This window comes from Vogesella mureinivorans, from assembly GCF_007644035.1.
Classification (GTDB): domain Bacteria; phylum Pseudomonadota; class Gammaproteobacteria; order Burkholderiales; family Chromobacteriaceae; genus Vogesella; species Vogesella mureinivorans.
The window spans coordinates 1-111,324 of the sequence record NZ_VMTV02000134.1; the positions used below are offsets into that span (position 1 = coordinate 1).

General features: G+C 63.8%; 106 protein-coding genes (1 of these 106 only partly in view). 26 read left to right on the forward strand and 80 right to left on the reverse strand.

The genetic code is table 11. The features are described 5' to 3' along the window. Positions 1–270: 270 nt before the first annotated feature. From FLQ44_RS24270 to FLQ44_RS03205, 8 genes are all read right to left on the reverse strand, one after another. Entirely contained in the window at positions 271–1,296 is a 1,026-nt protein-coding gene (locus FLQ44_RS24270; RefSeq protein ID WP_240801172.1) for a carbonic anhydrase, read from the reverse strand. 87 nt (positions 1,297–1,383) lie between these two features. Then, positions 1,384–2,262, reverse strand: coding sequence for a DMT family transporter (locus FLQ44_RS03175; protein ID WP_170252739.1), 879 nt, complete (start codon positions 2,260–2,262; stop codon positions 1,384–1,386). Between the two features lie 106 nt (positions 2,263–2,368). Further along, positions 2,369–3,976 carry a methyl-accepting chemotaxis protein gene (locus FLQ44_RS03180; protein WP_147693013.1) on the reverse strand — a complete coding sequence of 536 codons (1,608 nt, stop codon included), beginning with the start codon at positions 3,974–3,976 and terminating at the stop codon, positions 2,369–2,371. A gap of 106 nt (positions 3,977–4,082) precedes the next feature. Further along, complete coding sequence (locus tag FLQ44_RS03185) at positions 4,083–5,402, reverse strand: sigma-54-dependent transcriptional regulator (RefSeq protein ID WP_147693014.1); 1,320 nt, start codon at positions 5,400–5,402, stop codon at positions 4,083–4,085. Beyond that, entirely contained in the window at positions 5,399–7,183 is a 1,785-nt protein-coding gene (locus FLQ44_RS03190; RefSeq protein WP_147693015.1) for a sensor histidine kinase, read from the reverse strand. The genes FLQ44_RS03185 and FLQ44_RS03190 overlap by 4 nt, the downstream gene beginning before the upstream one ends. 4 nt (positions 7,184–7,187) lie before the next feature. Beyond that, entirely contained in the window at positions 7,188–7,556 is a 369-nt protein-coding gene (locus tag FLQ44_RS03195; RefSeq protein WP_147693016.1) for a DUF1850 domain-containing protein, read from the reverse strand. Then, positions 7,556–9,583, reverse strand: a complete 2,028-nt coding sequence (locus tag FLQ44_RS03200) for a TRAP transporter permease (protein WP_147693017.1) — start codon at positions 9,581–9,583, stop codon at positions 7,556–7,558. The genes FLQ44_RS03195 and FLQ44_RS03200 overlap by 1 nt, the downstream gene beginning before the upstream one ends. 189 nt (positions 9,584–9,772) lie before the next feature. Beyond that, positions 9,773–10,714 carry a TAXI family TRAP transporter solute-binding subunit gene (locus tag FLQ44_RS03205; RefSeq protein ID WP_147693018.1) on the reverse strand — a complete coding sequence of 314 codons (942 nt, stop codon included), beginning with the start codon at positions 10,712–10,714 and terminating at the stop codon, positions 9,773–9,775. Positions 10,715–10,988: 274 nt separating this feature from the next. On the opposite strand from FLQ44_RS03205, the gene FLQ44_RS03210 reads away from it, so the two are divergent. After that, positions 10,989–12,080: an NAD(P)/FAD-dependent oxidoreductase gene (locus FLQ44_RS03210; RefSeq protein ID WP_147693019.1), complete on the forward strand. Its 1,092-nt coding sequence runs from the start codon at positions 10,989–10,991 to the stop codon at positions 12,078–12,080. Here FLQ44_RS03210 and FLQ44_RS03215 read toward each other — a convergent pair. The 3 genes from FLQ44_RS03215 to FLQ44_RS03225 are packed head-to-tail and all read right to left on the reverse strand — an operon-like array spanning position 12,030 to position 14,183. Continuing rightward, the gene (locus tag FLQ44_RS03215; RefSeq protein ID WP_147693020.1) at positions 12,030–12,614 is read right to left on the reverse strand and encodes a hypothetical protein; all 585 of its coding nucleotides are present in this window, start codon (positions 12,612–12,614) and stop codon (positions 12,030–12,032) included. The two genes, FLQ44_RS03210 and FLQ44_RS03215, sit on opposite strands and share 51 nt — an antisense overlap. Then, the gene (locus FLQ44_RS03220; RefSeq protein WP_147693021.1) at positions 12,611–13,369 is read right to left on the reverse strand and encodes a substrate-binding periplasmic protein; all 759 of its coding nucleotides are present in this window, start codon (positions 13,367–13,369) and stop codon (positions 12,611–12,613) included. The genes FLQ44_RS03215 and FLQ44_RS03220 overlap by 4 nt, the downstream gene beginning before the upstream one ends. A gap of 13 nt (positions 13,370–13,382) precedes the next feature. After that, positions 13,383–14,183: an MOSC domain-containing protein gene (locus tag FLQ44_RS03225; RefSeq protein ID WP_147693022.1), complete on the reverse strand. Its 801-nt coding sequence runs from the start codon at positions 14,181–14,183 to the stop codon at positions 13,383–13,385. A gap of 202 nt (positions 14,184–14,385) precedes the next feature. Between FLQ44_RS03225 and FLQ44_RS24540 the strand changes: the two genes are divergently transcribed. Beyond that, on the forward strand, positions 14,386–15,702 hold the full coding sequence (locus FLQ44_RS24540; protein ID WP_147693023.1) for a methyl-accepting chemotaxis protein: 1,317 nt from the start codon (positions 14,386–14,388) through the stop codon (positions 15,700–15,702). A 170-nt stretch (positions 15,703–15,872) separates the two neighbouring features. Here the strand turns inward: FLQ44_RS24540 and FLQ44_RS03235 are convergent, their stop codons facing one another. Continuing rightward, complete coding sequence (locus FLQ44_RS03235; protein ID WP_240801173.1) at positions 15,873–16,718, reverse strand: AraC family transcriptional regulator; 846 nt, start codon at positions 16,716–16,718, stop codon at positions 15,873–15,875. Positions 16,719–16,765: 47 nt separating this feature from the next. Here FLQ44_RS03235 and FLQ44_RS03240 point away from each other — a divergent pair, with 47 nt between their 5' ends. Continuing rightward, the gene (locus FLQ44_RS03240; RefSeq protein ID WP_147693024.1) at positions 16,766–17,968 is read left to right on the forward strand and encodes an MFS transporter; all 1,203 of its coding nucleotides are present in this window, start codon (positions 16,766–16,768) and stop codon (positions 17,966–17,968) included. Positions 17,969–18,258: 290 nt separating this feature from the next. Here FLQ44_RS03240 and FLQ44_RS03245 read toward each other — a convergent pair whose 3' ends face one another. The 8 genes from FLQ44_RS03245 to FLQ44_RS03280 form a co-directional block, all read right to left on the reverse strand. Further along, entirely contained in the window at positions 18,259–19,587 is a 1,329-nt protein-coding gene (locus FLQ44_RS03245; protein ID WP_147693025.1) for a hypothetical protein, read from the reverse strand. A 576-nt stretch (positions 19,588–20,163) separates the two neighbouring features. Next, on the reverse strand, positions 20,164–21,069 hold the full coding sequence (locus FLQ44_RS03250) for a hypothetical protein (RefSeq protein WP_147693026.1): 906 nt from the start codon (positions 21,067–21,069) through the stop codon (positions 20,164–20,166). A 166-nt stretch (positions 21,070–21,235) separates the two neighbouring features. Continuing rightward, positions 21,236–21,757: an REP-associated tyrosine transposase gene (locus FLQ44_RS03255; RefSeq protein ID WP_147693027.1), complete on the reverse strand. Its 522-nt coding sequence runs from the start codon at positions 21,755–21,757 to the stop codon at positions 21,236–21,238. 373 nt (positions 21,758–22,130) lie between these two features. Beyond that, positions 22,131–23,666 carry a histidine ammonia-lyase gene (gene hutH, locus FLQ44_RS03260; RefSeq protein WP_147693028.1) on the reverse strand — a complete coding sequence of 512 codons (1,536 nt, stop codon included), beginning with the start codon at positions 23,664–23,666 and terminating at the stop codon, positions 22,131–22,133. Between the two features lie 242 nt (positions 23,667–23,908). Beyond that, positions 23,909–25,597 (reverse strand): urocanate hydratase, encoded by a 1,689-nt coding sequence (gene hutU, locus FLQ44_RS03265; protein WP_147693029.1) that lies wholly within the window; start codon positions 25,595–25,597, stop codon positions 23,909–23,911. Positions 25,598–25,801: 204 nt separating this feature from the next. Beyond that, on the reverse strand, positions 25,802–26,734 hold the full coding sequence (hutG, locus tag FLQ44_RS03270; RefSeq protein ID WP_170252741.1) for a formimidoylglutamase: 933 nt from the start codon (positions 26,732–26,734) through the stop codon (positions 25,802–25,804). Between the two features lie 271 nt (positions 26,735–27,005). Next, positions 27,006–28,241 carry an imidazolonepropionase gene (gene hutI, locus FLQ44_RS03275; protein WP_147693030.1) on the reverse strand — a complete coding sequence of 412 codons (1,236 nt, stop codon included), beginning with the start codon at positions 28,239–28,241 and terminating at the stop codon, positions 27,006–27,008. Positions 28,242–28,423: 182 nt separating this feature from the next. Then, entirely contained in the window at positions 28,424–29,347 is a 924-nt protein-coding gene (locus FLQ44_RS03280) for an AraC family transcriptional regulator (protein ID WP_147693031.1), read from the reverse strand. A 105-nt stretch (positions 29,348–29,452) separates the two neighbouring features. On the opposite strand from FLQ44_RS03280, the gene FLQ44_RS03285 reads away from it, so the two are divergent. Continuing rightward, a complete protein-coding gene (locus FLQ44_RS03285) occupies positions 29,453–30,463 on the forward strand; it encodes a zinc-dependent alcohol dehydrogenase family protein (RefSeq protein ID WP_147693032.1) in 1,011 nt (336 codons plus the stop codon). A gap of 45 nt (positions 30,464–30,508) precedes the next feature. On the opposite strand, the gene hutC is transcribed toward FLQ44_RS03285, so the two are convergent. After that, positions 30,509–31,234 (reverse strand): histidine utilization transcriptional repressor HutC, encoded by a 726-nt coding sequence (gene hutC, locus FLQ44_RS03290; protein ID WP_147693033.1) that lies wholly within the window; start codon positions 31,232–31,234, stop codon positions 30,509–30,511. A gap of 133 nt (positions 31,235–31,367) precedes the next feature. On the opposite strand from hutC, the gene FLQ44_RS03295 reads away from it, so the two are divergent. Together FLQ44_RS03295 and FLQ44_RS03300 are read left to right on the forward strand one after the other, a co-directional pair. Beyond that, entirely contained in the window at positions 31,368–32,234 is an 867-nt protein-coding gene (locus FLQ44_RS03295) for a D-hexose-6-phosphate mutarotase (protein WP_147693034.1), read from the forward strand. Between the two features lie 39 nt (positions 32,235–32,273). After that, complete coding sequence (locus FLQ44_RS03300) at positions 32,274–32,855, forward strand: hypothetical protein (protein ID WP_147693035.1); 582 nt, start codon at positions 32,274–32,276, stop codon at positions 32,853–32,855. Between the two features lie 87 nt (positions 32,856–32,942). Here FLQ44_RS03300 and FLQ44_RS03305 read toward each other — a convergent pair whose 3' ends face one another. From FLQ44_RS03305 to waaC, 3 genes are all read right to left on the reverse strand, one after another. Continuing rightward, on the reverse strand, positions 32,943–33,473 hold the full coding sequence (locus FLQ44_RS03305; RefSeq protein WP_170252743.1) for a GNAT family N-acetyltransferase: 531 nt from the start codon (positions 33,471–33,473) through the stop codon (positions 32,943–32,945). A 74-nt stretch (positions 33,474–33,547) separates the two neighbouring features. Continuing rightward, a complete protein-coding gene (gene waaA, locus FLQ44_RS03310) occupies positions 33,548–34,795 on the reverse strand; it encodes a lipid IV(A) 3-deoxy-D-manno-octulosonic acid transferase (protein WP_338117458.1) in 1,248 nt (415 codons plus the stop codon). Further along, complete coding sequence (gene waaC / locus FLQ44_RS03315) at positions 34,795–35,754, reverse strand: lipopolysaccharide heptosyltransferase I (protein ID WP_147693037.1); 960 nt, start codon at positions 35,752–35,754, stop codon at positions 34,795–34,797. The genes waaA and waaC overlap by 1 nt, the downstream gene beginning before the upstream one ends. 586 nt (positions 35,755–36,340) lie before the next feature. Between waaC and FLQ44_RS03320 the strand changes: the two genes are divergently transcribed. The 4 genes from FLQ44_RS03320 to FLQ44_RS03335 all read left to right on the forward strand — a co-directional run bounded on the left by FLQ44_RS03320 (position 36,341) and on the right by FLQ44_RS03335 (position 39,387). Then, positions 36,341–37,099 (forward strand): glycosyltransferase family 2 protein, encoded by a 759-nt coding sequence (locus FLQ44_RS03320; RefSeq protein ID WP_147693038.1) that lies wholly within the window; start codon positions 36,341–36,343, stop codon positions 37,097–37,099. Positions 37,100–37,430: 331 nt separating this feature from the next. Beyond that, positions 37,431–38,447: a S66 family peptidase gene (locus FLQ44_RS03325; protein ID WP_147693039.1), complete on the forward strand. Its 1,017-nt coding sequence runs from the start codon at positions 37,431–37,433 to the stop codon at positions 38,445–38,447. Further along, a complete protein-coding gene (gene yiaA, locus FLQ44_RS03330; RefSeq protein WP_147685412.1) occupies positions 38,444–38,884 on the forward strand; it encodes an inner membrane protein YiaA in 441 nt (146 codons plus the stop codon). Before FLQ44_RS03325 ends, yiaA begins: the two co-directional genes overlap by 4 nt. Further along, positions 38,884–39,387, forward strand: coding sequence for a GNAT family N-acetyltransferase (locus FLQ44_RS03335; RefSeq protein WP_147693040.1), 504 nt, complete (start codon positions 38,884–38,886; stop codon positions 39,385–39,387). Before yiaA ends, FLQ44_RS03335 begins: the two co-directional genes overlap by 1 nt. Positions 39,388–39,450: 63 nt before the next feature. Here the strand turns inward: FLQ44_RS03335 and FLQ44_RS03340 are convergent, their stop codons facing one another. Next, positions 39,451–40,179: a 16S rRNA (uracil(1498)-N(3))-methyltransferase gene (locus FLQ44_RS03340; RefSeq protein ID WP_147693041.1), complete on the reverse strand. Its 729-nt coding sequence runs from the start codon at positions 40,177–40,179 to the stop codon at positions 39,451–39,453. Between the two features lie 115 nt (positions 40,180–40,294). Here FLQ44_RS03340 and FLQ44_RS03345 point away from each other — a divergent pair, with 115 nt between their 5' ends. Further along, on the forward strand, positions 40,295–41,086 hold the full coding sequence (locus FLQ44_RS03345; protein WP_147693042.1) for an inositol monophosphatase family protein: 792 nt from the start codon (positions 40,295–40,297) through the stop codon (positions 41,084–41,086). A 115-nt stretch (positions 41,087–41,201) separates the two neighbouring features. Here FLQ44_RS03345 and FLQ44_RS03350 read toward each other — a convergent pair whose 3' ends face one another. The 3 genes from FLQ44_RS03350 to FLQ44_RS03360 form a co-directional block, all read right to left on the reverse strand. Continuing rightward, positions 41,202–42,968 (reverse strand): tetratricopeptide repeat protein, encoded by a 1,767-nt coding sequence (locus tag FLQ44_RS03350; protein ID WP_170252745.1) that lies wholly within the window; start codon positions 42,966–42,968, stop codon positions 41,202–41,204. Positions 42,969–43,077: 109 nt separating this feature from the next. Further along, positions 43,078–43,968 carry a DMT family transporter gene (locus FLQ44_RS03355; RefSeq protein WP_147693044.1) on the reverse strand — a complete coding sequence of 297 codons (891 nt, stop codon included), beginning with the start codon at positions 43,966–43,968 and terminating at the stop codon, positions 43,078–43,080. After that, the gene (locus FLQ44_RS03360; RefSeq protein WP_147693045.1) at positions 43,968–44,489 is read right to left on the reverse strand and encodes a MarR family winged helix-turn-helix transcriptional regulator; all 522 of its coding nucleotides are present in this window, start codon (positions 44,487–44,489) and stop codon (positions 43,968–43,970) included. Before FLQ44_RS03360 ends, FLQ44_RS03355 begins: the two co-directional genes overlap by 1 nt. A gap of 87 nt (positions 44,490–44,576) precedes the next feature. On the opposite strand from FLQ44_RS03360, the gene FLQ44_RS03365 reads away from it, so the two are divergent. Further along, on the forward strand, positions 44,577–45,461 hold the full coding sequence (locus tag FLQ44_RS03365; protein WP_439144895.1) for a carboxylate/amino acid/amine transporter: 885 nt from the start codon (positions 44,577–44,579) through the stop codon (positions 45,459–45,461). A gap of 45 nt (positions 45,462–45,506) precedes the next feature. Here the strand turns inward: FLQ44_RS03365 and FLQ44_RS03370 are convergent, their stop codons facing one another. The 6 genes from FLQ44_RS03370 to rarD all read right to left on the reverse strand — a co-directional run bounded on the left by FLQ44_RS03370 (position 45,507) and on the right by rarD (position 50,254). Beyond that, positions 45,507–45,947 (reverse strand): GFA family protein, encoded by a 441-nt coding sequence (locus tag FLQ44_RS03370; protein ID WP_240801174.1) that lies wholly within the window; start codon positions 45,945–45,947, stop codon positions 45,507–45,509. Beyond that, positions 45,944–46,597 carry an alanyl-tRNA editing protein gene (locus FLQ44_RS03375; protein WP_147693047.1) on the reverse strand — a complete coding sequence of 218 codons (654 nt, stop codon included), beginning with the start codon at positions 46,595–46,597 and terminating at the stop codon, positions 45,944–45,946. The genes FLQ44_RS03370 and FLQ44_RS03375 overlap by 4 nt, the downstream gene beginning before the upstream one ends. Beyond that, positions 46,594–47,469 carry a GNAT family N-acetyltransferase gene (locus tag FLQ44_RS03380; RefSeq protein ID WP_147693048.1) on the reverse strand — a complete coding sequence of 292 codons (876 nt, stop codon included), beginning with the start codon at positions 47,467–47,469 and terminating at the stop codon, positions 46,594–46,596. Before FLQ44_RS03380 ends, FLQ44_RS03375 begins: the two co-directional genes overlap by 4 nt. Next, entirely contained in the window at positions 47,466–48,758 is a 1,293-nt protein-coding gene (locus tag FLQ44_RS03385; protein WP_147693049.1) for a GNAT family N-acetyltransferase, read from the reverse strand. Before FLQ44_RS03385 ends, FLQ44_RS03380 begins: the two co-directional genes overlap by 4 nt. Next, positions 48,752–48,958 carry a hypothetical protein gene (locus FLQ44_RS03390; RefSeq protein ID WP_147693050.1) on the reverse strand — a complete coding sequence of 69 codons (207 nt, stop codon included), beginning with the start codon at positions 48,956–48,958 and terminating at the stop codon, positions 48,752–48,754. The genes FLQ44_RS03385 and FLQ44_RS03390 overlap by 7 nt, the downstream gene beginning before the upstream one ends. 240 nt (positions 48,959–49,198) lie before the next feature. Continuing rightward, entirely contained in the window at positions 49,199–50,254 is a 1,056-nt protein-coding gene (gene rarD, locus FLQ44_RS03395; protein ID WP_338117459.1) for an EamA family transporter RarD, read from the reverse strand. A 238-nt stretch (positions 50,255–50,492) separates the two neighbouring features. On the opposite strand from rarD, the gene FLQ44_RS03400 reads away from it, so the two are divergent. The 3 genes from FLQ44_RS03400 (at position 50,493) to FLQ44_RS03410 (ending at position 56,286) form a co-directional block, all read left to right on the forward strand. Then, positions 50,493–53,984 carry an indolepyruvate ferredoxin oxidoreductase family protein gene (locus FLQ44_RS03400; protein WP_147693052.1) on the forward strand — a complete coding sequence of 1,164 codons (3,492 nt, stop codon included), beginning with the start codon at positions 50,493–50,495 and terminating at the stop codon, positions 53,982–53,984. A 177-nt stretch (positions 53,985–54,161) separates the two neighbouring features. Then, on the forward strand, positions 54,162–55,781 hold the full coding sequence (locus FLQ44_RS03405; protein ID WP_147693053.1) for an EAL domain-containing protein: 1,620 nt from the start codon (positions 54,162–54,164) through the stop codon (positions 55,779–55,781). 40 nt (positions 55,782–55,821) lie between these two features. Continuing rightward, on the forward strand, positions 55,822–56,286 hold the full coding sequence (locus FLQ44_RS03410; protein ID WP_147693054.1) for a GNAT family N-acetyltransferase: 465 nt from the start codon (positions 55,822–55,824) through the stop codon (positions 56,284–56,286). Between the two features lie 96 nt (positions 56,287–56,382). Here the strand turns inward: FLQ44_RS03410 and FLQ44_RS03415 are convergent, their stop codons facing one another. The 6 genes from FLQ44_RS03415 to FLQ44_RS03440 all read right to left on the reverse strand — a co-directional run bounded on the left by FLQ44_RS03415 (position 56,383) and on the right by FLQ44_RS03440 (position 61,873). Continuing rightward, on the reverse strand, positions 56,383–56,622 hold the full coding sequence (locus tag FLQ44_RS03415) for a hypothetical protein (RefSeq protein ID WP_147693055.1): 240 nt from the start codon (positions 56,620–56,622) through the stop codon (positions 56,383–56,385). A gap of 53 nt (positions 56,623–56,675) precedes the next feature. Continuing rightward, a complete protein-coding gene (locus tag FLQ44_RS03420) occupies positions 56,676–57,707 on the reverse strand; it encodes an AbrB family transcriptional regulator (protein WP_147693056.1) in 1,032 nt (343 codons plus the stop codon). Positions 57,708–57,767: 60 nt separating this feature from the next. After that, the gene (locus FLQ44_RS03425; RefSeq protein ID WP_147693057.1) at positions 57,768–59,273 is read right to left on the reverse strand and encodes a tripartite tricarboxylate transporter permease; all 1,506 of its coding nucleotides are present in this window, start codon (positions 59,271–59,273) and stop codon (positions 57,768–57,770) included. Then, on the reverse strand, positions 59,273–59,788 hold the full coding sequence (locus FLQ44_RS03430; RefSeq protein WP_147693058.1) for a tripartite tricarboxylate transporter TctB family protein: 516 nt from the start codon (positions 59,786–59,788) through the stop codon (positions 59,273–59,275). The genes FLQ44_RS03425 and FLQ44_RS03430 overlap by 1 nt, the downstream gene beginning before the upstream one ends. A gap of 3 nt (positions 59,789–59,791) precedes the next feature. Next, positions 59,792–60,745 carry a Bug family tripartite tricarboxylate transporter substrate binding protein gene (locus tag FLQ44_RS03435; protein WP_147693059.1) on the reverse strand — a complete coding sequence of 318 codons (954 nt, stop codon included), beginning with the start codon at positions 60,743–60,745 and terminating at the stop codon, positions 59,792–59,794. A gap of 66 nt (positions 60,746–60,811) precedes the next feature. Further along, positions 60,812–61,873: an ABC transporter substrate-binding protein gene (locus tag FLQ44_RS03440; RefSeq protein WP_147693060.1), complete on the reverse strand. Its 1,062-nt coding sequence runs from the start codon at positions 61,871–61,873 to the stop codon at positions 60,812–60,814. Positions 61,874–62,098: 225 nt separating this feature from the next. Here FLQ44_RS03440 and FLQ44_RS03445 point away from each other — a divergent pair, with 225 nt between their 5' ends. Genes FLQ44_RS03445 through FLQ44_RS03455 form a run of 3 tightly spaced genes read left to right on the forward strand, consistent with a single transcriptional unit; the run spans position 62,099 to position 67,356 of the window. After that, a complete protein-coding gene (locus tag FLQ44_RS03445; RefSeq protein WP_017507669.1) occupies positions 62,099–62,767 on the forward strand; it encodes a response regulator in 669 nt (222 codons plus the stop codon). Beyond that, on the forward strand, positions 62,764–64,173 hold the full coding sequence (locus tag FLQ44_RS03450; protein ID WP_147693061.1) for a sensor histidine kinase: 1,410 nt from the start codon (positions 62,764–62,766) through the stop codon (positions 64,171–64,173). The genes FLQ44_RS03445 and FLQ44_RS03450 overlap by 4 nt, the downstream gene beginning before the upstream one ends. A 21-nt stretch (positions 64,174–64,194) precedes the next feature. Then, positions 64,195–67,356 (forward strand): bifunctional diguanylate cyclase/phosphodiesterase, encoded by a 3,162-nt coding sequence (locus tag FLQ44_RS03455; protein ID WP_147693062.1) that lies wholly within the window; start codon positions 64,195–64,197, stop codon positions 67,354–67,356. Positions 67,357–67,472: 116 nt separating this feature from the next. Here the strand turns inward: FLQ44_RS03455 and pyrI are convergent, their stop codons facing one another. From pyrI to FLQ44_RS03470, 3 genes are all read right to left on the reverse strand, one after another. Further along, on the reverse strand, positions 67,473–67,940 hold the full coding sequence (pyrI, locus tag FLQ44_RS03460) for an aspartate carbamoyltransferase regulatory subunit (protein WP_017507672.1): 468 nt from the start codon (positions 67,938–67,940) through the stop codon (positions 67,473–67,475). A gap of 11 nt (positions 67,941–67,951) precedes the next feature. Beyond that, positions 67,952–68,872: an aspartate carbamoyltransferase gene (pyrB, locus tag FLQ44_RS03465; RefSeq protein WP_147693063.1), complete on the reverse strand. Its 921-nt coding sequence runs from the start codon at positions 68,870–68,872 to the stop codon at positions 67,952–67,954. Between the two features lie 763 nt (positions 68,873–69,635). Further along, a complete protein-coding gene (locus FLQ44_RS03470; protein ID WP_147693064.1) occupies positions 69,636–71,714 on the reverse strand; it encodes a methyl-accepting chemotaxis protein in 2,079 nt (692 codons plus the stop codon). A gap of 351 nt (positions 71,715–72,065) precedes the next feature. On the opposite strand from FLQ44_RS03470, the gene FLQ44_RS03475 reads away from it, so the two are divergent. Further along, entirely contained in the window at positions 72,066–73,280 is a 1,215-nt protein-coding gene (locus tag FLQ44_RS03475) for an HD-GYP domain-containing protein (protein WP_147693065.1), read from the forward strand. Positions 73,281–73,354: 74 nt separating this feature from the next. Here FLQ44_RS03475 and FLQ44_RS03480 read toward each other — a convergent pair whose 3' ends face one another. From FLQ44_RS03480 to FLQ44_RS03535, 12 genes are all read right to left on the reverse strand, one after another. Then, positions 73,355–74,290, reverse strand: coding sequence for a sensor domain-containing diguanylate cyclase (locus FLQ44_RS03480; RefSeq protein WP_147693066.1), 936 nt, complete (start codon positions 74,288–74,290; stop codon positions 73,355–73,357). 349 nt (positions 74,291–74,639) lie between these two features. Next, on the reverse strand, positions 74,640–74,984 hold the full coding sequence (locus tag FLQ44_RS03485; RefSeq protein ID WP_147693067.1) for a nucleotide pyrophosphohydrolase: 345 nt from the start codon (positions 74,982–74,984) through the stop codon (positions 74,640–74,642). Between the two features lie 76 nt (positions 74,985–75,060). After that, a complete protein-coding gene (gene gstA, locus FLQ44_RS03490) occupies positions 75,061–75,669 on the reverse strand; it encodes a glutathione transferase GstA (RefSeq protein ID WP_147693068.1) in 609 nt (202 codons plus the stop codon). 82 nt (positions 75,670–75,751) lie between these two features. Beyond that, positions 75,752–76,492, reverse strand: a complete 741-nt coding sequence (locus FLQ44_RS03495) for a siderophore-interacting protein (RefSeq protein ID WP_147693069.1) — start codon at positions 76,490–76,492, stop codon at positions 75,752–75,754. 44 nt (positions 76,493–76,536) lie between these two features. Next, positions 76,537–77,316 (reverse strand): ABC transporter ATP-binding protein, encoded by a 780-nt coding sequence (locus tag FLQ44_RS03500; protein WP_147693070.1) that lies wholly within the window; start codon positions 77,314–77,316, stop codon positions 76,537–76,539. Then, positions 77,313–78,365: a FecCD family ABC transporter permease gene (locus FLQ44_RS03505; RefSeq protein WP_147693071.1), complete on the reverse strand. Its 1,053-nt coding sequence runs from the start codon at positions 78,363–78,365 to the stop codon at positions 77,313–77,315. The genes FLQ44_RS03500 and FLQ44_RS03505 overlap by 4 nt, the downstream gene beginning before the upstream one ends. After that, the gene (locus FLQ44_RS03510) at positions 78,362–79,477 is read right to left on the reverse strand and encodes an ABC transporter substrate-binding protein (RefSeq protein WP_147693072.1); all 1,116 of its coding nucleotides are present in this window, start codon (positions 79,475–79,477) and stop codon (positions 78,362–78,364) included. The genes FLQ44_RS03505 and FLQ44_RS03510 overlap by 4 nt, the downstream gene beginning before the upstream one ends. A 145-nt stretch (positions 79,478–79,622) precedes the next feature. Then, positions 79,623–81,938: a TonB-dependent siderophore receptor gene (locus tag FLQ44_RS03515; RefSeq protein WP_147693073.1), complete on the reverse strand. Its 2,316-nt coding sequence runs from the start codon at positions 81,936–81,938 to the stop codon at positions 79,623–79,625. Between the two features lie 108 nt (positions 81,939–82,046). Beyond that, positions 82,047–82,973, reverse strand: a complete 927-nt coding sequence (locus FLQ44_RS03520; protein WP_147693074.1) for a FecR family protein — start codon at positions 82,971–82,973, stop codon at positions 82,047–82,049. After that, positions 82,970–83,494, reverse strand: coding sequence for an RNA polymerase sigma factor (locus tag FLQ44_RS03525; protein WP_147693075.1), 525 nt, complete (start codon positions 83,492–83,494; stop codon positions 82,970–82,972). Before FLQ44_RS03525 ends, FLQ44_RS03520 begins: the two co-directional genes overlap by 4 nt. 98 nt (positions 83,495–83,592) lie before the next feature. Further along, on the reverse strand, positions 83,593–83,898 hold the full coding sequence (locus FLQ44_RS03530; protein ID WP_147693076.1) for a VF530 family protein: 306 nt from the start codon (positions 83,896–83,898) through the stop codon (positions 83,593–83,595). Beyond that, entirely contained in the window at positions 83,898–84,293 is a 396-nt protein-coding gene (locus FLQ44_RS03535; protein ID WP_147693077.1) for a YkgJ family cysteine cluster protein, read from the reverse strand. Before FLQ44_RS03535 ends, FLQ44_RS03530 begins: the two co-directional genes overlap by 1 nt. Before the next feature lie 270 nt (positions 84,294–84,563). On the opposite strand from FLQ44_RS03535, the gene FLQ44_RS03540 reads away from it, so the two are divergent. Further along, entirely contained in the window at positions 84,564–86,168 is a 1,605-nt protein-coding gene (locus FLQ44_RS03540; protein WP_147693078.1) for a methyl-accepting chemotaxis protein, read from the forward strand. A 57-nt stretch (positions 86,169–86,225) separates the two neighbouring features. Here FLQ44_RS03540 and FLQ44_RS03545 read toward each other — a convergent pair whose 3' ends face one another. The 4 genes from FLQ44_RS03545 to FLQ44_RS03560 all read right to left on the reverse strand — a co-directional run bounded on the left by FLQ44_RS03545 (position 86,226) and on the right by FLQ44_RS03560 (position 88,110). Next, a complete protein-coding gene (locus FLQ44_RS03545) occupies positions 86,226–86,654 on the reverse strand; it encodes a GNAT family acetyltransferase (protein WP_147693079.1) in 429 nt (142 codons plus the stop codon). Positions 86,655–86,714: 60 nt separating this feature from the next. Next, complete coding sequence (locus FLQ44_RS03550; protein ID WP_147693080.1) at positions 86,715–87,164, reverse strand: DUF3291 domain-containing protein; 450 nt, start codon at positions 87,162–87,164, stop codon at positions 86,715–86,717. A gap of 135 nt (positions 87,165–87,299) precedes the next feature. Further along, a complete protein-coding gene (locus FLQ44_RS03555; protein WP_147685334.1) occupies positions 87,300–87,641 on the reverse strand; it encodes an FKBP-type peptidyl-prolyl cis-trans isomerase in 342 nt (113 codons plus the stop codon). A 52-nt stretch (positions 87,642–87,693) separates the two neighbouring features. Then, on the reverse strand, positions 87,694–88,110 hold the full coding sequence (locus FLQ44_RS03560) for a hypothetical protein (protein ID WP_147693081.1): 417 nt from the start codon (positions 88,108–88,110) through the stop codon (positions 87,694–87,696). A gap of 155 nt (positions 88,111–88,265) precedes the next feature. Between FLQ44_RS03560 and FLQ44_RS03565 the strand changes: the two genes are divergently transcribed. Beyond that, positions 88,266–89,270, forward strand: coding sequence for a cytochrome-c peroxidase (locus FLQ44_RS03565; protein ID WP_147693082.1), 1,005 nt, complete (start codon positions 88,266–88,268; stop codon positions 89,268–89,270). A 46-nt stretch (positions 89,271–89,316) separates the two neighbouring features. Next, entirely contained in the window at positions 89,317–89,724 is a 408-nt protein-coding gene (locus tag FLQ44_RS03570) for a Fur family transcriptional regulator (protein ID WP_147693083.1), read from the forward strand. A 60-nt stretch (positions 89,725–89,784) separates the two neighbouring features. Here the strand turns inward: FLQ44_RS03570 and FLQ44_RS03575 are convergent, their stop codons facing one another. The 6 genes from FLQ44_RS03575 to FLQ44_RS03595 form a co-directional block, all read right to left on the reverse strand. After that, positions 89,785–90,153 (reverse strand): nuclear transport factor 2 family protein, encoded by a 369-nt coding sequence (locus FLQ44_RS03575; RefSeq protein WP_147693084.1) that lies wholly within the window; start codon positions 90,151–90,153, stop codon positions 89,785–89,787. 49 nt (positions 90,154–90,202) lie between these two features. Then, on the reverse strand, positions 90,203–90,532 hold the full coding sequence (locus tag FLQ44_RS03580; RefSeq protein ID WP_147693085.1) for a DHCW motif cupin fold protein: 330 nt from the start codon (positions 90,530–90,532) through the stop codon (positions 90,203–90,205). Further along, complete coding sequence (locus FLQ44_RS03585; protein WP_147693086.1) at positions 90,523–90,939, reverse strand: VOC family protein; 417 nt, start codon at positions 90,937–90,939, stop codon at positions 90,523–90,525. Before FLQ44_RS03585 ends, FLQ44_RS03580 begins: the two co-directional genes overlap by 10 nt. A 71-nt stretch (positions 90,940–91,010) precedes the next feature. Continuing rightward, complete coding sequence (locus tag FLQ44_RS23495) at positions 91,011–91,175, reverse strand: hypothetical protein (protein WP_170252747.1); 165 nt, start codon at positions 91,173–91,175, stop codon at positions 91,011–91,013. An 8-nt stretch (positions 91,176–91,183) separates the two neighbouring features. Next, complete coding sequence (locus FLQ44_RS03590; RefSeq protein WP_147693087.1) at positions 91,184–92,188, reverse strand: hypothetical protein; 1,005 nt, start codon at positions 92,186–92,188, stop codon at positions 91,184–91,186. A gap of 146 nt (positions 92,189–92,334) precedes the next feature. Next, positions 92,335–92,979 (reverse strand): LysE family transporter, encoded by a 645-nt coding sequence (locus FLQ44_RS03595; protein ID WP_147693088.1) that lies wholly within the window; start codon positions 92,977–92,979, stop codon positions 92,335–92,337. Between the two features lie 186 nt (positions 92,980–93,165). Here FLQ44_RS03595 and FLQ44_RS03600 point away from each other — a divergent pair, with 186 nt between their 5' ends. Then, positions 93,166–93,666 carry a hypothetical protein gene (locus tag FLQ44_RS03600; protein WP_147693089.1) on the forward strand — a complete coding sequence of 167 codons (501 nt, stop codon included), beginning with the start codon at positions 93,166–93,168 and terminating at the stop codon, positions 93,664–93,666. 5 nt (positions 93,667–93,671) lie between these two features. Here the strand turns inward: FLQ44_RS03600 and FLQ44_RS03605 are convergent, their stop codons facing one another. Together FLQ44_RS03605 and kynU are read right to left on the reverse strand one after the other, a co-directional pair. Beyond that, entirely contained in the window at positions 93,672–94,484 is an 813-nt protein-coding gene (locus FLQ44_RS03605; RefSeq protein ID WP_147693090.1) for an AraC family transcriptional regulator, read from the reverse strand. Between the two features lie 91 nt (positions 94,485–94,575). Beyond that, entirely contained in the window at positions 94,576–95,826 is a 1,251-nt protein-coding gene (kynU, locus tag FLQ44_RS03610) for a kynureninase (RefSeq protein WP_147693091.1), read from the reverse strand. Between the two features lie 154 nt (positions 95,827–95,980). Here kynU and FLQ44_RS03615 point away from each other — a divergent pair, with 154 nt between their 5' ends. Next, on the forward strand, positions 95,981–96,445 hold the full coding sequence (locus FLQ44_RS03615; protein ID WP_147693092.1) for an Lrp/AsnC family transcriptional regulator: 465 nt from the start codon (positions 95,981–95,983) through the stop codon (positions 96,443–96,445). Positions 96,446–96,506: 61 nt separating this feature from the next. On the opposite strand, the gene FLQ44_RS03620 is transcribed toward FLQ44_RS03615, so the two are convergent. From FLQ44_RS03620 to FLQ44_RS03630, 3 genes are all read right to left on the reverse strand, one after another. Continuing rightward, positions 96,507–97,613, reverse strand: a complete 1,107-nt coding sequence (locus FLQ44_RS03620) for a helix-turn-helix transcriptional regulator (RefSeq protein WP_147693093.1) — start codon at positions 97,611–97,613, stop codon at positions 96,507–96,509. 96 nt (positions 97,614–97,709) lie between these two features. Next, entirely contained in the window at positions 97,710–97,979 is a 270-nt protein-coding gene (locus tag FLQ44_RS03625; RefSeq protein WP_147693094.1) for a hypothetical protein, read from the reverse strand. Positions 97,980–98,096: 117 nt separating this feature from the next. Then, the gene (locus tag FLQ44_RS03630; RefSeq protein ID WP_147693095.1) at positions 98,097–98,852 is read right to left on the reverse strand and encodes a sulfite exporter TauE/SafE family protein; all 756 of its coding nucleotides are present in this window, start codon (positions 98,850–98,852) and stop codon (positions 98,097–98,099) included. A 99-nt stretch (positions 98,853–98,951) separates the two neighbouring features. On the opposite strand from FLQ44_RS03630, the gene FLQ44_RS03635 reads away from it, so the two are divergent. Then, positions 98,952–99,851: a LysR family transcriptional regulator gene (locus tag FLQ44_RS03635; protein ID WP_147693096.1), complete on the forward strand. Its 900-nt coding sequence runs from the start codon at positions 98,952–98,954 to the stop codon at positions 99,849–99,851. 258 nt (positions 99,852–100,109) lie between these two features. Here FLQ44_RS03635 and FLQ44_RS03640 read toward each other — a convergent pair whose 3' ends face one another. From FLQ44_RS03640 to FLQ44_RS03660, 5 genes are all read right to left on the reverse strand, one after another. Beyond that, positions 100,110–100,670, reverse strand: a complete 561-nt coding sequence (locus FLQ44_RS03640; protein WP_147693097.1) for a metal-independent carbonic anhydrase family protein — start codon at positions 100,668–100,670, stop codon at positions 100,110–100,112. Between the two features lie 575 nt (positions 100,671–101,245). Next, a complete protein-coding gene (locus FLQ44_RS03645) occupies positions 101,246–102,028 on the reverse strand; it encodes an alpha/beta fold hydrolase (protein ID WP_147693098.1) in 783 nt (260 codons plus the stop codon). Between the two features lie 104 nt (positions 102,029–102,132). Next, complete coding sequence (locus FLQ44_RS03650) at positions 102,133–102,504, reverse strand: DUF4019 domain-containing protein (protein WP_147693099.1); 372 nt, start codon at positions 102,502–102,504, stop codon at positions 102,133–102,135. A 564-nt stretch (positions 102,505–103,068) separates the two neighbouring features. Beyond that, entirely contained in the window at positions 103,069–105,057 is a 1,989-nt protein-coding gene (locus FLQ44_RS03655; RefSeq protein ID WP_147693100.1) for a peptidase U32 family protein, read from the reverse strand. A 73-nt stretch (positions 105,058–105,130) separates the two neighbouring features. After that, positions 105,131–105,364 (reverse strand): DUF2789 domain-containing protein, encoded by a 234-nt coding sequence (locus FLQ44_RS03660; protein WP_147693101.1) that lies wholly within the window; start codon positions 105,362–105,364, stop codon positions 105,131–105,133. Positions 105,365–105,481: 117 nt separating this feature from the next. On the opposite strand from FLQ44_RS03660, the gene FLQ44_RS03665 reads away from it, so the two are divergent. After that, entirely contained in the window at positions 105,482–105,823 is a 342-nt protein-coding gene (locus tag FLQ44_RS03665; RefSeq protein WP_147693102.1) for a hypothetical protein, read from the forward strand. Between the two features lie 162 nt (positions 105,824–105,985). Here FLQ44_RS03665 and FLQ44_RS03670 read toward each other — a convergent pair whose 3' ends face one another. The 5 genes from FLQ44_RS03670 to FLQ44_RS03690 all read right to left on the reverse strand — a co-directional run. Continuing rightward, on the reverse strand, positions 105,986–106,750 hold the full coding sequence (locus FLQ44_RS03670; RefSeq protein WP_206208648.1) for a substrate-binding periplasmic protein: 765 nt from the start codon (positions 106,748–106,750) through the stop codon (positions 105,986–105,988). Positions 106,751–106,887: 137 nt separating this feature from the next. Continuing rightward, entirely contained in the window at positions 106,888–109,785 is a 2,898-nt protein-coding gene (locus tag FLQ44_RS03675) for a DNA translocase FtsK (protein ID WP_147693103.1), read from the reverse strand. A 17-nt stretch (positions 109,786–109,802) separates the two neighbouring features. Further along, positions 109,803–109,991 carry a Lar family restriction alleviation protein gene (locus FLQ44_RS03680; protein ID WP_017507715.1) on the reverse strand — a complete coding sequence of 63 codons (189 nt, stop codon included), beginning with the start codon at positions 109,989–109,991 and terminating at the stop codon, positions 109,803–109,805. Between the two features lie 60 nt (positions 109,992–110,051). Next, positions 110,052–111,152 carry a TonB family protein gene (locus FLQ44_RS03685; protein ID WP_147693104.1) on the reverse strand — a complete coding sequence of 367 codons (1,101 nt, stop codon included), beginning with the start codon at positions 111,150–111,152 and terminating at the stop codon, positions 110,052–110,054. Then, a protein-coding gene (locus tag FLQ44_RS03690; RefSeq protein ID WP_147693105.1) for a biliverdin-producing heme oxygenase crosses the window boundary here: on the reverse strand, positions 111,149–111,324 show its end. The gene runs 412 nt beyond the window's last position; only the last 176 of its 588 coding nucleotides appear in the window; its start codon lies beyond the right edge, outside the window; its stop codon occupies positions 111,149–111,151. Before FLQ44_RS03690 ends, FLQ44_RS03685 begins: the two co-directional genes overlap by 4 nt.

Sequence of the window (111,324 nt, forward strand, 5' to 3'; positions counted from 1 at the left end):
ATTTGGTCTGTTAAAGAGCGGTGCTGACTGGCTTGTTTCGTTTGCGTCGTCAGCTGAGGAGGCGAACTATACCCACCCGGGCGAAGGGCGTCAACACTTTGTTAGCAAAAAACTGTAAATATCTTGCCATGTATCGATAAGTGTTTGATTTGCATGAAAACAAAAAAGCCGCCGTTTTCACGGCGGCTTGCGGATGGCGGGCACGGTGTCTGGCCGGCATAGCGGTACACCGCCTACTGCCTGGCTAAACGCTAATAATGACGGCTCTGGCTAGTGGCCGCCCGCCGGTGCGGCGCTCATGCCGGTGGCGGCATTAAAGAAGTTGCCGGCTTTGGTGAGGGCTGCCAGTTTGGCGGGGTCGGTTTCACCGTTGATATTGGTGATGATGAGCTTGCCCTTGCCTTGCTTGTAGTCGTTGCGGAAATCGTAGAAGGCACCGATGACGGCCAGCTTGCCGGATTCGACCTCCCCGCCGAATTTCAGCATGGCGGATTCCACCTGGTTGTTCACGTTCATCAGTACGCCTTCGTTGACGTTGATGCCTTTAGGGATGTTGATGGTGAGCAGCTCTTTCTGGATGGGGCGTTCCAGTTTGCTGAAGTCGCCACTGGCGGCTGCCACGGCGCCGCAGACGGCGTGGCCGATGAACATGAGCAGCGGAGTGTTCAGGTGGCGTACGCCGTATTCGATGGAGCCTTCGGAGGTGGCCAGCTGGTTACCGATATTGCGCACCATGAACAGGTCGTTGACGGCGTCGGGGTGGAAGGCGTTGCTTTGCACGCGGGAGTCGGCACAGGTGACCACGGTGGCGCGCGGGGTTTGCTTGCTGGCAAATTTGTCGAAGTAGCTGCTGTTGTTGCGCTTCATGTAGTTGGTGTTGGCCGCGAGCATGGCTTTCACCAGGTTTTGTACTTTGCCGGTTTCGCTGTCGTGGCCGTGGCCATCGTCATGCGCATCGCCATGCCCTGCCGCTGCACTCGTGTGGGCTTTGGCTTTGCCATGGCTGGCAGCGGGTTTATGGCTGCTTGCCGGGCGGGAATGACTAGCGGCTGGCTTGTGCACTGCCGTAGCGGTGTGAATAGCCGGGCGGCGCAGCGGGTGGATGGACGGCGACAGCGTCTCTGGCGCTTTACTGGCCGCCGGGGTGCCATGGCCGGCGTCGGCTGGCTTGGGTGCCTCGGCGGGGGCGGCGTGGCTGGCCGGTGCTTTGGGCGCCGCTGCGGGGGCATGCGCGTCGCTGGCCATGGCTGCGGTGGTGCCGAGTGTAAATAACGCGCCAAGCAGCGCTGTAACCATCCCCTTGTATTCCATATGGACACCTTGCAAATTAATGTGAGCTTTTAACAGTATCGGCTCTGGCCGGGAAAACTCAATTGTTCAATATCAGCCTTTTACGGTGCGCGGCCGCCACTGGCTAAGCAATACGCCACCCAGCACCATGACGCAGGCGAGTGCCTGGGTGGCGTTGAGTGTTTCGTCCAGGTACAACCAGGCCAGGACCAGGGTAAACAGCGGGATGAGGTTGATGAACGCCCCGGCCAGGGCGACGGGGACCTTGCCTACCGCCCAGGTATACATGCCATACGCGCCCAGCGTGATGCAGGCGCCCAGATAGAGCACCCATAGCATGGCGTCCAGCGGGTAGTGCTGCGGCCAACTCCCCCATGGCGTGAGCAGTGCGGCGCCGAACCACACGCTGCCCATCAGCGTCTGGGTGGCGGTGATGACCAGGGCGGAATAGCGCGTGGAGAGCTTCTTGGCGATCAGGACATAACCGGTAGCGCAGAGCATGGCGAGGAATTCCAGCAGGTTGCCCAGTACCGGGTTGGGGGCGCTGGCTTGTACCTCGCTACCGCCAGTCAGGACCAGCACCCCGGCCAGCGATAGCGCCAGCCCTAGCCAGACCATGCGCGGCTGCCGGTCTTTCAGCAGAAAGTGCGCCCCCACAGCCACCAGCAGCGGCAGGGTGGCGGTAATCATGCCGGCTTGCGATGCGCTGGTATGCAGCAGTGCCTGGGCCTCGAACAAAAAATACAGGCACGGCTCGCACAGCCCCATCAGCAGTAGCCAGCGCCAGTCGCCGGCCTGGTAGCGCCAGCGTTGGCCACGGCGCAATAGAAACGGCAGCATGCAGACGCTGGCGATGATCATGCGACAGAACAGCACGAATAGCGGGTCGAAGACGGCAAACACGGTCTTGAGCGCAATAAAGGAGCTGGACCACAGCAGCATGGCTGCGGTGAGGGCGATATAGGGCAACATGGTGACGCCTGTCATGCGTGAAGCGGGCGAGTGTGACGCAGCAGCATGCCGCCGTCAAAACGACTGCGGCCAACCCGGGGGTTGGCCGCACGCGGGGTAGATAGTGCTACAGCTTGTAGGCCGATACGGTGTGCTGCATGCTGGACGCCAGCTCGCGCAGGCGCTGCGCCTGGCTGGACGCCTCGCCCGCGGCAATGGCGTTATCGGTGGCCAGGCTGGCTACCGCCTCTACCTGATGGGCAATGCCATTCGTCGCCGCACCCTGCTCGCGGATGGCCAGGGTAATTTCCCCGACCAGTTCGCAGCTCTGCGTGGCGCTGCTCACGATATCGCCCATGACTTCACAGGCACGCCCTGCCTCGGCCACGCCGCCATCCACCCGCTCCACAGCGGCCTGCATACGGGCAACGGCACTGCCGGAAACAGTCTGGATCGCCCCCACACTGGCTTCGATTTCCTGGGTAGACAGCGCGGTACGCTCGGCCAGCTTGCGGACCTCGTCGGCCACCACGGCAAAGCCACGGCCCATTTCACCGGCACGCGCGGCTTCGATGGCGGCGTTCAGCGCCAGCAGGTTGGTCTGGTCGGCCACATCGCGGATCACCGATACCACGCTGGCAATCTCGCGGCTGCGTTCGTCCAGCTGCGCCATATTGCCCGACGCCTCACCCACGGCAGACGAGATGGCATGAATACTGCCCACCGTGCTGTCGATCACCTTGCGGCCACCGCCAGCGCTGGCACCGGCACTACGCACCAGCTGGTCTGCTTCCTGCGCGCGATCGCCAACATGGTTGATGCTGACCGTGATTTCTTCCAGCGCCGCTGCCATGGCCGCAGCCGATTCCGACTGCACGTCCGAGCCATGCGCTACCTTGTGCGCAGCACCCGCCACCGCTTCGGACGCTTCGTTAATCTGGCGGGCGCCGTCCATGATCTGGCTCAGGCTGCCACGCAGGCTATCGATCAGCTGGTTAAACGCCATCAGCATCTGGGCGATTTCGTCTTTACCCTGCACCTGGGCGCGGCGGGTAAAGTCCAGGTTACCGGCAATGTCCTGCATCAGCTGTCGTGCGCCACCCAGGCCACGGTCTACCTGGCGGTAAACAGTAAAACCGATCAGGCCAACCAGCAGTGCCCCCAGCGCGGTCAGGCCGATGGTAATACCCAGCGATTGGGCCTGAATGGCAGCGGAGCTCACACGGTTTGTTTCTACATAGGTGTTGTTGTACTTGGCGTGTTTGTCCAGCGCCGCTACCGCGTCGTTAATGGCAGGCAGATTACGCTCGTACAGCTGGCGGGCTTCTTCGGTACGCTGCTGGCGCGACAGGTCGAGGATATTGCCGTAGAAGCTCCACACCCGTTGCAGCTTCTGGCGCTCGTCGTCCAGCAGGCGCTGGTCTTCCGCGTCGGCCACCAAGGCTTCGTACGATTTGAGCGACGCCTCGGTCAGGCTGCGCTGCTCTTTCATCTCGGTTTCGATACCCTGCATGCGGGAGGCGTCGGTATTAATGATGTGCAGCAACACCAGCCCGTTGTAATCCAGAAAATTGGCCCGCGCATCGGCCAGCAGCTGGATGCTGGAAATCGTGGTTTCCGAGTCGTCCAGCAGTGCCTGAAAGCGCTTGAGCTGCCAGATGGCCCCGCTGCCCAGCACCAGCATACCCAACACGGTAATCAGTACCAGCAAGCCGAGTTTATGCGCAATTTTCATAACTTCCCCTTATGTAGACTCTTATAGATTTACGCCTTATTACTTTAGATAGTATGCGTATTCTTGGGCAGCAATGATGAAATCTGTGCGTACAGCCAAGGTGGCTTCAAGGCTGGCGGTAATGTGCTGGCTGAATGCCGTAACGCACCAGCTTGTCGTACAAGGTTTTGCGGGCAATACCCAGTGCCTGGGCGGTGGCGGACACATCACCGGCCAGGCTTTGTAAAGCTGCAACAATCGCGCGGGCCTCAAACTGCTCTACCTGCTGAGGCAGGCTGCTACTGCTGCCCTGCACCTCATCATCCAGCCCTAATACCCAGCGCTCGGCCGCATGGGCCAACTCGCGCACATTGCCAGGCCAGGGGGCGGCCATCAGGGCGGCCAGGCTGGCCGCAGAAAGCGGGGGCACCGGGCGGGCAAAGCGCGCGGCCGCCCGCTGGGCAAAATGGTGGAATAGCTGGGGGATATCTTCGGCACGTTCGCGCAGTGGCGGCAGGCGCAGGGTGACCACGTTCAGCCGGTAGTACAGATCGGCGCGAAAACGCCCGGCGGCGCTTTCAGCTTTCAGATCCAGCTTGGTGGCGGCCACCACCCGGCACTGCACCGGATGGGCACGGTTGCTGCCCAGGCGCTCTACGCTGCGGGTTTCCAGGACGCGCAGCAGTTTGGCCTGCAGCGGTAAGGGCATGCCTTCGATTTCGTCCAGAAACAGGGTGCCACCATGGGCGTATTCTATTTTGCCGATACGGCGCTTGCTGGCACCGGTATAGGCGCCGGGCTCGGCACCAAACATTTCACTTTCAAATACCGTTTCCGGCAACGCGGCGCAATTGATGGCCACAAACTCGCCACGGGCACCCGGCCCCGCCTGGTGCAGGGCGCGGGCTACCAGCTCTTTGCCGCTGCCTGTTTCCCCCAACACCAGCACGTCTGCGTCGGTACCCGCTACCGTAGCCAGCCTGGCTTTGAACTGTCGCATAGCGGGGGCGTCGCCCAGCAGCAGGCTGTCGACCCCGTTGCCAGACAGACTGGCGCGCAAGCGGCGGTTTTCCAGCTGCAAGCGCCGCTGGGCCAAGGCACGACTCACGGCGTCGATCAGGCGGTCGCGCTGCCAGGGTTTTTCCAGAAAATCCCAGGCGCCATCCCGCATGGCTTGTACCGCCATGCCGACATCGCCATGCCCGGTCACCAGCAAAACCGGCAGCTCGGGGTCTTGCTGGCGCAAGCGGGCAAACAGCTGCAAACCGCTCATGGCTGGCAGGCGTACATCGCTGAGTACGATGCAATCCGGGCAGGCTGCAAATTGCGCGAGTGCTGCTTCGGCACTGTCGCAGGCGTGCACGCTAAAGTCGGCCAGCTCCAGCGTTTGGGTACAGGCCTCGCGCACGGAGGCGTCGTCTTCTACCAGCAAGATATAAGGTGTCATGGGGTAGCAGTATCCGTCTGCAGCAGGTGCAGGGTAAAGCTGGCACCACCGTGTGGCAGGTTGGCGGTAACGATATGGCCACCGGCATCCCGTACGATGCCGGCCACAATGGCCAGCCCCAGACCCAGGCCGTGACCGTACGCTTTGGTGGAGTAGAACGGCTCCAGCACCCGTTGCGGGTTGTCTGCCGGCAAGCCGGGGCCGTTGTCGCTGACTTGCAGAATGGTCTGGCCAGGCGCGTACTGCAGGGTGATGCGGATATCGCGCTGTGGCTGGTCGGCCAAGGCGTCGGCGGCGTTACGCAACAGGTTACCCAGCAGCTGTTCTGCGGCCAAGGGGTCGAGCGGCAGGCTGGCGCCGGGCGGGTACTGCCAGTGGCATTGCACTCCACGGTCTGCCATGGCCTGCTCCATGACCTGCTGCAGCGCTGGCAGGGCGCACTCGCCGCGCACCGGGCGGCGGGTGGCAAACAGCTTGAGCTCGGCCGTCATGGCGGCCAGCTTGTCGGTTTCCCGCAGGATGCGCCCCAGGTTGCTGTCGGCGTCGTCCAGGCGGCCGCGCGCCAGAAACAGCCGCGTGTTGTCGGCAAAACTGCGCAATGCTGCCAATGGCTGGTTCAGTTCGTGAGCAATGCCGGTGGCCATGCGGCCCAGTGCGGCCAGCTTGCCGGTACGGATGAGCTCGGCCTGGGTGTCGCGCAGCGCCTGTTCGGCCTGCAGCCGTTCTGCTACTTCATCTTGCAGTCGCAGGTTGGCCGCAGCCAGCTCGGTAGTGCGCTCGGCAACGGTACGCTCCAATGTAAGCTGCGCGGCCAGCCGCTCGCGCACGCGGCGCAAGCGCAGGCGGGCATACAAAGCGGCCAGCGCTAGCGCCAGCACGGCCAGGCCGCTGATTGCGCCGGCCTGCCAGGCTTGGTCGCGTGCGGGGCGCGTGTCGCCCAGCAGCATCATGCGCCAGCCCACGCGGCCAACCTGGCGGCTAACAATCAGGTAGTCTTGCCGCCCCAGGCTGAGGCTATCGCTGCCGTGCCAGATGAACGGCAAGGTCTGCAAGGGTGAGGTGTAATACTGGCGGGTATTGGCCAGCCGGGTGCGTACATCCTGTGGCAAGGGGGCCAGGGTGGCAAACTTCCAGGCGCTGCTGGCAGCCAGGGTCACCACGCCCTGCAGATCAGCTACCAGTACCCGCTCGCCGCTGCGTGCCCAGGCAGACTCCAGCGGAGCCAGGTCGATCTTGGTCACCACCACGCCTTGCACCTCGCCTTGCCGCCACACGGGGCGGGCAATGAACATGCCGGGCTGGCGCGTGGTGGCGCCCACGCCAAAGAAGCGGCCGGTTTCGCCGCGCAGCGCGGCACGGAAATAAGGGCGAAAAGCGTAGTTATTGCCAATCAGGCTGTCGCCGCTTTGCCAGTTGCTGCTGGCCAGGGTGGTGCCATGGCGGTCCAGGACAAAGAGCTGGGCGGTGCCGGCTTCGCCGTTCACATCGGCCAGATAGCGGTTGATGCGCGCTTGCAGCGCGGGGTTGGCCGCATCGCCCAGCAAATTGCCCACATTCGGGTCACGCGATACCACATAGGGCAAGGCTTCAAAGCGGTCCAGCTCGGCGTCCAGCGCCGTGGCATACAGTGCCAGGCGGTGCGACAGTACCTCGCGCAGCTCGCCTTGTGCCGTGCGCCAGCTGGCCCAGCCGCTCAGCGCTGCAATCAGGCCGATAAGCAGCAGGCCAAACAGCAGGCGCGCGGGCGCCCGCTGCGGCGGTGGGGCTGGCTGGGTCGTCACGGCGTCAATCCTTGCAAGGTGCTACGGTGGTGACAGTATCGTCGGCGGGTAGCCAGTGCCACAAGGGCTGGCAAGGCTGGCCAGGCAGGCACAAGCGGTAGTCCGGCACGTAGGGGCTGCGCGTCAGGCGCAGCACCGGCACACGAAGTTGCGGGGAGTAGGTCCAGGCACCGTTTTGCCATACCGCCCCGTCGGGCACCTCCATACCGGCTCCGCTACCACGCACGGTGGCCGCAACCAGTAGCAGACCATCCGGCTGTACCTGCCATTGCTCTTGCCAGTCTATCTTTTCGATAGAGTGTGTCCACACCAGGGTAAAAGCCGCCACCAGCAGCTTGATGCTGGTGGCGGCCGTGGCCAGGCAGAGTGCCATCAGGCTTGCTGCAGCACAGGCTGGCTACGGTGGCGGTACAGATGCCACAACACAAACACGGCGCTGGCGGCAAAGCCCAGCTCGTCGGTAAGCGGCAGGGCCGCCACCAGCAAGCAAGCGGCCACAAAGGCCAGCACACGCTCGGCCAACAGCAGGTGGCGCAGCCAGAAGCCGATGGCCACCACGCCCCACAGCGATACCGCCAGCAGCGCCTTGCCAAAAGCGTAGCCTGCGGCCAACCAGTCGGCCTCGCCACTGAACTGCAGCATCAGTGCCGGCGCATATACCGCCATGTACGGCACAATGAAACCGGCAATGGCGATCTGCACCGCGCGGATGCCGATCTTCAGCCCCGACTCGCGCGCGATCGGTGCGGCGGCAAAGGCGGCCAGCGCTACCGGCGGGGTCAGGTCCGCCATGATGCCAAAGTAGAATACGAACATGTGCGACACAATCAGCGGCACCCCCAGGTCCAGCAGCGCCGGTGCCGCAATGGCACTGGTGATGATGTAGTTGGGGATGGTGGGAATGCCCATGCCCAGCACCAGGCAGGTAATCATGGTGAGCACCAGCGACAGAAACAGGCTATGGCTGCCCAGTGCCACCACATAACCGGCAAAGGTCGTGGCAATACCGGTCAACGTGATGCTGCCGATAATCACCCCCACCAGCGCGCAGGCTACCCCTACCGGCAGGGCATGCATGGCGCCATCCACCAGGGCGGTGTAGGCGGTACGCAGTACCGGGCGGCCATCCTGGCGCAGCCACAATGCCACGGCCAGCACGGCAATCACCGCCATGGGCACGATGATGCCACCTTTGACAAAGCCCGCAGTCAGCAAGCCCAGGCCCAGCCAGAAGATGACGCGCAAGGCGGTGCCGCGAATACGCAGCGCCAGCGCCGAGCCAAAGATCAGGATCACCGTCAGCACCAGGCCCATCATGCCGGAGAACAACGGCGTGAAACCGGCAAACAGCAGGTACACCAGGCCCAGCAGCGGCAGCAGCAGGTACCACTGCTCGCGCACCGCCTTCCACGGGTCGGGGCAGTCGGCCTTGGGCAAGCCTACCAACCCGGCACGGCCCGCCTCCAGGTGCACCATCCAGAAGGTGGTAAAGAAGTACAGCACCGCCGGCAGCAAAGCCGCCTTGCAGATGTCCACGTACGGCACGTTGATGGTTTCGGCCATGATGAAGGCCACCGCCCCCATCACCGGCGGCATGATCTGGCCCCCCATGGAGCTGGTGGCTTCTACCGCGCCGGCAAAATCCGCCTTGTAGCCGAACTTCTTCATCAGCGGAATGGTGAACTGGCCGGTGGTGACCACGTTGGCCACACCAGAGCCATTGATGGTGCCCATCAGGCCGGATGAAATCACCGCCACCTTGGCCGGGCCGCCACGAGTATGCCCCACGGTGCCCAAGGCAAAATCATTGAACAGGCGAATCATGCCGGCCTGCTCCAGAAACGCACCAAACAGGATGAACAGGAAGATATAGCCGGACGACACATAGGTGGGCGTGCCATAGATACCTTCGGTACCGAAAGACAACTGGCCAATCAGCTGGTCCAGACCATACCCGCGGTGCGCCAGATCGCCGGGCAGGTATTCACCAAAGGCGGCGTAGCCCAGAAAAGTCAGGCAGATCAGCGGCAGCGCCAGGCCCATCACCCGGCGGGCACCTTCGAACACCAGCAGCAAGGTAACGATACCCACGCCCATGTCCAGCGAGGTCATCTCGCCGGCACGCTGGATCAGGTCTGCCTCGAACACCCAGTGATAAAACGCCAGCACAAACGACAAACCGGCCAGCGCATAACCCGCCAGCCCGCCCCCTGCCCCGCGCTGGCCGCGTGCGTTGTACAGCTGAAACACCAGCAGCAGCAAAAAGCCGACGTGCAAGGCACGTACTACGCTGCTGGACAGCGGGCTGAACGCCGCCGTGATGATCTGGAAAACAGAAAACAGCAGCGCGGTCAGCATGATGCTGCGCGGCAGGCTGCCCTGTTGTAATGAATCACTCATGAAACCCCTCCTGCAAAAGCACAGGTAAGGCGCGCAGGCCGTACCGGCAGGCCAACCCCCGTTGTACCTGCCCCCGGCAGCCCTGCGGCCAACCTGGCAAAACCTGAAACCAAGGTAAAACACCCAGCCAGCCCACGCCTGGCTACACCACCGGGCCGCCTGGCCAGGCGGGCTGGGTATGCGCGGTGCTTACTTCAGCAAACCGGCTTCGCGGTAGTATTTTTCTGCGCCTGGGTGCAGCGGCATCGGCAGGCCCTTCAGCGCGTTGGCCGGGTTGAATGCCTTGATGGCGGAGTGCGCGTTGGCCAGCACTGGCAGGTTGGTAAACAGCTGCTTGGTCATCATGTAGACCGTGGCGTCCGGCACCTTGTCGTGCGTGACCAGCAGGTTGTTGATGGCCACGGTCGGCAGGTCGGCTGGCAGGTCGTCATAGGTTTTGGCGGGGATTTTGGCTGGCTGGTAGGCCGGGTCGCCGATGCGGGCCACCACGTCGGCCGGCACCGCCACAAAGGTCACTTTCAGCGCATTGGCCAGGTCGCGGATGGACGCCACCCCTAGGCCAGACGACTGCAGCGTGGCGTCCAGCTGGCGGTTTTTCATCAGCTCTACCGACTCGCCAAACGGCAGGAACTCCACCTTGGCAAAATCCTTGTAGCTCAGGCCGGCCGCCTTCAGGATAGCGCGTGCGTTCAGCTCGGTGCCCGACTTGGGCGCGCCTACCGAAATACGCTTGCCCTTCAGATCCGCCAGGGTTTTTACCCCCGACTCGCTACTGGCCACGATCTGGATGTAGTTGGGGTAAATGGACGCCACCGCACGCAGCTTTTTCAGCGGCTGGGCAAAACCGGCCTCGGCATCGCCCTTCCAGGCGTCGGCCGCCGCGTCAGCCAGCGTAAAAGCAATTTCGCCACGCCCGGCCTGCAACAGGTTCAGGTTTTCTGCCGAGGCCTTGGTGGCCTGTACCGACACCTTGGCAGCCGGCATGGCCTTGCCGTATAGCTGCGACATGGCCACCCCTACCGGGTAGTACACACCGCTGGTGCCACCGGTCAGCACGTTGATGAACTCGGCACCGTGGGCAAACGGGCTCAGGGCCAGGGCCAGGCTGATGGCTGCAATGGGCTTTTTCATGTGTTCTCTCTCCTTTGTCGGGCTGCGTTGCCAGCCCTGTCGTGTTGTGCAAAAGCGCCACAGACAGAGCAGGCCGCATGCCAGCTTGGCCAGGAAAGACAAAAAATCATCATAAACAAACACTTAGCCCATCAGGCACGAGCACATCCCGCCAGCTAGTGTGTAGAAACCCGCACGGGGCCCGATGTGCCGTGCGCTTTCCCGCACAGTGCCGCCAAGAGGGCTTTACCCACCCTGTGCCACACAGTACAAAGCCGGCAAGGAGAGTAAACAGATGGACAAAATCGATACCGTCGTCATCGGTGCAGGCGTCGTCGGCCTGGCCTGCGCCCGCGCACTGGCCCAGGCGGGCCGCGATGTCATGATCGTGGAACAGGAAGCCGCCATCGGCCAGCACACCAGCAGCCGCAATAGCGAGGTGATACACGCCGGCATCTACTACGCCCCCGGCAGCCACAAGGCGCGGCTGTGCGTAGCCGGGCGCGACATGCTGTACCGATACTGCGCCGAGCGCGCCATACCGCACCAGCGCATCGGCAAGCTGCTGGTAGCGGTAGACGCTGCCGACGCCGGCAGGTTGGCCGCACTACAGCAGCACGCCGCCGCCAACGGTGTCGCGCTGAGCTGGCTGGACCACGCCGCGCTACGCGAACGCGAACCGGCGCTGCACGCCCACGCCGCCCTGCACTCGCCCGCCACCGGCATTATCGACAGCCACGCCCTGATGCAGGCACTGCTAGCCGATGCCGAACACGCCGGTGCCATGCTGGCGCTGGCTTCGCCTATTCTGGGTGGGCACGCCCGCCGCGAAGGCATGGTGCTGCAGCTGGCTGACGGTTACGAAGTACTGGCGCGCCAAGTCGTGAACGCCGCCGGGCTATGGGCGCCTACGCTGGCGCAGCAGCTGCATGGCGTTCCACGTGAAACCATCCCCACACCCCGCTACGCCCGTGGCGTGTACTTTGCCCTGAGCGGGCGCAGCCCGTTCTCGCAGCTGATCTACCCGCTGCCCGAGCCAGGCGGCCTGGGGACGCACCTGACGCTGGACCTGGGCGGCCAGGCGCGCTTCGGCCCGGACGTAGAATGGATTGATGGCGTGGATTACACGGTAGACCCGCAGCGCGCGCAGGGCTTTTACCACAGCATTCGCCGCTGGTGGCCGGGGCTGGCCGACGGGGCGCTGGCCCCCACCTATAGCGGTGTGCGGCCCAAGATCGTGCCGCAGGGTGCGGCAGACGGGGATTTTGTCATTCAGGGCCCAGCCGTGCATGGCCTACCCGGGCTGGTGAACCTGTACGGTATCGAGTCGCCCGGCTTAACCGCCAGCCTGGCTATCGCGGCCGAGGTGGCTAGCCTGCTGCGCTAGCGCCAGCCTGGCTACCACCCGCAAGATACGCTGGCGTATCAGCCCGCTTACCGGCCGTATCAGGTACCAGTACGGCCAGAAACGGCGGTAACTGGCCTGCGTGGGGCAGGCTACCCGTGTTTCGGTGCATAGCAGCGTCTGGCCATCCGGCTGGGCGCTTACCGTAAAACCCAGCACCAGGCGCGGGCAAGGCAGCGTGGCAAAGCTGGCCGCATCGGCAATGGGCTGCAGGCCGTAGTCACTACGCCAGAACTCGCCCGCCAGCCCCCATACCAGCTCGTGCTCGCCCTGCGCCAGCAGGGTAAATTCGTGCAGGCCAAACGGCGGCTTGTGTGGCAGGGCATTGGCGTAACCCAGCCGTGCGGCCAACCTGCCGGGTAGCTCGCGCAGCGCGATAAAACGGCTTACCCACGGGTCTTGCCACTGCGGCAGCTGCGCCAGCGCCTGCATGACCGCAGCGGGCGTGGCGGCGACGCGGCGCTGGTGGCGCTCGGCAAACTGGTACTGCGGTAGCAGGCTATGCAGCAGGCTCATGGCTGCGGTTCGGCGTCGTAGCGGCGGAAAATGGCGTTGTAGCGGCCGTCGCTTTTCATTTCGCGCAGGCGGTAGTCCATGCGCTGGCGCAGGATCGGGTCACGCCACAGCACGGTAGCCTCACGCGGTGGCAGGATGGCAAAAATGTCTACCGGCTGGCGCACATCCACCCCGGCCTCGCCGCGCAGGTGCTTGCGGTACCAGTCCAGCACCAGGCGGTCGGCCAGAATCACGTCTACCCTGCCCGCGTACAGGCTTTTCACCTGCTGGCGCTGGTCGCCGGTTTCGTTGTAGTGGCCTTGCGATACCGCCTCCAGCCTGTCGAAACTGTCTGGCATGTCGTTCTGTGCACCATCCCACGCCAGAATGTTCAGCCCCACCAGGTCGGCAGTACTGTCCAGCTTGAGCTTGCGCTTGTGCAGCGCCATGGCCAGGTTGTCGAAGGTGTGCAGCGGGCGGCCCAGCGTGCCGGGCAGGTTGGCGTGTTTTTGTGCCAGCGGCGATATATCGTAGATGGCGTCTACCTCGTTGCGGCGGAACATCGCCATGCGCCGCGCCACCGGGTAGTACACAGGGTGTAGCGCCAGGCCTTCGGCTTGCAGCGCTTCGCGCAGCAGCTCTACCGCAATACCGGGGCGCACCCCGGTATTGACCCAGGGTGGGCTGTGTTCGGGGAAGGCCACTTTGATCACGGTGGCAGCCTGCGCCGGCAGGGCCAGCAGCAGGGCGGGCAACCAGAACCATCGGGTCTTCATGGTGTGCGCTTGGCTAGTCAAAGGCCAGGGTACTTTCCAGTACGGTCAGCGCATCGCCCAGCTGCAGTACGCCGCTGTTGCGCGCGACCAGGTTCACGCCAAAGCACACGCCCTCGTCCAGGCGGCGGTAGCCTATCAGGGTAGCCAGCGGCTGCTTTTGCGGGTGGGGCACGGCGGTATCCGGGTCGATGGTGGTAAAGATGCAGCGGGTGCAACGGCTCACCACCTCGAACTCTACCTCGCCAATGCGGATACGCTGCCACTCGTCTTCTTCAAAGGCAAAGGCGTCGTCCACCACCAGGTTGGGGCGGAACTGGCGCATGGACACCGGTGCGGCCAACCTTTGGTTCAGGTCGTCCAGCGAGGCCTGGCTAATCAGCAAAAACGGCGCGCCGTCGGCAAAAGACAGCGGCGTTACGCCATCCTTGAACACGCGGGTCGTCTGCCCCAGCCACAGCAGCTGCACCGGCTCGGCCAGCAGCTGGCTGAACCAGGCGTCGGCAGCCACATCGCCGCACAGTGCAGTGAAATCGCTTTTCCAGACCTGGGCGCGGTGCGGCAGGGCAAAGCGCGCGGTATCGGTATGCAGCGGCGGCTGGCCCGGCGCAGAAAACTGCCACGCGCCCTCCCCCGCCCCGGCCGCCTCCACCTGCACCAACGCCGGGTGGGTACGCGCGGTGATCTGGCTACCATCTGGGCGCACTACCAGCCACACGCGGTCGTCGGCCAGGCCCTGCAAAGTCACCGTGGCGTGTTGCACCGCCTGGCCGCGGCAGGATTTCAGCGGGTGGATAAACAGCTGCGTCAGCGCCATAAGCTGTGCCCTATAGTAAAGACGCCCTAGGCTACCGCCAGCACGCGGCTTAAGCAACGCCCAACGCGTGGCTGCTTGTCATTTATATTTTATAGAAACAAAAGAAACTGGTTAGATGCGCCTATTGAAAGAATAGCCATTTCGGCTACTCTGCTGTTACTTGATGCCGCGCATCGCTGCGCAGCAGGCATGGGAGATAAAGATGTTCAATAAACACCTGAAACAGGAAATTTCAAGCCTGAGCGCCGCGCTTGCCAAGCATCAAGCCATCGAAGCCGCCATTGACCGCTCCAATGCGGTAGTACAGTTCGACCTGGACGCCAAAGTGATTACCGCCAACCAGAACTTTCTGCGCACCCTGGGCTATAGCAGCCTGGAGCAGATTACCGGCAAGCCGCACAGCACCTTCTGCGACAGCACGACCGTGGCCAGCGCCGGCTACCGGCAATTCTGGGAAACACTGCAGCGTGGCGAATTCTTCAGCGGCCGCATCAAACGCATTGGTGCCCAGGGGCAAGTGCTGTGGCTGGAAGCTACCTACAACCCCATCCTGGACAGCCATGGCAAGGTCTCTGGTTTCATCAAGTTTGCCACCGACATCACCACGCGCGTCATCGCCGCCGCACGCGACCGCGCCACACTGGCCGCGCTGAACCGCGCCATGGCGGTAATCGAATTTACCCCCGACGGCCAGATCATCCAGGCCAACGATAATTTCCTGCAGGTCATGGGCTACCGGCAGGACGAGATCAAGGGCAAACACCACCGTATTTTCTGCGACAGCAGCTTTACTGCCAGCCCGGAATACGACCAGCTCTGGCGCACGCTGCGCAGTGGCCAGTACTTTTCCGGCCAGATAGAACGCCTCACCAGCCGTGGCGAGCGCCTGTACCTGGAAGCCAGCTACAACCCGGTGTTTGATGAAGATGGCAAAGTCAGCAGCGTGGTGAAGTTCGCCACCGACATCACCGCCAAGGTGCTGCAGGTCCAGAAAGAACGCGACAGCGCCCTGTTTGCCCTGACCACCTCGCAGCAAACGCAGGCGCTATCCGATAGTGGCGTGGGCAATATCCTGCAAAGCGTGGCCGATATCCGCGCCATGGCCACCAGCATCGAGCAAGCCGGCCATAACATCCAGGCACTGGGCGAGCGCTCGCAAGCCATTACCTCCATCGTGCAAACCATCAAGGACATTGCCGACCAGACCAACCTGCTGGCACTGAACGCCGCCATCGAGGCCGCGCGCGCCGGCGAAATGGGCCGTGGCTTTGCCGTGGTAGCCGACGAAGTACGCAAGCTGGCCGAGCGCACCTCGTCGTCCACGGCCGAGATTGCCGGCATGGTGGGCGATATCCAGCAGCAAACCCGTACCGCAGTAAGCAATATGGACCAGCTGCTGGAGCAAGCCCGTGGCAGCGTACAGCTCACCCAGGGGGCAGGCGATACCATGCAGCAGATACGCGATGGCGCAGAAAAAGTGGTGCAAGCCATCGGCCAGTTTGCCCACCTGAAAAACTAGCCGTGCCCTGGTACCCGCACGCCGCCGCTAGCGGCCAGACGGTACTGTGGTAGCACGACAAATTTCCGACTAAATCAGTCAACAATTTTATCCACAGCATGGCGGCACGCCTGCGTGGCTATAGCCAGACCTGTGGATAAGTTGGCCGCACCGCCCGCTGTGTGGCGGCGTTAGCCCTCGCTATTGCCCTGTGCCGGGTTGGCAAAAAACGCACTGGGCGCCACGCCAAACTGGCGGCGGAACATGGCAGTAAAGGCGCTGGGGCTGGCGTAGCCGGCAGACAGCGCCACGTCCAGCACCCGTGCACCACCGGCCAGCAGTGCCAGCGCGTGCATCAGCCTGGCCTGGCGCCGCCAGGCGCCAAAGTTCATGCCGGTGGCGCGCTGGAAACGGCGCTGCAGCGTGCGCACGTCCACCCCCAGCCAGGCCGCCCAGTGCTCGCTGCTGCGCTCGTCGTCCGGCTGCGCCTGCAGCTGGCGGCACAGCGGTGCCAGCAGGTCGTCGCTCGGCGTGGGCAGCGCCAGCGGCAGCGTTTCCAGCACCTCGCATTCTTCCAGCAGCAGGGCCAGCAGACGCGCGGCGCGGGTATCGGGTAACACCGGTGGCGGCATGCGCACAGCGGCCAGCAGCAGCTCGCGCCACAGCGGCGTCACCGCCAGCACGCAGCACTGCTGCGGCATGCCGGCCAGCGCATGCGGCTGCACGTACACGCTGCGCACCTGCGCCGGGCTCAGCATATGTACCTCGTGCCAATGGCCAGGCGGAATATAGATAGCGCGGCTGGGCGGCACGATCCACTGCCCGCGCGGGGTAAGGATGCGCATCACACCGGCAACGCCGTACAGCAGCTGGGCCGTGCTGTGGGTATGGCGCACGGTGGCGTAGCCGGCCGGGTAGTCCTGGGTTTTGCCTATCATCAGCGTGGCGCTGGTGAGCAGCGGTGGGTTGATGTCTTCGACCGGGGCGTGCATGCCGTTTTCTCGATAGTTGATGCCCGTACGCAGCAGGACAGGCATGAACAGCCATTCTAGGATGGGCTACCTTCCCCCACAAGGAGCACACCATGAATGCCAGCCCCGCCGCCGTTGCGGCCAACCCTGACACCGCCACACCCCGCTGGCGCGTGATTAGCGCCGTGAGTGCGGCGCACTTTCTGAACGACATGATGCAGTCGCTGATTCTGGCGCTGTACCCGCTGCTAAAGGGCAACTACGCGCTGAGCTTTGCCCAGATCGGCCTGCTGACCCTGGTGTACCAGTGCACCGCCTCGCTGCTGCAGCCCATGGTAGGCATGTTTACCGACCGCCGCCCGCAGCCCTACGCCATGATGCTGGGCATGCTGTCCACGCTGGCCGGCCTGCTATTGCTATCGCAAGCCACGCAGTACGGCTGGCTGCTGGTCGCCGCCGCGCTGGTGGGCACCGGCTCGTCCATCTTCCACCCCGAATCGTCGCGCGTGGTACGGCTGGCCTCGGCCGGGCACAAGGGCCTGGCGCAGTCGCTGTTCCAGGTGGGCGGCAATGGCGGCACCGCCACCGGCCCGCTGCTGGCCATGCTGCTGATTCTGCCCTACGGCCAGGGCAGCCTGGCGTGGGTGGCGCTGCTCACCCTGCTGGCCATGCTGCTGCTGTGGCAGGTGGGTAACTGGTACCGCGCCCAGCTGGCGCACGCCGCACAGCGCCGGGCCAGCGTGGCGGCCAACCCGCTGTCGCCAGCCGACACGCGCAAGACGCTGGCCGTACTGATGGCGCTGGTGGCCACCAAGTACACCTATATGGCCAGCCTGCACAGCTACTTCACCTTTTATCTGATCGAACGCTTTGCCGTACCCACCGCCAGCGCGCAGCTGTACCTGTTTGCCTTCCTGCTGGCCGTGGCAGTGGGCACCCTGCTGGGCGGGCCGCTGGGCGACCGCATCGGTCGCCGCCGCGTGATCTGGTTTTCCATTTTTGGCAGCGCACCATTTGCGCTGGCACTGCCGCACGTGGGCCTGAGCGCCACACTGGCGCTGGTGGTGATCATCGGGCTGATTCTGTCGTCGGCGTTCTCGGCCATTCTGGTGTACGCGCAGGAGCTGCTGCCGCAGAAAGTAGGCACCATCTCCGGCCTGTTCTTTGGCCTGGCGTTTGGCGTAGCCGGCCTGGCCGCCGCCGCCCTGGGCCAGCTGGCCGACCACGCCGGCATCCAGGCCGTCTACCAGTGGTGCGCGTGGCTGCCGCTGGCCGGCATCATCGCCGCCCTGCTACCGGAGCTGCGCCGCCGCTAGCCACACCGCCGCCCAAAACAAGGTTGGCCGCACGCCATTACGGCATGCGGCCAACTACCCGCCGGGCGCGGTGGTTAAAAGGTGTTGCCCGGTTAATCCAGCGGTGCATCCGGGATGATGGGGCGGTGTACAAATGGGCGGGGCATTCAGGTATTGGATAGCAACCCCGGATGCGGCTGTGGCTTATCCGGGCTACGGGCCGATCTTTGCCATTCAGGAATGGATACTTGCTGACCGTGAGCTAAAACGCATCCCGCTGCTTAATTTCCGCCTGGCACGCCATGCCTACCTCACATAATCACCGCCATCACCAGTGACAACAGTAGTACGTAGCATGCTGCTGGCAACCACAAAAACCAGAAGCGTACCGGCAAGCCATCCACCGCAAAGCTGCACGCCGCGCGGTACGACACCACGCATGACCACACCGTAAACAGCAGCATCAGCGAGCCCCAGCCCGCACCGGCCTGATGCGCAGCCGCAGGCCCGGCGTACAGCGCCGTCTGACACAGCGCCAGCAGCAGCAGCGGCAAGCTCTGCACCAGATCCTGGTACACGTATACCAAGCGCACCTCCGCTACCGGCACCTCGCCCGCGCCGCACCAGCGCAACCGAAGCCGGAACCACCAGCCACCCAGCCAGCGCAGGATCACGCCATTGAGCGCCCCCACCGCCAGCACCAGCAGCCAGTACACCGCCCACGATTCCGCCAGCCAGCTAACCAGCGCCGACGCCTTGCCCGCCTCGGCCTGGCCCAGGTACTTACCCACCCGCGCCATGGCGTAGCTGATGCCACACAGCCACGCTACCAATAACGCCTCCGGCCGCAGATGCAGCCAACCATGGCTGGCAAAAAACGACGTTGGCCGCATGAACAGCACCAGCAAGGCACGCGGCGACAGAGGCGATAGCCGCGGGGCCGCCGGCTCCGGCGTGGCCGACGCCAGCGCATCGCCCAGCTGTGCCAGCGCCGCCTCGGCGTACAGCAGCGCACCATCCGGCTGACAATTGAGTAAACGCGAGCGGCTACGGCTGGCGTTGAGGTGCAGCGGGTTCGGCTCCACCACCTCGGACGCCTCCATCAAGCCCATGCCCTGCGCCAGCGCCGCGTCCACCGCCTGCCAGAACACCGCAAGCCGGCCATCGGAAAACCGCTGTTCCAGCATGGCGCGCACGTGCGGGTCGCTGTCGGCATCGCGGCGCAAGGCCTGTAGCGACGCATAAGGCAGGTACACGCCTGCGCAGTAATTGTGCGTGAGCACATTATCAAACTCGCCCTGCCGATACGCCGCCGGCACCAGTGCCCGCCAATCGCCGATATAGCGCGCCATCACCGGGTCGTCGGCCAGAAAGGAAAACGCGCCGCCACGAATATAGTGATGCGGCCGCAAAAAGCCGCTGATGATGGCCACATAGAACGCGTGCCCGCTATTGAACGGCGCATCCGGCGGCAGGCTTCTGGCCTCGTCCAGCCGCAAGGCCAGGTGCTCGGCATCCTCCTCACCCAGCCCGGCCTGCGCCGCCAGCTGTTGCGCCGCCTGCGGGTTGTCCAAGGCGGCGAAATACAGCTCGCTTACTTCGTTTTCACCCAGCGGGTGATAGCTGATATCCCAACCCATGATGTGGCCTCTGTTGAATATGATTGGACAATGCGGCCAACTATTGGCCGGGCGTGGTGGTTAAAAAGCGTGGCCGGGGTAAGCCAGTGGTGCATCCGGGAACTGGGCAGTGAAAGAATTGGCTGCCTATTCCGGCATTGAAAAGCACCCCGAATGCGGCTGTGCCTTATCCGGTCTAAGGTCTATTTTTGAGCAGTAGAACGCGAGTGAAGCGCCCTATCCCGTTGGCGCGAGCCGGGCAAAAGGGTGCGCCCCAGGTTTTAAGACGCCGATTTGTTTGAGCCGCGTGACGTTAGCACGCGGCGAGTTCGGCGGCGCCTGGGGCGTGTCCTTTTGCACGGGGTTTCGAGCAGCCCCGGGGCGCGGGGGAATGAAAAGGGGGCGGCGACCCGCCCCCTTTCCCGTTTGCCGGGCGGAACCGGCATCCAAATATCGTCCGCGTAGCGGACACGCGCTTGTATATCAATATAAAAATCAAACATGCATGTAACTCGAATAGACCAGTGACACATCTGAAATCTTATTTGATAATAAACAATCAATTTATTACCATTGTGAATATTAAATACACCATGGCTATTTTATTGAAAGATAAGAAAAGTCCGTACCCTTTATTTTTAAATTATGATATTTCTTCAACCATACATACTTTTCTTTTATTTTTTCCAACTGCTGTGCATTACCATCAACCAATTTAATGCTTTGGATATTTTTATCCAATTCTATAATTTTTTCATCAACTACTTTTCTATGATCATCTATAAAGTCTTGTACAGATGCACGTGCCAGCCAGTACTTTGTCGGATTAGAATTCTTAAATGAATTAATCATTGGTATAGAACAATCAACACAAGCGATTGAATATCCAATATAATCCACAAAATGATTTCCATCATTATCCCTACAAATTACGCTTTTACCTCCGTACATGCCTTCAGATATAAACTTAATCCCACGCGCTATTCTGTGATTTTTCATAACACTTGGATCAAGTAAAATTCTAGGATTGATTGCTAATGAACTTTCTGCCTTATAGGCTTCTATCAATCCTTCACCAACTACAAATCCATCCTTTATGTAGCAATATTTATTTGATATACCACCTCGAAGAAAAATACCCTTCTCTTTAAAACAATGATAAATAAAAGCTTGCATACGCATTACAGCAATAAAAAGGGCATTTGCAGAGTGGTTATAATATATGACTTGATCAATATTCTCATCTACTTCTTTTGGGTAGTAAGTTATGATTAAGGAATCAGAAACAAATGCATATTTTATATCGTAAAATTTGTAAAAATCAAAATTTTTATCTCTTTTATATATGCCTCTAATATAATCAGAATCTGTCTGCTCAAATAACCCTTTATTGCCAAGCATAAACTTAACAAACTCTTCAGCCTTTTCTTCGGAATTAATGCCACCATTAATTTCACGATAACCAAGCATATCTATGAAGAATGTCCACTGAATAAGTTTCACTCTATTTCCTTGCTGTATTTATATTAGAAAAGTACCTACTACTATTTACTCACTGAAAAGCGCTAGCAGAACGTAGTACTTAGAAACATAAGTTGAAAAAGCCAGCCCGGTAGGTTGGGTTGAGCGCAGCGAAGCCCAACGTTTACCGCGCCTCACTTCCCTGCCCCTACTCATCCAGACCCAACATCACCGCTGCGCCCGCCCAATCTGCCGGCAATAAACCCTGACGTACGTAACGGTGAAAACTCGAAAACGGCCAATCGGCTACCTGCCGCACATAACCATGCTTTACCGGGTTGAAATGCAGGTAATCCACATGCGCCTGTAAATCGGCCTCGTGCCTGATCTGGTGTTCCCAATAGCGGCGCTGCCAGATACCACGCTCGCGCTTGGCAAGGCGGCTGTCGCGGATACATTCGGTTTTGGGCAGGCTGCGTGAAAATGCGGACTTGATCAGCGCCCAGCGTAGCGGGTAATCGGCATCGCCAGGCGGTAGCGTCCAGATGGCGTGCAGATGGTCCGGTAATACCACCATGGCTATTATCTCGAACGGATGGCGACTGCGTGTCTGCCTGACGGCCTGTCGCAAAACATCAATATGGCGAGTCAGATAATCTTCGCGGCGGTCCGCCAGATTGACGGTAAAGAACCAGGTGCCACCCGCTAATGCAGAACGCCGATAACGCATGTCTGCCTCCGTGTTATGCGCGGTGAACGTTGGGCTTCGCTACGCTCAACCTACAAGCCATACTTTTGTTATGCACCCGAGTGACATCGGGCGGCGGCCAACGCTAGCCGTGTTCCCTTACCCGCTTGCCACGCGAAGCCCTGATAAGCCAAGAGCATCTGCGGTGAAAAAAGTCAGCGTATTACGGTATTGGATAACAACCCCGGCTACGGCTTATGCGCGGTGAACGTTGGGCTTCGCTGCGCTCAGCGCCAACCTACACGACATGCCCATTCATCATACACATCACCCATGACAAAAGGGCAAGCCCGCAGGCTTGCCCTTGTTGTGGTGAACGGCATGCGGCCAACCTTGGCCGCATTCCGCTACCCGCTTACAGCGACGGCAGCAGGCCGGCGATAGCGAAGCGGTTGTACTCGGCGCGCTGGATCAGGGCGCAGGCTTTTTCGATGTCGGGCGCAAAGTAGCGGTCCTTGTCGTAGAAGCTGACCTGCTGGCGCAGCACAGCCTTGGCATCTTCCAGCGCATCGGCGGCTTTGTTCGGGGCGCGGAAGTCCACGCCCTGGCAGGCGGCCAGCAGCTCTACCGCCAGGATGCCGGCAGTGTTGTCGGCCATGTCGCGCAGGCGGCGGCCGGCGAAGGTGGCCATGGACACGTGGTCTTCCTGGTTGGCGCTGGTGGGCAGGCTGTCTACCGAGGCCGGGTGGGCCAGCGACTTGTTCTCGGACGCCAGCGCGGCGCCGGTGACCTGGGCGATCATGAAGCCGGAGTTCACGCCGCCGTTGTTCACCAGGAACGGGGGCAGCTTGGACAGGTTGCTGTCGATCAGCAGCGCCATGCGGCGTTCGGACAGCGAGCCGATTTCGGCAATGGCCAGCGCCAGGTTGTCGGCGGCAAAGGCTACCGGCTCGGCGTGGAAGTTGCCGCCGGACAGGATGTCGTTATCGTCGGCAAACACCAGCGGGTTGTCGGATACCGAGTTGGCTTCCACCAGCAGCACGTCGGACGACTGGCGGATTTGCGTGAGGCAGGCGCCCATCACTTGTGGCTGGCAGCGCAGGCTGTACGGGTCTTGCACCTTGCCGCAGTTGGCGTGGCTGTCGGCGATTTGCGAGCCGGCGCCCAGCAGCGCGCGGTATTGCGCGGCGGCGTCGATCTGGCCTTGGTGGCCGCGTACCTGGTGGATGCGGTCGTCAAACGGGGTGCGGCTGCCCTGGGCGGCTTCTACCGACATGGCACCGGCCACCGAGGCGGCCACGTACAGGTCTTCGGCAGCAAACAGGCCTTCCAGCGCAAAGGCGGTGGACGCCTGGGTGCCGTTCAGCAGGGCCAGGCCTTCTTTCGGGGCCAGGATAATGGGGGCCAGGCCGGCGCTACGCATGGCTACATCGCCCTGTACGCGCACGCCGTCCACAAAGGCTTCGCCTTCGCCAATCAGCACGGCGCTCATGTGCGACAGCGGGGCCAGGTCGCCGGAGGCGCCCACGGAGCCCTTCTGCGGAATCACCGGGTAAATGCCCTTGTTGAACAGGGTGATCATGGCGTCCAGCACTACGCGGCGGATGCCGGAGAAACCGCGCGACAGCGAGTTGATCTTCAGCGCCATGACCAGGCGCACGGTGCTGTCTTTCATCGGCTCGCCAATACCGGCGGCGTGCGACAGCACGATGGAGCGCTGCAGCAGCTCCAGCTCGTCGGCAGCGATCTTGGTGTTGGCCAGCAGGCCAAAGCCGGTGTTGATGCCGTATACGGTGCGGTTTTCGGCCAGCACGCGCGCCACGGTGGCGGCGGAGGCGTCGATGCCTGCGTGGGCGGCCGGGTCTAGCGCCAGCTGGGTGGCTGGGTTGCGGGCGATCTGGCGCAGCTGGGCCAGGGTGAGCTTGCCCGGGTTAATGGTGATGGTGGTCATGGTGGTACCTTTTTCTGTCGGCCACGAAAACCACGAAAAAACACAGATAAGACCTTTTTTGGCCACGAAATCCACGGAAAACACGAAAAAAAACATAAAACAATCTACGCGCGATGGCGGCTGTCCGTGTGTTGCTTTGCCTTGGATAGTGGCTGTTGCTAAAAAAGGTTGTCGTGCCCTTTCGTGGTTTTCGTAGCAAAAATTCTGGCCCCTGCGGCCAACGTTGGCCGCAGGGTACGGCTTTACTTGATCATCGGCAGCTTGAGGCCAAAGCGCTTGGCGGCGGCCACGGCTTGCTCGTAACCGGCGTCGGCGTGGCGCATTACGCCGCTGCCGCAGTCGTTCACCAGCACGCGGGCCAGGCGCTCGGCGGCGGCGTCGGTGCCGTCAGCCACGATCACCATGCCGGAGTGCTGCGAGTAGCCCATGCCCACGCCACCGCCGTGGTGCAGCGACACCCAGCTGGCGCCGCCGGCGGTGTTCAGCAGCGCGTTCAGCAGCGGCCAGTCGGATACGGCGTCGGTGCCGTCTTTCATGGCTTCGGTTTCGCGGTTCGGGCTGGCGACCGAGCCGGTGTCCAGGTGGTCGCGGCCAATCACGATCGGCGCTTTCAGCTCACCATTCTTCACCATTTCGTTAAACGCCAGGCCGGCCAGGTGGCGCTCGCCCAGGCCCAGCCAGCAAATACGTGCCGGCAGGCCCTGGAAGGCAATGCGCTCGCGCGCCATGTCCAGCCAGCGGTGGGTGTGCTTGTTGTCGGGGAACAGTTCCTTGATCTTGGCGTCGGTCTTGTAGATGTCTTCCGGGTCGCCAGACAGCGCTACCCAGCGGAACGGGCCTTTGCCTTCGCAGAACAGCGGGCGGATGTAAGCCGGCACAAAGCCAGGGAAATCAAAGGCGTTGGCCACGCCCTGGTCAAACGCTACCTGGCGGATATTGTTGCCGTAGTCCACGGTAGGGATGCCCATGGCCTGGAAGTCCAGCATGGCCTGTACGTGCACGGCGCAGCTCTTGGCGGCTTCGGCGGTCAGGCTGGCGTGCAGCTCCGGCTTGGTTTGCGCGTCTTTCCACTGCTCTACGGTCCAGCCCTGCGGCAGGTAGCCGTTGATCAGGTCGTGGGCAGAGGTCTGGTCGGTCACCAGGTCGGGCTTGATGCTGCCGGCCTGGGCGCGGCGTACCAGCTCTGGCAGCACATCGGCAGCGTTACCCAGCAGCGCGATGGACACGGCTTCTTTGCGGGCGGTGTGTTCTTTGATCAGTTCCAGCGCGTGGTCGATGTCGCGCGCTTGCTTGTCCACGTAGCGGGTACGCAGGCGGAAGTCGATGCTGCTTTGCTGGCATTCGATGTTCAGCGAGCAGGCACCGGCCAGCGTGGCGGCCAGCGGCTGCGCGCCACCCATGCCGCCCAGGCCGGCGGTGAGGATCCAGCGGCCGGACAGGTCGTTGTTGTAGTGCTGGCGGCCGGCTTCGACAAAGGTCTCGAAGGTGCCTTGCACAATGCCCTGGCTGCCGATGTAGATCCAGCTGCCGGCGGTCATCTGGCCGTACATGAACAGGCCTTTACGGTCCAGCTCGTTGAAGTGGTCCCAGTTGGCCCATTTCGGTACCAGGTTGCTGTTGGCAATCAGCACGCGCGGAGCGTTGGCGTGGGTCTTGAACACGCCTACCGGCTTGCCGGACTGCACCAGCAGGGTTTCGTCTTCGTTCAGCTCTTTGAGCGAAGCCAGGATCTGGTCGAAGCATTCCCAGTTACGTGCCGCGCGGCCAATGCCGCCGTACACCACCAGGCCTTGCGGGTTTTCTGCGACGTCCGGGTCCAGGTTGTTTTGCACCATGCGGTAGGCCGCTTCGGCAATCCAGTTTTTGCAATGCAGGTCGCTGCCGTGCGGGGCGCGGATTACACGGGTAGCATCAAAACGCGGGTCGTTCATGGGAGTCTCTCCTCTAAAAATCTTTAGTTGGCCGCAAAAGCAGGGTAAAAGCTTTTTTGGCCACGAAAGCACACGAAAAGCACGGAATTTTTTTAATAGCCGCCGCTGATTTGCATTCGTACAAGGTTTTCTAATCAGGTTTCGTGTTGTTTCGTGGTTTTCGTGGCTAATGGCTGTTAACTGTTTTCGTGGCTAAAAATAAAATCAGCGGCGCAGCTGGCGGGTAATACCCCAGGCCAGGCGGGCAGCGGCTTTGGCGCCGTGGTTGTCCTGGTCGAAAGCCGGGTTGAATTCCACCAGGTCGGCGCCGATCAGCTTGCCGCTGCGCGCCAGCTTGGTCACCAGTGCATCCACCACGGCGATATCCACGCCGTAACCGGCCGGGGCGGACACGGCCGGCATTTGTGCGGCGGGCAGTACGTCCAGATCGATGGTCAGGTACACGGCGTCTACGCTATCGATAAACTCGGCCAGCTGCTGGCGCGCTTCGGCCAGCTGCCACGGCGCCATATCGCTATCCAGCCGCCACTCGGCGCCCAGCCGGGCGGCGGTATCGAACAGCGCGCGGGTGTTGGCGGTTTCCGCCACGCCCAAGCACAGGTAGCGGAACGGCTGGCCGTGTGTGGCACAGGCGGCGGCAATCTGCGCAAACGGCGTGCCGCTGGTGGCGGTGTCGGCCTGGCGCAGGTCGAAATGGGCGTCGAAGTTGACGATGCCGATGCGCTTGCCAGGGTGGGCGCGGGCCAGGCCCAGCCAGTGGCCGTAGGCGGTTTCGTGGCCGCCACCCAGTACCAGCGGCAGGTGGCCGGCGTGCACGATGGCGGTAACGGCTGCGGCCAACCTTTCGTGCGCGGCGTCCAGGTCGCCGTCGTCGCAGCGCACGGTGCCGGCGTCGTACAGCGGCAGCGTGGGGTGCCAGGCCAGGTTGGCCAGCGCACGGCGCAGCGCCAGCGGGCCATCCACCGCGCCGGTACGACCCTGGTTGCGGCGCACGCCTTCGTCGCAGGCAAAGCCGAGGATGGCAATACCGGGGGCCGCGCCAGCGGCCAGCGGCTGTACGGCCTGGTGCCAGCGGCGGGCGGCGTCGCCTTCGGCGGCGTCGATGCGGCCGGTCCACATGCTCATGTCTATCGTCATTTGAAAATCCTTTTTGCCATGAAGGCAGTAAAACCTGTTCTGGCCACGAAACCCGCGAAAAAACACGAAAATTATTTAAACCGCTATTTCATAAGATAAAAGTGGCAAACCCAAAGTGCTTTTAAAGCAACGGTGTTTCTTTACAGGCTGTTTATTTTTACTTTGCTTGTTTCAGTGTTTTCCGTGTGTTTCCGTGGCCAAACATGCTTTTATCGTTCGTGTTTTTTCGCGGGTTTCGTGGCAAAAGCGCTATTGCCTTTTCTAGCCCGATCTAATCAATCTGCTGCGCCACCCCACGGAAAACACGCTGCTTCAGCGGGTTGGTGCCCAGGCCGTACACGATTTCCGCCGGGTGCTCGATGTCCCACAGCAGCAGGTCGGCCACATAGCCTGCGGCCAACTTGCCGTGGCTGGCCGCTCGGCCCAGCGCCTGCGCGGCGTGGCGGGTGGTGCCGAGCACGGCTTCTTCCGGCGTCAGGCCGAACAGCACGCAGGCCTGGTTCATGGCCAGACGGATGGAGGCAAACGGGCTGGTGCCGGGGTTCAGGTCGGTGGATACCGCCATAGCCACGCCAGCAGCGCGCAGCTTGTCCACCGGCGGCTTTTGCGTTTCGCGCAAAAAGTAATACGCACCGGGCAGCAGCACGGCCACGGTGCCGGCCTGCGCCATGGCGGCCACGCCGGCGTCGTCCAGGTATTCGATGTGGTCGGCCGACAGGCCGCCAAACTCGGCCACCAGCGCGGCGCCGTGCAGGTTGGACAGCTGCTCCACATGGCCTTTCAGCTGCAGGCCGTGGGCGCGGGCGGCGTCGAATACGCGGCGGGTTTGCGCCGGCGAAAAGCCCACCCCTTCGCAGAACACATCCACCGCTTCGGCCAGGCCTTCGGCAGCGGCGGCCGGCACGATGGTGTGGCACACGTAATCGATGTAGGCGTCGGCCTGGCCGGCGTATTCCGGCGGCAGCGCGTGCGCCGACAGCAGCGTGGTGGCGACCTCTACCGGCAGCGCAGCGGCCAGGCGGCGGGCGGCGCGCAGCTGTTTCAGCTCGTCGGCCAGCGTCAGGCCGTAGCCGGACTTGATCTCTACCGTGGTGACGCCTTCTTTCATCAGCGCTTTCAGGCGCGGCAGGCTGGCCAGCGCCAGCTCGTCCTCGTCCAGGCTGCGGGTGGCGCGCACGGTGGAAATGATGCCGCCGCCTTCGGCCGCGATTTGCTGGTAGGGCACGCCGGTAAGGCGTTTTTCCCATTCCGCCGCGCGGTTGCCGCCGTACACCAGGTGGGTATGGCAGTCGATAAAGCCCGGCGTGATCCAGCGGCCTTGCGCGTCGACTATCTCGCCTGCGCCAGCAAACGCCTGCAGTGCCTCGGCCTGCGGCAGCACGGCGTGGATGCGGCCATCCTGCAGCCACAGTGCGTGGCCTTCCAGCGCACCGTAGGGCGCAGGGTTGGCCGCATCGCAGGTGGCGAGTCGGGCGTTGATCCACAGGGTGTGGCGGGGCTGGTGCATGGCTGGGTCCGCTTGACTGATTAATTGTATATACATTTAGACCATGCGTAGCCAGCCGTCAAGCAGTGTTTTTCCTTGCACCGCAGCATGCGTCGTGGCTTTAACAGGAAAAAACCCATAAAAAACAGCAGGTCATGCGTGAACATGGCCTGCTGGCGGGTACGCTACAAATGTATATACATTTACGCCATCATGGCGCTGCCCTGCTGCCGGCGATACTGGCCGGGGCTGTAGCCGGTGGTGCGCTTGAAGGCGCGGCTGAAGGCGACTTCACTGTCGTAGCCGGTTTGCTCGGCAATGCGTACCAGCGGCAGCGGGCTGTCGCGCAGCAGGCAGGCGGCCTGGTGCATGCGCCAGCGCGTCAGGTAGCTGGCCGGGCTATCGCCGACCACGGCGCGAAAATACAGGGCAAAACGCGAGCGCGACATGCCCGCCAGGCTAGCCATGTCGGCCAATAGCCAGCGCTTGGCCGGGGCTTGCTGGATGGCGTGCAACAAGGGGGACAGGCGGGCGTCCGACAGCGCGGCCAGCCAGCCGGGGCGGTGATCGCTGCCTTCGCAGTAGCGGCGTACCGCCTGGATGAACAGCACATCGGCCAGCCGGCTGATGACCTGCCAGGCACCGGGGCGCGGCTGGCGGCTTTCCAGCATCATCAGCTGCAAGGTGGCGGCCAACAGTGGCGCGCGCTCTGCATCGTGCGGCAGCAGCATCAGGCCGGGCAGCTCGGCGAGCAGATGCGCCACCGACGGCTGCTCGAACACGAAACGCCCGGCCAGCACCAGCGACTGCGGGCCGCTGCCGCCCAGTACCACATTGTGCTTGTAGCCTTCGCCAAACAGCTCGCTGCAACGCTGGCAGGGGGTGTCCGGTGCATCCTGCAGCACGAAAGGCACCCCTTCGCGCACCAGAAAGCTGTCGCCGGCCTGCAGGCACACCGGCGCGCCCAGCGCCGGGGAGGACAGCCAGGCACTGCCTTGCGCCAGCAGCACAAAACGGCTGTGGTGATCGTGATGAAAATGGATGCCCCAGGGGGCGCCCGCGTGCAAATGCGCATACAGCGCGCTTTGCAGCTTCATGCTGTCCAGCAGGTGGTCTAGCGGGCTCATAGGGCGTACTTTCGGGACGAATGGTGATGAAATCAGGCCGGATAGTCATTCATTGTATTGCCTGCCCGGCTTAAGGTGGGGGCTCAATTTGCCAAGGAGCACAAGATGACTGCATACCGTTTGCTGGGCAGTGGCCAGGATGGCCGGTTTACCCGCGAAGATGACGTGCCGCGCCCGCCGCGCCACGACGAAGTGCTGCTGAGGGTGCACGCCAGCGCGCTGAACTTCCGTGATGTGGCCTTGCTACAGGGCTGGTACCCGCTGCCACGACAGGATGGCTTGATCCAGCTGACCGACGCCGCGGCAGAGGTGCTGGAAACCGGCAGTGAAGTGAGCCGCTTTGTTACTGGCGACCGCGTGTGCAGCACCTTTTTCCCCGGCTGGTTTGGCGGCAGCTTTCCGGCCAGCAGTGCCCGCCGGCAATACGGCACCCAGCTGGACGGCTGGATGTGCCAGTACAAGACAGTCCGGGCGGAAGACCTGGTGCGCCTGCCCGCGCACCTGAGTTACCGCGAAGGCGCTACCCTGCCCTGCGCCGCGCTCACGGCCTGGAACGCGCTGCATGGCCGTTACCCGGTGGGCCCCGGCGATGTGGTGCTGACCCAGGGCACCGGCGGGGTCGCCCTGTTTGCGCTGCAGTTTGCCCGCATGCTGGGTGCCAGCGTGATTGCCACCACCTCGGGCGACACCAAGGCTGCACTGCTGCACCAGCTGGGGGCCACGCACGTGATCAATTACCGCAGCACGCCAGACTGGGGCTTGGCCGCACGCGAGCTGACAGGCGGCGTGGGGGTAAACCGTATTGTGGAGATTGGTGGCCCGGGCACCCTGGCACAATCACTGCAGGCGGTGGCCAACGAGGGCGAAATCGCGCTGGTGGGCTTTGTGGCGCCCGGCCAGCCACAGGTGGATTTCATGCAGCTGTTCATGAGCGGGGCCATGGTGCGCCGCATCAATGTGGGCAACCGGCTGGAGTTCGAGTGCATGAATGCGGCCATCAGCCAGCATGGCCTGCACCCGGTGCTGGACCAGGATTTCGCGCTGGATGACCACGCCCAAGCGTTTGAGCGGCTGATGTCGGGCGGCCATAGCGGCAAGGTGACCTTGCGGCACTAAACATGGCAACACTAGGCCTGGCAGCACTCAGCGCGCCGGCCAAGCCTACTTGCGTACCCTGGTCTGCGAGCGCAGCTTGTACTTGCTGCCGGGGTGCAGCAAGCGGGCAAAGCTCACCAGGTGCTTGCCGGACCAGGTACGGCGCAGCACGCGCAGGCAGGGCTCCGGCAGCGCGAGCGCCAGCAGCTGCTGCTCGTCGGTGCCGGGCAGCACCGCCTCGACCGTGTGTTCCACGTCGGTGAGCGGGCAGGTGCGCATCAGGTAGGCGTTGGGGGTTTCCTGATTGAAGGCCTGCGCCAGGTAGTCGGGCGCCCACTGCGGGTTCACGTAGCGGTCTTCGATCTGGATAGGGCTGTCGTCTTCGTGATGCACGATCAGCGAATGGAACACCGCCGCACCGGCGGCCATGCCCAGGCGCAGGGCCACTTCTTCGCTGGCCGGCTCGGCGCGGGCAAACAGCACCTGTGCACGGTAGGCGTGGCCGCGCAGGGCGATTTCCTCGGCAATATTGTTCACGTCCAGCAGCGGCGACTCGGCCTTGCGCTCGGCCACATAGGTGCCGTCGCCAGCGTAACGCAGCAGCACACCGGCCTCGGCCAGGTCGCGGATGGCCTTGTTCACTGTCATGCGCGACACGCCAAACTGGCGCGCCAGCTCTACCTCGGGCGGGATCTTGGCACCAGGCGCAAAGGTGCGCTGTTTGATGCCGTCGAGGATGTAATCGCGGATGCGCAGGAAATGGGGTTTGGCGGCGGGTTTGGGCGTGCTCATGCCGCGATTGTAACGCGGCACTGGTCAAAGCGCTTGTCAGCGGTTAGCTTAATGCTGCATGACAAAGCATGCACAGCGGCACGGTGCTTCGTGCCTGCCCTGGCCCACGCCCACCTTTGCAGATGGAATTGCCATGAGTCACCCCGTACACCCCGATCTGTTACCCGCTGGCGTACGCGCCATCGAGCTGGCCCCTGGCGTACCCGGCCTGGCATTTACCCACCCCGCCTTTACCGCCACCCTCAGCCTGTATGGTGGCCAGCTGCTGGGCTATACCCCGCACGGCGGCCAACCTTTGTTTTACCTGTCCCCCACGGCGCTACTGCAGCCGGGCAAGGCCATACGCGGCGGCGTGCCGCTGTGCTGGCCGTGGTTTGGTAAACATGGCAGCGACGCCAGCCAGCCGCAGCACGGCGTGGCACGCACCGCGCTGTGGACGGTAAACGCCATCGCCCGCAGCGAGCTGGGGTTTCACGTGAAACTGAACGGCCCGCGCCACGGCGAGCTGTCGTCCAGCCTGAGCCTGGTACTGGGCGACAGCGTGGACATGGCGCTGACCACCCGTAACCACGGCAAGACCGTGGCCACGGTGAGCGCGGCGCTGCACAGCTATATTGCCGTGGGCGATATCCGCCAAATCAGCCTGGCCGGCCTGGAAAACGCCCCTCTCCACGACAAGCTGACCGACAGCCACGGCACCCTGCCCGCCAGCCCGTGGCGCTTTGAGGGCCCGACCGACGCCGTGGTCGCCAGCGGTGCCGCCACCGTGCTACACGATACTGCCTGGCAGCGCACGGTCAGCATCAAGCCCAGTGGCTCGGACAGCACCGTGGTGTGGACCCCGTGGGCCACAGGCGCTGCCGAGCTGGCCGACATGCCGGACGACGGCTGGCAGCACTTTGTGTGCGTAGAGGCAGCCAATGCCGGTGCGGACAGCCGCCAGATCGCCCCGGGTGACAGCCATACACTAAGCCAGCATTTGCACGTAGCGGGGGTATAATCAGCGTTTGCCTCACCGCCGGATACCACGAGTAACAGCATGATCCAACCCGACCGCCTGGACCGTTTCTTTCCCATTACCTACCCCAATGGCACCACGGTAAGCCGTTTTGCCAAGCATTGCCCGCACTGCAAGCAGCTGGTGAAAGCATCGGCAATGGAAGGCATGGCCCTGCTGCTGAAAGACAAGGTATTCGTGCTGGCCGACGGCCACTGCCCGCACTGTCAGCACAGCTTTGTGGTGAAGTGTGTGATCGACGAATACAAGCAGGTACACGCCGTGGGCCTGCCGGTATTTTTGTACCGCATGATGCTGCAGTGGGGCGCGCGCAAACACGTGCAGACGTTCCGCCAGCAAAGCGACTGGCGCCTGGCCCAGCAAGAGGTGGAAACACCGGCCAGCGAGCCCGCCGCGCCGCGTGGTACCCAGCTGGCAGACAGCGCCATGGTGCAGAAGTCGGAAGAAATCCTGGGTAACTTCATGGGCCAGCCCATTCACGCCTGGATCATGAACAACGGCCAACGCCTGGTATACGAACGGGCGGTACCGCCGGGTGGCAGCTTTCAGCTGGCCGAGCAGGAAGTGCTGTTTGAAAAACGCCTGATCTACCGCCCGGCCTGATACGGCCAGGCACCATAAAAAACCCCGTCAGCTTGCTGGCGGGGTTTTTTCTTGCGGGTAGGCAAAAGGGGGGCGGCGGGCAGGCGCTTAATTCAGGCGTATCCGGTAGACACAGCTGGCGTCATCCGGCCAGCTCTGCACCATCCCCAGGCGCTGGCACAGGCGACGTGCGGCATGGTTGGCCGCAGCGGTACAGGCGTACACCTCCTGCGCACCGTAGGGGCCAAACGCCAGCGATAACATGCTGTCGGTGGCTTCGGTATACAAACCCAGCCCCAGCCAGTCCGGGTGGCCCCAAAAGCCCAGCTCCCAGCATTGCGCGCTACGCAGGTGCAGCTCGCAACAGCCCACGATCTCGCCCCCCAGCCAAAGCAGGGCAATCTTGTCCTGCGCTTGCGGCCACACCAGCGCCACCTTGCGACACCAGGCTTCGCAGGCATCGGCGTGTTGCGGCGGCTGCGCCCACGGCAGGCTGTCCGGAAAACAGCGCAGCAGCGGCAGGCTGGCCTCGATGGCGGCCTGCAATGCGGCGCCGTCGCCCGGCTGCGGGGCGGCCAGGCGCAGGCGGCTGGTATAGACCCCGTCCAGCAAGGGGTCGGCTAAGGGGTAATGCGGCATGCCACCTCCCATAAGCGGTATCGCCGCGCACTGCACGGCGTCTAAGCCTGCCTGCGACGGCGCACCGCGCTGGCTTAGCCCAGTGTGTCTGCGATCAGGCTGGCAATACGTTCACTGGCGCCGCGGTGGGCGGCGGTAAAGGCCAGGCCGGCCTGGCGCATGTGCTGGCGGGCATCAGCATCGGCCAGCAGCTGCAGTGCCGCTGCCACCAGCTGGCTGGCATCGTGCACCTGGCACGCTGCGCCCGCCTGTAGGGCCAGCGCGCTGGCCTCGGCAAAATTATAGGTGGAGGGCCCCAGGAGTACAGGAATGCCTGCGCTCGCCGGCTCGATCAGGTTCTGCGCGCCAAAATCCAGCAGCGAGCCGCCAACAAAGGCCACATCGGCGGCGGCGTAGTAGGCAAACAGCTCGCCCATGCTGTCGCCCACCCACACCTGGGTGTCGGCGGCCACCGCGGCCTGGTCGCTACGGCGCTGTACGGCAAAACCCCGGGCTGCGGCCAACTGTGCCGCCTCGGCAAAGCGCTCGGGGTGGCGTGGCACCAGCACCAGCAGGGCCTGCTGCGGGCCGGCGGCGCGCCAGGCGTCCAGAATCAGCGCTTCTTCGCCATCCCGCGTGCTGGCGCACACCCACACCGGGCGCGTGCCGATGCGGGCACGGAAGGCTTCGCCCAGGGCCAGCTTGTCGGCGGGCGGTGTGAAATCGTACTTGGTGCTGCCGCACACCAGCGGTGCCGGCGTGCCTAATGCGGCCAACCTGGCGGCGTCGTCGCGGCTTTGCGCGGCCACGGCGTTCAGGCGCTGCAGGGCCGGGCGCACCAGGCGGTGTATGCGTTGGTAACCGCGGGCGGATTTTTCCGACAGCCGCGCATTCACCAGCAGCACCGGCACCTTGGCGTCGCGGCAGGCGTGGATCATGGCTGGCCAGATTTCGGTTTCCATCAGCAGCAGGCAGGCCGGCTGCGCGGCGGCGACGAAACGGCGCATCCAGCGCAGGTTGTCGTACGGCAGGTAATGCACCTGGGCGTCGGGGTACAGCTCCTGCGCGGTGGCCCGGCCGGTCGGCGTCATCTGGGTAATCAGCAGGCTGGCCTGCGGGTAACGTGCGCGCAGGGCTTTCACCAGCGGCAGTGCAGCGCGGGTTTCGCCCACCGACACCGCGTGCAGCCAGATCTGCTGCCCGCGTGGCTGCGGCAGGCTGCGGCCAAAGCGCTCGTCCCAGTGTTCAAGATAAGCCGGCGCCTGGCGGGCGCGCTTTTTCAGGTAACGCTTGATCAGCGGCGTGAGCAGCGGCCACAGGGCGGAATACAGCTGCAGCAGCATCAGGCAGCCCCCCGCACGCGGGCCAGCAGCGCCAGCACCGCGTCCACCGGCGGTACCTGCCCTGCCCGGCCAATGTTGGCCGCACGCGCGGTTTCTACCACGCCGGTGAGCGCCGGGTCGGTATCGGTATAGATCGCCACCAGGGGCACATCCAGCGCATTGGCCAGATGGGTCAGGCCGGTATCCACCCCCACCACGGCACTGGCGTGGCCCAGCAGCGCGGCTGCGTCGCGCAGCGGCATGCGCGGCGCCACCAGCGCGCCCGGCATGGCGGCGGCCAACCTTTGTGCTCGCGCCTGTTCGCTGGCGTTGCCCCACGGCAATACCGCGTACAGCCCTTGCGCCGCCAGCTCGGCCGCCAGTGCCAGCCAGTGCGGCTCGGGCCACAGCTTGCTGTCGCGGCTGGTGGCATGCAGCAGCACGGCGTAAGGCCCTTGCGGCAGCCAGCCCGGGCGGGCACCGGCGCGGATGCCAAACACCGGCGCGCCGCTGACTTCATAACCGAAAGCCGCGGCAAACAGGCGGCGGTTGCGCTCGATGGCCGACAGCTGGCGGCCAACGGTGTAGTGGCGCTGGTAAAAGCGTGCGGCCAACGGTTCACGGATGCTGGCAGCGTCGTAGCCGGCCAGCGGGCCGTTGGCCAGCCAGCCCGGCAGCGCACTTTTCAACAGGCCTTGCGCGTCCAGCACCAGATCCCAACGCGTGCTTTGTAATGATGCTTTCAGTGCCGCCATCTGCTGCCAGGTATCGCGCGCCAGCAAATGCTTGCGCCAGCGGCGCCAGGCAATGGGCAGCGTGGCCTGTACCTGCGGGTGCAGGCCGGGGATATCCACAAAGGCTTCTTCCGCCAGCCAGGTGATGCGGGTATCGGGCTGGTGTCGTGCCAGGTCGGTGAGTGCCGGCCAGGTGTGGATAAGGTCGCCCATCGACGATGTGCGCAGCAGGAGGACATTTTTCATGCGCGGAATTTTACGGCTGCCCCTGTGGTTAACCAAGTAAAATCGCGGCGACCCAAATGTGGATAAAGCGCTGTGGATAAGAAAGCCCAAAGTTATCCACAAAGTCTCCCGCCAGCGCAGCCTGGGTTAATGGGGTAGCCACACACATGACAGCACCTTGAAAAGTATGCGTTTTTTATACTTATCCACAGCGAATTGCCTTGTATATCATTATCTTCAAATAAGTAATGTGAAAACAATGAAAGAGTGAGGTGCGAAACTGCCTGCCAATGTTTCAACAAAAAACACCTGTCTGCAGCAAGTCAAAACATGACCACTGCCGCAATACGTTTCGCTGTAGACCAACAGCCATGGCACACTTGATACACAGGCAGCGGGTAAAAGCAGGCCTGGCGGTGTGGACAAGCCGGCTTAACCACAAAATCGCCAATTTATCCACAAAGCTTGCACCACAAAACAGGTCAGGCAAGCACAGCTGTTCATGTAGCGCAATCTGTTGAAAAAAAACAGGAAAACAAGATTATCCACAGCTGGATAGCAACTTCATCAGCCCTTATCATTTTAATTATTGGACAGTCTAGAAAGTATGTCTGAAGCGCTAAGCGTGGTGCTTATCACCAAAAATGCAGAAAACCAGCTGGAAAAATGTCTGCAAAGCTGTGCTTTTGCCGACGAGATCGTGGTGGTGGATTCGGGGAGTACGGACAGGACATTGGCAATAGCTTCTGCCTATAAGGCAAAAGTTATCCACCAGGACTGGTTGGGCTTTGGCCCGCAGAAGCAGTTTGCTGTGGCACAGGCCAGCCACGACTGGGTGTTATGTCTGGATGCAGATGAATGGCTATCTGATCAATTACGCCATGAAATCATGAGCTTGCTTGAAAAACCGCGCGGCTACGCCTGGCGTTTTGCCCGTAGCAACAAGTTCATGGGGCGTTTTCTGAAATTTGGTGAAGGCTACCCGGATTACAGCCTGCGCCTGTTTCACCGCCAACACGCCCGCTGGTCGGACGATGTGGTGCACGAATATGTGCAGACAGATAGCGAAGTCGGCACCCTGGCTGGCGACCTGATGCATGAATCCGGCGAAGACATTGCGCTCTACCTGACAAAACAGAACCGCTACACCAGTTTGCAAGCCGATGCGCTGTACCAGCGTGGCAAAAAATGTGGTGTGGCCAAGCTGGTGTTCAGCCCGCTCACGCGATTTATCAAGTTTTACCTGGTACGCCAGGGCTTTCGTGATGGTTTGCCGGGGCTGGTGCACATCAGCATTGGCTGCTTTAACAGCTATATCAAATACGCCAAACTGATCGAGCTGCACCGCCTGGGGAAAACCCGCTAGATGAGCTGTTGGCTGTGGATAAACAGGCAAATCAGCCGCTTTTTACCGGCCTGTGTGTGTAAAAGCAGCAGGTGCTCACTGTATGATCATGCCGAGCAGCCTGTGGGTAAACTGCTTTTGCCAGCTAAGCTGCTGTTTTTACATGCTTTCCACGCAGGCAAAACCAATCAACACGGTTTATCCACAAGCGGCCAATGAGCCAGCCTGACAGGCACGCCATGACAAACACCGCTGTGTTAGCTGTCAGATTTCGATAAGCACTGCACGGCAAGCTTTTGTCATGAATGAGAATTGCTGCTGTAATGGGGGGCCATAACCCGCTGCCCCTGCCATGAACTTGCGCTTTCCTGCCCCATTGCAGCCCGGTGACACGCTGGCGCTGTGCGCGGTGTCCTCCGGTGTCCCCGAGGTGATGCACGCCCGCCTGGAGGCCTCTATTGCCGCCCTGCGTGCGGCCGGCTATCAGGTGATAGAGGGCGACACACTGCGCCGGCAAGAAAAAAACGCCAGCGCCAGCGCCGCCACCCGGCTGGCAGAGCTCAACGGTTTTCTGTACGACCCGGCGATCAAGGCCATTTTGCCGCCCTGGGGTGGCGAGCTGGCCATGCAGCTGCTGGCCGGGCTGGACTGGCCAAGGTTGGCCGCATTGCCGCCCAAATGGCTGTGCGGCTTTTCCGATGTATCCACACTGGCGGTGCCGCTTACCCTGCGCGCCGGCTGGGCCACGCTGCACAGCCCGAACGTGTTTGATATCAGCCACCCGGGCCGCCAAAGCGAAATGCAGCCGCTGTGGCACAGCTGGCAGCACGGTTTGCCGCCCCGCCAGCAGGCCTTTACGCACTTTTGGCCGTTTGGCGACCCCGGTGTAACTAAAAACAGCCGCGTGCGTGTGGCAGGGGCTGTACAGGCCAGCGTGGCTGGCAGGCTGATCGGCGGTTGCCTGGATACGCTGTCGCGCTTGGCCGCCACGCCATACTTCGACCTGCAAGCCTGGCGCGGCCAACCCGTGCTGCTGTACCTGGAAAACTGCGAGCTGGCCCCGTGCGAGCTGGCACGCGCCCTGACGGCCATGCGCCTGGCCGGGGCTTTCGACGGCCTGGCCGGGCTGATACTGGGGCGCAGCAGTGGCCCCGAGGCAGCGCAGCCGGGCGACCTGCAGTACGAAGAAGCCGTCATGCAAGCGCTGGACGGCTTGTCTTGCCCGCTGGTACTGGATGCCGACATCGGCCATGTACCACCGCAATGGACCCTGATGAACGGCGCCTGGGCCACGCTGCATGTAGCGCATGGCCACGCCACCCTGGAACAGCACTACCACCCCGCTACCACCGCAGGAGATACCCCATGAAGCCCCGCATCGCCCCGCCCTCTGCCGCCTTTGTCGGCGTGTCCTGGGTCGCCTTGTTTGCCGGTATGCTCACCTACCTCATCGGCCTGTGGAATGCCACCATGCCGCTGAACGAAAAGGGTTATTACTTCACCGTGCTGCTATACGGCCTGTTTGCCGCTGTTTCTTTGCAAAAAAGCGTGCGCGACCGGCTGGAAGGCATTGCCGTCAGCGGCATTTACTACGGCCTGTGCTGGCTGTCGGTCGGCATCAGCCTGTTATTGCTGGCGGTAGGCCTGTGGAATGCCACCCTGCTGGGGAGCGAAAAAGGTTTTTACGCCATGGCCTACCTGCTGAGCCTGTTTGCGGCCGTGGCGGTACAGAAAAATACCCGCGACCAGTTGGCCAGCCGCCCAGAGCCGGCCAGCTTTGCGCCAGAAAACGAAGGAGAGCAGTGATGGCGATTTTGCTGCGTGATGCCAGTGCATTCGACGCCGATAGCGTACAAAGCCTGCTATTCGACCATGGCCCCAATATGTGGAACTGGCTACCGCCGGAAGGCGTGGCGCGTACCATCCAGCAGCTGGTTGCCGGTCTGGCTGGTGGCGTACTGGCCGAAGACGGCAGTACGCTGGTGGGGGCGGTACTGTACCGCCAGGCTGACCCCTACCCCAGCCTGCGCCCCGACGATATTGCCCCGCTGCAGTGCAGCTATATCGTGGAAGCGGTCGTCCACCGCGACTACGCCGGCCAGGGCATTGGCGCCCGTTTGCTGAACAGCGTGTGCCAGAAGCTGGCGGCCCAGGGCCAGGCCTGGGTGGTAGCCGACCGCCACGAAGAAAACGGCCCGTCTGCCGGCATGATGCGCAAAGCCGGCCTGCAACAGCTGGGCGTGTACGACGACCCGGCGCGCCGCCCCAGCGGCAGCCGCCGCACCGCGGTATGCGGCAGGCGGCTGTAATACGCACCAAACAAAAAAGCGGCCAGGCATCACTGCCTGGCCGCTTTGCGTTTCAGGGTGTGGCTACACGCTGTAGTCGCCCCACACCGTCTGGATGGCGCCTACCGCCGCCAGTGCCGCCGTCTCGGTGCGCAGGATGCGCGGCCCCAGTTTCAGCGGCGTCCAGCCGGCGCTAATGGCCTGCTGTTCTTCGGCGCCAGACAGCCCGCCCTCCGGCCCGGCCATCAGCCACGCCTGCTGCGGCGCGCGGGCGATATCCACCAGCTTTTGCGTACCCAGCGGCGACAGCAGCAAGTGGGCATCGGCCGCTGGCAGGCTGGCCAGCCACTGTTTCAGCGTCAGGATGGGGCGCACCTCGGGCACGGTGTTGCGTCCGCTTTGCTCACACGCGGCGATCACGATCTCCTGCCAGCGCTGTACCCGTTTGTCGGCGCGGTCGCCAGCCAGCTTCACGATGCTGCGCTCGGTGGCCAGCGGCTGGAAGGCGCTGACGCCCATTTCCACGCCTTTTTGCAGGGTGAACTCCATGCGGTCGCCGCTGGAAATGGCCTGCGCCAGCCCCAGCCATACCGGTGATTCTCGGCTGGTATCGTTAAAAGCATCAATCGTGCAGCTAACGTCGCGTTTGGCGATGTCGGTCAGCGTTGCCTGGTACTCGCCGCCACGGCCGTTAAACAGCGTGATGCCGTCACCGGCGCGCAGGCGCAACACCTGTATATGGCGCACTACCGTATCCGGCAGTGCCAGGGTTTGCCCGGCAGCAAGGGCAATATCTATAAAAAACCTTGGCATGGTGTGTTGATCGTTCGTGTTGATAACGGTATTTTGCTTGGTTTGCTGCACGTGCAACAACATAAACATTACACGGTGGTAAGCGGGCCTGCCCGCAGCGCGAGAGGAGAGATGGATGCAAGTGGTCGATCAGGTAATACAGGTCGTACGCGACGTGGCCCGTTACGAGGTCATGCCGCGCTTTTTGCGCGTGGGCAAGACGCGTAAAGAGGACGGCTCGCTGTTTACCGAAGCCGATCTGGCCTGCCAGCAGGTACTGCAGCAGCGCCTGCCTGCCATCCTGCCCTACCCGGTGCTGGGCGAAGAAATGACCATGGCCGAGCAGGACGCCCTGTGGGCGGCCAACCAGGCCGGCCTGTGGGTGGTAGACCCCATCGATGGCACCACCAACTTTGTTAACGGCCTGCCCTACTTTGCCGTGTCGGTGGCGCTGATGATCAACGGCGTGAGCGAGCTGGGGGTGATCTACAACCCGGTGTCCGACGAAATGTTCTACGCCCGCCGTGGCGGCGGAGCCTATCTGAACGGCCAGCGCCTGCCGCTGAAAACCGTGGCCAACAGCATGGGCGACGCCATCGCCGCCGTGGAAATCAAATACCTGCGTTCCGGCAAGCTGGCCGCGCGCATGGGCAGCGTGGCGCCGTTTGGTAGCCAGCGCAGCATGGGTTCCAGCACGCTGGACTGGTGCTTCCTGGCGGCCGGCCGCTACGATATTTATCTGCACGGTGGCCAGCGTCTGTGGGACTACGCCGCCGGCGCGGTGATCCTGGAAGAAGCCGGCGGGCGCATCGCCAGCCTGAATACCGACGACTACTGGGCCGACACCATCTGGAAGCGCTCCGCCATCGCCGCGCTGAACCCCGAGCTGTTTGCGCAGTGGCACAAGTGGGTGCGCGCCAACCAGTAAGCAGCGGTTTTTGATAAAAGATGCGGCCAACCTTAGGCAAGGTTGGCCGCATTGTTTTGGGTGCAGGTTTTTACAGCGGCTCAGCCGCTTAACCAAGCCTGACGAAGGTGTGTGTTCAAGGCTGATAACGTTTGGCGGCAGCCTTGGTAAACCAGAAATCGGCGTCCTTGTCGCTCTGTGGTACGCCATTGCCGTCCAGATACAGCGTGCCCAGGCTGAACTGCGCCTCTTTCAGGCCTTGTTCGGCGGCCAGGCGGTACCAGCGTGCGGCTTCGGCAGCATCCTGCGCCACCCCTTGGCCGTAGCGGTACAGATTACCTAGCCGGTTCTGCGCGGGGGCATAGCCCTGAGTGGCGGCTTGCTGGTAGTAACGGGCGGCTTGTGCCCAATCTACAGGCAGGCCTTTACCCTCGGCGTACAGGCGGCCCAGCTGGTATTGGGCACTGACATCGCCTTGTGCTGCTGCTTTGTTGTACCAATGCGCGGCCTGGACGATGTCGGCTGGCAAGCCTTTACCGGATTCGTAAATCAGCCCAAGCATCCGCTGCGCAGTGGCTTTGCCCTGTGCTGCATCGCGCTGGTGTGTGGCCAGCGCCCGGATGTCTTCACGGCTCAGGCCATAGGTATTGCTGTACAAGGTTTTCAGGCTGTTTGTTGCATCGGCCAGATCCTGTGAGGCGGCCAGGCGGTACCATTTTTCGGCCTCGCCGTAATTCATGCTGATACCTTTGCCGGCCTGTAGCAGGCGGCCGAGATTGTGCTGGGCCTGGGCATTGCCCAGCCGTGCGGCCTGCAGGTACCAGTTGGCTGCTGCAGTAACATCCTGTGGGCCATACCTGCCCCACTCCAGTATTTCACCCAGCCGGTTTTGTGCCAGCGCCATGCTTTGATCTGAAAGACCGTTACGGGCAGGCAGCGCCTGGCCGCCAGCTTGTTGTGCCGCGGCCAGGTACCAGTGCACGGCCTGCTCGGGATCTGCGGCTAGCCCCAGGCCGACATCCTGCATCAGGGCTACTTTCAGCTGTGCCATGATGTCCCCCGCCTTTGCCTGACTCAGCAGTGCACCGGCCTGGCGCAGGTCATCACGGCTGAAGCCGTATCGATTGAAATACAGCCCGTTCAATGCTTCGGCCGCCGTACTGTCGCCGTGCTTTGCCGCTTGCTGATACCAGCGTTCTGCCGCGGCATAGTCCATGGCCACATGCCAGCCTTCACGGTACAGCTTGGCCAGCCGCAGCATGGCCCGGGTATCGCCCTGGCTGGCATTTTGCTCGTAGCACGCAATCAGCTCGGGGTTGGCTTGCCTGATGCCATTACCGGGATCACGTTGCTGGCAAAGCCAGTAATCCGCTTCGCGGTCCCCCTGTGCGACGGCAGCTTGCAGCCATTTGGCCGCTTGCTGCGGGTCTTGCTCTACGCCCATACCATACAGGTACAGCCTGCCCAGCGCGGTCATGGCTTGGGGGTGTTGCTGCTTGGCGGCTTTCTGCAGATACGTGGCTGCCTTAGGGTAGTCGTGAGCCATCACCTGGCTCAGGCCGTACCAGTACTGTGCCGTGGCGTCGTGTTCTGCGCCGTGTTGCCAGTACGCCATCACTTCGTCAGCGTTGGCGGCCTTGCCGGCCTTGATAAGCGAATACGCCTCGGCTATCAACGCAGCCATTTCATTATGCTGTTTTGCTTGCTGACGGTTCCAGGCCAGTGCCTCCTGGAGGCTACGGAACACCAAGGGCGTGTTAGCGATTGTGCGCGGGCCAAACGGGGTAACAGATTCTGGCTGACTACCCGGTAGGGTGAGTGCCGGGAAGGCAGGGGATGCCTGGATGGCCAGCGGGACAGTCAGGCCGGCACAAAGCAGGATGGTGGCGAGGCGACGCAGCATGGCAGTAAACGCAGTTAATGAAAATTGCATGATAACCAAAGCGATGCGGTGCTGACAGCCAAGCAGCCAACCTTGCGCAAGGTTGGCCGCTTTGTTTTGTGTGTAGTGCCTAACGCCCCAGTAGCAGCGCGGTGCCGGCTACGCTGATGGCGGCGCCCAGCCAGCCCAGCAGCGGTGGTGCCTGGCGCGTCACCACCCACAGCATGGGCAGGATCAGCACCGGGCTTAGCGCCGACAGCATGCCCACGGTAGCTACGTTGCCGCCTTGCAGCGCCACCATGATCAGCGTCATGCCCAGGCCCAGTGCCACCACGCCGTTCAGCGCCAGCTGACCCAGCATGCGCGGCGTGGGCGGGTTGGCCATGCGGGCCAGGCGGCTGCCGCTGGCCCACAGCAGCCAGTTGGCCGCACAGCCTATCGCCATGCGCAGCGCGCTGGCGGTGAGCGGGTCCAGCCCGCTGGCCATGGCTGGTTTGGCAAAGAAGGTGCCGCACGCCTGGCACAGCGCGGCGGCCAGGCCCAGCGCCACGCCGGCTTTCATACCGTGGCTTTGTTCCCAGTGGTGGGTGCTGCCATCGCGGCGGCCAAAGGCCACCGCCACCAGCACGCCGCCAAACACCAGCACGCTGCCGGCCAGCGCCTGCAGGCTGAGTGCTTCGCCCAGCAGCAGCACGCCCAGCGCCACCGAAAACACCGAGTGGGTGGCAAACAGCAGGCCGGTGCGGCGTGGGCCCAGGCGGTTCATGGCGGCGAACATCAGCGCATCGCCGAGAAAAATGCCGAACAGCGCCGATAACGTCAGCGGCAGCAGCGCGGCGCTGTGCAGCGTGGCCCAGCCGCCCAGCGCCAGGCTGGCAGCGCCCAGCAGCACGGTCAGAAAGCTCAGCCGCAGCCGGCTGAAGGCAAACGGGCCGAAGTGCCGCGCCGGGGTGGCACCGATAAGCCCGCCAGCGGCCCAGCAAGTGGCCGCGCCCACGGCGGCCAGGTCGTACAGCAGCATCAGCGCCCCGCTTTCGCGGTGGGCTCCAGCGTGGCCAGCAGCGCGCTCATCGACGCGTCCAGCGCGTCCAGCTGTGCGGCGTCCAGCGGTGCCAGGATACGCGCCATGTTATCCACATGCGCACCCACTACTTCGTTCACCAGATCCAGCCCCTGCGGTGTGAGCTGCACCAGCAGGCTGCGCGCGTCGTCGGGGCTGGGCAGACGGCACACCAGACCGCGCTCGGCCAGCAGCTGCAGCTGGCGCGTCATGGTGCCGGACGACAGCATCAGGCTGGAAAACAGCGCGGTGGGCGCCAGGCAGTACGGCGCGCCGCTGCGGCGCAGCGTGGCCAGCACGTCGAATTCCCAGTTGCTGATGCCGTACTGGCCGAAGGTGTCGTTCAGCCGTTTTTGCAGCTGGATGCTACAGCGGCCCAGGCGGCCGATGATGGCCATGTGGCGGGTGTCCAGGTCGGGGCGTTCGCGCTGCCACTGTGCGCGGATGGCGTCCACGGCGTCGGGGGTGTTCGGGGTATCCATGCCGGCTCCAGATAGCTCGTGTTCAAGATAAATGTCTTGAGTTAAAGATAAAATATCGATACGCTGATTATATCTTGAATTGGAGATATCACTGTGACGACCGCTTCCCGCCTGTGGCGCGATACCTTGTTAACCGCCGTGGTGCCGCTGATCTGGGGCTCCACTTACCTGGTGACCACGCAATGGTTGCCACCCGGCCTGCCGTTTAGCGCCGGCGTATTGCGCGTGCTGCCGGCTGGCTTGCTATTGCTGCTGTGGACGCGCCACCTGCCGCAACGGCAGGAATGGCCGCGCTTGCTGCTGCTATCGCTGCTGAATATCGGTGCTTTCCAGGCACTGTTGTTCATGGCGGCCTACCGCTTGCCCGGTGGTATCGCCGCCGTGCTGGGGGCGATTCAGCCACTGCTGATGATGGGCTTGTTGTGGCTGCTGGAGCAGCAAACGCCACGGCCGCTGGTGTTGCTGGCGGCGTGCACGGGCCTGGCCGGCATGGCGGTGCTGCTGAATGCGGGTAATGCGCAGTGGGACACGCTGGGTGTGCTGGCGGCAGCGGGCGGCGCCATCGTGATGGCGCTGGGCATGTATCTGGCGCGGCGCTGGGGCAGCAGCCTGCCGCTGCTGGCGCTAACCGGCTGGCAGCTGACACTGGGCGGGCTGATGCTGCTACCGGCAGCACTGTGGCTGGACCCGCCCATGCCCACGCTGTCTACGGCCAACGTAGCGGGCTACGCCTACTTATCATTGGTGGGCGCGCTGCTGGCTTATGGCCTGTGGTTTCGCGGCCTGCGCTTGCTGCCGCCGGTGGCGGTGTCGGCGCTGGGCCTGCTTAGCCCGGTGGCGGCGGTCATCCTGGGCTGGGTGGCGCTGGGGCAAAGCCTGCACGGCTGGACGCTGGCCGGTATGGCTACCGTACTGCTGAGCGTGCTGTGTGTGCAGCTGGCCAGCAGCCGGCGCCCGGCGCGGGTGGCGTGATGAAAAAACGGGCAAATGACCCCGCAAGCCTGGCCTGAGCAGGCATTACGGTTTGTCTGCATCCTGCCAGCCGGCAAATTGCGGCACGCCGTCGTGCGCTAGCCAGGCGGGGTGGTGGCTGGTCCAGATATGCGCCACCGGCAGGCTGTCGGGGCTATCGTCCAGCGTGGCCACGCGCAGGATCACGTGCGGCTGGCCGGGGCGTTCGGCCACGATGTGGCTGCCGCACACGCTGCAAAAGTGGCGCAGCTTGCCGGGGGACGATGCAAAACTGCGTAGCAGGTGTTCACCGGCCAGCCAGCGAAAGTGCTGGCGCAGTACGCCCGCGGTGCTGGTGTAGGGCGCGGCGTGCGCTTTGCGGCAGGTGTGGCAGTGGCAATGCACGATGGGCATGTCCAGCTGCTGGATCTGGTAACGCACGCCGCCGCACAGGCAGCTGCCTTGCAGCGGTGTGGTCATGGTGTTGTCTTTAAGCGGTGTGGTCATGTTGGGGTGTCGTCCAGCAGCGTGATTTCCACCCGCTCCTTGCCGCGGCCAACGTTCTTGCGCTTCAGCGCGATGCGGCCAACTTCGCCGCTGTGGCGCAGGTGGGTGCCGCCGCAGGGCACGTGGGCGATGCCGGGTAGCGCCCAGTAGCGGCGGCCGCTGGCTGCGTCGGAAAAGGCGCTGGTGATGGCCAGGTTGGCCGCAATCAGTGCGTCGATGCGCGCCTGCAAGGCAGGCAGGTGCGGGGTGATGGCTTGCGGCAGTGCAAAGTCGATGCGCGCCTTGTGCTCGGCGATGTGGGCGCCGATTTTTTCTACGTCTGGCAGGGTCTGGTAAAGGGTTTCCAGCACCAGCTCGGCGGCAAAATGCAGCCGCATCAGCCGGTAGCGCCGTGGCCAGTCAAGCTGCAGCGTCACTGCCGCGCCGGGCTGCAGGCCGTGTTGCGGCGGCAGGGTGTAAATAATGCCGTGATCCTGCTTGCGCGCGGCCAGCACCGGCCAGCCGGCAATACAGCCGTGGTCGCTTTCCTGCCCGCCGCTTTCGGCGTACAGGATGGTGGCGGCCAGGGTGACCTCATCGCCGGCCACGCTGGCTACCGTGGTGTCCAGCGTGCATAGATAGGGGTCGTCCCAGAATACCTTGCGGGTCATGCCTGCCCCCGCTCTGCGGCCAACCTTTGGTAAATGGCCGGTTCCACTTTTTCCATGATGCGTTCCGGCTTGCCCAGCGCGCCAAAGCCGAACTGCGCGTACAGGCCGTGGGCGTCGGCGGTGGCCAGCATGAAGCGGCGCAGGTTTTGCAGCCGCGGGTGCAGCTGCAGGTAGCGCATCAGCGCCTTGCCCGTGCCCTGGCCGCGTGCGCTGTCTACCACGAACACGTCGGCCAGGTAGCCGAAGGTGGCGTAGTCGGTAATCACGCGGGCAAAGGCCAGCTGCTGGCCGTCGGGGTGGTAGCCGCCGATCACCAGCGAGCCCTGCAGCGAGGCTTCGAAGATGTCGCGTGGCAGGCCGGCGGCCCAGTACGACTCGCGGCTCAGGTACTGGTACACCAGCTCGCGGTCCAGCCGGGCGCAGTCGGTGCTGAAGACGATAGTGGGCTGCGGCCCCTGCAGGCGTAGCCAGCGGTGGCCGGCGGCATCCACGCCCTCGCCGGTTGGCTGCCAGCCTTGCTGGCGGTAAAACGCCAGCGCGCGCGGGTTGGCCGCAAAGCATTTCAGCGATGGCGCCGCGGTAAAACGCAGCGCAGCGGCCTGTAGCAGGGCCTGGCCTATGCCCTGCCCTTGTGCGGCGGGTGCCACGTACAGGTGGTGCAGAAAATTTTCTTTTTCGTACACGCTGGCAAAGCCCAGTACCTGGCCGTGGGCGTCTTGCGCGACCAGCAGGCTTTCGTCGGCGGTGTCGCGGGCAAAGTCGGCCAGCTGCATGGCTTGGCCATCCAGCCAGGGAAAGCTGCTGCGGCGTGTGTCCAGGTAGAGCTGCGCCAGCGCGGCGTGCTGGTGTGGGGCGTAAGGCAGGATGGTCATGCAGGCTCCTTGTGGCGCGGCCACCAGCACAGCGAGGCTTCGCGGCTGGCGCTAACGAAACCCAGCTTACGATACAGATCGATGGCGTGGTAGTGGGCATCGGCCACGATGACCAGGCGTGGTACGCGCGCCAGCCCCCAGTCGGCCAGCGCGCTGACCAGGCCGCTGGCCAAACCCAGGCGGCGTGCCTGCGGGGCGGTGGCCACTTGCTGGTAGCGCCCCAGTGTCTGCCAGGTGTACAGCCCGGCGCAGGCTTGTAGTTGTGCGCCGGCAAAGACTCCCCACGTATGGCCGTGGCCAGCGTGTTCCAGGGCCTGGTAGCGGCGCTGGCTGCCGGCCAGAAAGCGGCGGTAGCCGGCTTCGTCGAAGGCCGGGTCGCGGCTGGCGGTCATCAGCTCGGCCCATTGCTGCCAGTCGTCGGTGCTGGCCAGCGGGCGCAGGGTGTAGCCGGCTGGCAGGGGGGCGGGCTGCAGGGTGTCGCGGGTGAGCAAGAGTGCGCTGGCTTCCTGGTATTCGTAGCCGGCGGCCTGCCAGTGGGCGTAGCGTGCGGCGCAGTCTTCCTCGTCCATCGCCCATACCAGGGTGCGGTGCTGCACGCCGGCGTGGCCGGCAAAGGCGCTATCGAAGCGCGCTTCCCACGCGGCGCGGTCCAGCGGGGCCTGATCGGCCAGCAGCAGGTTGCCAAAGAAAAAATCCGGCTGCGCGGGGGTGGCCAGCTGCCAGTAGCCGGGGTGGCGGCTTAGCCGGGCTTGTGTGCCCAGCAGCATGCGTTCGCTCAGTACGCCGGGCAGGTCCAGTGCCAGCGCCAGGATGCGGCGCTCGCCTGCCTGCCGGCTGGGCACAAAGCCCAGGCGGGTGGCCAGCCGCTGCGCCGGCAGGTTGGCCGCATGGGTGTCGGCCTCTACGCGGTGCAGGCCCAGCGGGTTGAAGCCGGCGTGCAGCAGCGCTGCGCCGGCTTCACGGGCGTAGCCCTGGCCCCGATAGGCTTGCCCCAGCTCGATGCCGAACTGTGCCTCGCCGGCCAGGCTGGTCTGGCGCAAGCCTACCGAGCCGATGAGCGTGTCGCTATCGGCCAGGGTAATGGCCAGCTGCCAGGCGCGCCGTGGCGTGGCCTGCTGCTGGGCGATGAACTGCTGTAGCAGCGCAGCGCCGAACGTGGGCGTGAGCTCGTGCGTGGCGTAGTGCTGGCCGAAGGCCGCGCCGCTGCGCAGCTGGTAGTAGGCGTTGGCATCGCCGGCGCAAAAGTCGCGCAGGCGCAGGCGTGGTGTCACAAGTGGCAGGGTCAGCATCGGTGTGGGCCTTTCTCCATTAACCAGCGTTGAACATCGTGCTGGTGCGAGTCGGGTAGCGCGGGGCGGTGGCTTGGCTGCATCAAGCTGGAAGCCTGGCTGCACAGGGTGTGCCACAGGCTATGGTGGTGTTGCGGGGGGAGCTCGTCGGCGAGCACGTCGCGCGCGAGATGGCGCGACAGGATAAAGAGCGATGCCATGATGGCGTTTCCTTGAAAGAGCGTGGCCCGGTGCAAGTAGCACGGTGTGGGCCGGTATAAGTAAAGAGCGAATGCCATCCGCGTGGCGGAGGACAGCGGCATTGTGGTGATGTGGCGTGGCGGCGTCAATGGCCAAACGGCCAGATCGCGGGTGTGTGCCGTTTGTTTGCCACCGCTGTGGCATAAAAAACAAGGGCAAGCCATGCGGCTTGCCCTTGTGGTGTGGCGGCCAACCCTGGCTTACGCTGCGGCGGCGCGCCGTGCTTTCAGGTAGCCCAGCAGGCCGTGGCCGGAATACAGCGCCAGCGCTGCCCAGATCAGGCCAAAGCCGATGGCGCGGCTGCTGCCAAATGGCTCGTGGTACAGCCATACGCCCAGCAGCAGCTGGATAGTGGGGCCCAGATACTGGATTAGCCCTACCGTGGCCAGCTTCAGCCGGCGTGCACCGCTGGCAAACAGCAACAGCGGGATGGCGGTGACCACGCCGGCGCCCATTAGCAGCGCGTCGGTGGCCAGGCCCAGCTGGCCAAAGGCACCGTCGCCGCGCACGGCAAACCACAGCAGCGCCGCCAGCGCCAGCGGCAGCATCAGGAAGGTTTCCAGTGCCAGCCCTTCCAGCGACGGCAGCGGCGCTTTTTTGCGCAGCAGGCCGTACACGCCAAAGGTCGCCGCCAGGCTTAGCGCCACCCACGGCAGCGTACCCACCGACAGCGTGAGCCACGCCACACCCAGCGTGGCCAGGCCAATGGCGATGCCCTGCGTGCGCGTCAGGCGTTCGCCCAGAAACAGGCGCCCCAGCAGCACGTTCACCAGCGGGTTGATGAAGTAACCCAGGCTGGCTTCCACCACACGGTTTTCGTTGACCGCCCAGATGTAGATCAGCCAGTTGAACGACAGCAGCAGCGACGACAGCGCAAACACCCGCAGGCGGGCGCCGTCGCGCAGGCTTGCGCCCAGCCAGCGCCAGTTGCGCTGTACCAGCAGCAAGATCGCCACGAACAGCGCCGACCACACAATGCGGTGACACAAAATTTGCAGCGCCGGTACCGCGTGCAGCGGTTTCCAGTACAGCGGGAACAGACCCCAGATAAAGAACGCGCCGGTGGCGTACAGCACGCCTTTGCCGGTTTCGTTGGGTGCAGATGACATGGATACGTCTCTAAGGTTGGCCGCAGGCCGGCGGGTAGCCGGTGGCGACAATGGCTCAAGGCTGCACTGTAGCGGTGCGGCGATGGCGCGCTCAACCACGCTAACAGAACGCAGTGTTTTGTCTGGCGCAGGGCGGTTTTGCTGCACTGGCACATTTGCTGCACTCGCCCGCGCGCGAAGCAGAAAAAAACGACAAAGCTTTTGACGTTTACGTTTACGTCAACTAGTGTTCGCACAAAGCGGTAGCACAGCTGCCGACACACTATAAAGAGAGACAGAGACAACGCCCTGCTGCCTACCGCCGCCGGGCCACATCACCAGGACGGGATAGCCCACAAGGCTTCACCCGACCCGCTGCGACAAGCACACAGATGGAGGAGACACCATGTCGATTCGCCACGTCGAACTGGAAGACAAATACACGGCACCTACCGGCCAGGTACTGCTGAACGGCATCCAGGCGCTGGTGCGCCTGCCCATGATGCAGCAAGCGCGCGACCGCGCCGCCGGGCTGAATACCGCCGGCTACGTTACCGGCTACCGCGGCTCGCCGCTGGGTAATGTGGACCAGGTGATGCAAAAGGCCAGCAAACACCTGGCCGCCAACAATGTGGTATTCCACCCCGGCCTGAACGAAGACCTGGCCGCCACCGCCGTGTGGGGCACGCAGCAGGTCACCCTGTTCGAGGGCGCCAAGTACGACGGTGTGTACTCCATGTGGTACGGCAAGGGCCCGGGCGTGGACCGCTCCGGTGATGTGATCAAGCACGGCAACGTAGCCGGCACCAGTAAGTTTGGCGGCGTGCTGCTGATCTGCGGTGACGACCACGCCGCCAAGTCGTCCACCTTCCCGCACCAGTCCGACCACATCCTGGCCGCCAGCATGATACCGGTGCTCAGCCCGTCCGGCGTGCAAGAGGTCATCGACTACGGCCTGCATGCCTGGGCCATGAGCCGTTATTCCGGCTGCTGGGTGTCGATCAAGGCCATCTCCGACACCATCGAAAGCGCCGCCGTGGTGGATATCAGCCCCGAGCGTGTGCAAACGCTGATCCCTGAAGACTTCCCGCTGCCGCCCGATGGCCTGTCCATCCGCTGGCCGGACACCCCGCTGGCGCAAGAAAAGCGTGTGCTGCACCACCGCCTGTACGCCGCGCTGGCTTACGCCCGCGTGAACAAGCTGAACCACGTGACGCTGGATTCACCCAAGGCGCGGCTGGGCATCATCACCTGTGGCAAGAGCTACCTGGACGTGATGCAGGCGCTGGACGACCTGGGCATTGACGAGCAGCTGGCCGCCGACATCGGCCTGCGCATCTTCAAGGTGGGCATGGTGTGGCCGCTGGAGCCGGAAGGCGTGCGCGAGTTTGCCCAAGGCCTGGAAGAGATCATGGTGATCGAGGAAAAACGCCAGATCATCGAATACCAGCTCAAAGAGCAGCTGTACAACTGGCGCGACGACGTGCGCCCGCGCGTGGTGGGCAAGTTTGCCGAAAAAGGCGAATGGGCGCTGCCGCACGGCGACTGGCTGCTGCCGGCCGCCGGCGAGCTGACCCCGGCCATGATCGCCCGCGCCATCGCCAAGCGCCTGGCCAACCTGTACGACAGCCCGGTGATTCACGACCGGCTGAAGTTCTACGACGACAAAGAAGCGCAGCTGGTGAAACCGCGCGAAGCCATCGCGCGCATTCCGCACTACTGCAGTGGCTGCCCGCACAACACCAGCACCAAGGTGCCGGAAGGCAGCCGCGCCGTGGCCGGTATCGGCTGCCACTACATGGCGCACTGGATCGAGGGCGACAGCACCAAGACCTTTACCCAGATGGGCGGCGAAGGCATTACCTGGCTGGGCCAGGCGCCGTTTACCAGCACCAAGCACATCTTCACCAACCTGGGTGACGGTACCTACTTCCACTCCGGCCTGCTGGCGATTCGCGCTGCGGTGGCCGGCAAGGTCAACCTTACCTACAAGATTCTGTACAACGACGCGGTAGCGATGACCGGTGGCCAGAACGTGGACGGCTACCTGGACGTGCCGATGATTACCCGCCAGGTGCACGCCGAAGGGGTTGGCCGCATCGTGATCACCAGCGACGACCCGGACAAATACCGTACCGCGCACGGCCTGAAAGAAGGCCTGGCACCGGGGGTGGAGGTGTTCCACCGCCGCGAGCTGGACCGCCTGCAAAAAGAGCTGCGCGAGCTGCCTGGCGTCACCATCCTGATTCACGACCAGACCTGTGCCGCCGAAAAACGCCGCCGCCGCAAACGCAAGGAGTTCCCCGACCCGGACCGCCGCGCCTTCATCAACGAGCGCGTGTGCGAGGGCTGCGGCGACTGCGGCAAAAAATCCGGCTGCCTGTCGGTACTGCCGGTGGAAACCCCGCTGGGCCGCAAGCGCAAGATCGACCAGAGCAGCTGCAACAAGGACTTTTCCTGCGTGGAAGGCTTCTGCCCCAGCTTTGTCTCGGTGGCCGGCGCCAGCGTGAAAAAACCGGGTGGTGCCGCCGCCAGCCTGGACAGCATGGGCGCCCTGCCGCAGCCGCAGCTGCCCGGCCTGCACGAGCCGTTCGGCATCATGGTCACTGGCGTGGGCGGCACCGGCGTAGTCACCATCGGCCAGGTGCTGGCCATGGCCGCGCACCTGGATAACAAGGGCGTGACCGTGCTGGACATGGCCGGCCTGGCGCAAAAAGGCGGCTCGGTGTGGTCGCACGTGCGCATTGCCGATAGCCAGGAAAAACTGCACGCGGTGCGCATTGCCGCCGGTGACGCCAACCTGGTGCTGGGCTGCGACCTGGTGGTCACCGCCGCCGAGGAAGCGCTGGCCAAGATGCGCGAAGGCTTCAGCCACGTGGTGGTGAACAACTACGAATCGCCCACCAGCGCCTTCCTGAAAAACCCGGATGTGCGCTTCCCGGCCAAGGCCATGAAGGACGCCATTATCGAGTCGGTAGGCAGCAGCCGCTTTGCCGAGGTCAACGCCACGCGCATTGCCACCGCCCTGATGGGCGACGCCATTGCGGCCAACATGTTCATGCTGGGCTACGCCTGGCAAAAGGGCCTGGTGCCGGTATCGCTGGACGCCATCATGAAAGCGGTAGAGCTGAACGGCGCCGCCGTGAAGTTCAACCAGCAGGCCTTTGTCTGGGGCCGCCACGCCGCGCACGACCCGGCGCGCATCGAGACCCTGGTCAGCCCGTCGGCCGTGGTGCAGTTTGTACCGCGTGACACGGTAGAAGGCGTGCTGCACCACCGCAGCAAAGAGCTGGTGGCCTACCAGGACGACAAGTTGGCCGCACGCTACAAGGCGCTGGTAGAGCAGGTCAAAGCCGCCGAAGAGCGGGTAAAACCGGGCAGCAGCGCGCTGACGCTGGCGGTAGCCCGCGCCTACTACCACGTGCTGGCTTACAAGGACGAGTACGAGGTAGCGCGCCTGTACAGCGATGGCGAGTTCCAGCGCGCGCTGCACGAGCAGTTCGACGGTGACCTCAAGCTCACCTTCCATTTCGGCGCCAGCTGGATGACCGGCCAGCAGCCGAAAAAGGTGAACCTGGGTGCGTGGGCGCTGAAGGCGCTGGGCGTGATTGCCCGCTTCAAAGGCCTGCGTGGTAGCGCGCTGGACCCGTTTGGCTGGCAGGCCGACCGCCGGCTGGAGCGCGCCATGATCGGCGAGTTCGAGGCGCTGGTGGGCCAGCTGCTGGGCGCGCTGTCTGCGGCCAACCTGGGCACCGCTAGCGAGATGGTGAAAGTGTACGAGGGGATTCGCGGCTTTGGCCATGTGAAGGAAGCCGGCCACCAGGCCGCACAAGCCAGACTGGCCGAGCTGCGCAAAGCGTTCGACACGCCGCCAGCCCACAAGGGTGCGGCGGCGTAACGGGCATTGTTTGAGGGTGTTTAACGGGCCGCAAGGCCCGTTTTTTTATGCCTAGCCCACGCGGTGCGGCGTATCAGCCGGCATCAATGCTGTTGTGCTGTTTGTAAGCTGAAAGAAAGAATTAATGAAAAAATGAGAAATTAGTAAGTCATTCCGTAATACAGGCGTTGCCAGCCGATGAACCGTGTCAGAAAGCATATCGGTGTGTTTGCCACCAGCTACGGTATCGCCAGCGGCGTGCTGGCAGCCTTGCTGTGCCTGTTGCTGGCCATGCTGCTGTTTGTGGTGGTAGAAAGCCGCAAGCTGTTCGCCACCCACCAGCGGCTGGCGACCCAGATCAGCGGTATTACCCGCGAGCAGGAAGACATGCTGGCCGGCCTCAACCGCCTGGTGATCCCGGTATGTGACGACGCTACCCTGGTGCGGCTGCGCACCCAGATCTTTGCCAGCCGCCATATCCGCGATGTCGGCATTTTCGACCAGCAAAACCGGCTGGTGTGCACCAGCAGCGAAGGCCTGCTGGCGTCCCCCCTGTTACCGCTTAGCCCTGCCCTGCGCGAAATCCGCAACGGGGTAGATCAGTCCATCTGGTTCAACGCGCCTATCCTGCTGGGGCAGTGGCGCTACCGGGCCATGGTCATGCAGCAGGGCCGCTTTAATGTGGTGGTGAACCAGGACAGCCTGTCGGCCTTGTTGCGCGATGTGGACGTACTGGGGCTGCAGCTGGCCGATGCGCTGCCGGGGCGTGTCTTTGTCAGCGGCAGGCTCACCCCGTACTGGTCGCGCTACTTTGACGAACAGACCGCGCTGAAACGGCCACTGAAAGGCTTTGACTGGACAGCCCAGGCCCTGGTGCGTACCGACTACATTCCGGGCACGCCGTGGGTGGTGCAGTCCTACCTTACCCTGCCGGAGATCCTGCAGCGCCAGGGTTTGATCCTGCTGCTGGTGGCCGTGGCGGCCTCGCTGATCGGCTTGCTGGTTACCGGTTTCATTACCCCCATCCTGGCCAGGCAAAAGCATATTGGTGCCCGTATCCGCAACCTGCTGGAAGAAGGCTGCGTGCAGTGCTACTACCAGCCGATTGTGGCGCTGACTACGCGGCGCTGGGTGGGGTGCGAGGTGCTGATGCGCATCCGCGATGGTGACGAGCTGATTTCCCCGCTGCTGGCGCTGCCGGAAATCGAAAAGCAGGGCCTGGGCTGGGTGCTGGATAGCTTTGTGCTGCAGCAAAGCCTGCGCGAGCTGGCACAGGCGCTGCCACCCACCAGTGGTTTCAAGGTGGCGGTGAACCTGTTTCCCGATAATATCCAGTTCCGCCGCCTGGACGCGCTGATTTCCCCGCTACAGGCCATGCTGCGCCGGCCCGACCTGCAGCTGGGGCTGGAAATCGTGGAGCAAAGCTACGACGACACCGTGGTGCACGAGATCGCCGCCCTGCGCCAGGCCGGCTACCAGGTGTCGGTAGACGACTTTGGTACCGGCTACTCCAACCTGGGCCGCGTCAAGCGCATGGCGCCGGACGTACTGAAGATAGACCGCTCTTTTGTGTTCGAAATGGAAGACCTGTCGCTGCGCTCCAGCCTGATACCGGAAATCGTCAGTATTGCCCGCGCCATCGGCTCCAGCTTGGTAGCCGAGGGCATAGAAAACGAGCTGCAAGCCGAGCAGCTGGCCAGCATGGGGGTAGAGTACGGCCAGGGCTACCTGTTTGCCCGGCCCTTGCCCGTTGACGCCTTTGCTGAGGCCTTCGCCGCCCAGCTGCGCTGGCAGCAGGGTACCGTTCATGGGGGCTAAGTGGTATTAATAAGGTTTGCCCTAGCCACAGCGAGCCGCCATGCCTGCCGATATTCTGGTCAAGCTCTATCAGCTGCCACCCTGCCCTGCCGTACCCGACGGCGTCGTATTGCGCCACCCTCTGCCACACGAGCGTAGCGCTATGCGCATGTGGATAAGCCGTGAGTTTTCTGATGGCTGGGCCGATGAATTCGATACGGCATTTCGCAGTATGCCGCCTACCGCCTGGGTATTGCAGCGGGGTGGCGAGCTACTGGGTTTTGCCTGCTATGACGTGACTGCGCGGGGATTTTTCGGGCCGACAGGGGTAAAGAAAAGCCAGCAAGGTCAAGGGTTTGGTCGTATTTTGTTGCTGACCAGCCTGCATGCGCTACATCAGCGTGGCTACGCTTACGCCATTATCGGCAGTGCCGGGCCGATAGACTTTTACCTGAGCCAGCTGCCGGCCATGCTGATACCCGATAGCCACCCCGGTATTTATCCACAGCCTGTTGATAAGTGCTGAACGCCAGGCGTGGCGTGCACTAGGTGGCAGGCATCATACTGATGCGGCCAACGTGCCGCCATGGCGCTGACTTACACCAAACCAGCTTGATACCAATCAGGCCACGCGTACGCCAGGAAACAGGCTGAGCCGCCGTGCGTCGTCCACGGCCTGTTCCATATCGCTGGTTTCCTGTTGCCATACCCACACCTTGTGCAACGGGTCGAAGGTTTCTACCAGCCACAGCTTTTTGCCGGTGCCCAGTGCCACCAGGCGGGCGCGGGCGGGCTGCTGGTAGTTAAAGATAACGGCGTCGCTGGTAACAGGGGCGGCAGGTTTGGCAAACAGGGTACGCATGGTGGTGTCCGTAATGGGGTATGCCGGGTTTTAGTGCAAATGCCATGCCAGCTTCAGCATTTTGCTGGCTGCGGCACCAGGTAGCGCGACAGCGGCTCGGCCAGCAGCAGTACCATCACCAGCCGGCATAGCTGGAAAGCGATGATGGTGGGTACATCCAGCCCCATGGCGCGGGCGGTCAGGCACATTTCGGTAATGCCACCCGGAGCCATGGCCAGCATGGCCAGTGCTGGCGGCAAACCCGCCCCCATAGACAGCAGGCAGGCGCCGGCTACCGCCAGCAGCAGCAATAGCGCCAGGCTAGCCAGAAAGGCGACAAGAAAGCGCGGTGCGGCCAACATCTGCTGCCGGTCGAAACGCACGCCCAATGCAATGCCGATCAGCAGCTGTGCCAGCTCTACCCAGCCGCCCGGCAGGCTGCCGCTTACCGTACTGCTGCTGGCCAGCAGCAGGCTGATGGTGAGCGGGCCGATAAACCACGGGTTGGGTATGCGCCGCCATTGCAGCAGTGCACCCAGTGCCAGCGCAGGCAGCAGCCACGGCAAGGCGCTGCTGCCCAGTGGTGCAAGCGTGGTGGCAAACGGTGCAGCGCTGTGCCCGAACAGGGCAAAAGCGCCGGGGTACAGCAGCACCACAATCAGCACGCGCAGGCTTTGGCCTAGCACGATCCATTCGCTTTTTGCCCCGCGACGGCTACCGATAGCGGTCATTTCCGACGCCCCGCCAGGCAGCGACACCAGCCAGGCGGTTAGCGGGTCCAGCCCGGGGCATAGCCGCCGTAGCAGCTGCATGGCCAGCCATGCCAGCAAGAAGGCAAACGCTACGGCTATGGCTACCCAGGGTGCCAGCGTCACCGTGCGTAGCAGCGCGGTGTGGCTGAAGGTCAGGCCCAGCGCCAAGCCGACGATGGCCTGGCCCAGCTCGCGGCTATGGCGGATGCTGGCCAGCGGCAGGCCCAGCAGGCGGCCGCCCAGCATGGCCAGTAGCGGCCCCAGCAGCCAGGGCAGCGGGCCACCGGCGGCGTGCCAAAAAAAAACGCCAGCTAGACTGATGACGAGTCCACTGGCGTGTGAGAAGTACAACATCGCTTGTACCGGGAGTACGGGGTGAGCGGCCGCTTCTGACGGCGGCCATCAACAGGCGGGTCAGGCTGCTTGCAGCATTTTCTGGCGGCGCTTCATCAGCGGCGGCACGATCAGGATGGCGGCGGTCACAATCAGGATGGCCAGCGAGATCGGGTGGGTCAGGAATACGGTCAGGTCGCCCTGGTGGATGGACATGGCGCGGCGGAAGTGTTTTTCTGCCATCGGCCCCACGATCAGGCCCACGACCAGCGGCACTACCGGGAAGTCGAAGCGGCGCATCATGAAGCCCAGTACACCAATGATGTACAGCAGCATCAGGTCGAACCAGCTCTGGCGCAGTGCGTAGGCGCCCATGGTGGCCAGTACCACAATGCCACCGTACAGCAGCGGGCGCGGTACTTTCAGGAACTGTACCCACAGGCCTACCAGCGGCAGATTCAGCACCAGCAGCATCACGTTGCCGATGTACAGCGAGGCGATCAGGCCCCACACCAGCTCGGGGTTGGTATCAAACAGCAGCGGGCCGGGCACGATGTTGTACTGCTGGAAGGCAGACAGCATGATGGCTGCGGTGGCCGAGGTGGGGATACCCAGCGTCAGCAGCGGTACCAGGGTGCCGGTGACGGCGGCGTTGTTGGCCGCTTCCGGGCCGGCTACGCCTTCGATGGCGCCTTTGCCGAACTGTTTCTGTGTTTCCGGGTTAGCCAGCTTGCGCTCGGCCGAGTACGACAGGAAGGTCGGCATTTCGGTGCCGCCTGCCGGCAGGGTGCCAAACGGGAAGCCGATGGCGGTACCGCGCAGCCACGGTTTCCACGAACGTTTCCAGTCGTCTTTGCTCATCCAGAAACTGCCTTTGAGCGACTCGATACGGCCGGCGATCTTGTTTTCGTAGGTGGCGGTGTACAGCGTTTCGCCGATGGCAAACAGGCCCATGGCCACCACCACGATGTCGATACCGTCGATCAGCGGCATCAGGCCAAAGGTAAAGCGGCTCTGGCCAGACTGCGACTCGATACCGATCAGGCCCATGGACAGGCCCAGCAGCAGGGCGATAAAGCCTTTCAGCGGCGAGTTACCCAGTACGGCCGACACGGCAGCGAAGGTGAGCATCATCAGGGCAAAGGTTTCTACCGGGCCCAGCTGCAGGGCAAAGCCGGCAATCACCGGGGCCAGCAGGGTGAGCAGCACGGTGGCAATGCTGCCGGCCACAAACGAACCGATGGCGGCGGTAGACAGCGCCGGGCCGGCCCGGCCGGCTTTGGCCATCTTGTTGCCTTCCAGTGCCGATACGATGGAGCCGGCTTCGCCCGGGGTATTCAGCAGGATGGAGGTGGTAGAGCCGCCAAACATGGCGCCGTAGTACACGCCGGCCAGCATGATCAGCGCGCCGGTTGGGTCTACGCTTTGCGTTACCGGCAGCAGCAGGGCCACGGTGACGGCCGGGCCCACGCCCGGCAGCACGCCAATAGCCGTACCCAGCGTACAGCCCAGCAGCGCCCATAGCAGGTTGGCCGGGGTCAGTGCGGTAGCAAAGCCCAGACTGAACAGGGCATTCAACGATTCCATTACAGTACTCCCCCCGGGATCAGCGCCGGCAGGTTAAGGCCCAGCGTCTTGAACAGGTGAAACAGGCCCAGGGCCAGAACAAAAGACAACACCAGGTCCAGTGTGGGGCGGCGGGTGTCCAGTGCACGACAAATACCAAAGCACAGCAGGGTGCCAGCCAGGGTGAAACCCACCAGGCCAATCAGTGCCATATGGGCAATGAGGCTGCCACTGGCGATGGCAAACATGCGCCAGTCGGCGTCGCCACGGGCAAATTCGTCTTCGGCTTCTACTTCTGCCGCGTCGTTCTCGCCGTCGCTGAGAATGGTATCCGGCCCGTTACTGTGGCGACGCTGCATCAGCAACGCGCCACCGGCAACGATCAGACCGGTTACCACCAGCGAAGGAAAGAAGCGCGGCCCGATGCCGGCATAGCCGGCATCGTTCGGGATGTCCTGCAGCTGCCAGGCCATGAACAGGCCCAGCAGGATGATCCCGAAGGCGAGCCATTGCTCGCCGGATACGCGCTTGATCATGGCTTAGTTACCCAGCTTCAGTTTCTTGACAGTCACGGCGGTACGCTTGATGTCTTCGTTCAGGAAAGCTGTGAAGCTGTCGCCGCTTTGCAGCATGTCCAGCCACTCGAATTTCTCGGCTTTGGCTTTCCAGGCCGGGGCTTTTACCGCGGTTTCCACCATCTTGATCAGCTGGGCTTTTTGCGCAGCATTGATGCCTGGGGGCGCAAACACACCGCGCCAGTTGTAGACCACCACGTCGGTACCCTGCTCGCGGATAGTCGGCACCGGGATATCCGGGTTACGGGTAGCGGCGGAAATGCCCAGCGCACGCACCTTGCCAGCCTTGATCAGGTCGGCCAGCTCGCCGTAGCCGCTGATGTAGGCAGCAATCTGGTTACCCAGCACGGCAGCCTTGCCCTCGCCACCACCGGCAAACGGGATGTAGTTCAGCTTGTCCGGGTCCACGCCGGCTTTTTCGGACATCAGGCTGGCCATGATGTGGTCAATGCCACCAGCCGAGCCGCCACCGATGCTCACGGCACCCGGGTTGGCTTTGTAGGCAGCCATCAGGTCCTTGATGGATTTGTACGGCGAGGCGGTCGGCACCACGATCACGTTGAACTCGCCCATCAGGCGGGAAATCGGCGTCACCATGCCGAAGTTCACTGGCGATTTGTTGGTTTCCAGCGCGCCCACAGTCACGGCACCGGCTACCAGCAGGGCGTTAGGGTTGCCCTTTTCGTTGTTCACGAACTGCGCCATGCCGATGGCACCACCGGCACCGGCCTTGTTTTCTACGACCACGCTTTTTACCTGGCCCGACGCTTGCAGCGCTTCGCCCAGAGTACGGGCGATGGTGTCAAAGCCGCCGCCCGGGTTGGCCGGCGCCATGATCTTGAATTGTTCAACTTGTGCCTGTGCGGCCATCGGTGCCAGGGCTACCAGGCAGGAAACCAGCAGGGTTTTCAATTTCATGAGTCTCTCCAGTGTTGTGGTACAGCGAGTAATACGTCCTCGGGGCGGGACGATGTTTAACGTTATTCAGTGTGTAGGGCGCGTTGCCGCCGGCAGCTGCTCGCGCCAGCGTTTCAGGAACAGGCTCTTTTTGGCCGTATCCAGATACACCAGCAGCCCGCTACCCACCTGAATCGGCCGCAGGTTGGCCGCATTGCGTTTCAGGTCGATATGGCCCAGCTGCCGTGGCAGGTCTTCCCGTATGGGCGGCAGCCCGCTGCCCTGCGACAGCACACGCTGGCCGTCGCGCGACAGGACAAAATCCGTCCATAGCTTGGCCGCTGCCGTATGGCGGGCGGCCTTGTGTATCAGCATCAGCCGGGTCACCACCAGCGCATAGTCTTGTGGCAATACCCAGCGCACCTGGGGCTGGTGGCGGGTAAAACTCACCGCGTACGGCCCCAGCACGTTATAGGCAATATCCGCCTCGCCTTGCGACAGCCGGCGCAGCAGGGTCAGGCTGTTGCCTTCCTGAAAGCGCACGCTGCGGCCCAGCGCGGCGGCCAGGTCCCAGAACTCGGCGTTATGCCGCGAGTCCTGGCTAAAAAACAGGTAGCCCGCGCCAGATGCTTCCACGTCGTAAGTGGCCACCCGCAGCTGGCCGGGCTGCGCCCGCAGCATGCGGCGCAGATCGGCATGCGTATGCGGCATATGGGCCACCCGCTGGCTGTGGTAGGCAAACACCACCGGCTCGAAAGTGGTGCCGTACACTTCGTCCCGCCACGAGGCCCAGTCGGGCAACGCGTCTTTTTGCGGCGAGCGGTAGCGCAGGGCGTAGCCGTCGTTCACCAGCTTGATCTGCAGATCCATGGCCGAGCTCCACAGGATGTCGCCGCTGGCGGCGTTATTGCCCAGCGCGCGGCGGTAGATATCGGCGCTGTTCAGCTCGTGGTACTGCACGCGGATAAACGGGTAACGCTGCTGAAAGGCTTGTAACAGCGGGGCCACTTGCTCACGGTCTATGGTGGCGTGCACCAACAGGGTGCCCTCGCGCCGTGCCGATTCGGTCAGCCCGCTTTGCATGCCATTGCCCGCCAGCAACAGCGGGCTGGTGGCCAGGCAAAGCCAGGTGAGCAGAAAACGGCGCATTCACAACTCCTTACAGTTGCACCAAGTCTAGGCAGCGCTAGCTTTCATTTCCCTTTCACTGTCTGACAGCCGGGCAGCCGTGGTGCAAGAAAGCCGCAATCTGCCCCTGACAGGTGCTTGGCAGGCTGCTATCGGGTGATACGATGAAAAGACAACACAGCAATAAATGCGGCCAAGCCCGGCCCGGTACCGCGGGCAGGGCCACAGCCATAGACAGAGAGCACGATGAGACTGCTGCTAGTAGAAGATAACCACGACATTGCCACCTGGCTGCAAAAGGCGCTGAGCGCTGCCGGCCATGCGGTGGATATTGCGCCGGATGGCGTGCAGGCCGACCAGCTGCTGGCTTACGAGCCTTATTCGCTGGTGATTCTGGACATCGGCCTGCCGCGCATGGACGGCTTCGAGGTGCTCAAGCGCCTGCGCCGCCGTGGCAACCGCGTGCCGGTACTGGTGCTCACCGCGCAGTCCGGCATCGACGCCCGCGTGCACGGCCTGGACCTGGGCGCCGACGACTACCTGGGCAAGCCGTTCGAGCTGGCCGAGCTGGAAGCGCGCGTGCGCGCCCTGCTGCGCCGCGCCCAGGGCAGCGAAGGCGGTGTGCTGCAGTGTGGCGAGCTGGCCTTCGAGCCGGCGCACAAGCGTTTTACCGTCTGCGGCCAACCTTTGGCGCTCACCCCGCGCGAGATGGCTGTACTAGAGGTGCTGCTATACCGCCAGGGCAAGCCGGTAAGCAAAGAGGTGCTGGCCGACCAGATCGTGCGGCTGGACCAGGACCTGAGCCCGGACGCCATGGAAATCTACGTGCACCGCCTGCGCAAGAAGCTGGCCGGTAGCGGCGTGGCCATCCTGACCCTGCGCGGGCTGGGTTATATGCTGGACGTGGCCAAATGACGCTCTCGCTGCGGCGCCAGCTGGTGCAATGGGTGGTGATCCCGCTGATACCGCTGGCGGCCGCCACCGCCTGGCTGGCGCAGGACAACGCGCGCGAGGCGGCCAACGCTGCCTTCGACCGCACCCTGCAAGCCTCGGCCCGCAGCATTGCCGAGCGCATCGTGGTGCAGGACGGCGAGCTGGTGGTGGATATCCCGGTGGCGGCGCTGGAAATGTTCGACCCGCATTTCCAGGACCGCGTGTTTTACCGCATCGGCTTTGCTGGCGGCTCCACCATTACCGGCGACGCCGACCTGCCGCTGCCCGCCACCCTGCCCGGCGCCGGCGAGCTGCGCTTTTACGATGCCAGCTTTCGCGAGGAAGCCATCCGCAGCGTGGCGCTGGCGGTGCCGCTGTACTACGCCGGCAGCCAGCGCTTGCTGCTGGTGCAGGTAGGTGAAACCACGCTGTCGCGCGCCTCGCTGGCCCGGCGGCTGTTTACCGAATCGCTGGCGCAGCAATGGCTGATCGGCGCCGTGGCGGCGTTGTTGGTGGCCATTGGCATCAACCGCGCCCTGCGCCCGCTGGGCCGCCTGCGTAGCACGCTGAAAGCTCGCGCCGGCGACCCCTCGCTACAGCTGGATGTCGGCAGCGTGCAAAAAGAGCTGCAGCCGCTGGTGATGGCACTGAACACGGCGCTGTCCGAGCTGGAAAACCAGCTGTCCATCCGCCAGCGCTTTATTGCCGACGCCGCCCACCAGCTGCGCACGCCGCTTACCCTGCTGAAAACCCAGGCCGAATACACACAGCGCCAGCCCGACCCCGCCGAGCAGCAAGCCGGCCTGGCCGCGCTGGTGCACTCTACCGACCAGGTGATTCGCCTGGCCAACCAGCTGCTGGCGCTGTCGCGTGCCGAGCCCGGCCCGGCGCAGCACGAAACGCGCGAGCTGGATGTGGCCGAGCTGGCACGCGAAGTGACCATGGACTTTGTCATGGTGGCGCTGGATAAGGCGCTGGACCTGGGCTACGAGGGCGACGACAGCGCCCTGCTGTGCGGCCAACCTTTGTTGCTGCGCGAAATGCTGTCCAACCTGATCGACAACGCCGTGCGCTATACCCCGGCCGGTGGCGAAATCACGGTATCCGCCTGGCAGCGCGGCAGTGCTGTCGAGCTGGTCATCAGCGACAGCGGCCCGGGTATCCCGCCAGAAGAACAATCGCTGGTGTTCGAGCGCTTTTACCGTGGCCAGCAGGCCGGGGGCGATGGCTGTGGCCTGGGCCTGGCCATCGTGCGGGAAATCGTGCGCGGCCATGCCGGGCACATCACGCTGGAGTCTGGCAGCGTTGGCGGTTTGCGCATCGTCATCACCTTGCCACGCCAGCCGCCGCCGCTAGCGGGGGACGCGTTACACTCCGGGCTGGATTGACTCACGGAACACCTTTACACCATGACCCTGCGCCCACGACACCTGCTTGCCACCCTGCCCTTGCTGGCACGCCCCGGCCTGGCAGCAGAGGCCGGCGCGCACTTGCCGGGGCCATGGCTGCTTAGCGCCGCGCTGGCGGTACTGGCGGGGGGGCTGCTGTGGCTGGCCGGGCGCCGCCACCGCCATGCCCAGGCCCTGCAGGCCCAGCACCGGCGCATGCAAAACCAGCAGGCCACCTTGTTGCAAAGCCTGGGGGAAGGCGTATGGGGCTCGGATATGGACGGGTGCTGCATCTTTGTCAACGACGCAGCCCTGGCCATGCTGGGCTATACCCGCCACGAGCTGGCGCACCGCAGCGCCCACGAGCTGGTACACCACCATTACCCGGACGGCCGCCCCTACCCCGTGGCCGACTGCCCGGTAACGCAAACCATGCAAGACGGCCAGCCGCGCTCGTGTGACGAGTACCTGATCTGCAAGGACGGCAGCTTCCTGCCGGTCTGGCTCACGGTTACGGCGCTGTGCGAGGACGGCCGGCAAACCGGCGTGGTGACCACCTTCAAGAATATCCGCGCCCAGAAAGCCGCCACCCAGCAGATACACCGCCTGAACCAGGCCTACGCGGCGCTATCGTTTACCAACCAGACCATTGTGCGCGAGCAAGACCCGCAGCGCCTGTTCGAGCGTATCTGCGAGATTGCCGTGCAGCACGGCGGCCAGCGCATGGCGTGGATAGGCCGGCACGATGCCGACGGGCAATACCTGCAGCCGCTGGCGGTGTACGGCAGCGGTGCCGACTATCTGGACGAAATCACTGTCTGGACGCGGCCGGATAAAACCGAAAGCCACGGTGCCGCCTCGCGCGCGGTGATCGAGCAGCAGCCGGTGGTGATCCCCAGCTTTCGCGAGCTGGCGCGCCAGGTGCTGGCCGGGCAGTCGGCACTGGCCGAGCAATGGGTGCAGCGTATCGAGCGTTTTGGCTGGGGTGCTACCGCGGCCTTTCCTATTCGCCACGCTGGCGACGCGCAGCTGGTGCTGGCGGTGTACTACGGTGCCGATTTCGAGTTTGACCAGCAGCTGGTAGAGCTATTCAGCGAAATGGCCAGCGATATCGGCTACGCGCTGGACCGCATCGCCATGCAAGAGGAGCAGGTGCGCAGCCGGCGGCTGGAAGATGCCCGTGCCTTTTTGCTGGAATGCATGAACAGCGACCCGCCGCTGGCGCAAGGCCTGCAGCGGGTGGCCAGCTATCTGCAAACCCTGCTGCAGCGCCGCTGCACCTTCCGCCTGCCAGGCGATACCGCCCCGCCACCGGCCGGCTGTGTATGCCTGCCTGTCCCCGCGCTGGATGGCCATGTGCTGGCCGAGCTGTATGTCGAGGGCCTGGCCGACGAGCCACTGGCCCCCCACGACGAGCACCTGTTACACAGCATGCGCCACCTGGTGGCTCTGGCCATCGAGCGCAAGCAGGCCGTGACGCACCTGCAGTTGGCCGCCAGCGTGTTCAGCCACTCTAGCGAAGGCATCATGCTCACCACGCCGCAAGGGCTGATCGTGGAGGTGAACCCGGCGTTTTCGCGCATTACCGGCTACCCGCGTGAAGAAGTGCTGGGCCATAACCCCAGCATGCTGTCATCCGGCCGGCAGGAGGCAGGCTTTTACCAGGACATGTGGCAAACCCTGCGCCAGCAGGGCTTGTGGCAAGGCGAGATCTGGAACCGCCGCCGCGATGGCACCTGCTACCCCGAGCTGCTGACCATTTCCGCCGTCTACGACAGCAGCGGCCAACTAAGCCATTACCTGGGCGTGTTTTCCGATATCTCCTTGCTGAAACAGCAAGAAGCCCGCCTGCAAAAAATGGCCTATTACGACGCCCTAACCGAGCTGCCCAACCGCGTACTGCTGGCCGACCGCATGCAGCAGGCACTGGCGCACACGCGGCGCAGCCAGCGCCTGCTGGGCGTGTGCTACCTGGACCTGGATGGTTTCAAGCCGGTCAACGACCGCTACGGCCACCAGATGGGCGACCAGGTGCTGGTGGCGCTGGCCGAGCGTTTGCGCCAGCTGGTACGCGGCGGCGATACCGTGGCGCGGCTGGGCGGGGACGAGTTCGTGATCCTGCTGACCGAGCTGGCCAGCCCGGCGCAATGCGAGCACGCACTGCAAAGCCTGCTGCACGAAATCGCCCGCCCGCTACAGCTGGGCGAGCTGCAGCTGCAGCTGCAGCTCACCGCCAGCATCGGCGCCACGCTGTTTCCCTACGACGACTGCGACGCCGATACCCTGCTACGCCACGCCGACCAGGCCATGTACCAGGCCAAGCAAGACGGCCGGCACCGCTATCAGCTATTCGACAGCCAGCAGGCCCGCCAGCAGCGTAACCACAGCGAGCAGCAAGCCCGTGTGGGCGATGCCCTGGCTGCGGGCGAGCTATGCCTGTACTACCAGCCCAAGGTAAACATGCAGGATGGCCGCATGGTGGGGGCCGAGGCGCTGCTGCGCTGGCAGCACCCGGTGTTGGGCCTGCTGTTGCCCGCGGCCTTTTTGCCCCAGATCGAAGACAGCCCGCTCATTAGCCGTGTCGGGCAATGGGTGATCGACACCGCGCTGGCCCAGCTGGCCGTGTGGCAGCGCGACGGCCTGCAGCTGACCGTGAGCGTGAATGTGGCGGCCAGCCAGCTGCAGCAGCCCGACTTTGTCAGCCAGCTGGCGCAGAGCCTGGCGCGCTACCCGGCGCTGTCACCGCAGCATCTGGAGCTGGAGATTCTGGAAAGTGCGGCCCTGCACGATATGGGCCAGGTATCGGACGTGATGCAGGCCTGCCAGGCCTTGGGCGTGAGCTTTGCGCTGGATGACTTTGGTACCGGCTATTCCTCGCTGACCTACTGCAAACGCTTGCCGGCATCACTGCTGAAAATCGACCAGTCGTTTGTGCGCGATATGCTGGAAAACAGCGAAGACCGCGCCATCGTGGCTGGGGTCATCAGCCTGGCGCGCGCCTTTGGCCGTGATGTGATTGCCGAAGGCGTGGAAACCATCGCCCACGCGCACGCGCTGCGCAGCCTGGGCTGCCAGCTGGGCCAGGGCTACGGCATTGCCCGGCCCATGCCCGCCGAGGCACTGCCCGGCTGGGTGGCCGCGTGGCCGGCATCGGCGCTATGCCACGCCATGCTGCAAAGCTGAATGGCACCAGGTTGGCCGCAAAACAAAACGCCACTGCCGGCAGGCAGTGGCGTTCGTCATATTGTCAGCGCTATCGCATCGTGGCGTAGCTGCTTGTCTATTTCCCTCTGTACGACTTAGCGCACGGCGACAACAATATCCTTGCTGAACACCTTTTCGCAATACTTGCACTTCATTTTGGTGTCATGTTCGGTCACGCGCACGCTGAAATGGCTCTGTACCGGCTCCACATGCGACACGCAGTTGGAGTTGGGGCAGGCAAACAGGTCGGTCACTTCGGCCGGTATCGCCAGCTTCTGCTTGCGTACCACCTCGAAGTTTTCGATCACGCTGACGGTGCACTTGGGCGCCAGCAGCGCCAGCTCATTGGCCTGGCCTTCGGTGAGTACCAGGTTTTCCACCTTGATCAGGTCTTTGTTGCCCATGTGGCCGCTGGACAGGTTCAGCCCCACGGTCACGCGCTCGCCGTAGCTGGTTAGCTCGAACAGGTCCAGAATGCGCAGGCCCAGGCCGGCAGGGATATGGTCGATCACGGTGCCGTTTTTCAGCGCCTCGACATTACGGGCGTAGACTTTTTCGCTCATGGTTTTTCCTTTCACACCGTTTCGTTCAGTACCAGCGACAGCAGCGCCTGGCGGGCGTACACGCCGTTTTTCGCCTGCTCGAAATAGTAGGCGTGCGGGGTGGCGTCCACGTCGGTGGCGATTTCATCCACGCGCGGCAGCGGGTGCAGGATCTTCATATTGGGGCGGGCGTTGCGCAGCATGTCGGCGCGTAGCACGAACTGGCCTTGTATTTTCTGGTATTCCGCCTCGTCGAAGCGCTCGCGCTGTACGCGGGTCATGTACAGGATATCGATGTGCGGGATCACTTCTTCGATGGTGCTGGCAATGGTGTAGCTGATGCCGCGCTCGTCCAGCTCTTCGCACAGGTAGTCCGGCATGGCCAGCGCCTCGGGGCCGACAAAGTAGAACTTGGCGCCGAACAGCGACAGCGCCTGCGCCAGCGAGTGCACGGTGCGGCCGTATTTCAGGTCGCCGACAAAGGCCACGGTCAGGTTATCCAGCCGGCCCTGGGTTTCGCGCAGGGTAAACAGGTCCAGCAGGGTTTGCGACGGGTGCTGGTTGGCCCCGTCGCCGCCGTTGATGATGGGTACGGCGGAGAATTCGCTGGCCACGCGGGCGGCGCCCTCTTTCGGGTGGCGCATCACGATGGCATCGGTGTAGCTGCTGATAATGCGCACGGTGTCGGCCAGGGTTTCACCCTTTTTGGTGGAGGTGCTGGCCGCGTCGGAGAAGCCGATTACGGTACCGCCCAGGCGCTGCACGGCGGTTTCGAACGACAGGCGGGTGCGGGTAGACGGCTCGAAAAAGCAGGTGGCGATCAGGCGGCCCTGCAGCAGGTCGGCGCGCGGCTTGGCTTTCAGGCGCGCGGCGGTTTCTACCACCAGCTCCATTTCAGCCCGGCTGAAGTCCGGGATAGAGATAATGTGCTTGCGATAAAGCGGGTTGGGCATGGCGGGTCGCTCCGGCAGATGACAAAAACAAGGCTGAAAAAAAAGCCCCTGAGCAATCAGGAGCTTTTTTTACAAAAACGGTCGGGCCCGGCAGCATGTCGATCACGGCCGGCAACGGCAACGCCTTGCGCCAGGGCGACAAAAGCGGCAGTGCGTGGGCGGGAAGGAATCATGGTGCGGCTCGCGAACAAAACTGCGGGATTATACGAAATATGGTGTGGCCTGGGTAGGGGCTAGCCTGCTATCAGGCGCCATGCCAGCAAGACGAAACCCGATGCCAGCCATGGGCGCCAGCGTGGGCCCAAGCAATTGCGCTGGTGCGCCGAGCAGTAATAGCAGTAGCCCTTGGCCGTGGACTGCTACGGTGGCGGGTACCGCTTGCCATTGCGGCCAACCATAGCGGGTAATGCGCTGTCGTTTTGAAAAACACATTCATCTACCGAATCCGCTACGCGGATGATGTTTGAAGATGCCGGTTCCGCCCGGCAGACGGGAAAGGGGGCGGATTGCCGCCCCCTTTTCATTCCCCCGCAACCCGGGGCTGCTCGAAACCCCGGCCAAAATGGCACGCCCCAGGCGCCGCCGAACTCGCCCCTCGCTAACGGCCCGGGGCTCAAACAAATCGGCGTCTTAAAACCTGGGGCGCACCATTTTGCCCGGCTCGCGCCAACGGGACCGAGAGATCGACTGGCCTTTCAGCGGCTGATCAGGTTGTATGCGCCCATTCAGTGCTGTCCTGTGGCTTTCGATCCCGAGTCTGCCCTTACAGCCGGAAATTGCTCACCAGCCGTTCCAGGTTGCCAGACAGCTCGCGCAGCTGTTCTACCTCGCTGCGTACCTCGCGCGCGATATCGCTGTTGGTGTGCGCCATATTGCTGATGCGCTCCACGTTCTGCGCGATCTCGGTGGTGGCGCTGGACTGCTCACGGGTGGACGAGGCAATGTCGCCAATCGACATCACCAGCGTGTGGCTCTTTTCCTGCACCGTTTGCATGGCCTGGTTGGCCGCATGGGCAATGTCCACGCTCACCGCTACCAGGTCGCGGCTGTGCTTCACGTCGGCCACCGCGTCGTTGGTTTCGCTGCCAATGGCGTTGACGATGCGGCTGATCTGCACGGTGGCTTCGGCGGTGCGCCCGGCCAGGTTGCGTACCTCGTCGGCTACTACGGCAAAGCCCCTGCCCTGCTCGCCGGCCCGGGCGGCTTCGATGGCGGCGTTCAGCGCCAGCAGGTTGGTCTGGTCGGCAATGTCCTTGATCACGTTGACGATGGTGTTGACCTCTTGCGAGCGCTCGCCCAGCGCGCCCATGCGGTCGGCCAGCGCCTGCATGCTGCTGGTCATGCGCTGGATTTCGTCGGTGACCTGACCCACGGTGGCCACGCTCTTCTCGGTAAGCTGGCCGGTTTCACGCACGATGCCTTCGGCGTCGCTGGCGGAGTTGGCAATGTGCTGCACGCTGACGGTGACCTCTTCCACACCGGCGGCGGTGGCGCTGGCGGCGTCGGACTGCTGCGCCGAGGCCTGTTCTACCTTGATGGCGCTGTCGGCCAGCTGCCCGGCGCTGCGGCTCACGGCCAGGCTCTGCTCACGCACGTCGATGAACATCTCGCGCAGGCTGTCGATAAAGCGGTTGAAGGCGTCGGCGGTGTGGCCGATTTCGTCACGGTTGCTGACATGGATGCGTACGGTCAGGTCGCCTTTGCCGCTAGCCAGCTGCTCCATGGTGTTGGCCAGGGTGTTCAGCGGGCGGGTCAGTGCGCGCACCACGGCGGCCAGTACCAGCAGGATGATGACCAGCGCCACAATGCCGATCACGATGGCCATATTGCGCTGGCTCACCGCTGACTCGGTAATGGCTGCGGTGGGGATGGATACGCCCGCCGCCCAGTACTGGCCGGTTTCGCCTACCTTGATCGGGTAAAAGAAGTGGGTGAAACCGCTGTCTTCATAAACGAAGCTTTCGCCTTTCTTGATCTTGTCGACGTTGGCCGCCAGCGGGTCTTCCTTGGCCAGCGGTTTACCTACCAGCGCGGCATCGGGGTTCACCACGTACAGGCCACCTTCGGACACCATGCGCACAAAGCCGGTGTCGTACAGCTTTACGCTGCCATACTTTTTCTGCAGGGTATCCAGTGCCAGGTCGGCTGCGGCTACGCCCAGAAATTTGCCGCTGGCGTCCTTGATGGCCACGGCCAGCGAGCTTTCCAGTACCTGTTTGCCCTGTACTTCGTAAAAGAACGGCTCGGTAATGGTGTCGCGACCACGGGTTTTCGGCACGTAGTAGAAGTCACCCCAGCCTGGCTTGTCGTAGTCGGGTACGTATTCGGTGAGTTTGTCTTTCCATTCCGGGAATTTTTCTACCCGGTCTTTGGACATCATCACGTCTTGTGCCGCTTTACCATCACCGCCCCGCGTCATATAGGGGCTGTAGCGCCCGGACGGGTCGTGCCGTGGCCAGTCCAGACGGAAGGCATCGTCTTTGCCGTCCAGCGCATTGGGCTCGTACAGCATCCACATGCCGATGATTTGCGGCTCGGCATCCAGCACGCTAAGAATGGTGTTATCGATGACTTTGCGGTCTACCACACCGGCACGTTGCATGCCGGCTACCGCATCCGCCAGGTGTTTGGGCGTGGCAAAGCCGCGGCTCAGGTCACCCGTTACGGCATCGGCAAAGCGCCCGGCTTGTTCGGACGCCAGCTGGTAGCCCTGGTTCTTGGCCGAGTCGTAGCTTTGCTTGGCAATCAGGCCGATCATGCTGCTGAAACCTACCGCTATCGCCACCCCGGCGACCAGGATAATGCGGTTGCCCAGATGTCCCCACTTGGCTGTTTTTCCCATATTGCATTCCTTGTACTGAGTCAGGGCCGTGCTTGGCTTGAAGAATAGAAGCCCACCATAGGTATTTCTACGTATTCTTTTAGAAACACATTACGCTCGACCGCTACTGTTGAATAGAAAATGATCAACACTGCGCGAGGCTAGCCGGGCAATGCACATGAAATACAACAGGCTTAACCGGTATGCGTGCCCAGCAGTTTGGTCTGCGGCATAAATGGGGCTTGGCATTCTGTACTGAAGGCTTCGATAATGAACTGCTGCAATACAGGTATCCGTTTGCTTTTAATGCCTGTAGCCTTGGCGTTCCGTTTGGTGCACCGCCTCACTCTTTATATAGCTGCCAGTAATTAAATGATTAAGTGTATAGATGCCTCAGATCTGAAAGTTGGCATGTTCGTGCATGACCTGAACTGCGACTGGGCTGCTCACCCGTTTTTTCGCAAGAGTTTCTTGCTGAAACAGGATAGCGAGATAGCCAAGATTATCGAGGCCGGCATCCATGAGGTGTATATCGACACCCAGAAGGGGCTGGACGTTCGGTACGCCCGTACCGAGCAGGAGGTGAAGGAAACCCTGCAGCAGGAAATGATCGAGATTGCCAGCAAGGAGCCTTCGCCCATCATCCAGGTTTCGTTTGCTGACGAAATGGGCCGCGCAGCACGCATCAAGACACAGGCGCAGACACTGGTTAAAACGGTGATGCAGGATGTGCGTCTGGGTAAGGCGGTGGAGCTGGAGCAGGTGGACCCGATGATCGAGTCCATTACCGAGTCGGTACTGCGTAACGGCGGCGCGCTCACTACCCTGCTGCGTATCAAAAACAAGGATGACTACACCTTTTTGCACTCGGTTAGTGTCGGTACGCTGATGATTGCCTTTTGCCGCTCGGTAGGGATGGACCGCGAAGCCATTCGCCAGGCGGGCCTGGGCGGCCTGTTGCACGATACCGGCAAGGCGCTGGTGCCGGACGAGATCCTGAACAAGCCCGGCCGGCTGACCGACGAGGAGTTTGATGTCATCCGCCGCCACCCCGGCGACGGCCACGCCATTTTGCTGAAGACGCACGGTATTGGCGAGATTCCGCTGGACATCACCTTGCATCACCACGAACGGGTGGATGGCAGCGGCTATCCGCACAAGCTGCCGGGCGAGCAAATCACCACCATGGCCAAAATGGCCGCTATCGTGGACGTGTACGACGCCATTACGGCCGACCGTTGCTACCATAAGGGCATGTCGGCCACCGATGGCCTGCGCAAGCTGTACGAGTGGAGCAAATACCATTTCGACCCCAAGCTGGTGCAGGCTTTCATGCGCTGTGTGGGGATCTACCCGGTGGGGACGTTGGTGTTGCTGGAGTCTGGCAAGCTGGGTGTGGTGGTAGAGCAGAACGAAGGTAACTTGCTGCAGCCTACGGTAAAAACGTTTTTCAGTACCAAGAGCGGCGTTTACCTGAACCCCGAGCTGGTGAACCTGGCCAAACCACTGGGCTTTGGCGGGGGCGACAAGATTGTCAGCCATGAAGACCCGGCAAAATGGAAGGTGAACCCGCTGCGCTTCTTGTAGTAGCGCGGTGGCGTTTGCCAAGACAATGCGGCCAACCTTGCTAACAAGGTTGGCCGCATTGTCTTGTGGGCGGGTTAAAGCCTGACCAGCTCGCGGTCGTTACCGCCACGGCGTTTGGCGCGGTACATGGCGCTATCGGCCTGGGTCAGGATATCGCGTGGCATCACGCTGCCGCTGGTAAACAGGGTAATGCCTACCGAAGCGCTGACGCTATTGGGCAGGCTCAGCCCGTCTACCGGGCTGGACAGCGTGGCGATGATTTTGCTGGCGACGGCGCGGGCACCGCTTTCATTGGTGCTTTCCAGCAGCACGGCAAATTCGTCACCGCCCACGCGGATCAGCAGGTCGCTGGTGCGTACGACACCGCGCAGGCGCGCGGCCATGGTAGACAGCACGCGGTCGCCAATGACATGGCCGTGTACGTCGTTAATCGCTTTGAAACGATCCAGGTCCAGAAACAGCAAGGCACACAATCGGGATGCGGTGTCTTTGGCCAGGTTGTCCAGCTTCAGCTCAAGGTAACGACGGTTGGCCAGGCCGGTAAGCGAGTCGCGGTGGGCCAGCTCGGTCAGGTGGCCTTGCAGCAGCTGCAGGCGCTGGGCTTCCTGGCGGCGGGTGGTGACATCGTGGTGCGTTTCCAGCAGGCCATCCAGCTCGCCTTGCGCATTGAATAGCGGCGCTAGGGTAATTTCAAAAAAGCGTTGCTGGCCAAAGCTGTCGGTACAGGTTTGTTCGGTGGTGACCGGTTTGCGCCATTCGATAACCTGCTGGCGCGGGCAGGGTTTGTCGTCGTTGCAGGGGTGGCTGCTACCGTGGATATACTGGTGGCACGGGCCGTGTTTTGGCTCGCCATACTGCCGGCGTGCTTCGGCATTGGCGTATTCCACGCTATGGTCTGGCCGGAACAGCATGACGGGGTGAGGCAGTAAATCCAGGATTTGCTGCAGTCGTGCGGCGTCCGGGTTGGCGTGGCCGGTTGGCGGGGTAAGCCAGTGGTCAGATAGCGTCATGTCCGCTCAAGTGGCTGTCTACAAAAAGAAATAGGTTAACAGTTGCTTGAAATCGTCATGACTTGTGTTTTAAATTAAATGACAATTAGCAATTTTATGCTAATAAGCAAAGCTACACTTCTATAAAAAAGGCTTATCAATAGATCAGCCTTTTGTCATTTATGCAACACTGTTATTTATCCACCCGATACTGGGCGAAGCGTCACGGTTATCCCATGCCAGGGCGTGCTCCGGGTGGTGTGCCGGCATGGCCCGCTGCTGAAACGCAGCCGCACCCGTTATGTGCAGAATGCACCCCCGTTGTGATCGCGGTCGGGGTGCCATGCTGCCAGCTTGGCTACTTGCTGGTTTAGCCCAGCGTGCGGCTACTGTCTGCCGGGTACTTGCGGGCGTTCTTTTGCAGCTTGTCGGCCACGGCGGCGTTCAGGTCTACGCCGGTCACATCGGCCAGTCGTACCAGGTACATCAGCACGTCGGCCAGCTCTTCCTGCAGGTGAGTGTACTCGGCCGGGTTGGCCGCAAGATTGGCGGCCTCGGCATCGGTTTTCCACTGAAAGATCTCGGCCAGCTCGCCGACTTCGCCGGTCAGCGCCAGCATCAGGTTGCGCGGGGTGTGAAACGGCTGCCAGTGGCGGGCGGCGGCAAACTCGCGCTGGGCGGCGATCAGGCCGTCTACGTTCACAAGGTGGGTCATGTGGTGTCCTTTATCGGGCGGGTACAAGGCAAAACGCCCTGCACAGGCAGGGCGTGGGGCAGGCAGACAAAGCCGCTTACAGCAGGCCTTCTTCCTTCATGGCCTGTTGCACGGCCGGGCGCGCAAAGATGCGGGCGCTGAAGGCCTGCAGTGCCGGCCAGCTGTCCAGGTTGCGGCCAACGTATTTGGCCCACGACAAACACACAAACAGGTAGCCGTCGGCCACGGTGTAGTGGCTGCCCAGCAGGTAGTCTTGCTGGCCCAGCGTGGTGTTGAGCGCCTCAAAGCGCGTGGTCAGGCGCTGCCAGGCGGCGTCTTTTACCGCCTCGTCCTGGCTGTGAAACAGCGGGGAGAAGCCTTTGTGCACTTCGGTGGAAATGAAGTTCAGCGCTTCTTGCAGGCGGTAGCGCGCCAGCGTGCCGTTGGCCGGGGCCAGGTTTTTTTCGGGGGCCTGGTCGGCAATGTACTGCACCAGCGCCGGGCCTTCGGTGAGGATCTCGCCGTTATCCAGCTGCAGTGCCGGCACGTAGCCTTTGCTGTTGATGGCGCGGAAGTCGGCGCCGCTTTCGGTGAGGCGTGGCTCGGCGTGCAGGTTCACTTTTTCGAACTGGTACGGCAGGCCGCTCTCGGCCAGGGCAATGTGCGGGGACAGCGAGCAGGCACCAGGGGAGTAGTACAGTTTCATTTTGTATCCTCAACGAAGGGGGCGCGCTACCGGCCGTAGCGGCCGGCGCACTACCCCATCATGGTGATGGCAGCGGCCGATTTCAAGCCTCGTCCATCTCGACGTGGCGCAGGTCGTGGTATTCGTGCTCGGCCAGCCCTTGTTTCCAGTAGCCCACCAGCCGCGTGCGGGCACGGCTGCTGCGGCCGGCGGCGATGAAGTGTTCGCGGAGGGCTTTTACCACGCCGGACTCGGCCGCGGCCCACAGGTAGGCATCTTGCCACTGGCTGGCGGGCAGCGCCGCCAGCGCCGGTAGCAGCGCGTCTACAGCGGGGTTCACTACCCATTGCACGGTAATACCGGCCGGGTGTTGCAGCGCGATGATCTCGTCGTCGGCGGGTACCGCCAGCAGCGCGTGGCCGTGGGTGTCGGCGGGCAGGCTTTCCAGCAGCGCGCTGGCCGCAGGCAGTGCGCACAGGTCGGCCAGCAGCAGTAGCTGTTTCTCGCCGGCCAGGTCCAGCGGTGCGCGCGGGCCCATTACCGACAGCGTATCGCCGGGCTGGGCGTGGCGCGCCCAGTGCGAGGCGGCACCGTCCGGCTCGTGCAGCAGGAAGTCGATGTCCAGCTCCAGCGCATCGCGGCGGAAGTGGCGCACGGTATAGGCGCGCGAGGTGCGGCCACCGTCCGGCTGAGGAAAATACAGTTTGATGTTGGGGCCGTTTTCCACGTGAAACACGGCCAGGTCCGGGCAGCTTACCGTGATGCGGCGCATGCGCGGTGTTAGCTGGGTGATGCGTACCACGCGGGTATCGAAGTGGTACTGGCGGTCGGTGGGGCGGCTCATGGTGGGTTCCTGGTGGGTTCCTGGTGGGTTCTTGGCGGGGTGGTTCAGGCGATGACGCCGTCGATCAGTACGTTCAGGCGGCCACGCGAACACGCTTCAACGCGGCTTTGCACGCCGTAGACGCTGGCCAGCGTGGCCGGGGTAATCACGCCGGCAGGTTGGCCGCAGGCCAGCACGGCGCCGTCTTTCAGTAATAGCGCACGGTGGCAGTGATGCAGCGCAATATTGAGGTCGTGCAGTACCACTAGCGTCACCATGCGGCGGCGGCGGGTTTCCTCGGCCACCAGCTGCATCACGTGGCACTGGTGGTTGAGGTCCAGCGCCGACAAGGGTTCATCCAGCAGCAGCACGTCCGGCTGGCGGATCAGCGCCTGCGCCAGGCCCACCAGCTGCTTCTGGCCGCCAGACAGCTCGTCCAGGTAGCGCATGCCCAGTTCGGCCATGCCCAGCCGCGCCAGCAGGGTGTCGATGTCGGCAGCCGCGTGGCGGCTGGCCAGCCCCAGGCCGGTGGCGTTGGCCGCTACCATCACCGACTCTACCACCCGCAGGTGCAGCGCCGGTGGCAGGCTTTGCGGCAGGTACACCACATGGCGCGCACGCGCCTCCAGTGGTAGCGCACCCAGCGCCTGGCCATCCAGCGTCACACTGCCGTGCAGTGGCAACAGGCCGGCCAGTGTTTTCAGCAGCGTGGACTTGCCGCAGCCGTTGGGGCCCAGCACAGCGGTGACTTCGCCACGTGGCAGCGGCGGGCAGCTGATGTCGGCCAGAATCTGGCGGCGGCCATAGCTGGCGGCCACGCCTTGCAGTAACAGGCCGCCGTTCATGCGCGTTCTCCGTGGCGGAACACCACCGATACGAAAAAGGGAATACCCACCAGCGCGGTGACCACACCTACCGGAATGATGACGCCAGGCAGCAGGTTCTTGGACGCCAGCGACGCCCACGACAGCACCGCACCGCCGATCAGCATGGAAGCTGGCAGGTAAAAGCGGTGATCTTCGCCGAAGAGGCGGCGGGCGATGTGCGGCGCAATCAGGCCGATGAAGCCGATAGTGCCGGCAAAGGCCACCGCCAGGCCGGTGAGCAGGCTCACGCGCAGCAGGCTGGCCAGGCGCAGGCGGCGCACGTCGATGCCGAAGCTTTGCGCGCGGTCTTCGCCCAGCCGCAGCGCGGTCAGGCGCCAGGCACTGCGCAGCGATAGCGGCAGCACCAGCAGCAGCGCCCCCGCCACCAGGCCCAGCACCGGCCAGTTGGCGCGCGACAGGCTGCCCATGGTCCAGAACACCATACTCTGCAGCGCCTCCGGGCTGGCCACGAACTGCAGCAGCGATACCAGCGCGTTAAAGCTGAATACCATGGCAATGCCCAGCAGCACCACGCCGTTGCCGGACAGTCGGGCGCGGCGCGCCACCGCGTCCAGCAGTAGCGCGCTGCCCATGGCAAACACAAAGGCGTTGGCCGACGCCATCCACGGCCCGCTGACGCCGGGCAGGCTGGCCTGCAGCACGATGGCCAGCGAGGCACCCAGCGCGGCGGCCTGGTCCAGCCCCAGCGTGAACGGGCTGGCCAGCGGGTTGTGCAGCACGGTCTGCGTTTCGGCGCCGGCCAGGCCCAGCGCCATGCCCACCAGTACCGCCATCAGCGCGTACGGCAGGCGGATGTCCCACACGATAATGTGGTTGGTGGCGTCGCCCTCTAGCTGCAGCGCCTGCCACAGCTCGCCCAGGCTCAGGCCGGCTGGCCCCAGTGTAAAGTCGGCCAGCAGCGACAGCACGATCACGCCGGCCCAGAGCGCCAGCCACAGCAGGCGCTGCCACTGCAACGCCTGGTAGGCCGGCGCGTGCCCGGCCAGGCTTGCCTGCCCTGCCCTCATCGGCTGCCTACCCAGTAGGTGCCGGCCGGGGTGAAGGCGGCAAAGCGCTGGTGCATGTCTTGCCAGCTGCGCGCCGGGTCTACGTCCTTGAACTGCGCCGGGTGCAGCCACTTGGCCATCGCCTCGGCCAGAATAATGTGCTGCGGCATGATGTAGAACATGTGCCAGCCGGCAAAGGTGTTGCCGCTACGCGCTGCCGGCAGGCCTTTGAGCTGCTCGCGCTGGCCCATGGCGGCCAGCGACGCTAGCGCGTCGGCGCGGCTGACGGCGGCGCCGAATTTCACGCCGGTCTTGTCGCTGGGGCCCACGGCACCGGTGGCAAAGTAGTGCGTGGGCTTTTGCACCAGTACGTGTTCGGGGTTGACCTGGCCCAGCGGCGCATCCAGCAACGCGCTGCCCAGATTGCGGCCGCCGGCTAGCGTAATCAGCTCGCCAAAGCTGCCTTTGCCGGCGGTGGTGAGCTCCTCGATGGTGCCGGCGCGCACGTCGGCAAACACCAGTGGGCGCTGTGCGGCGGGTACCGCCGCCAGCCGGGTCTGGATGGTTTTGCGTTTGTCTTCATAAAAGCGGATAAAGCTTTCCGCCTGTGGGCTGCGGCCCAATGCCTTGCCCATCAGGCGCAGGCTGGGCACCGTGTGTTCCAGCGGTTTGTCGCGGAAATCCACAAAAATCACTGCCACGCCGGCCTGGGTCAGCTGTTTGACGATGGGGTTGTCCAGGCTGGGGCCATGGCCGGAGGTGCTGAAAATGGCCAGGTCCGGGCGCAGGGTCAGTACCTTTTCCGGGCTGATGCTGGCCTCGCTGGTCTTGCCGATCAGCGGGATCTTGTCGATCCCGGGGAAGTGCTGGCGGTACTCGGCGTAGCCTTGCGGGTCCAGCAGGCGGAAGTCGCCCTGCCAGCCGGCTATGCGCGCCAGCGGCTGTTTGCCTTCCAGCAGCGATAGCGCATAAAACAGCCGCCCTTCGCCCAGCAGCACGCGTTCTACCTTGTCCGGCACGTTGACGCTGCGGCCGGCGATATCGGTGACCACCACGGCGGCGGCGTGCTGGCTGGCCAGTACGGCCAGCAGGGAAAGCCCGAGGCGGGCAGCGCGGGGCAGGATGGAAATCATGGCTTGTTCCTGAGAATGATTTGCAACAAAGTGGCAGTATTTCACTGCCGCTGGCGTGGGGCGTTTGCGAAACGCGCAATCTGTTTTGCTACCGTGGCAAGGTGTGCGGCCAACCTGGCCGGGTGGCGCAGGTTGGCCGCAGCGCTTACCAGTGGTAGGCCAGCGAGGCTTTGACGGCGCGGCCAAAGCCCGGCGCGCAGAAGGTGCCGTCGCACAGCGTCAGGTAGTGCTGGTCGAATACGTTGCTCACGTTCAGCGCGGCACGCCAGCTGCGGTTTTCCCACGCCAGCATGGCGTCGGTCAGCGTGTAGGCGCCGTTGTGGCTGGCTCCGCCGCCTTGCGACGCGGCCGCGTGGCGTACGCCAACGGCGCTGCTGATGCCTTGCAGCGCGCCGGCAAAGCGGTACTTGGCCCACAGTGCCGCTTGCCAGTCGGGCACCATCTCCACGCGGCGGCCCACTTCATTGGCCTTGTTGCTGCGGGTAATGGCGGTATCGGTATGGCTTAACGCAGCCAGCAGGTCCCACTGCCGTGCCAGGCGCAGGCTGGCTTCCAGCTCCACGCCGCGGGCGCGTACCTGGCCGGTTTGCACATTGCCGCTCAGCGGGGCCGGCGCGGTGGTCGTGACGTTGTCGCGCAGCAGCTGGTACACGCTGGCAGCCAGCGTGGTGTCGCTGTCTTCCGGCTGGTAGCGCACGCCGGCTTCCCACTGCTCGCCCTGCTCCGGTTTCATGCGCTGGCCGTAGGCGTCGTTGCCGCTGATGGCCTGGAACGAGGTGCTGTAGCTCAGGTACGGTGCCAGGCCGTTGGCGGCCAGGTACACCACGCCCAGGCGGCCGGTGGTGGCGCTGCTGCGGTCGGTGGTGGTGAGCTTGGCGGCCAGCTGTTCGTTGCTGTCACGCACTTTGTCGTGGCGCAGGCCGGCGGTTACCGCCCAGCGCTCGCCCAGCTTGATCTGGTCTTGCAGGTAGACGCCCAGCTGGCGCGAGGTGTCTTTGTCGTCCCACAGCAGCGGCAGGTTTTGCCAGGCGGGGACGGTGAACACCGGGTTGAAGATGTCTACCGCGTTGGCCGCACCACGGTAGGTGGGGTGGCGGAAGGTACTGCGGCGCCAGTCCACGCCGGCCAGCAGCGTGTGCTGGATATCGCCGTGCTGCAGCCGGCTTTCCAGCTGGGTGTCGGCGGCCAGCGAGGTTTCCTGGTTCAGGCGGTACCAGGCGCGGCGGCTAAGCGTGCGGCCATCGGCGGCCAGCGCCAGCGGGCGTACCTCGCGCCGGGTGTTGTCGCCGTCCAGGTAGCGCACGTTCTGGCGCAGCGTCAGCGCCGGGCTGAAGGTGTGGCTGAACTGGTAGCCCAGCATGCTGCCCTTTTTGTCGTGCAGCGTGTCCGGGCCTTGCAGGTTGGTGCTGGCGGCCGGCTGGCCCAGGGCGCCGGGGCTGACTAGCTGGCTGGGTACGGCCCAGCCGTTTTCGTCGTGCTGGTACTGCGCCTGCAGCAGCAGGCTGGTGGCGTCGCTGGGCTGCCAGCTCAGTGCCGCCGCCAGGTAGCGGCGGTTGTCGGGCAGGTATTGCCACTGGGTGTCGCTGTCGCGGCCCAGCGCGGTAAGGCGGTAGCGCAGCGTACCGGCGTCGTCCAGCTGGCCACCGATGTCGGCGGCCAGCTGCCGGTGGCCGTGGCTGCCGCTTTCCACCACGATTTCGTTCTGCATGCCGGCGCGGGGTTGCTTGCTTACCATGTTCACCATGCCGCCGGGGGTGGCGCGGCCGTACAGCACCGAGGCCGGGCCGCGTACCACTTCTACCCGCTCCAGGCCGTAGGGCTCGCTGCGGCTGATGAAGGCGTTGTGGTACAGGCGCAGGCCGTCGCGGTACAGGCCGTCTTTGGACACACCAAAACCACGCAGGATCACGTCGTCGTCGGTGAGCGCGGTGGGGTACACCGCCACGCTGGGGGTGTAGCTCACTGCCTCGGCCACGGTGGCGGCGCGCTGGTCTTGCAGCTGTAGCGCATTCACCACGCTGACGGCCTGTGGCACCTCGGCCAGCGGGGTGCGGGTCTTGCTGCCGCTGCGGGCGGCGCGGCTGTGGTAGCTGGCCGGCAGGCCGGGGTTGGCCGCTGTGTCGGCGGTGACCTGCACCGTGGGCAGCGTGGTGGTGGCGTGTGCTGCGCGGGGGGCGGGCAGCACGGTAACGGTATGGCCATCCACGCGCAGCTGCAGGCCGCTACCCGCCAGCAGCTGCTGCAGGGCGGCTTGCCAGCTCATCTGGCCTTTCAGCGCCGGGGCTTGTTTGCCGGCCAGCAGGCTGCTGTCCACGATCAGGGTAATGCCGGCCTGGCGGGCCAGTTGCTGCAGGCTGCTGGCCAGCGGCTGGCGGGCTTGATCCAGCTGCAGGTCGGCTGCCTGCGCGCTGGCGAAGGCGGCGGCCAGCGTGGCCGCCAGCAGGGTGTGGCGAGGTGTCATGCGAGTGCTCCGTTCAGGGTGGGGCACCTGATGGCGGCGGCTACAGGTGGCTGTCCTGTGTCTGACGTTTGGCCGGCGGTTTTCCCTGATGTGTTGGCCGCAACTTTTTTAACGGCGCTGGCGCAGCACGGTGGCGGTGGGGGTGTCTACCAGGCTGACCGGCAGCACCTGCGGCAGGCGCTGCAGGAAGGCAGACAGGTCGCGCAGCTGTACCACGGCGGTGAGGCGCAGCTGCGGGCTGGCTTCTACCCGGATGGCTTGGTGGCGGTACGGTGTCAGCGTGGCGGCTACTTGCTGCAGGGTGGCGTTGTGGAAGGCCAGCGTGCCTTGCGCCCACAGGAAGGGGTCTACCGCCGGCGCCGCTGTACGCTCGGCACCGTCTGGCCCCAGCGTCAGGTAGTCGCCCGCTTGCAGTACGGCCAGGCTGTCGCCGGCGTGGCGGCCAACCTTTACCCTGCCGCTGGCCACCGCCACATGCAGCTGCTGGCCGTCCAGCTGTACGGCAAAACGGGTGCCCAGCACGGTGACCTGGCCCAGCGGGGTGCTGACCACAAACGGCCGCTCGCTATCGCGCTGCACGTCAAACAGCGCGCGGCCGGCGTCCAGCTGCACGTGGCGCATGGCGGCCAGGTAGCGCACGCTGGCGCGGCTGGCGGCGTTCAGGGTGAGCACGCTGCCGTCGGGCAGGGTTTGCCGTAGTGGTGCGCGGCGGCTGGCTAGCGTGGTTTGCCATTGCGGCTGCGCGTCGCGCCAGGCCCACAAGCGCCAGCCGGCCACGCCCAGCAGCACGCTGGCGGCGCTGCCTTTGAGTAGCTGGCGGCGTTGCAGGCTGCGGGTTTCGGCGGCGCGGGCCAGCTGTTGCAGCGTATCGGGCTGCGCCAGGCCGTGCCATAGGCTATCGAACTGGCGGTATTCGTGGGCGTGGCGCGGGTCGGCCAGCAGCCAGGCCTCAAAGCGGGTGCGCAGGCTGTCGTCGTCGGGCCGGGCTTGCAGGCGCAGGAACCAGCGCGCCGCTTCTTCGCGTAGCCCGCTCATGCGCCCTGCTCTTGCAGCGCGCGCAGGTCCAGCATGGCGCGTATCAGGTGGCGTTCTACCATATTGAGGCTGATGCCCAGCGCGGCGGCGACCTCGGGCTGGCTGCTGCCCTCTACCCGCACGCGCCAGAACACCTCGCGGCAGCGTGGCGGCAGGGTGTTGATCACGTGCTGCAGCAGCGCCAGGCGCTGGCGTAGCGCGGCCAGGTCGGCGGTGTCGGGGGCGGCGGGCAGCCGCTGTTCGTCCGGCGCGGCCTCGAAGACATAGTGCTGATCGCGGCGTTGCAGGTCGGCCAGGGTGCTGTGTGCTACGCGGCGCAGGTAGGCTTGCGGCTGGGCTACCTGGTTGCGGTGCTGTAGCAGGGCGTAGCGCAACAGTGCGTCGTGCAGGGCATCCTGGGCACGTTGCGGGCAGCCGCACTGGCGACGCAGCGCCGATAGCAGCTCGGCGTAGGCCCAGCGCAGGTCTATGCCAAACCAGTGTTGTGGCGTGGCGGCAGGCGGGAGCAAGGCGGCAGTCATCACAATACGCTTATCTATTGATAATGGTTATCAATAGTAATGTATCGGCTGTGTAGCTGTCATGCTACCGGCTGGCAATATGCCCGCCCGGGCAGGGTTTAGCTGGCGTCCGGCTTGCGGCCAAACAGCACGCGCGGGGCGTTACCCTGGCTGGTGTGGGTGCGTGGCGGGCGCGCGGGTTTGGGAGTTTTCAGCTGGATGTACAGCGCCTCGACTTCGGCCCGCGCCCACGGCGTGCGGCGCAGGAAGGTGAGGCTGGACTTGATGCTGGGGTCGCTGTTGAAGCAGCGGATCTTTACCAGCTGGCCCAGCTGCGGCCAACCATGGTGTGCCACCAGCTCGTTCAGCAGGGCTTCCAGCGTCACGCCTTGCAGCGGGTCTTTGGGGGCGGGTTTGTCGCTCATCAGGTGCTCCGGCGGCCGTGATTGGGGTTTTTGGAATAGGCGCAGTAGCCCGGGCGCGGGCCGACCTTGGGGTGGTTACGGCAGGTGTTGGGGCGCAGTTCGTAGATGGTGCACAGCCGCGTTTTCTGGTCCAGGTACATGCAGTCGCCGTTGGCGCGGCGGCTGAGGGTGAATACTTCGTACTTGAAGTTGAAATGCTGGATGATGCGCTGTTTTTCCAGACGTTTGGCGATGTTCTTCACCGGTTCTTGCAGCTCGAACTCGTCCACAATGCCCATGCGCACCAGGTCTGGCAGCTTTACTTCTACCGGCATGCTGCAACAGGACGCCATGCAGTCGCTGCACAGCCCGTTTTTGTATTTCACCCAGGTATCCAGGCGCTCGATATCAGACACACATCACCCTTAAAGCATTGAATTCAAAAAACAATCCGCCTGCTAGCGAAAGCTGCGCATTCTACGGGCTGGGGTGGCGGGTGGCAAGGTGGCCGGGTAAACCCGGTTTGACACGGGAAATGAACACTTTTCATTGTGATATATTCTTTTGGCTTTAAGCACAAAAAAGAGCCATGACTTTGTGCTGCATTGCAATAAAAACAGCACGCCAGCCAAGCGCGTGACTACACAGCTTCATTCCGTCCTGTCGATATCCCCAAAGGTTGTTCAATGAAAATTGTTTCAAAACTGATCGTCGCGTTTGTCTGTAGTGCCGTGGTGGTAGTGCTCGTCGGTTTGGCTGGGGTGTTTAAGCTAAACCAGGCTGACGAACGCTTTGATGCGTTTACCAGCAATATCTTGCCCAGTGTGGAGCTGCTGGCCAAAACGCAGAACCAGACCTGGTCGGCCCGCAATGAGGTATGGAAACACCTGGCCCAGCCCGATGCTGCTGGCAAGCTGGCCGCGGAGCAGGTCATCAGCAAACGGCTGGACGAGGTTGAAAAGTCGCTGCAGGCCTACGAGCCCATGGTGGTCGATGCCGAAGAAAAGCGTTTGCTAGAGCAGTCAAAGCAGCGCTTGCGCGAGTATCGTGCCGGGCTGGTAGATACGCTGGCGCTGTCGCGTAATGGTGACCAGGCGGGGGCGGTACAGCGCGCGCTGCAAGGGCGTGGCAACGCGCTGGTGGCGGCCATGGACGAGCACGTGCTGTACAACAGGACACTGGCTGAACGCCTGCAGCAGGACAATAGCCAGGCCGCTCATCGTGCGCTGACAGAGCTACTGATTGCGTTGGCCGTGGTGCTGCTGGCAATGGCGGTGGGCGGCACACTGCTGTGCCGGGCCATCTCGCACGGCTTGCGCCAGATGCAGCAAGCCATGGCCGGTATCAGCAGCGATCTGGACTTTACCCGCCGCGTAGCGGTAACGCAGCAGGACGAAATTGGCGCTACCGCAAGCGCATTCAACGCGCTGCTGGATAAGCTGCAGCACAGCCTGCAAGACATGAAGCGCGGCATTGCCGAGGTATCGTCTACAACGCAGCAGCTGCAGCAGGCCTCTGGCAGTGTGGCAGACAGCTCGGCGCAGCAAAGCAATGCGTCTGCCCATATGGCGGCGGCGGTAGAGCAGATGACGGTCAGCCTGAGCCATGTGGCCGACCGCGCACGCGAGGCGCACAATTTGTCGGCCGAAGGCGCCGGGCAAGCCAACCTGGGGCAACAGGCCATCGTGCAGGTGGTGGCGGATATCCAGGGCATTGCCAGTACGGTATCGGACACCGCGCACGAGATCGGCCAGCTGGCCGAGCGCAGCAAGAGTATCGAATCGGTCGTCAATGTGATTCGGGATGTGGCCGAGCAGACTAACCTGCTGGCGCTGAATGCGGCGATCGAGGCGGCGCGCGCCGGCGAAAGTGGCCGTGGCTTTGCCGTGGTGGCAGACGAGGTACGCAAGCTGGCCGAACGCACCGCTGCATCGACACAGGAAATCGGCAAGATCATTACCGCTATCCAGCAGGTCACCGCGAATGTGGTGAACCGCATGGAACAAGCGGTAGACCAGGTAGGGCGCGGTCAGCAGGGTGTCGGCTCGGCACAGCAGAACATTGCGCAGCTGCTGGCCGGTGCACACGCCAGTGCCCGTGTGGTGCAGGAAATTTCCGAGGCGATTCGCGAGCAAAGCATGGCAACCAACAGCATTGCCCAGCAAGTGGAAACCGTGGCGCAGGGGGCCGAAGCCAATAGCGGTGCGGCAGGCCATGCGGCCAACATGGCCACCAGCCTGGAGCAAGTCGCCGCCGGCATGCAGCAGGAGGTCAGCGCTTACCGGGTGTGAGTGACCTGCCCGATACGACACGCCGGCACGCGATGCCGGCTTTTTTACGCCCAGCGTCTAGGGCTGGGGCCCGTCCGGGATCAGCCGCTTGCCCAGGCTTACCGCTTCGTCCTGCGCGTAACCCAGCTGCTGATAGAAGGCCAGCACGGCGGTGTTGCTGCTGCGTACCTGCAGGTTCAGCTTGGGGCAGCCGCGCGCCAGCAGTGCGGCCTCGATATGCGCCATCATGGCGCGGCCATAGCCCAGCCCCTGCGCGCCGGGCTGCACGGCCAGGTAGTTTACCCAGCCACGGTGGCCGTCGTAGCCGGCCATGGCGCAGGCCACCAGCTGGCCGCCTGCCTTGCCCACCAGAAACAGCTCGCGCTGTACGGTGAGCTTGCGCTGGATGTCGCGCAGCGGGTCGTTCCACGGACGCGTCAGGCCGCAGGCCTGCCACAGGGCGATGACGGCGTGGGTATCGGTGTCGGTAAACGGGCGTATCTGCATGAAGGCATTCCTGCACTATCGATACGGCATCATGGCATGTGGGGCGGCGTGCGGCCAACCTTAGCCGATGGGCGCATCAAAGCGGCGGGCAAAGGTAAACGCGGCCGGGCCGGGGCCGTGTTGTGCCAGCTGCGCCAGCCGGGCGGCGGCCTCTTCCAGCGTGGGGCGGTGGCCGTGTGGCACCCACCACAGCACCTGGGCGGGGGTGTCCATGCGGGCAAACCATTCGCGGCGGCGGCGGAAGAAATCCACGTGTTCGCTGCGGTAGGCAAAGTCGGCCAGCGCATCGATGCTGTCCCACACCGACATATTCACGATGACATCGTCGCCAAAGGGGCGGAAGGCAGTAGCGTCGCCGCCCTCGTCTTTTAGCCGCCACACAAAACCGGGCGAGGCCTCGCCCAGCGCGTTGATGCGCTCAAGGTTGGCCGCAAAGTCGTGCAGCGGCGGTGAGTCGAGCGGTGCCAGCAAGGTGGCGATATTGAGCTGGGCGAGCTGGTAGGCAGACATGGCAGTCTCCGGTGGGGGATGCCATGCAGATGATGCCGGGCGGGCAGGTTTCAAGTGAGCCTGGCCAATAAAATCAACGACCTGTACCGCATTGTCGTACCTGTCCGGCGCTTTGCTGCTGGTTGCGGCGGCGGCTTAGTCGTCGCGCGTCAGCACGCTGAGCAGCTCGATCTCGAACAGCAGGTTGCTGTTGGGCGGAATCATGTCGCCCACCTGGCGCTCGCCGTAGGCCAGCGCCGCCGGTACCCACAGCTTGCGCTTGCCGCCCACGCGCATGCCGGCCAGGCCGATGATCCAGCCCTGGATCACGCGTTTGTTGCTGAGAATGCACTCGAACGGCTGCCCCTTGCGCTGCGAGCTGTCGAACTCGGTGCCGTCTTCCAGCCAGCCGGTGTAGTGCGCGGTAATCAGCGCGCCGCGCTCGGCGGCCTTGCCCTCGCCCACGATGATGTCTTCGATTGTTACGCTGTCGCTCATGGCGGCCTCCCGCTAAGTGAAGGCGGCATTTTAGGCGCAGTTGGCCGCGCTTTCACCCACGGCGTGCGCGCTGCCGTGTTTCGCCGCGCGCTTCGCGCTCGAACGGGTTATCCACATACGGGCGCCGCCCGCGCAGCCACAGCCACAGGCTGGCTACCGGGTAGGCCAGCAGCAGCAGGCCGCCCCAGCGCTCGTACTGGCGCACGTGGATATGCTCGTGTTGCCGCCAGTGCGCCAGCACCGCCGGGCTGATGCCCACCACCACGTGGCCCAGGGTGATGGCGCAAAACGGCAGCCGGGCGAGCGGGCGCCACGCCGGGGCGGCCACCTCCAGCACGCCGTTTACCCGCTGTGCGCGGCCACCGGCCAGCCATAGCGGCAGCGCCAGCAGCAGGCCGATGGCGCTGGCGGGGGTGGCCCACAGGTAGCGAAATGGCCGCGGCACGGCCAGTGTGTGGCGTTTTTTCATGTGACTCCTGCTTTGTACTGCTACCACTTCGATAATTGACCCCGATCAAACTGGCTTTTTTTCACCGCTTTAGACTGGTTTCAGTTTTTAGACACAGTCTAAACCGGAAGCCCCACCCTTCCGCCCTTTCTGTCTATGTATGAAGGAGCGTCATCATGAAAAAAATCGTACTGGCTATCAGTGCCTGTTTCGTCCTGGGTGGGGGTATTGCCATGGTGCAGGCTGCCGCGCCGGCCAATGAGCCTATCCAGCCTATCAAGGCGGCAAAGGTAAAAAACCCTGCCATGGCCGAGCTGGGCAAGAAACTGTACTTTGATGTGCGTTTGTCGCGCTCGGGCTTTATTTCCTGTAACTCCTGCCACAACCTGTCCATGGGTGGCACCGACAACCTGAAAACGTCCATTGGCCATAACTGGCAAAAAGGCCCGATCAACTCGCCTACCGTGCTGAATTCCAGCCTGAACCTGGCGCAGTTCTGGGACGGCCGCGCCAAAGACCTGAAAGAACAGGCCGGTGGCCCGATTGCCAACCCCGGCGAGATGGCGTTTACCCACGAGCTGGCGGTAGACGTACTGGCCTCGATTCCGCAATACGTTACCGAGTTCAAGCAGGTATTTGGCGATGGCAAGGTCAATATCGACCGCGTGACACAGTCCATTGCGGCCTTTGAAGATACGCTGGTCACGCCCGATTCGCGTTTTGACCAATGGTTGAAGGGCAACAAGAAGGCGCTGAGCGCGCAAGAGCTGCGCGGCTACCAGACCTTCAAGACCGCCGGCTGCGTGGCCTGCCACAACGGCCCGGCGGTGGGCGGCAACTCGTTCCAGAAAATGGGCCTGGTCAAACCCTACATCACCACCAATACCGCCGAAGGCCGGGTAGCGGTGACCGGCAAAGACGCCGACCGTTTCAACTTCAAGGTCCCTACGCTGCGTAACGTGGCGCTGACCTATCCGTACTTCCACGATGGCGAGGCAGCCACCCTGCATCAGGCCGTGGATACCATGGGCAAGCTGCAGCTGGGCCGCGAGTTCAGCAAGCAGGAGCTGGACGATGTGGTGTCCTTCCTGCATACGCTGACCGGCAAGCAGCCTGACTTCAAGCTGCCTATCCTGCCGCCGTCCAGCGACAAGACCCCGGCGCCGAAGCCGTTCAACTAACCCTTTCCCCAGTGGCAGGCCGGCTGCAAACCCGGCCTGAAACACCATGACCCTGCACCACGATATTGCCCGCAAGTTGGCCGACGCCGGTATACCGCTTACCAGCCAGCGCCTGCTGATTGCCTGCGAGCTGTTTGCCGAGCACTGCCACCTGAGCGCCGACGAGCTGCTGCAGCGTGTGGGCAGCCTCACGCCGGATATCTCGCGTGCCACGGTGTACAACACGCTGAAGCTGTTCAGCCAGAAAGGCCTGGTGCAGGAGCTGGTGGTGGAAAACGGCAAGCGCGTGTACGACTCCAACACCGCACCGCACCCGCACTGCTACAACGCCGATACCGGCGAGCTCACCGACGTACACCAGTCGCTGCAGCTGGCCGGGCCCCTGCCCGAGCTGCCGCCCGGCACCGCGCTGGAGCGGGTGGATATCATCGTACGGGTGCGCAACGTGGCCTGAACCGGCTGCGTGTCTGTCAGGCAAAACCGCCCTTTCCGGGCGGTTTTTTCATGCGGCGCTTCAGTAGCGTTCCACCGCCACCAGCCGCGTTGGCGGGCTGTAGTCTTCCGGCCACCAGTCTTCTATGCGCCAGATCAGGCCGTCTTTCAGCGTGAAGAAGGCGATGCCGGTCTGCGTGTGCTGTTCCACGTGGAACGCGGTGGTGGTCACTGCGCTGTCGCCGTCGGCGACCAGCCGCGTGATGGCCACCGTCCAGCTGCCCGGGTAAGTGGCGTAGAAGGCCACGAAGGCGTCGATACCGCGTATCAGCTCGCGCGTTTGCGGCACGCGGTATTCGATGCCGGGGTGCAGCGTGCTGGCAAACACCGCCCAGTCGCGGGCATTGGCCAGCGCCCAGTGGCGGGTGATGAGGTCGTGGGTGGATGACATGGCTTTATCTGTACAAGGTTGGCCGCAGCGGGCGGTGCGGGTTGGCGGCTTAATCGACAATAAACAGCGTGGCGCCCAGCGGCGTGGACGAGCGGTGCGGCTCGGCGTGGTCGGCTACCTGATAGCTGGTGCCGGGTGTCAGCACAAAGCGGCGGCCGTCGGCCAGCTCGGTGTGCAGCTCGCCGCTCAGGCACAGCAGGATGTGACCTTTATGGCACCAGTGGTCGGCCAGGTAGCCGGGGCTGTATTCCACCATGCGCACGCGGATGGTGCCGAACTGTGCCGTGCGCCACCAGGCGGTGCCGCTGTCGCCGGGGTGTTCGGTACGCGGGATGGTGGCCCAGTCGGTAGTGCCGAAGGGGATGTTGTCTAGTTGCATGTGGGCTCCTGGCTGGCTTGCGCGGCGTGGTTTTCGCGCAGGTGAAAGATATTGCCCTCCGGGTCGTGGCCGTTGCACACGGTAAAGCCGGGGCCCTGGTAGTGTTCGCGGTACAGCGCCCCGCCCTGTGCTGCGGCCAACTGTGCGGCGTCGGCCAGGCTGGGCACGGTGAAGAACAGCTTGATGGCTTGTTCGCTACGCGGTTGTGGTGGGGTGTCGATGTGCACGTTGGCCGCAATATGTGGCGGCATGGCGTGCACGATGAGCTGGAAGTCGGCGTTGGCCAGCACCTGGTGCTCGGCATCGCCGTGCAGCAGCTGCATGCCCAGTAGCTGCTGGTAGAAAGCGGCCAACTGTGGCAGATGGCGGGCGTAGATCAGCGCGCCGGCGCGGGCGGGACCTGGCATGGCAAGCTCCTGTCATGGGCAAGCCTGTACCCTACCCCAGTTGCGCCGGCTTTGTCCTCTGCCGCGCGGGCCTAGGTGGCCACGCTGCCCGCGGTGGGGAGCGGCTGCTGGTAGCCCACCGGGGCGTCCAGCTCGAACAGCCACACCACCAGCATCAGCAGTAGCAGCACCAACAGCATTTGCAGCGGCCAGCGGGTGGCCGGGTCGCGCCACAGGCGTTGCCAGAGTTTGCGCATGACCGTGCCTATTTCAACGGTGGCAGGCCGCGTGCCAGCCCGGCGGGCAGGCGGGGCAGCAAGGCGCGGCGGCAGTGTTGCCAGAAGGCGGACAAGGTGAGCAGGCCGCCACCGATCAGCAGGCCGGCTACAGCAAAGCCATCGGCCGCCAGGCCCGCGGTTTGCAGCAGGTGGCTAAAGGCGTACAGCACGTAGGCCAGCGCCGACACCATCAGCGCGCGGCGGTCGATGGCTAGCGACACCAGGGCAAACAGCCCGTACAGCCCCAGCACCACCACCAGTGCCGGCAGCCCGGCAGTGCCTTGCAAAATGCCCAGCATGTCAAAGAAAGAATGCACCATCAGCGGTGCGGCCAGCAGGTGCAGCCAGAAGGCTACGTCCGACTGGCGCTGCAGGCGGGCCGGGTCTTGTTTGTCCCAGTACATGGCCAGCGCAAAGGTGGCCACCCCGCCGGCCAGTATCATGGGCGCGGCATACAGCCGCAGGCCAGGCATGGCGCTGATCAGCAGGCCAATCACCATCACCAGCAGTGCGCCAGTACCGGCTGCCACGGTAAGCGGCACGCGAAAACGCCGCCAGTGCAGCCAGGCCGCCAGTGCGGCACTGCTGCCACCGGCCAGCACCATCAGCTCGTCCGGCCGGTTTTCCTGCCCCAGCAGCGCGAGGATGGCCACCGGGCAGGCCGCCACAAAGGCCCCCAGCAGGGCAATGGCCGGCAGCGCCATGCGGCGGCGGCGGACAAAGTACTCGGCCAGCCCCCACGCCACGGCGGCGACCGCCACGGCACCGGCGGCGGGTGCCAGCAGGCTGCCCAGCCAGGCGACCGAGCCCAGCAGCAGGATGCAGGCGATCACCACAAAAATATCGTTAAAGCCGGACAGCAGGCGGAAGTGTTCTTCATCCGCCAGCATGGTGTGCTGGCGCTGTGCTACCAGGCTGCGGAAGTCGCGCACGGCATCCTGGCTGAAGATGCCGGCGTTTACGGCGGCGTTCAGGTCGTCATCGCTATACATGGTGGGGCCCGTGCGGCATGGCCGCGTGATGGTGGGCACCCATTATTTGGCCTGCATGGTCTGGCGGCAAGCTTGCGTGCCGGTTCGATAGCGGTGGCTTGCCATGGCAGGCATTGCTGGCAAAGGTTGGCCGCAATTGTGGCCGCTTAGCCTGCCATGCTCGCTAGCCCGCCGGCCAGCTCCAGCAGGATGGCGATGCTTACCAAGCCAAACAGCAGTGCCGTCACCGCATTGACTGCCCGCTGGCTGCGCGCCAGCAGGGCCTGCGCGCGCGGCGTGGACAGGCACAGCGCCAGCACGCCAAACCACAGCAGCGACAGCAGGCATAGCTCGGCCGCCAGTAGCGCCCGGCTGCCCATGCCGACCTGTGGCGACACCATGGCCGCCAGCAAACCCATGAAATACACCAGGGCTTTCGGGTTCAGCAGGTTGGTCGCCAGCCCCATGCGTAGCCCCTGCCCCAGGCTGCCCTGGCCACGGCGGCTGCTGTGCTGGCTGCTACCCGCGCCCGCCCGTACCGCCTGCAGCGCGCCCCAGGCCAGCCAGCCCAGGTACAGCGCCCCCGCCAGCTTGATGGCATTGAACAGCCATGGCGCGCTGGCTACCAGCAGGCTGATACCGGTGAGGCTCAGCAAGCTGTGCAGCAAGATCGCCAGCGCAATGCCCAGCGCCGCGCCCAGCGCCAGTACGCGGTCGTGGCAGGTGCGCAGCATCAGCGCAAAGTCGGGGCCGGGGCTGGCCAGCATCACCAGGTGCAGCGCACCCAGGGTAAAAAACAGTTCGGCAGGCATGGTGTGTTCCACGGTTCAGTCAGGGCGCCCAGTGTGCAAGCACCGTGGTGGCCTTGGCTTGTAAACCATTGCACGCAGGCAGCGGGCTTGTGTTGCCGCATGTTTCCGGCTGTATGCCAGGCAGACAAACCGCCGATACACAGGCGCCGCACACTGTGGGGCTGGCGATGCCGCAGGAGACACACAATGAACGCCGTTTTACCCATGCTCTGGCCGGTAGCGCTGCTGGCCGCCTGCGCTGCCACGGTACCGCCGCCCGCACGGGTACCCACGGTGAGCGTGATGCCGGGCAAGCGCCAAAGCTTCGAACAATTCTTGCTGGATGAGCCACGCTGCCGGCGCCACGCCGCCAGGCAAGGCGGCCAGGCAGTGGCTGCGCCTGCGGTGGCCAATAGCGTGGTGGCGGGCGTGGTGTCCGGGCAGGCCAGCCAGGATGACGAGGCGCGCCAGCAATACCACTACAACCTGGCGTACCAGCAGTGCATGGTGGCCAAGGGCCATACCGCAGAAACCGCCTCGTCGGCGGCCTGGCGCAGTGGCCATGCCCCGCCGTGGTATGCATCGCCCGCGCCCGCACAGCAGGGCTGGTATGTGCTACCTGTGGCCCCGGCCAGCGCCCCGCCACCGGCGCCGGGCTGGGTCGTGGTGCCCGTGCCCCCGCATGCCCCGCTGCCGGGGCCGCATTAGGGCCGCTAGCGCGCCAGGCTGCCCGCCATCTGCTGGCGAAACTGCGCCGGGGTCAGGCCGTAGGCCAGGCGAAAGCCATGGTGAAAATGGCTCTGGTCAAAAAAGCCCACCGCCAGCGCCACCTCGCTTACCGGCAGGCCGCAGGCCAGCAGCTTTTTGCCTTGCTCCAGCCGCAGGCGTTTGAGCCAGGCATACGGGGTAATGCCGGTGCGCTGTTTGAACTGGCGCAAGAAGGCAAAGCGGCTTAGCCCCAGCTGGGTGGCGAGGTCTTCCAGCGTATGACGGGCGTCCAGCTGCGCCATCAGGTAGTCGCGCAGCTGTTGCAGCTGTGGTGTAGACAAGCTGTGCGGCTGGCCCGGCAGGCTGAACAGCGTGGCCAGCAGGCGCAGTGCTTCTTCTTCTGCTTGCAGCGGGTCGGTGGCGGGCTGCTCCAGCCAGGCGTGCAGGCGGGCAAAGCCGGCGTACAGGTCGGGCCGGGCCAGTAGCGGCGCGGCAAAAAAGCGGTTTTCGGCTTGCGGCAGCAGCGCGGCCAGCTGGGCTGGTGGTAGCGAAAACACCCGCACCTCGTAGCCTTCCGGCAGCAGGCTCAGGCCGTCGTGCACCTCGTCCGGGTTCACGGTGGACAGCGTGCCGGCCACCAGCGCGTGGCTATTGCCCTTGTGGATAAAGCGCTGGCCGCCGTACTGCACCAGGCCGATGTGGTAGTCCAGATGCACGTGGCGGCCGTAGCTGAAATCCAGATGGCGCGCGCGGCACAGCTCCACCCCGGGTAGCAGCGGGGTTTGCCAGTAGCGGATAGTGGAGGCAGCAGCAGTCATGCCTTACTGATAGCGCAAATCACCGCGGTGCGCTTGTAGATTATTGCGGCCAACCTTGTGCCGGGTGCCAGGGTTGGCCGCACGCGCAGGCTCAGGTCACCGCGGCACGCTGCTGGTACTGCGGCTGGCGCCAGCTTTCGCTGTCCAGGATGTCCTGCAGAATGGCCACCGCATCCCAGATATCGGTATGGCTCAGGTATAGCGGTGTCAGGCCAAAGCGCAGCACCGCCGGCTCGCGGTAGTCGCCTATCACGCCGCGTGCAATCAGCGCCTGCATTACCGCGTAGCCGTGCGGGTGGCAGAAGCTGACGTGGCTGCCGCGTGCGGCGTGCTCGCGCGGGGTAATCAGCGTGAGCGGGTGCTGGCCGCACTGCTGCGCCACCAGCGTGATGAACAGGTCGCCCAGCGCCAGCGATTTGGTACGGATAGCGTGCATGTCCGCCTGCAGGGCGATGTCCAGCCCGCATTCCACCATGGCCAGTGCGCTGATTGGTTGCGTACCGCACAGAAAGCGGCGTATGCCGCTGGCGGCCTGGTAGGCCGGCTGCATGGCAAACGGCTGCTGGTGGCCCCACCAGCCCGATAGCGGCTGCCAGAAGCGGCCCTGGTGCGCAGGCGCCACCCAGATGAAGGCTGGTGAACCGGGGCCGCCGTTCAGATATTTGTAGGTGCAGCCTACGGCGAAGTCGGCACCGCTGGCGTTCAGGTCTACCGGTACCGCACCCGCTGCGTGCGCCAGGTCCCATAGCGTTAGCGTGCCGTTGGCACGGGCCCGGGCGTTGACGGCGGCCATGTCGTACATGGCGCCGGTGCGGTAGTTCACGTGCGAGAGCAGCAGCACGGCTACATCGCTATCCAGTGCGGTTTCCAGCGGCAGCTGCTCGTCTACCAGGCGCAGGCTGTAGCCCTGCTGCAGCAAGTCCATCAGGCCCTCGATCATGTACAGATCGGTGGGGAAATTATCGCGTTCCGATACGATGACCCGCCGCACCGGCCGGTCTTGCTGCTGGATGCGCAGCGCCGCCGCCAGGGCCTTGAACAGGTTGAGCGAGGTGCTATCGGTTACCACCGTTTCGCCCGGCGCAGCGCCGATCAGCCGCCCCAGCTTGTCGCCCAGGCGTGCAGGCAGGTCGAACCAGCCGGCATCGTTCCAGCTGCGTATCAGGCCGTCGCCCCACTCCTGCGCCACCACCTGCTGGCTGCGCTGCAGCGCACTGTGCGGGCGGGCGCCCAGAGAATTGCCATCCAGGTAGATCACGCCTGGTGGCAGGGCGAACTGCTGGCGAAAACCTGCCAGCGTATCCAGGGCATCGGCTGCCTGGCAGTGTGCTCGGGTAATCATGTGGGGACTCGCTTGCCGGCAGGGCCGGCGTGGGTGGAAGACCTGTTTATGCTAGGCCGCCGGGCGGTACAGAAAATAGCAAACACCAGTACTTGCGGGCCAGGTTTTCGCAGGATAGTGTGTAAAAGCTACTATTTACCGCAGAAAATTCACCATGCAACTGGATACTCTGGATTGGCGCATTCTGGCTGCGCTACAGGACAACGGCCGTCTCAGCAACCAGGACCTGGCTGAACGCGTGGCGCTGTCGCCATCGGCTTGCCTGCGCCGCGTGCGCGCGCTGGAAGATGCCGGCCTGATTGCCGGCTACCACGCCCGGCTGGACGCAGCCCGGCTGGGTTTCGAGCTCAATGCCATCGTGCACGTTACGCTGGACCACAGTCAGCCGGGCTGGCATGAAACCTTTCAGGCCGAGGTGATGGCTTTTGACGAAGTGAGCGCCGCCCACGTGGTCACCGGCAGCTGCAACTATGTATTGCACATTCGTGCGGCCAACCTGGCGGCGTTTTCCGACTTTATGGTGAACCGTCTTAACAAGCTGCCCGGCATGCGCGATATGTGTTCTTACATCATCATGAAAACGCTGAAAGACCACGGCAGCAGGCTGCCGCTGCGCTAGGGCCGGCTACAGCGGCTTGCCGTGTTGTCTATGGGTGGCAAGCCGGAGCGTGCCCACGCGCTTACAGCGGGGGGATCAGCATCAGCATGCGGATCAGGTCGGGCTGGCGGCTTTCCCCTGTTTTCTGCAGTACCTGGCGTAGCTGGGTACGCACGGTATTCACCGACACGCAGTTGGCCGCAGCGTAGTGTTCTACCGTCTGGCCGCTGCCCAGCGCATGCGCCAGCCGGGCTTCGGCGGGGCTGAGGCCAAACAGCTCGCGCAGCTGGCTGGCCGGGGCCACCCGGTGCTGGCGGGTATTGTTGAGGATAAGCAGATAACGGGTGTGGTAGCTGCCCCAGTCGGTTTCGGGTAGCCACATGACGTGGCGGCTGACTGGCAGCAGCAGGCAGTGCAGCGCGCCATTAGCCTGTGGCTGGCGGTAGCTCACGGCATGGCCCAGTAGCCGGCATTGTTGTAGCAGCCGGTACAAGCGGCCGTCGCGCAGCAGGCCGCCGGGCCGTACGTCGTCTGCCAGCTGCGGCAGCAGGGCCTCGGCCTGGCGGTTGGCATAGCGCAGCTCGCCCTCTTCCCCCAGCCCTGCCACGCCGTATTGCAGGTGCTCCAGGGCGTGCAGGCCAATAGCCGCGCGTTCGCGCAGCGCCTGTGTCTGTTCGCGTAGCTGCAGCATTTGCACCACGTGCGGCAACAGCAGTTTGATCACGGCCATCTTGTCCTGGTCAAACGGCTTGCGGCCCAGAAAGTGGTGAAACGCCAGGTGGGCATTCTGTTGCTGGTTACGCATCACGCAGCCACCACCCACGTAACGCCCGCCATACGGAATCAGCCACTCTTGATAGAGCGCGCTGCGTGAGACAAAGGCATCATCAAAATATTCGGCGCAGCAGTACGCCTCGCCTACCGGTTTTTGGCGTAACAAGGCCTTGCGCGGGTCGATGCCGGAGTAGTGTTGCTCGTAGCTTTCAGCGGCTGGCAGGAAGGCGCCGTTGGTATAGACATTAAGTAGCGTATGGCGCTGATCGTTGCTATTGATCATCAGGTGAATCAGATCAACATCCAGCAGCCTTTCCAGCTGGTGCAGTGCCAAGGGCAGCGCTGCCGGGGTGGCGATGCTGGCATAGAGTTCGGCAATCAGGGGGGAAAGTTGTTCTAGCTGTAGGCGAGCCATAGCGATGTGTGCAGTTTTTATCGCAGCATAGCTTAGCAAGCTCCCATTTGTAATTTTTTACACCAAAATGTACCCGTTTTGTATAAATCGTGTTGGCTAGCTGACAAACAAGTCGGTACCACACAGGCTGCAATAGTGCAGCTGTTGGCCGCAGCCATGGCTACGTTTGGCCAAGCGGGAGCAATGGCAGTGGTAGCAGTGCACCACGCCGCCGCGTATGGTGCCGGGGTAGCGCCAGGCATACGCCGTGCGGTCTGGCAGCGGCTGTGCATACCCCTGGCACAGGTTGCGTACCGTATAGGCCACGACCAGTAGCAACAGCAGGCCAGGCATCAGGAACAGTAACAGTAGCGAGAGCAGGCTCATGGCCGGGCCCCGGCAAACAACAGCGTGGTATGCATGACAGGCAGTACAAAAGTGGTGGTGTGCTCATGCTATGCAACTGCCTACGCCCTGACATCATTCATTTTGATGATTTTGGGGTCAGGCCAGCCACAGCGTCAGCCCCGCCGTGAGCCACAGCATCAGTGCAAACAGCCGCCGCAGTAGCGCCGCTGGCAGGCGGTAGGCCAGTGCTACGCCGGGCGATACCGTCATCACGCCGCCTAGCGCCAGCGCCAGGCCCAGCGGCCAGTCCACCTGCCCGGCCTGGCCATAGCTACCCAGCGCCACCAGCGCTGCCGGTACCACCAGTGCCAGCGCCAGGCCCTGTGCCTCGGCCTGGTTTTTGCCAAAGCCGCGTACCAGGATGGGGGCGGCCACAATGCCCGAGCCCACCCCAAAAAAACCGCCACACGCCCCGCCGACCAGCCCCACCCCCGGCAGATAGCGCGCAGGCCACGGCGTGCTGTTGGCCGCTACCGCCTGCCCCGCCGCCCGCCAGAAATACCCACCCAGCGCCAGCATGAAGGCGGCAAACACCTGGCGCAGCAGCGCCTTGTCCAGCCCCAGCGCCAGCCGTGCGGCCAACCAGGTGGCCACAATGGACAACGCGCCAATGCGCACCGCCAGCAGCAGCGGAAACGGGCTGCGCTGGCGGTAGCGCCAGAAGCCCAGCAGCACATTGGGCACCATCATCACCAGCGCCGTACCCTGCGCCAGCGTCTGGCTCATGCCAAACAGCCCGCCCAGCAGCGGTATGGCCAGAATGCCGCCACCGATACCCAGCAGGCCGCCCAAGCCCCCCAATGCGGCGCCCAGCGTAACGGCACCCAGGGTAGAAACCAGATCCAGCTGCATGACGTGCCCCATTCATTCAAGACAAGGCGTGCAGTGTATACCGGCCATGGCTGGCTATAATTTCGCCATAAACAAGCCATTATTAAGCTGAGTGCACAAATGGACCCCATCGCCGACCTGGCATTTTTCTGCCGCCTGATGCAGTGCGGCAGCCTCACCGCCACCGCCCAGCAGCTGGGGATTACCCCGCCAGCCGCTAGCCGCCGTCTGGCCGCCCTGGAGCGCCGCCTCGGCGTGCGCCTGCTCAACCGCACCACGCGCAGCCTGGCGCTCACACCGGAAGGCGAGCGCTACCTGGCGCGCGGCCAACCCCTGCTGGCGGAGCTGGGCGAGCTGGAAGGCGAGCTGATGGCCAGCAGCGGCGCGCCGCAGGGCCTGCTGCGCGTGAACGCCACCCTGGGTTTTGGCCGCCGCCACATTGCGCCGCTGGTGTCGGCCTTTGTGCGCCGCTATCCGCAAGTGGCAGTACAGCTGCACTTGAGCGACCGCATGCCGGCGCTGAGCGAGGGCAGCTTTGACGTAAGCATCCGCTTTGGCCCGCCGCCGGATGCCCGCATCTGCGCCCGGCGCATTGCGGCCAACCGCCGCATCCTGTGTGCCTCGCCCTTGTACCTGGCGCAGCACCCTGCCCCGCAGCACCCCGCCGACCTGCGTGCCCACCAGTGCCTGGTGGTGCGCGAAAACGACGACACCTGGGGCAACTGGGTACTGCACAGCGGCAGCCAGGTACAAACGGTCAAAGTGGCTGGCGTGCTGTCCAGCAACGATGGCGAAACGGTGGTGAACTGGGCGCTGGACGGCCACGGCGTGCTGCTGCGCTCGCTATGGGACGTCACCCCCTACCTGCACAGCGGCCGCCTGCAGCGTGTACTGCCGGGCTGGCACGGCGCGCCGGCCGATATCTGGGCGCTGTACCCGCAGCGGCTGGGGCTGTCGGCCAAGGTGCGCTGCTTTGTGGATTTTCTGGGCGAGCATTTTGCCGATGGCGCGGGCTGGTAGCGGCTAGCAAAATAGGGTGAATTGCACGTAGCGCAGCCCGACATTGACCGGGCTACGCCTGGTGTCATACCGCACAAGGTTTATGTGAAACTGCGCTACATGGCGGGTTTCATTTTATGCAGCCCAGCACGACTGAATGGCGCAGATAATCATTAATCAGCCGATTGTGGCTAGAAAATCAAGCCGTGCCGCGAAGCGGCATCGGCTTGATTGAATGTGTATGCCCTGGTATCGCCATTGACAGGGCATTTAGCACATTTATTTGCTTTGGTATTCTAGCGACGAGTGGTGAAGATTAATACGCAGGTTCCCCGCATCATCTTTAACATAACCCCATGTTTTATCAACGGTGGTTATTTTGCCAGCCTTGTCGGTAAAGTGAACTTTACCCATGGTGATGGCACTATTGCCATCAAGGAAAATGGCAGCATTGACGGGTTCGCATTTTTTCCAGCCTTTCAGGGCAAATCCGGTGTCCTGGGGGAAGGATGGGTCGTTACCGACGAAGTAGGACAAGGCCCCGGCACGGGTCGGGCGGAATGTTTGAGGGTTGACGGTGAGCGTTGGCTTGAAGAGCACGGCCCCCATCTGGTAGGCGTATGCAGAATCTATGACTTGCTCGGCTAAAGCTTTTGCTGCCGTTATGCCTTCTTTTTCGTATGTGGCATTAATATTAATCAGCGCACTACACCAAGCCTGCTGTGCGGCAAGCGCTTCTTTTTCTGTTATTGCCTGGTTGACAACGACTGGCTGATTGGCAATGGCAATATTGGAAGTTAGCGCAACCATTGCGGTCAGTGCGTAAGCTTTAACTTTCATTATTATGGCTCCTTAGGGTTGGAAAGCTGGGTGATGGCAAACTTGGCCGAGCGTAAAGCCTGAGTGAATAGTGAGCGCCCACTCGCCCATGCCAGTGCGAAACACCCCGAACAACGACCTGCTGCAATGACTGGCGGCATGGCTATGGATCGGGGCTGGCGGCTCGTCATGGAAAGCGTCATCGCGTGCGTGGATAAACGTATCCCCGGGCCGCACCTGATACACCCATTTCCTGACGTTTTCGCCTGCGAGACGAGAACCAGCCCAGGCTCACCCCCTCTTTCGACAGCCGGTGATCGCCCGCCCTCAAGATGGTTCATCTTCTCTTGTGCTTCTGACACAGCTTAGCCAGAAGAGTTTTCGTCGCGCTGCCGGGCTGCGCACAGCACCCAGCGGCAAGCCAAAATCACACCGATGCACCAAAGCACAAGGGCAAGCCATCTGGCTTGCCCTTGTACGTTTGTGATGCGCCTGCGCCCTGCTCTGCCGCCAAGGTTGGCCGCATCGCCTGCCAATCTGATCGGGAAACACGATCAAGGCCGGGCGTGGGGTGCCGCCGCAAACTGGCGGGCCGCTTACGCTACCCCGTGCTGCAGCAAGAAGCCGCACACGCTATCCAGCACTACCTGCGGCTGCTCGCGGTGCGGCACGTGGCCGCAGCTGTCCAGCAACAGCAACTGGGCAGGCCCCGCCACCTCGGCGGCAATGCGGCGCGGGAAAGCGTGCGAGCCGAACTCGTCCAGGTCGCCGTGGATCGCCAGCACCGGGCAGCGCACCCGCGCCAGCCATGGCGATAGCGACCAGTGGTCAAACACCGGCAGCCGCCAGGTTTCCGTCCACGCATCCAGCACCCAGCGCGCCCGTTCGCCATGCCAGCGTGTGAGCCGCGCAAACTGCGCCGGCTCGGCAAACCCCGCCTTGGCCGCCACGATGCCCTCGCGCGTACGCGCCTCCACAAAGGCCTGCGCCGATTCCGATACCACCGCTACACAGCCCGTGGCGTGCGCTGCGTGCGTCAGCGCCATGCCGCCGCCCACGCTGTGGCCAAACAGCACGTAGCGCGCCAGCCCCAGCGCGGCCAACAGTGCCGGCAGCCGGGTGTTTGCCTCCTGCTCGATAAAGTCCGGCTGCGCCGGCGCCAGGCGCGGGCTGGACTGGCCATAGCCCAGCCGGTCGTAAGCGATGACGTCGCGCCCGCTGGCCGCCGCCAGCTGCGCGGGGAAATCCCGCCACAGCGCCACGCAGCCCAGCGAATCGTGCAGCAGCACAATCGGCGCCAGCGTGCTGCCGGCTACCGGCCAGCGGCGGACAAAAACCTGGCCGTCGGCCAGCGCAATCAGGCGATCGATAGGTGTCATGCGGTAGGGGTGTGATGGGGAAATGATGCGGCATGGTAGCAGCTTGGTGCGCGGCCAAGGTTGGCCGCATCCCGTGTAACGCCTGATCGTGGGCGGCGCCGGGTTCAGCCCTGCTGCTCGTCTGCGGAGTGGACAAAGTAGCCGGCCACTTGCCAGCTGCCGTCGGCTTGCTGTTGCAGGGTCAGGGTTTCCTGCCGGTGGGCGTGCTCATCGTTGCCGCTGATGCATTGGTAAACCCAGCACGGTGCGGCAGCGGGCGGTTGCCGGTAGTGCTGACAAGCCAAGAGTTGCCGTAGTTGTCGCGGTGGCAGCGCTTGCAGGGCGGCTTGCCAGTCGGCCAGTGTGATGGCCTGTTGCAGGCTGGCGGCGGCGGTGTGCCAACACCCGGCATGGTGGCCGGCGTCCAGCTGTGCCAGCCATGGCAGCGTGTACTGTTGCCAGTGGTCGTTGGCGCGATCGAAAAAGGTGTCGGGCATGGCGGTTTTATTCCTGATGGCGATGCAGCCATGCAAGCATGGTGGGCTCGGTCGCTGGTTTTTATCCAAACTACCCCCGCATCATATCGTTAAGTCATGACAAAAGGGCAAGCCATCGGGCTTGCCCTTGTACGTTTGTGATGCGTCTGCGCCCTGCCCTGCGGCCAAGGTTGGCCGCGGGCTTCATGCCTGTCAGTTAATGCAGACTGGCATTTTTTGGGCTAGGGGTTTGTTGCGCTGAAGCGTGCATAGTGTGTCCGCTATGCGGACGATATTTACATGCCGGTTCCGCCCGGCAAACGGGAAAGGGGGCGGATTGCCGCCCCCTTTTCATTCCCCCGCAACCCGGGGCTGCTCGAAACCCCGGTCAAAATGGCACGCCCCAGGCGCCGCCGAACTCGCCCCTCGCTAACGGCTCGGGGCTCAAACAAATCGGCGTCTTAAAACCTGGGGCGCACTATTTTGACCGGCTCGCGCCAACGGGATGGGGCGCTTCACTCACGCCCTGCTGCTGTATGGCCAAACACATTCGGCTAACTGACTGGCATTGGGCCGCAGGCCCGCTTACGACGCTGGCCGCTGCTTGAAGAAGGTGATCGGCGCGGTGGCGGGGATGTCGCTTGGCGGCGGGGTTTTCAGGATGTGCTTTTTCATTTTGCCCATCACGTGCATTTCGCACGGGCGGCACTCGAATTTCAGCGTGTAGGTTTCATCGCCGGATTTCAGCACCATCGGGTCGGCGCGTACCTGGCCCATCACGCCCTTCACGCCCTTGGCCTGCTTGGGGCACAGGTTGTAGGAGAAGCGCAGGCAGTGCTTGGTGATCATCAGGCTGACTTCGCCTTCTTCCTGATGCGCTTCGTAGGCCGGCTCGATCACTTCCACGCCGTGCTTTTTGTAGAAGTCCCACGCCAGCGCGTTGTATACGTTGGCCAGGTAGCTCAGGTTTTGTTCGGGGAAGCGTGGTGCCGGCTGCAGCTCGGCTTTGCGCGGCGGGCGGGCCCATGCGGCCAACCTGGCGGCTTCCAGCTGTTCTACCGCGTCGCGGCGCAGGCCGTTGATGACCGAGGCGGGCACAAACCACGGCTGCGCCAGCTGCAGCGCCACGTCGTGGGCGTGGAACAGGGTGTTGCCCAGCTTGGCTACGGCGTCGCGCAGGCTGCTTTCGGCGCGGGCGGGGTCTTTGGCCGGCTCCAGCGCTACGTTGGCCGCAGCGGTGGCGCTACAGCCGTCGGTGTCGGTGAGGGTCAGCGTCAGGCCGTCTGCGGTGTCGGCCAGCGTGGCCCACACGCCGATGCGGCGCTCGGCGGATTTTTTCAGCAGCGCCAGCTCCCAGGCGTGGTCGCGGTTGCGGCTGATGTCGGTGCCGGGCTTCAGGCCAGCCAGCAGCGCGGGGTCGTTGGGGACGCAGCGCCACAGCAGCTGGCCGCCGGGTACGTGGCCCACTTGCTTGACGGTGTTGAGCTGCATGCCCACCACGTCGCGCTTTTTCATGAAGTTGATGCCGTCGCCGTTGCTCATCTGCTCGGGGGTGGCAATCTCCACCCAGCCGTCGCCCACTTTGTGCACGGTGCCCAGCTGCACGCCTACGAATTTGGGCGAGTCGAACGCGCCGATGTCGATCTTGCGGCCGGTGGCAAAGTAGTCGGTGGCGCCACGGTGGAAGGTTTTGTCCGGGTCGGGCGTGAAGAAGATTTCGCTGCTGCCGCTGGCGGCCGGGGCCAGCTCGGGGCGGCGCTCGAAGATTTCGTCCAGCAGCAGGCGGTAGTGGGCGGTGATGTTTTTCACGTAGCTCACGTCTTTGTAGCGGCCTTCTATCTTGAGCGAGCGTACGCCGGCGTCCAGCAGCGCTTCCAGGTTGGCGCTCTGGTTGTTGTCTTTCATCGACAGCAGGTGTTTGTCGAACGCCACCACGCCGCCATTTTCGTCGGTTAGCGTGTACGGCAGGCGGCAGGCTTGCGAGCAGTCGCCACGGTTGGCGCTGCGGCCGTTGTCGGCGTGGCTGATGTAGCACTGGCCGGAAAACGCCACGCACAGCGCGCCGTGGATGAAGTATTCGATGGCGGCCGGGTCGGCGCCTTCGCCTACCACCTGCGAGATCTTGGCGATCTGCGGGATGGTGAGCTCGCGCGCCAGCACGATCTGGCTAAAGCCGGCGTCGGACAGGAAGCGGGCTTTATCGGCATCGCGGATATCGCACTGGGTGGAGGCGTGCAGCTGGATGGGGGGCAGGTCCATCTGCAGGATGCCCATATCCTGCACGATCAGCGCGTCCACGCCGGCGTCGTACAGCTGCCAGATCAGCGTGCGTGCGGCGTCCAGCTCGGCGTCGTGCAAAATGGTGTTGAGCGTGGTGAAGATGCGCGCGTGGTAGCGGTGGGCAAACTGCACCAGCTGGGCAATGTCGGCCACGCTGTTACAGGCGTTGTGCCGCGCGCCAAAGCTGGGGCCGCCAATGTACACGGCATCGGCGCCGTGCAGGATGGCTTCGCGGCCGATATCGATGTTTTTGGCGGGCGAGAGCAGCTCGACCTGGTGCGGCAACAGACTCATCTGGTACTTCCTGCGGTGGGTGGTGTGGCAAGGGGCGGAAGTATAGCGGAATCAGTCACTTGCGCAAATGCACTCAGGCTTGCTGCAGGCGGGCGGCCAGGGTGTCTGCCAGCTCGGCCCAGTCGGCGTCGTCTTCCAGTGCCTGTTTCAGGAAAGCAGCTTGCGAGGCGCTCCAGAACGGCGCGTCTTCGATGGCGGTGCCGGCCGGCAGCGGGTGGCTGGCAATGAAGGCGCTGATGTCGGCCGGGCTGTCTGGCAGGCCCAGCTGGGCAAACAGGGTGCACAGGGTATGAAGGCTGGTATCCATGGGCAAGGCTCCGGTGGGTGAAATGTCAGCATACACGCATGCTGGCTGGAACTGTGGCCACTGCGCCATACTCTATAAGGTGCTGCAGGTGCAGCCTTTGACGAACAGGAGACAGCAATGCGCAAGGTTTGGATTGTGCTGGCAGCCAGTGCCGGCTTGGTGGCGTGTAGTGCCGAGCAGGCCAGCAAGCTGCAGCAACAGGCATCGGCGGCCATCGGTACCGCGCATCAGGTGGTGCAGGACAGCAGCGCGCCGCTGGGCGAGCTGAAACAACAGGCCAGCGCAGCGGTGGGTAGTGCCGGCAAGCTGAAAGAACAAGCCAGCGCCGCGCTGGGTGTGGCGCAGCGCGTGGGCGCGGCGGCGGCCATTCTGAACCCGGAGCTGGGGCAGCAGATCGACGAGGCCAAGCAGCAGGTGGACACGGTGAAACAGGCCGCTGATGCGCTGCAGGGCAAGTAAGCGCCGCTAACCAGCCCCTCGGCCTTGCGCCGCCTTGCCGTACTGCGGTTGCCGCCTGCGTGGGCCTGCCTTGGCGCAGCTGCGCGGCAAGGTTTTATGCACGGCGCCAAGCCACTGCTTGCCAACGCCCCTGCCCTTGGCGGGGGCGTTTTGCTGCCGCTGTTACGGTGTTTTGCCCGCGTGGGGCAGCAGCTGTTGTTCCAGCTGGGCGTAGCGGCCACTTTGCCGCAGCTGTAGCAGGCCACGGTTGAATGCGGCCAACTGCGCCGCGGCTTGCGGGTGCGCCCGCGACAGCATCAGGCGAAAGGGTACGGTTTCGATGGGGGTGGGCAGCGTGGCGAGCTGGCTGCGCTCCTGGGCGGTGAGCTTGTTGTGGCGCAGGCTATGGTACACGCTGCTGGCTAGCGTCATGGCGGTGATGCGCCCGGCCAGAATCATGCGCAGGCCGTTTTCCGGGGTTTCTACGCGGTGGTATTCCACCCGCCCCTCGCGTTCTAGCCGCACCAGCTCGTGAAAGGTGCGTGACCCCAGCGGCAGGGCCAGGTGCACGCCTTGCCACTGCTGGCGTAGCGGCCAGTCTGCCAGTGGTTTGCCGGCGTGGTGAATGACGACTTCGCGGTCCTGGACAATGGGCTCGCTGAACAGCGCAAAGCTATCGCGCAGTGGGGTCTGGCTCCAGACCAGCGAGCCGTCTACGTGGCCGCTGCGCACCATTTCTTCGGCGCGCTTCCACGGGTAAAACCCGTAGCGCACCTGCAGGCCACCCAGGGCGGCCGCCTCGCTGACCACGGCCGAGGCAAAGCCAAAACGTGGCAGGTGGGCCGATTGGTAGGGCGGCCATTCGCCATTGGCCAGTTGTAGGGTGTGCGCGTGGCTCAAGGTGATGCTGGCAGCCAGCATCGCCAGTGCGCAAACAATCGATTTCATTTTGTCGGACAATGCGTAGAGGGCGCCAGTATAAGCATGTTTTGCCAACTATTCAGCGCGGTGGGCATGCTAGCTACCAATAAAAAGCGCTAGCTTGGTAGCTAGCGCTTTTTTTGCAGGATTATATTATCGAAATATCAATAGTCCCGATCGGGTACCAGCACCGTGCGGTTGCCGTTGCTTTCCATGGCCGACACGATACCGGCCGCCTCCATGTCTTCGATCAGCCGTGCTGCGCGGTTGTAGCCGATGCGTAGCTGGCGCTGTACCGACGAAATGGACGCCTTGCGCGTTTTCAGCACAATGCCGACTGCTTCGTCGTACAGCGGGTCGGTTTCACTACCCGCTGCGGCGCGGCCTTTGGCCTCGGCCTGGTCGTCGTCGGCGGCAGATTCGCCGGTAAGCAGGCCTTCCACGTAGTCCGGCTCGCCCCACTGCTTCAGGTCTTCCACGATGGCGTGTACCTCTTCATCGGTGACAAACGCCCCGTGTACGCGCTGCGGGTAGCCGGTGCCCGGCGGCAGGAACAGCATGTCGCCCTGCCCCAGCAGGCTTTCGGCGCCCATCTGGTCCAGAATGGTACGGCTGTCGATCTTGCTGGATACCTGGAACGCAATGCGCGTGGGGATGTTGGCCTTGATCAGGCCGGTAATCACGTCCACCGACGGGCGCTGCGTGGCCAGAATCAGATGGATGCCGGCGGCGCGGGCTTTTTGCGCCAGGCGGGCAATCAGCTCTTCGATCTTCTTGCCGGCCACCATCATCAGGTCGGCAAACTCGTCTACCACCACCACGATGAAGGGCAGCGTGGCCAGCGGCTCCGGTGTGTCCGGCGTCAGGCTGAACGGGTTGACCAGACGTTGGCCGCGTGCCTCGGCGGCGCGCACCTTGTCGTTGTAGCCGGCCAGGTTGCGCACGCCCAGGTGGCTCATCAGGCGGTAGCGTTTTTCCATTTCGCCCACGCACCAGTTCAGCGCGTTGGCCGCCAGCTTCATGTCGGTGACCACTGGCGCCAGTAGGTGCGGAATGTCGTTGTACACCGACAGCTCCAGCATCTTGGGGTCGATCATGATGAAGCGCACTTCGTCCGGCGTGGCCTTGTACAGCATGGACAAGATCATGGCGTTCACGCCTACCGACTTGCCCGAGCCGGTGGTACCGGCTACCAGCAGGTGCGGCGCTTTGGCCAGATCCATCACCACGGGGGCGCCGCTGATGTCTTGCCCCAGCGCCAGCGTGAGCTTGGAGGCGTTTTGCTGGAATACCTCGGCGCTGAAGATTTCCGACAGGCGGATCATCTGGCGCTGCGGGTTGGGCAGCTCCAGCCCCATGCAGGTCTTGCCGGGGATGGTTTCCACCACGCGGATGGACGCCAGGCCCAGCGCGCGCGACAGGTCTTTGGCCAGGTTCACCACCTGGCTGCCGCGCACCCCTACTGCGGGCTCGACTTCATAGCGGGTAATCACCGGGCCGGCGTAGGCGTCTACCACGGCCACTTTTACCTTGAATTCGGCGCATTTTTCTTCGATGAGAATGCCGCGTTCTATCAGGTAGTCCTCACTCTGTACCGCCTTGTGTACTTCGGGCGGGCGCAGCAGGTCCAGCGATGGCAGGCAGGCGTCGCCGTACACCACGGGGATGGGGTGCGGCTTGGGCTGCGTGGCGCTGGCCAGGGTGTGCAGCGCCTGGCTGATGTGCGCGGCGGGTACGCCGCTGTCTGCTGCCGGGTAGGCTTCTGCGGCTGCCGGTGCATCTTCCAGCAGCTGCCACACCAGGCCAGGGTTGGCCGCAGCGGGCGCCACGTCGGCTTCGCTGTCGGTTTCGTCGTCCAGCAGGTGCCACACGATGTCGCCACGCTGGGTGCTGTGGTAGCCGGCCTGCGGTGCCGGGGTATTGTCGGCGGCTGGCGGCGCGGCAGGTGCTGGCGCGGGCACGGCAGGCGGCTCGGTGCTGCCTGGTGTGGTAACGGTCTGCCGCAGGCGCACGCCCTGCCATACCGGCGGGGCGGCGGGCGCGGCTACCGGCTGGCGCAGCTGTTGCCAGCGTGCGGTGGTGTCGGGTGTGTGGGCGATTGCTGGCGCTGGCTCGGCGACTGGCTGTGCGGTGCTGGCCTCGTCGGGCAGGGCAAAGTCGTCGTCCAGCTCGAAGCCATTGTGCTGTTCGTCTGCTGCCGGGATGCCTGGCCAGCTGTCGGCCTCGTGCTGGTTTGCTTGGCTGTCGTACGCGGCCGGGGCCAGTGGCTCGGCGGTGGGGAGAAATGACGGCGGTGCCCCTGCGGCGCGCGCTTCGGCGGCGTGGCTGGCACCGCGCCAGTCGGCCTGGATGTCGGCTGGCGGGCGCGGCACCGGGGCGTCGGCCTTGGCCGGGCTAAAGCTGGATTGCGGGCCAAACAGCGCGGCGGCGGCACGTTGCCTTTCTTGCTGTGCCAGTGGCGAAGGCGGCGGCGGTACGGGCGCCGCGGCTTTTTTCATGACCGGGGTGGGCTGCAGGATGACTGGCGGCAGGGGTGCGGCTGGGGTTGGCTGGCGGCCACTGTGCAGCTGTTGTACGTTGGCGCGCACTTCGCGCGGGTCGATCAGCGGCAGCTCGCGTGTCTGCGGCAAGGGTTTGCCGTCGTGTGCGGCTAGCTTTTCACGCCGCGTCAGGTCGTGGCGCAGGTTGCGCTGTACGTCGTCCAGGCCGATGACCGGCAGCTTGCGTTTGGCGCTGCTGGCCGGCTGGCCAGGCGGGGTGCTGCGCTGGTAGCGCGGCAGCGCGCGGGGCAGCTTGTCGATGACTTCGGCTGGCGGCGCTTTGGGCGTGCCAGCCGGCAGAGGGGGTGGTGTGGCGACGGCGGGTGTGATGCCAGGGTTGGCCGCAGCCGGTGGCTGGTCGGCCAGCGCACCCAGCGTGCGCCGTGGCGGCCGCGGTGTGATGGCGTCGGGGGTGTCGATGGGCGGCAAGGGGGCATCCTGCCCGTGGGGGGCGCTATCGGCGCCGCCGTCTTCTTGCAACACATGCTTGAGCTTGGTCAGCAGTTTGGAAAACTTCTCCATGGCATCACTCTTCCGCTTTAGCGGGTTTTGTTCCAGCCGGCGATGGCGTCTTTTTTGTTATCGGCCTGCGGGCCAATGGCGCTGCAGGTGCCTTGCCCGGCGTAGCGGGTGCACTGTACCCAGAAGCGGCGCGAGCCGGCCTTGACCACTTCGGCCGGGGCGCCGCATTTGTTGCAGGGTTTCAGGCTGGTGGTATCGCTCATCATGGTATTCCGGCAGGGTTAATCACCGGATGATACCGCAATTGCGGTGGCCAGCCGCGGGCCCTAATCCAGAAAGAATTCTACCGGCAGGGTGAGGCTAAGCTCGTCCGGGCGCTCTGGCGGGATGCGCGGTAGCGGCGAGGCGCGCTGGATAGTGGCCAGCGCGGCGGCGTCCAGGCTGGCGTGGCCGCTGCTCTGGCTGAGCTGTACGGCTAGTACGCGGCCATCGCGGCCAACCTTCAGCAGCAGGTAGGCTACGCCTTCGCTGCCTTGGGCGCGTGCTCCTGCCGGGTACTGGCGATAGCGTTCCAGCCGTGCCATGACCTGCGCTTCCCAGCTATGGCTGTTACCGCCGCTGGCTTGGCCGGCGGGCAGCGAGGGGCTGGGCGGGGCTGCGGCGATGCTGGCGGCGGCAGCGGGGGCCGCTTTGGCTACGGGCACCTCGGGGGCTGGCGGGGTGGTGTCGGCGGCGGTGGCATGGGCTGGCGCGACCGCTAGCTGTGTGGCTGCGGGGCTGCGGGTGTGTAGCAGCGGTGTGGCCGGGTGGCTGGCGCTGCGTGGTGGCGTGCTGGCCTGGCTGGCGGCGGTGACGCGGGCTGCGGTGTGGCTGGCGACGGGTGTGGGCAAGCTGGTGAGCGTCATCAGGCCGGGTTGCGCCAGGGCCAGCTGCTGCGGGGGGGGGGCGGCGTGTTGTAGCAGCAGGCCGATGGCGGCGGCATGCAGGGCTAGCGTACACAGTGCAGCGCCCTGCCCTGCGCGCAGTGGTAGCCCCCGTGGTGCCTGGCCCGGGTAGCCGGGCTGGCGTAGCAGCCAGCTGGCTACGGCCAGCTGCAGCAGGGCTGCGGCCAACAGTAGCCAGCCAGGTGGCTGGCTGGCGGTCAGGGCGATAAAGCCTAGCGCCATGCCGGCGCAGGCAAGCACTTTGCCACGTACCGGTACGACGCGGTGTTGTTGCCATTGTTGTAGCGGCGGCCCCAGGCGCGGGTGCGCCAGCAGGCGCGCTGCCCATGCCGGGGTGCTGCGGCCAAAGCAGGCGAGTGCCAGCAGCAGGAACACGGTGGTGGGCATCAGCGGCAGGATGGCGCCGATAAGGCCCAGCCCCAGCATCAGGCAGCCGGCCAGATGGTAGCCCCAGCGGCGTGGGGCGGCCAGGTGCTGGCTCATCCGTATACCCTGTCCAGGTGCTGGTTCATCAGGGTGAAGGCGGCTTTGGCGCCGGCGTTAACGCGTGCCTCGGCGGCGGCATCCAGCACGAGGGTGTCCAGTGTCTGGGTGAAGTCGCGCCAGTGGCGGGCGCGGCCGTCCGGGTGGCCGCCCAGGTGGCGTGCGCCTTTTT

Coding starts and splice junctions, on each gene's coding strand:
- FLQ44_RS03405 (WP_147693053.1), top strand. CDS start 54,162: ATGAACCGTGTCAGAAAGCATATCGGTGTGTTTGCCACCAGCTACGGT.
- FLQ44_RS03445 (WP_017507669.1), top strand. CDS start 62,099: ATGAGACTGCTGCTAGTAGAAGATAACCACGACATTGCCACCTGGCTG.
- FLQ44_RS03340 (WP_147693041.1), bottom strand. CDS start 40,179: ATGCCAAGGTTTTTTATAGATATTGCCCTTGCTGCCGGGCAAACCCTG.
- FLQ44_RS24270 (WP_240801172.1), bottom strand. CDS start 1,296: ATGGTTACAGCGCTGCTTGGCGCGTTATTTACACTCGGCACCACCGCA.
- hutU (WP_147693029.1), bottom strand. CDS start 25,597: ATGAACGACCCGCGTTTTGATGCTACCCGTGTAATCCGCGCCCCGCAC.
- FLQ44_RS03505 (WP_147693071.1), bottom strand. CDS start 78,365: ATGAGGGCAGGGCAGGCAAGCCTGGCCGGGCACGCGCCGGCCTACCAG.
- gstA (WP_147693068.1), bottom strand. CDS start 75,669: ATGAAACTGTACTACTCCCCTGGTGCCTGCTCGCTGTCCCCGCACATT.
- FLQ44_RS03325 (WP_147693039.1), top strand. CDS start 37,431: ATGAACTTGCGCTTTCCTGCCCCATTGCAGCCCGGTGACACGCTGGCG.
- FLQ44_RS03305 (WP_170252743.1), bottom strand. CDS start 33,473: ATGCCGCATTACCCCTTAGCCGACCCCTTGCTGGACGGGGTCTATACC.
- FLQ44_RS03565 (WP_147693082.1), top strand. CDS start 88,266: ATGAAAAAAATCGTACTGGCTATCAGTGCCTGTTTCGTCCTGGGTGGG.
- FLQ44_RS03205 (WP_147693018.1), bottom strand. CDS start 10,714: ATGAAAAAGCCCATTGCAGCCATCAGCCTGGCCCTGGCCCTGAGCCCG.
- FLQ44_RS03300 (WP_147693035.1), top strand. CDS start 32,274: ATGATCCAACCCGACCGCCTGGACCGTTTCTTTCCCATTACCTACCCC.
- FLQ44_RS03620 (WP_147693093.1), bottom strand. CDS start 97,613: ATGGCTCGCCTACAGCTAGAACAACTTTCCCCCCTGATTGCCGAACTC.
- FLQ44_RS03240 (WP_147693024.1), top strand. CDS start 16,766: ATGAATGCCAGCCCCGCCGCCGTTGCGGCCAACCCTGACACCGCCACA.
- FLQ44_RS03500 (WP_147693070.1), bottom strand. CDS start 77,316: ATGAACGGCGGCCTGTTACTGCAAGGCGTGGCCGCCAGCTATGGCCGC.
- FLQ44_RS03655 (WP_147693100.1), bottom strand. CDS start 105,057: ATGAGTCTGTTGCCGCACCAGGTCGAGCTGCTCTCGCCCGCCAAAAAC.
- FLQ44_RS03200 (WP_147693017.1), bottom strand. CDS start 9,583: ATGAGTGATTCATTACAACAGGGCAGCCTGCCGCGCAGCATCATGCTG.
- FLQ44_RS03420 (WP_147693056.1), bottom strand. CDS start 57,707: ATGTTGTACTTCTCACACGCCAGTGGACTCGTCATCAGTCTAGCTGGC.
- FLQ44_RS03225 (WP_147693022.1), bottom strand. CDS start 14,183: ATGGCGCTGACGCAGCTGTTTATCCACCCGCTGAAATCCTGCCGCGGC.
- FLQ44_RS03570 (WP_147693083.1), top strand. CDS start 89,317: ATGACCCTGCACCACGATATTGCCCGCAAGTTGGCCGACGCCGGTATA.
- FLQ44_RS03540 (WP_147693078.1), top strand. CDS start 84,564: ATGAAAATTGTTTCAAAACTGATCGTCGCGTTTGTCTGTAGTGCCGTG.
- FLQ44_RS24540 (WP_147693023.1), top strand. CDS start 14,386: ATGTTCAATAAACACCTGAAACAGGAAATTTCAAGCCTGAGCGCCGCG.
- FLQ44_RS23495 (WP_170252747.1), bottom strand. CDS start 91,175: ATGCGCAAACTCTGGCAACGCCTGTGGCGCGACCCGGCCACCCGCTGG.
- kynU (WP_147693091.1), bottom strand. CDS start 95,826: ATGATTACCCGAGCACACTGCCAGGCAGCCGATGCCCTGGATACGCTG.
- hutI (WP_147693030.1), bottom strand. CDS start 28,241: ATGCACCAGCCCCGCCACACCCTGTGGATCAACGCCCGACTCGCCACC.
- waaA (WP_338117458.1), bottom strand. CDS start 34,795: ATGCTGCTGCAGCTGTATTCCGCCCTGTGGCCGCTGCTCACGCCGCTG.
- FLQ44_RS03235 (WP_240801173.1), bottom strand. CDS start 16,718: ATGCCTGTCCTGCTGCGTACGGGCATCAACTATCGAGAAAACGGCATG.
- FLQ44_RS03495 (WP_147693069.1), bottom strand. CDS start 76,492: ATGAGCCGCCCCACCGACCGCCAGTACCACTTCGATACCCGCGTGGTA.
- FLQ44_RS03385 (WP_147693049.1), bottom strand. CDS start 48,758: ATGCTGACCCTGCCACTTGTGACACCACGCCTGCGCCTGCGCGACTTT.
- FLQ44_RS03185 (WP_147693014.1), bottom strand. CDS start 5,402: ATGACACCTTATATCTTGCTGGTAGAAGACGACGCCTCCGTGCGCGAG.
- FLQ44_RS03345 (WP_147693042.1), top strand. CDS start 40,295: ATGCAAGTGGTCGATCAGGTAATACAGGTCGTACGCGACGTGGCCCGT.
- hutC (WP_147693033.1), bottom strand. CDS start 31,234: ATGAGCACGCCCAAACCCGCCGCCAAACCCCATTTCCTGCGCATCCGC.
- FLQ44_RS03335 (WP_147693040.1), top strand. CDS start 38,884: ATGGCGATTTTGCTGCGTGATGCCAGTGCATTCGACGCCGATAGCGTA.
- FLQ44_RS03380 (WP_147693048.1), bottom strand. CDS start 47,469: ATGACCATCCTGCCTTACGCCCCACACCAGCACGCCGCGCTGGCGCAG.
- FLQ44_RS03635 (WP_147693096.1), top strand. CDS start 98,952: ATGGACCCCATCGCCGACCTGGCATTTTTCTGCCGCCTGATGCAGTGC.
- FLQ44_RS03525 (WP_147693075.1), bottom strand. CDS start 83,494: ATGACTGCCGCCTTGCTCCCGCCTGCCGCCACGCCACAACACTGGTTT.
- FLQ44_RS03450 (WP_147693061.1), top strand. CDS start 62,764: ATGACGCTCTCGCTGCGGCGCCAGCTGGTGCAATGGGTGGTGATCCCG.
- FLQ44_RS03355 (WP_147693044.1), bottom strand. CDS start 43,968: ATGCTGCTGTACGACCTGGCCGCCGTGGGCGCGGCCACTTGCTGGGCC.
- FLQ44_RS03435 (WP_147693059.1), bottom strand. CDS start 60,745: ATGAAATTGAAAACCCTGCTGGTTTCCTGCCTGGTAGCCCTGGCACCG.
- FLQ44_RS03400 (WP_147693052.1), top strand. CDS start 50,493: ATGTCGATTCGCCACGTCGAACTGGAAGACAAATACACGGCACCTACC.
- FLQ44_RS03555 (WP_147685334.1), bottom strand. CDS start 87,641: ATGAGCGACAGCGTAACAATCGAAGACATCATCGTGGGCGAGGGCAAG.
- FLQ44_RS03650 (WP_147693099.1), bottom strand. CDS start 102,504: ATGCCCGACACCTTTTTCGATCGCGCCAACGACCACTGGCAACAGTAC.
- FLQ44_RS03605 (WP_147693090.1), bottom strand. CDS start 94,484: ATGACTGCTGCTGCCTCCACTATCCGCTACTGGCAAACCCCGCTGCTA.
- FLQ44_RS03350 (WP_170252745.1), bottom strand. CDS start 42,968: ATGCTGCGTCGCCTCGCCACCATCCTGCTTTGTGCCGGCCTGACTGTC.
- FLQ44_RS03255 (WP_147693027.1), bottom strand. CDS start 21,757: ATGCGTTATCGGCGTTCTGCATTAGCGGGTGGCACCTGGTTCTTTACC.
- FLQ44_RS03390 (WP_147693050.1), bottom strand. CDS start 48,958: ATGGCATCGCTCTTTATCCTGTCGCGCCATCTCGCGCGCGACGTGCTC.
- FLQ44_RS03665 (WP_147693102.1), top strand. CDS start 105,482: ATGCGCAAGGTTTGGATTGTGCTGGCAGCCAGTGCCGGCTTGGTGGCG.
- pyrB (WP_147693063.1), bottom strand. CDS start 68,872: ATGCCCAACCCGCTTTATCGCAAGCACATTATCTCTATCCCGGACTTC.
- FLQ44_RS03280 (WP_147693031.1), bottom strand. CDS start 29,347: ATGAGCCCGCTAGACCACCTGCTGGACAGCATGAAGCTGCAAAGCGCG.
- FLQ44_RS03585 (WP_147693086.1), bottom strand. CDS start 90,939: ATGCCAGGTCCCGCCCGCGCCGGCGCGCTGATCTACGCCCGCCATCTG.
- FLQ44_RS03645 (WP_147693098.1), bottom strand. CDS start 102,028: ATGACACCTATCGATCGCCTGATTGCGCTGGCCGACGGCCAGGTTTTT.
- FLQ44_RS03175 (WP_170252739.1), bottom strand. CDS start 2,262: ATGTTGCCCTATATCGCCCTCACCGCAGCCATGCTGCTGTGGTCCAGC.
- FLQ44_RS03520 (WP_147693074.1), bottom strand. CDS start 82,973: ATGAGCGGGCTACGCGAAGAAGCGGCGCGCTGGTTCCTGCGCCTGCAA.
- FLQ44_RS03215 (WP_147693020.1), bottom strand. CDS start 12,614: ATGAGCCTGCTGCATAGCCTGCTACCGCAGTACCAGTTTGCCGAGCGC.
- FLQ44_RS03530 (WP_147693076.1), bottom strand. CDS start 83,898: ATGAGCGACAAACCCGCCCCCAAAGACCCGCTGCAAGGCGTGACGCTG.
- FLQ44_RS03625 (WP_147693094.1), bottom strand. CDS start 97,979: ATGAGCCTGCTCTCGCTACTGTTACTGTTCCTGATGCCTGGCCTGCTG.
- hutH (WP_147693028.1), bottom strand. CDS start 23,666: ATGACCACCATCACCATTAACCCGGGCAAGCTCACCCTGGCCCAGCTG.
- FLQ44_RS03210 (WP_147693019.1), top strand. CDS start 10,989: ATGGACAAAATCGATACCGTCGTCATCGGTGCAGGCGTCGTCGGCCTG.
- FLQ44_RS03370 (WP_240801174.1), bottom strand. CDS start 45,947: ATGACCACACCGCTTAAAGACAACACCATGACCACACCGCTGCAAGGC.
- FLQ44_RS03595 (WP_147693088.1), bottom strand. CDS start 92,979: ATGCCTGCCGAACTGTTTTTTACCCTGGGTGCGCTGCACCTGGTGATG.
- FLQ44_RS03195 (WP_147693016.1), bottom strand. CDS start 7,556: ATGGCACTCTGCCTGGCCACGGCCGCCACCAGCATCAAGCTGCTGGTG.
- FLQ44_RS03415 (WP_147693055.1), bottom strand. CDS start 56,622: ATGCGTACCCTGTTTGCCAAACCTGCCGCCCCTGTTACCAGCGACGCC.
- FLQ44_RS03485 (WP_147693067.1), bottom strand. CDS start 74,984: ATGACCCACCTTGTGAACGTAGACGGCCTGATCGCCGCCCAGCGCGAG.
- FLQ44_RS03475 (WP_147693065.1), top strand. CDS start 72,066: ATGATTAAGTGTATAGATGCCTCAGATCTGAAAGTTGGCATGTTCGTG.
- FLQ44_RS03545 (WP_147693079.1), bottom strand. CDS start 86,654: ATGCAGATACGCCCGTTTACCGACACCGATACCCACGCCGTCATCGCC.
- FLQ44_RS03180 (WP_147693013.1), bottom strand. CDS start 3,976: ATGAAAATTGCGCATAAACTCGGCTTGCTGGTACTGATTACCGTGTTG.
- waaC (WP_147693037.1), bottom strand. CDS start 35,754: ATGAAAAATGTCCTCCTGCTGCGCACATCGTCGATGGGCGACCTTATC.
- FLQ44_RS03470 (WP_147693064.1), bottom strand. CDS start 71,714: ATGGGAAAAACAGCCAAGTGGGGACATCTGGGCAACCGCATTATCCTG.
- FLQ44_RS03550 (WP_147693080.1), bottom strand. CDS start 87,164: ATGTCTGCCTACCAGCTCGCCCAGCTCAATATCGCCACCTTGCTGGCA.
- FLQ44_RS03410 (WP_147693054.1), top strand. CDS start 55,822: ATGCCTGCCGATATTCTGGTCAAGCTCTATCAGCTGCCACCCTGCCCT.
- FLQ44_RS03685 (WP_147693104.1), bottom strand. CDS start 111,152: ATGAGCCAGCACCTGGCCGCCCCACGCCGCTGGGGCTACCATCTGGCC.
- FLQ44_RS03425 (WP_147693057.1), bottom strand. CDS start 59,273: ATGGAATCGTTGAATGCCCTGTTCAGTCTGGGCTTTGCTACCGCACTG.
- FLQ44_RS03245 (WP_147693025.1), bottom strand. CDS start 19,587: ATGGGTTGGGATATCAGCTATCACCCGCTGGGTGAAAACGAAGTAAGC.
- FLQ44_RS03440 (WP_147693060.1), bottom strand. CDS start 61,873: ATGCGCCGTTTTCTGCTCACCTGGCTTTGCCTGGCCACCAGCCCGCTG.
- FLQ44_RS03640 (WP_147693097.1), bottom strand. CDS start 100,670: ATGAAAGTTAAAGCTTACGCACTGACCGCAATGGTTGCGCTAACTTCC.
- FLQ44_RS03660 (WP_147693101.1), bottom strand. CDS start 105,364: ATGGATACCAGCCTTCATACCCTGTGCACCCTGTTTGCCCAGCTGGGC.
- FLQ44_RS03375 (WP_147693047.1), bottom strand. CDS start 46,597: ATGACCCGCAAGGTATTCTGGGACGACCCCTATCTATGCACGCTGGAC.
- FLQ44_RS03590 (WP_147693087.1), bottom strand. CDS start 92,188: ATGTATAGCGATGACGACCTGAACGCCGCCGTAAACGCCGGCATCTTC.
- FLQ44_RS03600 (WP_147693089.1), top strand. CDS start 93,166: ATGAACGCCGTTTTACCCATGCTCTGGCCGGTAGCGCTGCTGGCCGCC.
- FLQ44_RS03515 (WP_147693073.1), bottom strand. CDS start 81,938: ATGACACCTCGCCACACCCTGCTGGCGGCCACGCTGGCCGCCGCCTTC.
- FLQ44_RS03510 (WP_147693072.1), bottom strand. CDS start 79,477: ATGATTTCCATCCTGCCCCGCGCTGCCCGCCTCGGGCTTTCCCTGCTG.
- FLQ44_RS03430 (WP_147693058.1), bottom strand. CDS start 59,788: ATGATCAAGCGCGTATCCGGCGAGCAATGGCTCGCCTTCGGGATCATC.
- FLQ44_RS03575 (WP_147693084.1), bottom strand. CDS start 90,153: ATGTCATCCACCCACGACCTCATCACCCGCCACTGGGCGCTGGCCAAT.
- FLQ44_RS03580 (WP_147693085.1), bottom strand. CDS start 90,532: ATGCAACTAGACAACATCCCCTTCGGCACTACCGACTGGGCCACCATC.
- FLQ44_RS03220 (WP_147693021.1), bottom strand. CDS start 13,369: ATGAAGACCCGATGGTTCTGGTTGCCCGCCCTGCTGCTGGCCCTGCCG.
- FLQ44_RS03320 (WP_147693038.1), top strand. CDS start 36,341: ATGTCTGAAGCGCTAAGCGTGGTGCTTATCACCAAAAATGCAGAAAAC.
- FLQ44_RS03630 (WP_147693095.1), bottom strand. CDS start 98,852: ATGCAGCTGGATCTGGTTTCTACCCTGGGTGCCGTTACGCTGGGCGCC.
- FLQ44_RS03670 (WP_206208648.1), bottom strand. CDS start 106,750: ATGAAATCGATTGTTTGCGCACTGGCGATGCTGGCTGCCAGCATCACC.
- FLQ44_RS03360 (WP_147693045.1), bottom strand. CDS start 44,489: ATGGATACCCCGAACACCCCCGACGCCGTGGACGCCATCCGCGCACAG.
- FLQ44_RS03675 (WP_147693103.1), bottom strand. CDS start 109,785: ATGGAGAAGTTTTCCAAACTGCTGACCAAGCTCAAGCATGTGTTGCAA.
- pyrI (WP_017507672.1), bottom strand. CDS start 67,940: ATGAGCGAAAAAGTCTACGCCCGTAATGTCGAGGCGCTGAAAAACGGC.
- FLQ44_RS03480 (WP_147693066.1), bottom strand. CDS start 74,290: ATGACGCTATCTGACCACTGGCTTACCCCGCCAACCGGCCACGCCAAC.
- yiaA (WP_147685412.1), top strand. CDS start 38,444: ATGAAGCCCCGCATCGCCCCGCCCTCTGCCGCCTTTGTCGGCGTGTCC.
- FLQ44_RS03615 (WP_147693092.1), top strand. CDS start 95,981: ATGCAACTGGATACTCTGGATTGGCGCATTCTGGCTGCGCTACAGGAC.
- FLQ44_RS03455 (WP_147693062.1), top strand. CDS start 64,195: ATGACCCTGCGCCCACGACACCTGCTTGCCACCCTGCCCTTGCTGGCA.
- FLQ44_RS03295 (WP_147693034.1), top strand. CDS start 31,368: ATGAGTCACCCCGTACACCCCGATCTGTTACCCGCTGGCGTACGCGCC.
- FLQ44_RS03285 (WP_147693032.1), top strand. CDS start 29,453: ATGACTGCATACCGTTTGCTGGGCAGTGGCCAGGATGGCCGGTTTACC.
- FLQ44_RS03560 (WP_147693081.1), bottom strand. CDS start 88,110: ATGAAAAAACGCCACACACTGGCCGTGCCGCGGCCATTTCGCTACCTG.
- FLQ44_RS03680 (WP_017507715.1), bottom strand. CDS start 109,991: ATGATGAGCGATACCACCAGCCTGAAACCCTGCAACAAATGCGGCGCC.
- hutG (WP_170252741.1), bottom strand. CDS start 26,734: ATGACGATAGACATGAGCATGTGGACCGGCCGCATCGACGCCGCCGAA.